The sequence below is a fragment of the Sphingomonas sandaracina genome (assembly GCF_036663695.1).
GTDB lineage: Bacteria > Pseudomonadota > Alphaproteobacteria > Sphingomonadales > Sphingomonadaceae > Sphingomonas.
The window spans coordinates 346,030-428,062 of the sequence record NZ_JAXOJK010000004.1 but is presented as its reverse complement, the minus strand read 5'-3'; the positions used below and the strand labels follow the sequence as shown (position 1 = coordinate 428,062).

The following is an 82,033-nucleotide window of genomic DNA, read 5'->3' as shown; positions in this document are numbered from 1 at the left end:
ACAAAAATACCGACACTCGCATAACCCTCCTCTCGGAAAGCTTGGAGCATCTGGTTTTCTGCGACCGCTGCGTCCAGACCCTGGGGTCGTTCGCTGCGGTGACACCCCTCTAGGGGCACCCCGCAACACCGTCAAATGCTTTTTTACAGTTTTTGGTCGGTTTGTTGAAAAAAATGATGCCCTCGCTGAGCGGCCCGCCTAGCGCGCCCTGCCCAGCAGACAGCTACCGATGCACTAAGCCCTGACGGTTGCGAGCGGAGCCAATGACGGGAACGTTCCTGCGCTTGGATCACGTTTGCAAGATCACGTGAGTGTGCCGCCCGCAGGTCATACCTCGCGTCTCGGTCTCCACCGCCAGCCATGTACCAGGCATACCGCGTCACGAACGCCATCCGGGAATTAAGTCGCCGGATTATCCCGTATGAGCACGTCGAACGCGGCGATCGAGAGGGGGGTGTGGAACTTGCAGCCGGCGGTGAAATCGTCTGCCCACATAACATCGGCCACGATCTGGCCGACATGCGGCAGGTTGAGCCAGATACTCGTACCGCGCTTGAGCGCAGAATATGTCTGGAGACGCGCGCCATTGATCGAAATGTCGACGACCCTGCACAATGTGCGGCGCGTCTTGCCGATGCTGACGTCGAGGGCAATCGGGGCACGTGGCGAACGGCGGCGACTGGCGCGCTCAGCGGGTTCAAAGTCTGCGGCGAACATGGCGTTCTCGTCCTTGCGAGTCCAAGTCTGGATGCAGATACGAGCCTAGCCGCGGGTGCCTAACGGGGTCTTAATTAATGCCCCCGGAACGATTTAGATCACATCCGTTCCGGGGATTAGAAATATTACTTGCGGAGCGTGAGACCACCACCGAAACGCTTGTTGAAGCGCGCGACCTGCCCACCGGTATCGAGCATCGTGCCACGGCCGCCGGTCCATGCCGGATGCGCGAGCGGATCGATCTCAAGCGTCATCACATCGCCTTCCTTACCCCAGGTCGTGCGAGTCTGGTACTTGCTGCCATCGGTCATCTGGACGGTGATCATGTGATAATCGGGGTGCGTATCGGCCTTCATGGGATATCTCCGTATGTGGCTGGTTCCGACCAGCCTGAAAAGGAAGGCGCGCCCGTACACGGACGCGCCCGAATTTACAAGATTGCAGGCTTCAGCCCTAAGCTCACGCCTTCGGCGGGTCGGCAATCATCGCCGTGAAGTTCGCCTCGGCCACCAATTGCCCGTCCACGAGGGCACGGCCGGCGAACTTGCACACCGAACTGCGCTTCTGGACGAACGTCACTTCGAGCTTGAGTAACACGCCCGGCTCGACCGGCTTGCGAAACTTAGCACCGTCGATGGCCATGAAATATACCAGCTTGCCAGAACCGGCGAGCCCGAGCGACTCGACAGCAAGGATCCCTGCTGCCTGCGCCATCGCCTCGACGATCAACACGCCCGGCATGATCGGTCGCCCAGGGAAGTGCCCCTGGAAGAACTGCTCGTTCATCGACACCGCCTTGATCGCGGTGATCGATGTGTCGAGGACCAACTCCTCGACACGATCAACCAGCAGCAACGGGTAGCGATGCGGCAACGCCGCCATCACCCGCCCGATATCGAGCGGACCGAGCCGGTCTGGCATGGTGTTAGCGGCGTCCGTCATGCGTGGCTCAGCGGCCCTGCGGCGTCGTGCGTCGGCCGGTCGCTGCGGCGGGTGCAGGCGCTGCCCCCTGCTGCTGCTGGCCATTTTGGTTGGGCTGCCAGTTGGCGGGGACAGCGGTGCTTACGGTCGGGACCAGGCGATCGAGTTCGGTGGTGATCGCAGCGGTGATGTCAGCGGTGGGCTGCGCGAACAGAGCGGCTTCTGGACGCAGCAGCAGGCTGACGTTCTTGGCGCGGACTGCGGCTGTCACTGCGTCGCTGAGCTTCGCCTGGATCTGCTCGATCGCGTATTGCTGGGCGCGCTGCGCAGGCTGCGTCAGGCGAGCGAGTTCCTGGTTGGCCGCGGTTTCGCGGGCCTGGATCGCCTGAGCCTGCGGACGCAACGTCGCTTCGCTGGCGCCGGGCGCGCGCTGCGCGGTCTGGAACGCCGTCACGAGCGGCTGCAGCTCACGCGCGACAGCCTGGCGGCGCGTTTCGGCCTGGTCGAGCTGCGACTTGTACGTCGTCTCGATCTGCGTGCGTGCAGCATTCCAGGCCTTCGAGTTGGCGATCGCACCCTGTGCGTCGGCAACGGCGATGCCCGAAACCTGCGCATCGGCAGCGGTTGCGGTCACGGCAGCCGGCGCGACGAGCGCGGCGGCGAGGAGAAGCGTCTTGAACGTCGTCATTAGAACTGAGTCCCTACGTTGAAAGTGATGAGCTTGGGGTCGTCGCCCTTTTGCTTCAGCAAAGCACGAGCGAGATCGATACGGAGCGGACCGAATGGCGAATTCCAGTTCACCCCGACACCGATCGAAAGACGCGGCTTGGCGGAATTACCGTAAAAGCCCTCGGAATACGGTCCGTACGACGTTGCATACAGCGAGTTGGCCGAAGTTCCCGCACATGTCGGACCAGAGCCGGTCTTACACGTCGTGATCTGCCCGGCGTTGGGATCCGTACCCGTCGAGGGCGTCGGCACGACGTATTGCGTCTTACCATCGGTCGTCAGGATCGGCGACTGATAGGGAAGGATCGTCCCATCCGCGGCCTTGGGATACAGAGCCGGATCGATCGTCAGGTTCGGCTTCGTGATGCTGAACAGCGAGCCCGCCTGGACATAGACGGAGGGTCGCAGACCCAGTTCGCGCGCGCCGGAGCCGAGCGGAATCTCCATCTCGATGCGTCCGAGATAATAGGCATTGCCGCCGAGTGCATCGTCGATGAACTGGTTGCGATCGGTCGAGAGCACCTGCTTACCCGTCGTCGCGTCGGTCGTGTACGGAATACGCAGCACGCGCGGACCGACGCCGCGGATGTCGAAACCACGGAACTGCGGTTCGCCCAGGTAGAAACGATCGGTGATACGGACCTTGTCGATGCCGGAGCCACGGCTGCCTTCGAGCGATCTGATATACCCGCCTTCGCCAGTCGCCGACAGAACGAAGCCGCTACCCACGTTCCAGTATTTCGCGCCCTCGGCCCGCGTGCGGATGTATTTCACGTCGCCGCCGAGCCCGGCAAAATCCTGGCTGAACGAGAAGCGCGAACCCGCGGTCGGGCGCAGGCGGCTGTTGAGCGTGTCGCGGATCAGCGAATAGCCGATCGACGACGTCCAGCGGTTGCCGATCGCCTCGCAGAGATAGCGGCCGGCCTTCAGAATGTCGCAGTTGCCGTTGGTGAAATAGGTCGACTCGTTCAGGCCGACCTTGTCGTAGGACAAGCCATACCGTGCCGACAGCGACCAGAATTCGGTCAGCGGCACGCCGGCGCGCAGCTGGAAACCGGTCGAGACCTGCGAATAGGTCGTCTGGCGATCGTTGCCGATATAGTTGAACGAATTATAGTCGCGGCGGAAGATGTCGCCGCCGACCGCGATGTTCTTGTCGAACAGATACGGCTCGGTGAAGCCCAGCTCGACCGACTTCGAATAGCTCGAATAGTTGACGCCGGCACGCAGCTCCTGGCCCTTGCCGCGGAAGTTGCGCTGCGTGATGTTCGCCTGGATGATGAAGCGTTCGAGGCTCGAATAACCCGCCGACAGCTGAAGCTCGCCGGTCGATTTCTCTTCGAGGTTGGTCTCGAGGATCACGCGGTCAGGCGCGGAGCCCGGCAGTTGCTTGATCTCCATCTTGTCCTGGAAATAGCCCAGCGAGTTGATGCGGTCCTGCGAGCGCTTCACCTGGAAGCTGTTGAACGCGTCACCTTCTGCCAAACGGATCTCGCGACGCACGACCTTGTCCTGCGTCTGCGTGTTGCCGTTGATCTCGATGCGCTCGACATAGGTGCGCTTGGCCTCGGCGATGTTGAAATTAATCCCCATCGTCAGCGTGTCGGCGTCCTTGGCGAACTCCGGGTTCACCTCGGTGAACGCATAGCCGAACAGACCCGCTGTCTGGCTGAGATTGTCGACCGAATCCTCAACCAGCTTGGCGTTGTACCAATCACCCTTCTTCAGCGGCAGCGAGGCAGCGAGCTTGGTGTTGTCGAAGTCGCGGATCTGGCTGTCGACGGTGACGTCGCCGAACTTGTAGCGCTTGCCCTCCTCCACCACGTACGTGATGATGAAGTCCTTCTTGTCCGGCGTCAGCTCAGCGACGGCCGAGGTCACGCGGAAATCGGCATAGCCCTGCGTTAGGTAGAACTGGCGGAGCTTCTGCTGATCGTAGCTGAGGCGATCCTGGTCGTAGCTAGTCGCCGACGACAGCAGGCGGAAGAAGCGCGACTGCTTGGTCGCCATCTGGCCGCGGATCTGATCGTCGGAGAACACCTCGTTGCCGAGGATGTTGATCTGGCGGACCTTCGACTTCGGGCCTTCGCTGACCTCGAAGACGACGTCGACGCGGTTCTGGTCGAGATTGACCATCTTCGGATCGATCACCGCGGCGAAGCGGCCCTGCCGACGATAGAGCTCGATGATCCGCGCGATGTCCTGACGGACCGCGGTGCGCGTGAAGATCTGGCGCGGCGCGAGCTTGATCTCCTTGGTGATCTTGTCGGTCTTGAGCGCCTTGTTGCCCTCGATGATCACACGGTTGATGATCGGGTTCTCGCGGACCCGGAGCACGATGTTGCCGTCCTCGACGCCCGCGATCGAATAATCCGCGAACAGATCGCTGGCCTGCAGGTCCTTCAGCGCCTGATCGAGCGTTTCCGCGGTGTAGGGAATCCCGACCCGCAGCTTGGTATAGGACAGCACCGTCTCGGGCTCGATTCGCTGCGATCCCTCGACACGCAAAGTCTTTATGGTTCGCACGGATACCGGCGCGCCGACGGGCGTTACTACAGACGGAGCGGCATTCGCTGTACCGGTCGGCGCTGCGCCAGACTGGGCCGGGCCAGCCGGTGTCGAACCGGACGACGCAGGCCGCGGCGCGGTTGCTCCGGTCGGTGCGGTCTGGGCAAATGCCGGCACGCCCGACAGGACGGTGCCCGCAAGCAGCAGGGCGCCCTTGCGCGCGAAATCGTAACCGTTGATCGCTGTCACCAAACCCACCTTAAAAACGTGCACATGCAGGGCGCGCCCGCCCTGCCCTATCGTGGTCAGCCGATCAAGCCGGCCAGATTCTTCCAAAGCCCGAAATTGCCGAGATCGTTGAAGGTCACGAGCAGCATCAGCGCCAATAGCGCCGCAAGACCGCCACGAAATGCCCATTCCTGAACCTGCGGCTCGACCGGGCGCCTGCGCACCGCTTCGATCGCATAGAAGAACAGGTGACCGCCATCCAGCATCGGCACTGGCAGCAGGTTGATGAACCCCAGATTGATCGAAACAAGTGCGATCAGGAATACATAGGCGTCCAGCCCGAGCGACATCTGCTCACCCGACACCTTGGCGATGCTGAGCGGCCCGCCGAGTTCCTTCACCGAACGCCGGCCGGTGATGACCTGGCCCAGCGTCTCGACCATCATCGATACGATCTCGCCGGTGCGCTTCACTGCGACGACCGGCGCCTCGATCAGGCGGACGGGAACGACGACCGGCTTCGCGCCGGCAATGCCGAGGCGGCCGATCCGGTATTCGTTGCCGAAGCGATCGCGCTGGAGTTCGGTACCGATCACCACGTCGCGGGACACCATCTGGTCTCCGCGTACGGCGTCGATCCGGGTACGCTCACCGGCGCGGATACGGGCGAAGCGGGCAAGATCGTCGAATGTTTCGACCGAGCGCCCGCCGATCGCGGTGATCCGGTCGCCGGCCTGCAAGCCGGCCGCAGCCGCGGCGCTGCCGGGTACCGTACCGCCGACGACCGGCGGCATGCGGATGTCGCCGTACGCAAAGGCGAAACCGGCGAGGATCAGGATCGCGACGACGAAATTGACGACCGGTCCTGCTGCGACGACGATCGCGCGCTGCCATACCGGCTTCGACTGGAAGGTGCGGTGGCGTTCCTCGGCGGGCAACAACAGCCATTCGGCCGAGGGTTGGCTCGCCGGGTTCATGTCGCCCGCGAACTTCACATAGCCGCCGAGCGGCAGCCAGCCGAACTTCCAGCGGGTGCCGCGCTTGTCGGTGAAACCGGCGACCTCGCGACCGAAGCCGATCGCGAAGGCATCCGCCTTGATCCCGAAATAGCGCCCGGCGAGGTAGTGGCCCATCTCGTGTACGAACACGAGCGGTCCGATCACCAGCGCGAACGACACTATGGTCAGCAGGATACCGGGTGTTTCGATCAAACCGCGCAATCCTTCACACGTTCACCCGCTAAACCCCGCGCCTCGGCGTCGATTGCCAATACGGCGTCGACGCTGTCCGGCGCGGCCGGGTCGTAACGCGATAACGTATGTTCGACGATTGCGGCAATTTCGAGGAAGCCGATGCGGCGCTGTAGGAAAGCCTCGACCGCTACCTCGTTGGCGGCGTTGAGAATTGCGGGTCGCGCGCCGCCTGCATCGAGTGCCTCGCGCGCCAGCCGCAGCGCCGGGAACCGCACGGGATCGGGTGCCTCGAAATCGAGTCGGCCGATCGCCACCAGATCGAGCGGGGCCATCGGCGTCACCATCCGGTCCGGCCAGGCGAGCGTATGCGCGATCGGCGTCCGCATGTCGGGCGGCCCGAGCTGGGCCAGTACCGACCCGTCGACATGATCGACGAGGCTGTGGATCACCGACTGCGGATGGATGACGATCTCGATCCGGTCGTGCGGGATCGGAAACAGCCGCGCGGCTTCGATCAGTTCGAGGCCCTTGTTCATGCAGGTCGCCGAATCGACCGAGATCTTCGCGCCCATCGACCAGTTCGGATGTTTCACCGCCTGTTCGAGCGTCACGTCGCGCATCTGCTGGGTCGTCCAGTCGCGAAACGGCCCGCCGCTGCACGTCAGGATGATGCGGCGCACGCGTTCCGGACGAGTCGCATCGAAGCACTGGAAGATCGCGTTGTGCTCGGAGTCGGCAGGCAACAGCGTCGCGCCCGTCCTTCTCGCCGCGGCGAGGATGACGTCGCCGGCAGAGACCAGCGGCTCCTTGTTGGCGATCACGACGGTACCGCCTTGCTCGATCGCGGCCATGACGGGCTTCAGCCCTGCGCAGCCGACGATCGCACCCATCGTCCAGTCCGCACCCGACGACGCTGCCTCCGCGATCGCCTCGGCACCGCCGCCCGCACGGATACCCGTACCGGCGAGCGCCGCGCGGAGTTCGGGAAGACCGCCCTCATCCGCGACGACCGCGAACTCGGCCCTGGTACGGATCGCGGCCGCGGCGAGTTTCGCGACGTCGCAATTCGCGGTCAGCGCGACGACGCGGAAGCGATCGGGCTCGCGCTCGATCAGGTCGAGCGTCGAGGTGCCGACCGAGCCGGTCGCCCCCAGGATCGTGACGCTCTTCATCCGTAGAAATGCGGCAACAGGACGAGGAATGCCGCAACCGGTGCGACCGGGACCAGTCCGTCGAGCCGATCCATCACGCCGCCATGCCCCGGAAGGATGTTCCCACTGTCCTTGACCCCGGCGACGCGCTTCAGCCAGCTCTCGTAAAGATCGCCCATTTGCGCGAGCACGGCGAGCAGCGGAGACGCGAGCGTCATCCGCATCGGCAGGCCGTATTGCGTGTGCAGTACCGCGGCGACCGCGCTTGCAAGCACGACGCCGCCGATCAGCCCCGACCACGTCTTGTTCGGACTGATCACCGGCGCGAGCTTGGGTCCGCCCAGCGTCCGTCCGGTGAAGAATGCGCCGATATCGCACGCCCACACCAGCGACAGCGCCCACAGGGTGAACAGGATGCCCTCGTCCTGGCGCCGGATGATCATCAGGGCGAGCACCGGCAAGCCACAGTAGATGATGCCGAGCGCCAGCGGGGGTTTGCGCGTCGTGATCACGACGAAGAACGCAGCCCCCGCGAGCAGGCCCAGCGTGAAGAAATCATGGATCACCAGGATCAGCGACGCTGGCGCCATCAGCGCGAGCGGTACCGACAGCGCGAACTGAGTCATCCGCTTGGTCTTGGCGTCGGCGCCTTGCAGCATCGACCACTCCGCCATCATGAACAACGCGGCGAGCACGCCGAGCAGCCAGAATGCGATTCCCCCGAGCGTCAGAGCGACGCTGGCCACCGCGATCATGCCGACGCTGGCGATCATCCGAAGCTTCAGGTTGGACGGCGTACGCAGTGCCTGGTCGGGCGCCTTTTCAGGGTCGGTAAGGCTCACAGACCACCGTAGCGGCGCTGGCGCAGACCGAATGCCGCAACCGCATCGGCAAGCGCGGCCGCATCGAAATCGGGCCACAGCGTGTCGACGAACAGCAGCTCCGCATAGGCCGCCTGCCACAGCAGGAAGTTCGACAGGCGCTGCTCGCCCGAGGTCCGGATCATGAGGTCCAGCGGCGGCAGGTCATGCGTGTCGAGTTCGGCCTCGATGGTGCCGACGTCGATGCTCGCCGGGTCGAGCGATCCGTCGCGCGCGCGCTCGGCAAGACGCCGGGTCGCGGCGACGAGTTCGGCATGCGCGCCGTAGTTGAGCGCGATCGCGAGGATCGGGCCGGTGTTGCCCGCGGTCCGCGCGATCGCATCGTCGACCATCGTCACAAGATCGGGCGAAAAGCTGTGATAATCGCCGATCACGCGCAGCCGGACGTTCTCGCGCGCGAGTTCGTCTAGGTCGCTGCGGATGAAATGCCGGAGCAGCCCCATCAGGTCGCTGACTTCCTCGGCCGGACGGCGCCAGTTTTCCGACGAGAACGCGTAGAGCGTCAGCGCCTCGATCCCCATCGCGCGGGCTGCGCGGGTCACCTTGCGCACAGCTTCGACACCGGCCTTGTGCCCGGCGAAACGCGGCAGGAACCGCTTCTTCGCCCAACGGCCATTGCCGTCCATGATGATCGCGACATGGCGCGGCACCGCGCCGCCCGCAGGCACGGCGCCCATGGGAACAGCGGCGAGCGGCGCGGCCCCCGCCGACGCCCCAGCCGAAGCGGCGCCGAACGCCCTCACTTGCCCAGGATTTCCTTTTCCTTGGCGGTCGCGGTCGCATCGAGTTCGGCGACGACGCCGTCGGTCAGCTTCTGGACTTCAGTCTCGTGACGCTTGCGCTCGTCCTCGCTGAACACGCCCTTCTTCTCGTCGACCTTGAGCGAATCCATGCCGTCGCGACGGACGTTGCGGACCGCGATGCGGGCCTTCTCGGCATACTGGCCCGCCAGCTTGGCCAGTTCCTTGCGGCGCTCCTCGGTCAGGTCCGGAATCGGCAGGCGCAGCGTCTGGCCGTCGACGATCGGGTTGAGCCCGAGGCCGGCCGAACGGATCGCCTTGTCGGTCGGGCCGACGTTCGACTTGTCCCAGACCTGCACCGACAGCATGCGCGGCTCGGGCGCGGAGACGGTCGCGACCTGGTTCAGCGGCATCGACGAGCCGTACACCGTTACCATCACCGGATCGAGCAGTGCAGTCGACGCGCGGCCCGTGCGCAGGCCGGCGAGATCGCTCTTCAGCGCTTCGACGGCACCCGCCATGCGGCGTTCGAGATCGGTCTTGTCGTATGCGGCCATCTTAAAGCTCCTGCTCGTTCTGGACGATCGTCGACACGCCATCACCCGCCAGGACCGCGGCAAGATTGCCGGGTTCGCGGATGTTGAAGACGACGATCGGGATATTGTTGTCGCGGCACAGCGCGATCGCGCTCGCGTCCATGACCTTGAGATCGTCGGACAGCACGCGGCTGTACGACACCGTCTCGTAGCGTACCGCGTCGGGGTGCGTCTTCGGGTCGGCGTTATACACACCGTCGACCGAAGTGCCCTTGAACAGCGCGTCGCACTTCATCTCGGCAGCACGTAGCGCAGCGCCCGAATCGGTGGTGAAATAGGGGCTGCCGACACCGGCGGCGAAGATCACGACGCGGCCCTTTTCAAGGTGACGCTCGGCGCGTCGGCGGATGAAGGGCTCGCACACCGACGCCATCGGGATCGCCGACTGGACGCGGGTGTCGATGCCGATCTGCTCCAACGCGTTCTGCACGGCCAATGCGTTCATCACGGTCGCCAGCATGCCCATGTAATCGCCGGTCGCCCGGTCCATGCCGCGCGCTGCGCCCGCCATGCCGCGGAAGATGTTGCCACCCCCGACGACGATGCAGATCTCATAGCCCTTGGCTTTGATATCGGCGATCTCCTGCGCGACACGCGAGGTGACGGTCGGATCGATCGAAAGGCCGGTCGGTCCCATGAGGACCTCGCCCGACAGTTTCAGCAAAATGCGTTTGAAGCGCGGAGGCGTCATAAATCTCGAATTGTGATTGGCGGGGCGGCGCGGACCTTAGGCGGCGGGCGATTTTCACACAACCCGCTCCCGCCGGGGTATTCCTTCCTCTGGTCGGAGGAGGACAGCCGAATCCTACCTTGCAGGACGGGGGGGAGCTGTGCGCGCACGGCAAATAGGCGAAAGTGATGGGTTGCACACGCCCCTCGCCCCGCGCTTGCTGCGCAAGCTAGTCCACTCCCGGGGGAGAGGGGCAATCTATCCTTCTCACCGAGGGGAGAAGGTGGCCCGGCAGTGCTGGATGAGGGGGCGTGAGGTTCGAGACCTCGCCCCTCATCTCCGAACCAGGCACCCGGAAAAGAGAAAACGCCCACCAAACCCACTCCGTCACCCCGGACTTGTTCCGGGGTCCACCATTCCGCGTAATCACCGACCGGCGGTTTCGGGAACCATGGATGCCGGAACAAGCCCGGCATGACGGAGGGTGTTTGGCGAGCGCTCGATCTCCGATGCCCCGTCCCCGAGGGGCGAGGGAGTAAGTAGGCTTACGCCTGGGGCACGCCTGATGCGGCAGCGACTTCGGCTGCGAAGTCGGACTGCTCCTTCTCGATGCCCTCACCGAGCTGGAAGCGGACATAGTCCACCAGCTTGATCTCGGCGCCCGCGTCCTTGCCGGCCTTGGCGACGACGTCGGAGATCTTGGTCTTGCCGTCCATCACGAACAGCTGGCTGACCAACGCATGCTCCTTGCGGTACTTGGCGATGCCGCCCTCGACCATCTTGGCGATGATGTCGGCAGGCTTGCCCGACTCGGCAGCCTTTTCGGTCGCGATCGCGCGCTCGCGCTCGATCTCGGACTCGTCCAGGTCGGCTTCGTTCAGCGCCTTCGGGAACGCGGCTGCGATGTGCATCGCGAGCTGCTTGCCGAGCGTCTGGAGAACCTCGTCAGACGCCTCCGACTCGAGCGCGACGAGCACGCCGATCTTGCCGAGGCCGGGAGCCGCTGCGTTGTGGATGTACGGAACGACCGCACCCTTGCTGACTTCCAGCGTGCGCGAGCGGCGCAGCGACTGGTTCTCGCCGATCGTCGCGACGTTGTTCGTCAGGACTTCCTCGACGGTCTTGCCCGATGGCATCGCCTGCGACTTCAGCGCCTCGATGTCGCCGCCGTTCGCGAGCGCGATATGGGTTACGTCACGGACGAACGACTGGAACTGGTCGTTCTTCGCGACGAAATCGGTCTCGGAGTTCACTTCGACTGCAGCACCCTTGGTGCCCGACACGGCGACGCCAACCAGACCCTCGGCCGCGGTACGGCTGGACTTCTTGGCGGCGGCTGCGAGCCCCTTAGTGCGCAGCCAATCCATCGCCTGCTCCATGTCGCCGGCGTTCTCGCTCAGCGCCTTCTTGCAATCCATCATGCCCGCGCCGCTCTTCTCGCGCAGATCCTTGACCATTGCTGCCGTGATATCGGCCATGTCTCTAATCCTTTTTAGGTCTGAATATGGTTGCGGGCGAGGCAGAGCTTTCGCCCTACCCCGCCCGCATGACGGTTCGGCGACGACGCTTATGCGTCGATCTGGCGCTCACCCTCGGCTGCGAATTCTGCAGCGGTATCGGCATTCGCGGTTGCCTGCGCCGTGTCAGCCGTGGCTTCGACGGTCGGCTCTGCGATGGCCTCTTCCTTCGGCGGCTCGATCATCGCGCCGATGTCGGCACCGGTGCGGCGCTGCTGCTCCTGGCCGCCGCGCGTCGCTGCGATCGCGATCGCCTCGCAGTACAGGCGGATGGCGCGGGCTGCGTCGTCGTTCGCAGGAACCGGGAAGGCGATGCCATCCGGCGACACGTTCGAATCGAGGATCGCGACGACGGGAATACCCAGCGTGTTCGCTTCCTTGATCGCCAGCTCTTCCTTGTTCGCGTCGATCACGAACATCACGTCGGGAATGCCGCCCATGTCGCGGATGCCGCCGAGCGAAAGCTCGAGCTTGTCCTTCTCGCGGGTGAGCTGGAGGACTTCCTTCTTGGTCAGGCCGACGGTGTCGCCCGACAGCATTTCCTCGAGCGTCTTCAGACGCTTGATCGAGCCCGAGATGGTCTTCCAGTTGGTGAGCATGCCGCCCAACCAGCGATGGTTGACGAAGTGCTGGCCCGAGCGACGTGCGGCGTCCGCGACGGGCTCCTGCGCCTGGCGCTTGGTGCCCACGAACAACACCTTGCCGCCACCGGCAACCGCCGACGAGACGAATTCTAGCGCACGCGCGAACAGCGGCACGGTCTGCGAAAGGTCGAGGATGTGGACGCCGTTACGATCACCGAAGATGTAAGGCTTCATCTTGGGGTTCCACCGGTGAGTCTGGTGGCCGAAATGCGCGCCCGTTTCAATGAGCTGCTGCATGGAGACGACTGGAGCCGCCATAGGGATATATCCTTCCGGTTGTGCCTCTGGGAAGCGGATGACGTCGTGGCCGAATGACCGTGACGCACCGGGCTATGATGCCTCCCATGCGGGGTTAGAGGCGCGGCCCTTAGCGTGGCCTTGCCTGGAAAGCAATTGCATAAGGCACGCTTGACTCATGGAACGCAATGAGAACATAAAGGGCTCAGAGGGGAACAGATGTTCGACTCGACGCAGATTTACCCCGGAGCGACGGGATTCAAAATGCGACGAATGGAACGATGTTTCTGACCAAGTGTTTGCGGACATTAAGGTTTTGTTCGCAAGTCATAGGAAGGCGGACGTGATGTTGGTTTTGAGCTTCATGGTTTTTGCTGGTGCATTCGCGGTCGCAGGCATGATGATCGTATCGTCGATCGCCCCGCAGTGGGACCGTATCCTGCATCTGGCGCTCGGCAACGTCGAACCTGCCTTCCAGCCGCTCCGCACGTTGGCCGTTGCGGAGCGCCGGATCGCGGTCAGGCGCTGGGCCTCGACGTCGGCTCCGGTACTCGCGCGCCGCTGGAACGCTGCCGCCTGATCTTGGCGTAGCTGGCGATGCTGAACGGCATCGAGATCAGGTACAGTACGCAGACGATGCTGAGCGTATGCCACGGGGCGCTAACGATAGCCGCTCCGAGGAGTACGACGAGTGCGATCGCCTCGAAGCGGATATTGCTACGGAGCTTGACCGAACTCCACGAATAGGTGGCGATACTCGACACCATCAGCAGGGCGACGAACGCGACCCAGGGCGCCACGAAATATGGCGACGCGAACAGTGGCTCGTCGGTCCAGAACCAGAAGAACATCGGCATCAGTGCGAGGCCGGCGCCGGACGGGGCAGGAACACCGGTAAGAAAGCCCGCCGATTTATGGGGCTGATGGCTTTCGTCGATCTTGGCGTTGAAGCGCGCGAGACGTAGAGCGCAGAATACCGCGAAGATCAGCGAACATATCCAGCCGATCCGTGGCAGGGCGGTCAGCGACCAGAGATAGACGATAAGTGCAGGCGCAACGCCGAACGAGATGGCATCGGACAGCGAATCGAGCTCCGCGCCGAACCGGCTCTCGCCGTGCAGCATCCGGGCGATTCGGCCGTCGAGCCCATCCAGCACGCCCGCGACCATGATCATCGCAACGGCGCTTTCCCATTGGCCGCCGATCGCGAACCGCACGCCGCTCAGGCCCGAACACAGTGCGAGCGCCGTAACGGCGTTGGGGGCGACGGCGCGCAGCGGCAGGCCGCGCGGCGCTCGACGCGTGCGGGCAAGTCCCCGACGTGGGGTGTCGATCGGATCGGTCGATCCGTCGTCGAGACCGTTGCCGTCGATCCCGTTGCTGTCGCTGCGATCGGTCATTGCGCGATACCGCCAACCGGGATGCCACCGACGCGGCCGAGCACGGTCTCGCCTGCGATACTACGCTGGCCGATGCATATCTGCGGTACGACATGATCGGGCAGATACACGTCGACGCGGCTGCCGAACCGGATCAGGCCGATGCGCTGGCCGGCCGCGACCATGTCACCCGCCTTCACGAACCCCAGGATCCGGCGTGCGACGAGTCCGGCGATCTGCGTGAAGCCCACCCGCATGCCGTTGCGATCCTCGACCACGAAATGCTGGCGCTCGTTCTCGTCGCTGGCCTTGTCTAGGTCTGCGTTGAGGAACTTGCCCGAGATATAGACGACCTGCCGGATCGTGCCGGCGATCGGCGTGCGATTGATGTGCACGTCGAACACAGACATGAAAATCGACACCCGGACCAGCGGTGCGGTGCCGAGACCGTTTTCGCCGGCGAGTTCACGCGGGATCTGGACGCGCTGGATCATCGTGATCAGCCCGTCGGCGGGCGCGACGATCAGCCCTTCGCCCTGCGGGGTCGTGCGGATCGGATCGCGAAAGAAGGTCGCGACCCAGATCACGACGCCGACCATCGGCCAGAACAGCACGTGGCTGACGATCGTCAGCAGCAGCGTGACGCCGGTCGCGATCGCGACGTACTTATGACCCTCCGGGTGGACTGCGGGAAATCGCCATTTGACCTTGGAAGTCAGGACGGGCGGCTTGTCGAGCGATGCCATAACCGGCGGGTCTATCCGTGCAGGACCCGCGATACAACGATGAACCGGCTTTTTTGGTTCGGGTTCAATGGCTACCCAACGGTCAACCGGCAGTTGCCACAGCAGTTGCCCCAACAGTTGATCGCCACGGCGTGCTCCCCTAGACGCTCCTCAAACCCCTCCCCCCGAAGGACCCGGATATGGCGAAGATCAAAGTAAAGAATCCGATCGTGGAGATCGATGGCGACGAGATGACCCGGATCATCTGGGAATGGATCCGCGAGCGCCTGATCAAGCCGTATCTCGATATCCAGCTCGATTATTACGATCTCGGCGTCGAGCATCGCGATGCGACCGACGATCAGGTCACGATCGACAGCGCGCTCGCCACGCAGAAGCACGGCGTCGCGGTGAAGTGCGCGACGATCACGCCCGACGAGCAGCGCGTGACCGAGTTCGGCCTGAAGAAGATGTGGAAGTCGCCGAACGGCACGATCCGCAACATCCTCGGCGGCACCATCTTCCGCGAGCCGATCGTGATCAAGAACGTCCCCCGCCTGATCCCGGGCTGGACGCACCCGATCGTTGTTGGCCGCCATGCTTTCGGCGACCAGTACCGCGCAACCGACTATCTGGTCCCCGGTCCGGGCAAGCTGCGCCTCGTCTTCGAAGGCGACGACGGCACGGTCATCGACCGCGAGGTGTTCCAGTTCCCGTCGGCGGGCGTCGCGATGGCTATGTACAATCTCGACGATTCGATCCGCGATTTCGCGCGCGCATCGATGCACTACGGCCTCAACCTGAAGTGGCCGGTGTATCTGTCGACCAAGAACACGATCCTCAAGGCCTATGACGGCCGCTTCAAGGATCTGTTTGCAGAGGTGTTCGAGGCCGAGTTCAAGGAAAAGTTCAAGGAAGCCGGCATCGTCTACGAGCATCGCCTGATCGACGACATGGTCGCCAGCGCGCTCAAGTGGAACGGCGAGTTCGTCTGGGCCTGCAAGAACTATGACGGCGACGTCCAGTCGGACCAGGTCGCACAGGGCTTCGGCTCGCTGGGTCTCATGACCTCGATCCTGCTGACCCCGGACGGCAAGACCGTCGAGGCCGAGGCGGCGCACGGCACCGTCACGCGCCACTTCCGCATGCACGAGCAGGGCAAGGCGACGTCGACCAACCCGATCGCGTCGATCTTCGCATGGACCGGTGGCCTGAAGTATCGCGGCAAGTTCGACGATACGCCCGACGTCACCAAGTTCGCCGAGACGCTGGAGCGCGTCTGCGTCCAGACGGTGGAAAACGGCCACATGACCAAGGATCTCGCGATCCTGATCGGCCCGGACCAGCCCTGGATGACGACCGAGCAGTTCTTCGAGCAGGTGCGCTCGAACCTCGAAACCGAAATGGCCAACTGGGCGTAAGCTCATGCCCCGCTCCCGGTGACGGGAGCGGGGTTTTCCTTGGTCGACCTACTCCCGTCATCCTGACGAAAGTCAGGACCCCGGATTACAGATGCTGACGTTTTTGGCTCTGGGTCCTGACTTTCGTCAGGATGACGCGCGGGCGGGGGGATGCCTTCCAAACGCAAACTCCGCGCGCGCGCCGATACGCCATCACGGGTGACAATTCCCGCATGCGTCCCCTAAGGTCGCACGCATGGCATTACGGCTCGACAATCAGGGTTTCAGCGACGCGCTCGTCATTCTCGGCGCGGCGGGGCTCGTCATTCCGGCCTTTGCGCGATTCCGGGTCAGCCCGGTCATCGGCTTCATCCTGGTCGGCCTGCTGGTCGGCCCCGCGGGCCTCGGTTCGCTGACCGGCTCGGCGCCGTGGCTCTATTACCTGACCATATCGAACCCTGAATCGATCGAACCGTTCGCCGAGTTCGGCATCATATTGCTGCTGTTCTCGATCGGCCTCGAACTCTCGTTCAAGCGCCTGTGGTCGATGAAGCGACTGGTGTTCGGCACCGGCGCCGCCGAACTGATCGGCTCGGCGCTGATCATCGGCGTGGCACTCCACTTCATCGGCCAGGGATGGGCCGGCGCGATCGGGCTCGGGTTCGCCCTGGCGCTGTCGTCCACCGCCTTGGTCCTGCCGCTCGTCGGCACGACCGGCGCGGTGGGCCGCGGCGCGTTCGCGATGCTGTTGTTCGAGGATCTGGCGCTGGTTCCGATCATCTTCGTGCTGGGCGCATTGGCCCCGACTGCGAGTGCGGACGGCTGGTCGAACATCGCCGGGGTCGCGCTGCGCGGCGGGTTGACCGTGGTCGCGATGTATGGCGGCGGGCGGCTGATCCTGCCGCGGCTGTTCGGCCAGGCTGCGCGGACCAAGAGCCCCGAACTGTTCCTCGCCGCCTCGCTGCTGGTCGTCATCGTCGCCAGTGTCGCGACCACGGCCGCCGGGCTGTCGCCGATCGTCGGCGCCCTGCTCGCGGGGCTCCTCATCGCTGAAACCGAATATCACAGTGAGGTCGAGGTCATCACCGCGCCGTTCAAGGGGCTCGCGCTCGGCGTGTTCCTGATCACCGTCGGCATGAGCCTCGACCTCCGGCTGATCGCGCAGAACTGGCCGTCGTTGCTGCTCGCGGTGACGGGCGTGGTCGCGACCAAGGCGATCGTGACCTTCCTGTTCCTGCGCGTCGCAAACTCCCGGCGCGGCGTCGCGGCGGAGACGGGGTTGCTGATGGGGAGCCCGTCCGAGACGACGCTGATCGTCCTTGCCACGGCCGCCCAGGCGCAGCTGATCCTCCCCTCGACCGCGTCCTTCTGGCAGACCGTCACCGCGATCGGGCTCACGATCACACCGCTGCTGGCGAAACTCGGCCACACCGTCTCGCGCCAGATCGAGAGCCGATCGGCTGCCGATGCGGGCGATGTCGAGATCGACGACGACGGGCCCGGGACGGTCGTGATCGGCTTCGGCCGGGTCGGTCGGATGGTGGCGGATATGCTGGCGGTCCACGGGCAGAAATACGTCGCGGTCGAGGCCGATATCGATTCGGTCGAAGCCGCGCGGGCCCAGGGGCACCCGGTGCTGTTCGGCGACGTGGCACGCGCGGAACTGGTCGATCGGCTGAAGCTGCATACCGCCAAGGCGCTGATCCTGACGATGGACGATCCGGTGCTGACGGTGCGACTGACGCGGCGGGTGCGGGCTTTGGCGCCGGACTTGCCGATCGTGGCGCGTGCGCGGGATACGGCGCACGCGGCGGAATTGTATCGGGCGGGCGTCACGGATGCGGTGCCGGAGACGCTGGAGAGTTCGTTGCAACTGGCGGAGGCGGTGCTGGTCGATCTTGGGGTGGCGATGGGCCCGGTGATCGCGTCGATCCACGAGAAGCGCGACGAGTTGCGGCAGGAGATCAAGAAGGCGGCGGACATGATTGCCGAGCCGCGGATCCGGAAGGCGAAGCGGACTCCTCGGGTAGCCTAGTCCCTCTTCAAGCCCCTTTTGTCCTCACGCAAAGGCGGGAGTCCAGTCTGGGTCCCCGCCTTCGCAGGAGAACAAGGAAGGGTAAGTTGTCGTCCGCCTTCTTATTCAGAGACGGCACAAATACCGAGCCCCTCCGTCACCCCGGACTGGTTCCGGCGTCCACCGTTCCTCAAACTCGGGCGCTGAGAATGTGCGGAGCGGTGGATGCCGGAACGAGCCCGGCATGACGGAGTGTGGTTGGAGAGCTTCAGGCTAAGCCGCCAACGCAAAATCTTTGAAGCGTTCGCGCAGGGTGGTCTTCAGCAGCTTGCCCGTTGCGGTGTGGGGCAGGTCTTCGACGAACACGATCGCGTCGGGGAGCCACCATTTGGCGACGTGCTTCGCGAGGTGATCGAGGATCGCCTGTTCGGTTACCTCGCTGCCGGGCTTGCGGACGACCAGCAGCAGCGGGCGCTCGTCCCATTTCGGGTGGGGGACGCCGATCGCGGCTGCCTCCGCCACGCCGGGGCAGCCGACGGCGGCGTTCTCCAGGTCGACCGAGCTGATCCATTCGCCGCCGGACTTGATGACGTCCTTCGAGCGGTCGGTGATCTGCATCGTGCCGTCGGCGTGGAGCATCGCGACGTCGCCGGTGTCGAACCAGGATTCACCGTCAACCGCGTCCTCGTCGGCGCCGAAATAGCGCTGGACTACCCAGGGGCCGCGGACCTGAAGGCGGCCGGCGACCTTGCCGTCGCGGGGGAGGACGTTGCCCTCGTCGTCGATGATACGGAGTTCTATGCCGAAGGGGACGCTGCCCTGTTTGGTGACGAGATCGAGCCTCTCGTCGTGCGTCATGTCGTCCCAGTGCGGGGGCGCGAAGCCGGCGGTGCCGATCGGCGAGGTCTCGGTCATGCCCCAGAGGTGCTTGACGCTGGCCCCCATGCCCATGATCCGCTCGATCATCGCGCGCGGCGCCGCCGAGCCGCCGATCGTGACGAGCTTCAGATGTGCGGGCGCCTCGCCGGTCGCGTCCATGTGACCGAACATCGCGAGCCAGACGGTCGGCACGCCGGCGGAATGCGTGACCTTCTCGTCGTTCATCAGGCGGCACAGCACGGCGGGATCGTTGACCGCGGAATAGACGACCTTCGCCCCCGAGAGCGCGCAGGCGAACGGCAGGCCCCAGGCGGCGGCGTGGAACATCGGCACGACCGGCAGCACGACCGCGTTGGGGGAGAGATCGAAAACCCACGGCGCGACCTCGGCCATCGCGTGGATCATCGTCGAGCGGTGCGTGTAGAGGACGCCCTTCGGATTGCCGGTGGTGCCGCTGGTGTAGCAGAGCATGCACGGGTCGCGCTCGGGGCCTTCGACCCACGCGTAATCGCCATCTTCCGCATCGAGCATCGCCTGAAAACCGTCGGGGCCGAGATCGTCGAAGCAGATATAATGGCGGATGCTGGTCCATTGCGCGCGCAGGCGATCGACCAGCGGTTGGAACGCCTTGTCGTAGAGCATCACGCGGTCTTCGGCGTGGTTGGCGATGTAGACGAGCTGTTCGTCGAACAGCCGCGGGTTGATCGTGTGGATCACGCCGCCCATGCCGATCGTGCCGTACCAGGCGACGAGGTGGTGCGCGTGGTTCATCGCCAGCGTCGCGACCCGGTCGCCGGGGGCTACGCCGAGTTTTTCGAGCGCCTGGGCGAGTTTGCGGGCGTCGCGGGAGATGCCGGCCCAGTTCGTCCGCGTCTCGCGGCCGTCGGCCCAATAGCTGACGAGTTCCTTCGCGCCATGTTCGCGCGCCGCGTGATCGATCAGGCGGGGAACACGAAGCTTGAAATCCTGCATTCCACCTAGCATCTGCGCTCTCCCAAGCTTGTTATCCGACCAGAGCGAGCCTCGTTTCCGAGGTCTTCATCTCCACCTTGGCGACACCGTGCAACGACTCGATGTGCTCGACAAGCTCTCCGTCGAGCAGGAAGTCGCGACCCAGCAGGATGCAGACCTCGCCATCAGGCAGTTGCGCACGCACGCGAACCTCGCCGCGGGCGCCGCGATGCGCGGCGAGCAGCGAGGCGAGACCGGCGAATGCGGTCATGTCGGAGATCGTCACGATCACCTGGAAGCGGGCGTTGTTGGCGAGACCTTCGAACGGCTGGATACGCTTGATGCTGACGCGTGGCGTGTCCTCGCCCGGCTTGCGATCGAGTTCGACGGTGATCAGCCCGCAGCCGCCGGCCTTGGCCGCGTCTTCGAGATCCTTCGAGACCTGTTCGTCGAAGCAGGTCGCCATGAACTGGCCGCTGGCGTCCGAGCATTGCGCCATCATGAAGCGCTTGCCGCGCGCGGACGTGCGATACCGCGCGTCCTCGACCAGCACCGCCATCGTCGCGCCGGCGCGGCTGCCGTCGTCGGGGATGTTGAGTTCCGACAGCGCGGTGTAGGCCCGGGCGCCGTGGCTGACCGCGATGTGGCGGTGGCGATCGACCGGGTGCGCGGAGAAGTAAAAGCCGAACGCCTCCTTTTCCTGGTCCATGCGCTGGCTGAGCGTCCAGCGGACCGATGGCGGGAGCTTGATCGCGTCGCCGGCGGGTTCGGCGTCACCGAACAGGCCGCCCTGCCCGCTGGTCTTCTGTTCGTGCGTGCGCGCGGCGATCGCGAGGATGGTTTCGGCGGTGGCGTGGATGCCGGCGCGGTTCAGGTCGAGGCCGTCGAACGCGCCGGCGGCGGCGAGCGTTTCGAGCTGGCGCTTGTTGAGGAGGCGTGGGTCGACTCGCTTGGCGAGATCGTCGAGACCGGCGAACGGGCCGTTCTGGACGCGCTCGACGATGAGCTTCTCCATTGCGCCTTCGCCTACGCTCTTGAGGGCGCCTAGCGCGTAGCGAACAGCAAGATTGTTTCCCCGCGAAGGCGGGGACCCAGTCTGGGCACCCGCCTTCGCGGGTGAACATTCTGCTGGTTGAGCGTCAACATCCGCCAAAACCTCCACATCGAATTCGGCCTGGCTCGCGTTGATGCAGGGCGGCAGCGCGGTGATCCCGAGACGGCGCATGTCGTCGGTGAAGATCGCGAGCTTGTCGGTCTGGTGCAGGTCGTAGCACATCGAGGCCGCGAAGAATTCGTGCGGGTGGTGCGCCTTCAGCCACGCGGTCTGGTACGCGAGCAGCGCATAGGCGGCGGCGTGGCTCTTGTTGAAGCCGTAGCCCGCAAACTTGTCGATCAAATCGAACAGTGCGTTCGCCTCGGCCTTCTTAATGCCGTTGACGCTCAGGCAGCCCTCGACGAAGCCCGCGCGCTGCGCGTCCATCTCGGCCTTCACCTTCTTGCCCATTGCGCGGCGCAGCAGATCGGCGCCGCCGAGCGAGAAGCCCGCCAGCACCTGGGCTGCCTGCATGACCTGTTCCTGGTAGACGAAGATCCCGTAGGTCTCCGACAGGATCGGTTCGAGCAGCGGGTGCGGGTAGTCGATCGCCTCGGTGCCGTTCTTGCGGCGGCCGAACGACGGGATGTTGTCCATCGGGCCCGGTCGATAGAGCGACACGAGCGCGATGATGTCGCCGAAATTGGACGGGCGGACGGCGGACAGCGTGCGGCGCATGCCCTCCGACTCGAGCTGGAACACGCCGACCGTGTCGCCCTTTTGCAGGAGCGCGTAGACACCCGCATCGTCCCATTCGAGCGCCTCGAGATCGACCGTCACGCCGCGCTTGGCGAGCAGTTGCACCGCCTTTTGGAGCACCGACAGCGTCTTCAGGCCGAGGAAATCGAACTTCACGAGGCCGGCACCCTCGACATATTTCATGTCGAACTGGGTGACGGGCATGTCGGAGCGCGGATCGCGGTAGAGCGGGACGAGCTGAGCGAGCGGGCGGTCGCCGATGACCACGCCGGCGGCGTGGGTGGAGGAGTGGCGCGGCAGGCCTTCCAGCTTCATCGCCAGATCGAGCAGCTTCCGCACGCCGTTGTCGTTGGCGTATTCCTTCGCCAGTTCGCCGACGCCGTTGAGCGCGCGCTCCAGCGTCCAAGGGTCGGTCGGGTGGTTCGGGACCAGCTTCGCGAGACGATCGATCTGGCCGTAGCTCATCTGCAGCACGCGGCCGGTGTCCTTGAGCACCGCGCGCGCCTTCAGTTTTCCGAAGGTGATGATCTGCGCGACCTGATCGCGGCCGTATTTCTCCTGGACGTAGCGGATCACCTCCACGCGGCGGGTTTCGCAGAAATCGATGTCGAAATCGGGCATCGACACGCGTTCCGGGTTCAGGAAGCGCTCAAACAGCAGGCCGAGCTTGATCGGGTCGAGATCGGTGATCGTCAGCGACCAGGCGACGACCGAGCCCGCGCCCGAACCACGGCCTGGGCCGACCGGGATGTCGTGATCCTTCGCCCATTTGATGAAGTCCGCGACGATCAGGAAATAGCCGGGGAAGCCCATCTGGACGATCACGTCTACCTCGAACGCGAGCCGCTTGCGGTACACGTCGCGCCAGCCATCTTCGCCTTCGCCGTGGAGTTCGGTGATACGGGCTAGACGCGCTTCGAGACCGGCTTCGGCGTCGTCGCGGAGGAGCTTGGCCTCGCCCTCGATGTCACCGGCGAGGCTGGGGAGGATCGGTTTGCGGTACGGCGCCATCACCGCGCAGCGCTGCGCGACGACGAGCGTGTTGGCGATCGCCTCGGGCAGGTCGGCGAACATCTCGTGCATCACCGGCGCGGGCTTCATCCACGCTTCGGGGCAGCTGCGGATGCGGTCCTCGGTCTCGACATAGGTCGAGTGCGCGATGCAGAGCATGGCGTCGTGCGCGTCGCCGAATGCGCTCTCGGTGAAACAGCACGGGTTGGTCGCGACCAGCGGCAGGTTGCGCTCATAGGCGATGTCGATGAGGTCGGTTTCGGCCGCCGTCTCGATCGCATCGTTGCGGCGCGAGAGTTCGATGTAGAGGCGGTCGCCGAACAGGCCTTGCAGGCGGTCGAGATAGGCGCGGGCGCGGTCGGGTTGGCCTTCCGCGAAGAGGCGGGCGAGACCGCCTTCGCCGCCTGCGGTCAGGGCTAGCAGGCCTTCGGTGTGGCGTTCGAGCGCGGCGAAATCGACATGCGCGGGCATCTCGATCGGGCGGTCGAGATGCGCCATCGAGACGAGCGCGCAGAGATTGTCGTAGCCGGTCATGTTCTGCGCGTAGAGTGCGAGCCAGTCGAACTGCGTCGCGACGCCATCGGGCATGTCGGGGCGGCCGACACCGAGCATGACGCCGATGATCGGCTGGACGCCATCCTTCTTGGCGGCGTCCGAATAGGCCATCGCCGCGTAGAGCCCGTTGCGATCGGTCAGCGCGGCGGCGGGAAAGCCCAAGGCGCGCGCCTGCTTGGCGATCGCCTTCGGATCGATGGCGCCGTCGAGCATGGTGTAGCAGGAGAAAACGCGGAGGGGGACGTAACCGGAATGCATCGACCGGAGGTAGGCGCTGCGGCGTGATTCGACCAGCGGGGATGAGTCCGGTCGGAACCGCGGACACGACGAGCCGTTGCGGCGGGGACTTCTGGGAGCATTCTTCATGACCGATCCACGCGGGCACTTTGCCGATACCGAAACCACGGCTGCGGGGACGCCTCGTGCGGGGGCCGGCTGGGGGTGGATCCTGGCCTACGGCGTGCTGTCGGTGGTGCTCGGAATCATGGCGTTCGCGTCGCCGTTTTCCGCGACCTATGCTGCGACGTTGGTGATCGGGGCGTTTCTCATTGCGGCCGGGATCGTTTCGATCGTGTCAGGTTTTGCCGGCAAGGGGCATGAGGGGCGCGGCTATGCGATCGGGTTTGGGCTGGTGTCGCTCGTGATCGGGCTGATCATGGCGTTCGAGCCGGCGACAGGCGCGATTTCGCTGACGTTGCTGATTGCGGTTTGGCTGGGTGTTCGTGGGGCGTTGGAGATTGGGCTTGGGGCGCGGTTTCGGCGGGGCAGGGGGCTGATGATCGCGCTGGGTGCGGTGAACATCGTGCTGGCGGTGATCGTGCTGGCGACGCTGCCTTGGTCGGCGTTGACGTTGCCGGGGTATGTTCTGGGGATCAGCTTCTTGTTTGGTGGGGTGACTTCGGTTGCTTCGGCGTTGGCGCATAAGAAGGGTGCACCGGCTTTCTCGGTGACCGCCTGACTTTCCCCGCGAACTGCTTGTTCTCCCGCGAAGGCGGGAGCCCAGTCTGGGCCCCCGCCTTCGCGGGGGAACAAGCTTGTTTCGGGATACGCCAGCTTATCCCCTCAAGCACCACCCCGGCGGAGGCCGGGGCCCAATTGGAGAGGTCGCAGCAACGAAACGCAGCGGTCTCCACCGCTGTGCCCCAATTGGGCCCCGGCCTTCGCCGGGGTGGTAGTGAAAGTGCGGGGTGGTAGGTCGAGGCGCTAAAGCAGCTTCTCGATATCCTTGCGAATGTCCTCGGGCTTGGTCGTCGGCGCATAGCGATCCACCACCGCACCATCGCGGCCGACGAGGAACTTGGTGAAGTTCCACTTGATCGCCTTCGACCCCAGCACCCCCGGCGCATCCGACTTCAGCCGCTCGAACAGCGGGTCAGCCCCTGCCCCGTTGACGTCGATCTTCGCGAACACCGGAAACGTCACGTCGTAGGTCAGCGTGCAGAAGTTCGCGATCTCCGCTGCGTCGCCCGGCTCTTGCCCGCCGAACTGATTGCAGGGGAACGCGAGCACTTCGAACCCCCGATCGGCATAGTCGCGGTGCAGCGCTTCGAGGCCATCATATTGCGGGGTGAAGCCGCATTTCGAGGCGGTGTTGACGATCAGCAGCACTTTGCCGCGATACGGTTCTAGCGAAGCCGCACTGCCGTCGGCGCTCTTAACGGTGAAGTCGGTGATCGCGGTCATGGGCGGTCCTCGTTTCGGGCCAGCAGATACGCCAGGTTCTGACGGACGCCGGGCCATTCGTGGCGGAGGATGCTGTAGACGACGGTGTCGCGCAAGCGGCCATCGGCCATCACCTGGTGCCCGCGCAACACGCCGTCGCGCTTGGCGCCGAGGCGTTCAATCGCGGCTTGCGACCGCTTGTTGAGCGAGTCGGTGCGGATCTGGACGCATTCGCAGCCGAGGGCGTCGAAGGCGTGGGTCAGCAGCATCAGCTTGGCTTCGGTGTTGACGCCGGTGCGCTGTACGGATTTGGCGTAGAAGGTGCCGCCGATCTCGAGCCGCTTGTTCGGCTCGTTCATCCGCATGAACCGAGTCGTGCCGACGACGGTCCCGCCAGCCACCACCGCGAACAACCGCGCCCGCCCAAAGTCCTGCTCGCGCAACGCGGCGGCGAGCCAGCGGTCGGGCGCCTTCATCATCGCGACGTTGGCGTAGAATGTGTCCCAGAGGTTGTCGGCCGACGCCGCCGCGACCAGCGCGTCCATGTCGTCGGCGACCAAAGGGCGGAGCGTGACGTGACGCCCGGTCAGCGTCGGCGTCTCGCCCCAGGTCACGCTAGCCGTCCCTCATGCAATCGCAGCACGCGGTCCATACGGGCCGCGAGCCGCTCGTTGTGCGTCGCGACCACAGCGGCAGTGCCCTGTTCGCGGACCAGGCGGATGAATTCGGCGAAGACGATGTCGGCGGTGTGTTCGTCGAGATTGCCGGTCGGCTCGTCCGCCAGCACCAGCGCGGGCTTGTTGGCCAGCGCGCGGGCGACCGCGACGCGTTGCTGCTCGCCGCCGGAGAGCTGGCTCGGGCGGTGCGTCAGGCGGTGGCCGAGACCGAGTTGCGTCAACAACTCCGCTGCCCGCCGGTCCGCCTCGACCCGCGTCGCGCCGTGAACGAGCTGCGGGAGGACGACGTTCTCGGTCGCGTTGAAGTCCGGCAGCAAATGGTGGAACTGATAGACGAAGCCGAGGCGGTCGCGGCGTACCACGGTGCGCTCATGCGCGTTGAGCTTCGACGCCTCGGTCCCGGCGATCCGGATCGATCCCTCGAAGCCGCCTTCGAGCAGGCCCACGGCTTGCAACAGCGTCGACTTGCCCGAACCCGATGGCCCGAGCAGCGCGACGATCTCGCCCGGTGCGATCGCGAGGTCGACGCCGCGCAGGACTTCGATGGTCGCGCCGCCTTGCGTGAAGCTTTTGGTCAGCCCGCTGGTCTGGAGGACGTAATCGTCGAACTTCTCGATCTGGCGGTCGATACGAAGGCCTTCATTCATAACGCAGCACCTGCACGGGGTCGGTACTCGCCGCTTTCCAGGCCGGATAGAGCGTCGCGAGGAAGCTGAAGATCAGCGCCATCAGCGCGATCACGACAATCTCGACGGGATCGGTCTTCGACGGGAGTTCGGTAAGGTAGCGGATCGATGGGTCCCACAGGTTCTGGCCGGTGAGGAGCTGGACGAAGTTCACCACGCCCTGCCGGTAGAACAGGAAGATGAAGCCGAGCACGAGGCCCGCGACCGTGCCGAGCGCGCCGATGGTGGTGCCGACGACGATGAAGATCCGCATCATCGAGCCGCGCGTCGCGCCCATCGTGCGCAGGATCGCGATGTCGCGGGTCTTGGCGCGGACCAGCATGATCAGCGACGACAGGATGTTGAACACCGCGACCAGGATGATGATCGACAACACGGTGAACATCGCGACACGCTCGACCGCCAGCGCCTCGAACAGCTGCGCGTTCATCGTCCGCCAGTCGGCGATCACCGCGTTGCCGCCGATCTTGTCCGCAAGCGGCTTCAGGATCTCGCCGACCTTGTCCGCATCGACCGTCTTCAGCTCGACCATGCCGGCCGCGTCGCCCATCAGGAGGAGCGTCTGCGCGTCCTCGATCGGCATAATGATATACGCCTTGTCGTAATCATAGACGCCGATCTCGAAGATCGCGCCGACCGTGTAGCTGACGATCCGCGGCACCGTGCCGAACGGCGTCGTCTGCCCCTGCGGACTGAACAGCGAGATCTCCGAGCCGACTTGCGCGCCGAGCGACTCGGCCAGCCGCGAACCGATCGCGATCCGCCCGCTGCCTTGCGTGATCGACTGGAGCGACCCCATTACGATCTTGTTGCTGATCGTCGAGTTGCGGCGAATGTCGTCGACGCGCATGCCACGCACCAGCACCGCCTCGGCGCGGCCGTTATAGGTGGCGGCGAGCGGCTGTTCGATCAGCGGCAACGCACTCGTCACGCCCGGCGTCTTCTGCGCCTGTGCGACGATCTCGCGCCAGTCGGGCAGCTTGCCGCCGACGCCCTGCACCACCGCATGGCCGTTGAGCCCCACGATCTTGTCGAACAGCTCGGCGCGAAAGCCGTTCATGACGCTCATCACGATCACCAGCGCGGCGACGCCGAGCATCACCGCGACCAGGCTGATCGAGGCGACGAGGAAGATGAACGCCTCGCCCTTGCCCGGCAGCAGATAGCGGCGGGCTATCATCCGTTCGTAGCGGGACAGGATCATGGGCAGCCGGGTTCGCTCGTTAGGGAAGCAGTGCATCGGCTCTAGGACGCGGCCCGTTGCGAGGCAACTGTCAGGCCGCCCACGTAGCGGCGCGGCGCTGCCACGAAACAGCCGGGGTTAGTCCCGATCCGGCAGTGTCTAGATTGGTCTGTTGCGAAATCGCCACAGCGCCGGTCCAATCGTCGAGCCCCGTGCGCAAAGACCGTGACAAAATCCACCGACATAACTAGCAACAAACTCGCTGAGACACAGGCAACGGCCGTGGTTCGGGGACTGCTTTTCCGCTCCGTCGCAAGACGAAGAGCGAGAGCGAAAAAATGGGGGCTGACGAGCGATCGTCACGCAGGCGCCCGGATCGGCAACGGTCCGGGCGTTTGCTTGTTCAACGCAGTTCATCTCGATATCTTTACTTCAGCAATACTCTGCGGGCGTTGCGCATTGCCAATATCGGCTGAGCAGCGTGACAGATGTCAGGGCCGAGAACCGTGTGCCTCTGCGCCCGGAACACTGGTTTCGGCCTTCGTTCGGATGACGGGCTGGGGACGGCAGGCGACGTGGGTAATCGACTCGCAAGCGTCAAAGCGCGAGTTCGGCTCAGCACACCACGATCTCCTCGGCGATCGCGATGGCGTCCTGTCTCATATCGGCCAGCCATAGGTCGTCGACGAAGGGCACGAGACAGAGCGGCGGCCGCTCGGTTCTGACGGTGATCTCACGGTGGAGTGCAATCGCCTCAGCATAATTTGCCGGCCCGCGAGAATGCGCGCCAAGCTCAGCATCCCAGTGGACCGTCCGGTCTTTCGGGTGTGCGGCGGGCGCCAGCGTGAGCGCGGTACGGGGACGCGCTTTGGGCTGGCGTTCGGCCACGCACCGACTTCAGCAACTTGTTCATCTCCACGCCATGACCGCTTGCGGCGCCCGGCTTCCCGATCTCGAACGTCGCCAGTTCGTGGAAGCGGGCAACGGGGTCCGCCTCTCTGCTTCGCTTAGTGACCTGTCGCTTTGGAGAAGACGTTCATCACGACGACCCCGCAGATGATAAGCGCCATCCCTATCATGGCGGGAACGTCGAGCTTCTGCCCGTGGAATACGGCCGCGATGGTGGCGATTAGGACGATGCCTGTCCCCGACCAGATCGCATAGGCGATGCCGGTCGGGATCGTCTTCAGCGTTTGCGCAAGGCAGAAGAATGCGATCGCATAGGCTGCAGCGGTGACGAGGCTCGGCACCAGCCTGGTGAAACCTTCGGACTGTTTCATGAACGTGGTGCCGATCACCTCGGAGACGATCGCTATGGCAAGAAAGAGGTAGTTCATGGTCGGCCCTGCTTGTCGGATCAGCGGCCGGCTTACCATGCAAAGCGCAGTCTTTCGCCTGTCAGGCTCAGATCGGCACATCCTGCCGGTCGACGCTCGTGAAACCATAGGTCCGGTACCGGCTCTCTACATGGCGGCCGGAAATCGTGATGTCGGTGTACCCCTCCGGCGTGCCGAGGAACGATCCGCGCCAGTCGGCACCGGCGACGGCACCCGTGGTGATGAAGGATATCCCGTCGAGTTCGATCCGTTCGTAGACATGGCTATGCGCCTGCAGCACCGCCAAGACGCCATGGTCACGCAGGATGCGCAGCACCTCCCGACCGTTCACGACGAAGGTCCAGTTGTGCGGGGTCGCGAGCCAGGACTCCGGCTCGTAGCATTGCATCGCCGTGACGAGCGGAATGTGCGTCACCGCGACGATCCGCGTGCCCTTCGGCTGCGCGGCGAGATCGGTGCGCAGCCATGCCAGTTGGACGGCGTCGACGCGGCCCTCGTAGTTTCGGTCGGCGGTCAGGCCGATCGAATCCAGCACGACGAAATGCACGCCCTTGTGATCGAACGCGTAATAGCGCGGCCCGAAACGATCGATGTAGAACTGCTTGCCGTAATCGGGCGCGGACGGATCGATGCCGCTTTTGGCAAACACGCCGAGGCAATCGTGATTGCCGATGACGTGATGGATCGGCTTGCGCAGATGCGCGCGTTCGGTGCGCTGATAGAGATCCATCAGCAGCGTCGCCCGTGCCCGCGACGCTTCGAGCGCATCCTCGACATGATCGCCGCCCAGGATCACGAAATCGACGGGTGACGCGGATATCTGCTCGAAGCACCGCGCGCAGGCACGATCCGCGCCCAGTTCCGGCCGAATGTGGCAATCGCCCACGAAGGCAAAGCTGAAGCTGTCGCCGCCGCGGTCCGGCTCGGTCGCCCCGGCTCGCGCTGCCAAGGGGACGAGCGGCGCGCCGAGCGCGAGCTTCAGGAGATTGCGGCGTTCCATGGGGCACCTGTCGACAGGAGGAAGAGGGGGCATTCCCGCTACGCGGCAACGGTCAGAAGTGGATGCGCACCGTGCCGAACACCTGGCGCGGCGCGGCGGTCTGCAGCGTCGTGTAGGTGCCGTTCGGATCGGAGGTGACGAAACCGGCGGTCCCAGTCGAGGCGATGTATTTCTTGTCGAACACGTTCGTCAGGTTGAACTGGACGTCGAACATGCGGCTGAAGCGATAGCCTGCCGACAGGTTGACGTTGACCGCGCCGGGCAGCTTCGCGTCGTTGAGATAGCTGTAATAGCGGGCGCTGCGGTAATGCGCGTTGACCCCGCCCCACAGCGTGCCGTCGTCGTAATTGAGCTCGGCACTGCCGACGTTCCGCGGCGACGCGACGACCTGCTTACCCTTGGTGGCGACGACCGCGCCGCCCAGCGGCTGGACATCGTCGTCATAGGTCGCGTCGTTAAACGCATAGCTGCCATAAAGCGACCAGCCGGGCGCGAACTTCCAGTTCGCCGCCGCCTCGACGCCGCGCGACGAGACGCTGCCGACGTTCTGGAGCACGTTCTGGTTGCCGACGATGGTCGCGCTGATCGAGGAGGCGAGCAGGCGGTTGGAGAACTTCACGTAATAGCCGGTCAGCGACAGTTGCAGATCGCGGTCGTGGAAGCGGTAGCCGGCCTCGACCGTGTTGGTCATTTCGGGTTTCAGGCCACTGCGGATGAAATCGAACCCGGCCTGCGAGCTGCTCGAGAACGGGCCGCTGGAGGTCGACGCGACGAACGCCGCCATGTTGCGGGTATAATCCGCGAACACCTCGTTGTTGCCGTCCAGCGTGTAGAGCGCACCGACGGTGGGCAGGAACCAGTTCTTCGCCTGGATCGAGCCGTCGATCGGCTTGGTGCTGACGACGCTGTGCGCGCGGTTGGTCGAGACCACGCCCTTCACGCCAGCGTTCAGCCGCAGCGCGCTGGTCGCCTGCCACGTGTCGCTGATGTCGAGCTGGACGGTGTTCGTGACGTATTCGTTGTAGAAATTGGTCTTGAACGGATTGGTGTAGAACTTCTGGAACTCGCTCGGCGCGACGCCCTTTTGCAGGCCGTAGAGATATGACCCCTGGTTGAAGGCATTGCGTTCGTACCAGATACCACCCTCGATCTTGTGATCGCCGGCGTCGAACTTGAGGCGCGAGATCACGCCCTTCCGGTTGATGTCGTAGCGCAGCGCCGACACCGCGATAGGCGAGCCGCCGAACGCCGCGGGCGTCGCGTCGTACGGGCTCGCATAGGTGCCGATGCCCTTGTCGAGATGGATGTAGCCGGTGGTGAACCCCGACAGCCGCGACCCCAGCGTATAATCGAGCTTTTCATACGCCAGCAGATCGCGGCGTACGCCGCCGCCCTGATAGATCGTGTCGTCGGAGGCTGCGAACGGGGCCGGCGGGGTGCCGCCGTTCTGGGTGATCGTGGCGAGTTGCTCGGCCAGAGCGAAATCGCGGATGTTGTCGAACTTGTAGCCATAGGTCCTGAGGCGGGCGAGCGAGACGTCGTTGTAATCGTCCTCGCGCCGGTCGATCAGGTTCAGGAACGTGGTCGACTTGACCGCGTCGCCAAGCGGCTGGACGTATTTCGCGTTGAACTGGTCCTGCACCTGCTTGCCCCAGCCGCGCCATTTGCCCTGCCGGTCATGCGCGTACGACACCGCCAGCCGACCGCCCCACGGCAGGTCGCCGCTGTTGATCCGCCCGAAACTGCGCCACGAATTGGCGCTGCCATAGCTTTGCTCGACATCCACGCCGAACCTGTCGGTCGGATCGATCGAGGTGAAGTCGACCGTGCCGCCGATATTGCTGGTCGATGCGGTGCCGAGCGCGCCGCTGCCCTGCGACAGCGTCGCGGCGCCGTTATTCTCGCTGAGCAGCGCACGGTTGATCGAAAGGCCGTTGTTGTTGCGGTACTGCATGTTGCCGAGCGGTACGCCGTCCAGCGTGAAGCCCATCTGATCGGTCAGGAACCCGCGGATCGACAGCTGCGTCGCGGCTTCATAGGTGCCGTGCGCGTCGGAGGAATCGAAGTTCACGCCCGGCAGCCTGCCGAGCGAGCGCAGCGGCGACGTGCCGCCGGTCAGTTTCGCCATCGCCTTGGCCGAAACCGTCTGCACCTGGCGGGACTGGCCCTGGCCCAGCACGACGATATCCTGCCCAGCGGTGCTGACGGTCGCGGCGTCGGTGGCGTCCTGCGGCGGTTCGACCGGAGTGACCTTCAGCGATATCATCGAGGGGGTCTCCTCGGCGATCGTCAGCCCCTGCCCCGCGATCAGACGGCGTAGCGCCTCGCCGCGCGTGAACCGACCGCGCAACGCTGCCGCACGCCGGTTGGCGACGGCATCGTAGGGAAAGCTGACATGCACACCGGCCTGACGGGCGAACGCGTTGAGGGCGGTCGCGGTGTCGGACGCCTTGATGTCGAAATCGACGCGGGCCGCCTGCACCTGCGCGGTGGCGGCACCAGGTATCGTCATCCCCACCGCCACGATGGCCGTCGTCGTCAAGAACTTGAACATGGAATCCCCGCATCGAACCGTGTGTCGGTGCAGGGATGGATGAGCGCCGACAAACCGCTATCGACCGCGAAAATAAACTTTACGCGCGGGTCAGGACTATCCCGCCAAATGGGCCTGCTGTCGCGCGGATGCCGAACGAAGTGCGCAGCGCACGCAGGAATTCCGCCGGCTGGGTGGTCGCGAAACTGCCGCCCACCCGGAGCCGTGACAGCGCAGGATCGCCGATCACGATCTTGTTCGGCAGATACCGGTTCATCTCCGCGACCGCATAGTCGAGGCTCTCGCCGCTCAGCACCAGCGTGTCGTGCTGCCAGGCGCTGACGCCGCCGAGATCGTCGCGCGCCTGAATACTGACCTGCCCCGCGGTGACGAGCGCGACGTCGCCCGAACCGATGCGCATCGTCGATCCATCGGAAATCCCGCCCGCCAGCACGGCCAGTTCGCAACCCGCACCGCGTAGCCGCGCGTTGTACGCGCCGGGATCAAGTTGGAACTGCCCTCCCGGCGTCAGCAACTGGAGGCGCTGGTCTGCCGCGAGCCGCAGCGCGATCTCGCCGCGATCGAGCCAGAGCCGCACAGGCGCACCCGTCCGCCAATAGACCCGGCTATTGGTATTGAGGTCGAGCCCTATGCCGGGCGTCACCGCGACCGTCATACGCTGGCCGACCCGCGTTTCCGCCATATCGCGCGCGGCAGCGCGGTAGGCGATGCCGCCGCCAACCGCCGCGACGGCGACGATCGAGCCGGTGGCGCGCAGGATCTGACGCCGGTTTGGCCGTGTGACGGCTTTCGGCGAGGATTGCGTTTCGGGCGCCGCCCGCCTGTCGTCCTGCGCCCCGCGCAGACCGTCGAGATCGCGCCACGTACCGGCCACCTCGGCAAAGGCTACGGCATGGCGAATATCGGCGGCGCGCCACGCCTCGAACGCCGCGACATCCGCCGATCCCGCGTCGAGCGCGGCAAGCCAGCCGGCAGCCTGGTCGGTCAGGTCGGCATGACGTTGCGGGATGTCGGAACGGCCGGACACGCTTCCTCCCCCTGGGCTTCGCTAGCGCGCCGGGCTTTCGTGATGAGGGCCAGCCCCTTAGCGATATGCTTTTCCACGGTCGAGAGCGATATGCAAAGCGCTTCGGCGATGTCCCCCGGCGGCATCCCCTGCACCTTGCGCATATGCAACACGCGCGAGCATTGCGCGGGCAGCGCGTCGATCAGGTCGAGCAGGCGTTGCAATTCGGATCGCCCGGAGGCGATCGCAAAGGCATCCGGCGCAGGGTCCGCGACCCCCAGCAGATCGAGCGAGGCGAACGCGTCGATCCGCACCACGTTCGCCCGTCGCAATCGTTCGAGCGCAAGATTGTGGACGATCGTCAGGACGAAGCCGCGTGGCGTGACGATCGCGCGGTAATCCGGCGTCTTCAGGATCCGCGCATAGGCGTCCTGGACCAGATCCTCGGCATTATCGCGGCCGCACAAATACGCCGCCTTCGCCCGATAGGCGGCCGCATGCGGCAGCACCTCTGCCAGAAACCACCGATCGATATCCCGCAGCCAGCTCAACACATGCTCCAGAAGCCATGTTGCGCCGCCTAGACCGGTAATCTTACACGACGGGGACAGTCACACGCCGTCGTGCGTCCGGGCGTGGCCAATTGCGGAGGGCTTGCGGCTGCACCGCGCCTCCCCGCATGCGCTGCTCACCGGTGGAGGCGCGAAATCGAGCACGTTGCGCGTGTAGGTTTCGACCACCTCGCTGAACGGCGTTCCCGCCGCGGTGATGAGGAGCGCGCGATTCTCGATGACGTAGGGTGGTATGGCGAGCGTCGCCGGTCCGTCCTGGATAGGCGCACCGGTATCCCAGCCGGTCGGCAGTGGCGACCACAACAGCCGTGCCGACAGCGTCTGACGGCGGAAGCGGAGCGGTTGCACCACGCGCCCGAACGGCGTGTCGCTATTCTCGAGCGCGGCATTCATCTCCGGCGTCAGGCGCGACGGGACATACCAGTTATCGGCTTCCGACAGGACGTGCGAACCACAGCGCAGCCGGACCCGACGATAGCGGATCGGCTCGTCATCGGTAACGCCCAAGCGGCGGCGTTGATCGGCGGTGGGCGTCTTCGTGATCGTCCGGTCGCGATCGGCGACGATCTTGCTGCCCGGCGCGTCGATGTGATGATCGGCGCACCAGTCGTCGAGCGCCAATGTCGCACTGTCCCGCGTCAGCAGCATGAGTTCGAGCGACTGCAGCGCAGCAAGGCTCTCGGCCCTGCCGAGCCTGTCGCCCGGCCATGGATGCGAGGGTGACGCCGCCGCACCGGACGACGGGCTTGCGGCAGCCAGAACGGCCGAAAGTGCAAAGGTGGCATCGATCATTCAACTGTCCTCGAATAGACGCCTGGCGCCGAGCGAGCCGGTCGCGCGTCTGCCAACGATCGACGGACTGCGCCGCGCGATATCGTCATGCAGCAATCTCTTCCAGCGACCGATTGGCCGTCCGGGGTCCGAACACGCCGATCGCGACGATCGCGATCAGGTACGCAGCGCCGATGAAACCGAACACGCTGGCGACGCCGCCCTGGCGCAACACGAAGGCGATCAGGAACGCGTTGATCATCGCCGACATTCGACTGAAGGCGTAAACGAAGCCGATCGCCTTGGCGCGGATCCGTGTCGGGAAAATCTCGGCCTGATAGGCGTGATACGCAAATGAAATAGTGTTGCCCGCGACGGTCAGCACGATACCCATCAGGATCAGCAATGCGGCGCTCGTCGCGGCCGCGAAGACTCCGCCCGCCAGCACCACCGTCGCGGCGGCGGCCACGATGATCCATTTGCGTTCGAACCGATCGCCGATCGCAAGGCCCAGCATCGGGCCGACCGGGGCGGAGAGCGCGATGATCGCGGTGTAGGCCATGCTCTTCGTCACGGAGATACCGTGCTCGATCAGCAACGTGGGGACCCAGTTCGTGAATCCGTAATAGCCGATGGTTTGGCAGATATTGAACACGATCATCATGGTCGTCCGGCGGCGATAGGGCGGGCGAAACATCTCGCCGAACCGGCCGCGCTCGACCGACGGTCGGTCGGCGGACGGGGGAGGAAGCGGTGCGCCGTGCTCCTGCTCGACGCGCCGTTCGAGCGCTGCGACGATCGCCTCGGCCTCGGCGAAGCGCCCCTTTTGCGCCAGCCAGCGCGGGCTCTCCGGCAGGCGGCGGCGGATATACCAGACCGCGATCGCGCTGGTCGCGCCGATCAGGACGACCCATCGCCAGCCGTCAAGGCCGAGCGGAGAGAGCGGGACCAGTATCCACGACAGCACGGCGACGACCGGGACCGCGATGAAACCGATCGCCTGGCTGAGGGCGATCGCCCGCCCGCGGACATGGCTAGGGACGAGTTCGCAGATATAGGTGTCGATCGTGATCATCTCGACGCCCAGCCCGATCCCGGCGCAAAAGCGGAACGCGTTGATCGCCGTCGCACTGTGCTGGAACGCCATCGCCACCGACGCCGCCGTGTAGCCCAGCAAGGCCCAGGTAAAGACCGCGCGCCGACCGAACCGATCGTTGAAGGCGCCCGCGATCAACGTGCCGACCGTCAAACCGGCGAACAACGCCGCGATGAACGCGGCGACGCCCTGGGTGCCGAACACGCCCGCCGTCGTCGTGGTGAAGATGCCGCCGCGTACCAGGCCCGGTGCGATATAGCCCGACAGCAGCATGTCGTAGAGTTCGAAGAAGAACGCCAGGCTCAGCAGCCCGACGATCGTCCACACCGTCCGCGTCGCTGGCAGTCGGTCGAGCCGGGCGGACAGGATACTGCTTGTCGTCATGCGTCCGCCCTTGCGAAGATAGACCCAATCCCAGACCCAGTCTCGGACATCGCCGCTCGCTTTCATATCCAGTATACAGCCGAACAGTCCTACCGCCGCCCCCGTGCGGCCATCAATCCCTTTCCATCCTGCGCGAGCCGGACTGCGTCGTGAACGCGCCCAACGATCGCACGGCGCTGCCTGCGTCGCCGCGGTCGACGATCATCCGCAGATCGGCACGCAGCGCCGAGCGGTCGATATCCAGCTTCACCCAGCCGGCCTGCTCGACATCGTGGAAGCGGATGTGCGGATTGTTGCGATCGACGTCGCCGAACCGCCCGGTGGGCGGCGACGCCGCGCCGAGTGCCGACGTAACGATCTCGCTGCCGATTGCCGCCCCGTCTGGGCCGTCGAGATCATTGACCCAGAAGGAATGGACGTCGCCGCTCAGGACGATCGGATTGCGCACCGCCGGGCGCGTCATCGCGTGAAGCACAAGGTCGCGGTTGGCGGCATAGCCATCCCATTGATCGCTGAAGGTCGACCGGCGCGCGCCGTCGAGCCACAGCGGCGCGAAGAATACCTGTTGCGCGACGAGCGTCCAGGGACGCGTCTCGCCCGCAAGGCGGTCGGATAGCCAGCGCTCCTGCGTGTCGCCCATGATCGTGCGAGACGGTGCCGCAGCCTGTCCACACGCATCGAGCCGCACGTTGCGCGCGACGTTCGGTGCGGCACAGGGCGGCGTGCTGCGATATTGGCGGGTATCCAGCACCGACAGCGATGCGAGGTCCGCCCAGTCGACCGCGCGATACAGGCGTGGTGCGGCACGACCACGCCACAGGCTGGGGCGGATCGGCATATGTTCGAAATAGGCCTGGTACGCCGCCGCCCGACGCCGCGCGAACAGCGCCGGCGGCAGCCCGGCGCGATTGGCGAGGCCGGCATAGTCGTTCGACACCTCGTGGTCGTCCCATGTCACGACCCAGGGACAGGCCCGATGCGCCGCCTGAAGGTCGGGATCGGTCTTGTAGAGCGCATGACGCTGGCGATAGCCCTCCAGATCGCGCGGCTCGGGTGCGCCGAAATCGCGCACGCGCGGCAGATCGGGATAGCTCTGTTCGTAGATATAGTCGCCGAGTTGGAGGATCAGGTCGGGCTCGGCGGCGACGATATCGCGGTACACGCCGAAATGCGCCTGTTCCCAATGCTGACACGACGTCATGGCCACGCGGAGACGATCGGCGACGCGCGGCACGGTCGCCGCCCGCCCCACCGGGCTCGTCGCACCCAATGCATGAAAGCGATACCAATAGGGTCGTCCTGCCGGCAGTCCGGCGATCTCGACATGCACCGCATGCGCCCGCTCGGGATGCGCTGCCCCCGCCCCCGTCCGGACGATGCGGCGAAACTGCGGATCGACGGCGATCTCGTAGCGCACCGCGATCGCCTTCGCCTGCAACGGCAGCCCGCGTGCGCCGACCAGGCGGGTCCACAGCACGAAACCATCGGTGTCGGGGTCCCCGCTCGCGACGCCGAGCGCAAACGGATCCGCATCGCTACGCGCGCCGACATCGATGGCGTTCGACGGCGTCGCGGCGAGCGCAGCCATCGCACCGAGCACGGCGCGACGATGCCACAGGATATCCGGACCGATCATGGTGCCGGCTAGCCCGCCGGCATGACCATCCGATGACGCTTTGCGAAACGTCACAAATTCGTAGCCCGGCCGTAATCAAACAGCCCCCAAGCGTCCCTAGTCGGGCCGCAACGAACGCTGCCCGAGCAGCACGCCTCCATGATATCGACAGGTGGGACCCCATGATTTCGAAGACGCTTCTGCTCGCCTCGGCGAGCGCGATGCTGGCCATCACTGGTCCGGCGCTCGCGCAGACGACGACGCCGACGTCCCAGGACGGCAGCACGCCCCCGAGCACGGGCCAAAGCGCGGGCCAGAGCGCCCCCAACATCGATGGCGAGATCGTCGTCTACGGCACCGGCAAGGTCCGCCAGGAGCAGACCGTGTCGCGCAAGGCGATCGAGATCCTGCCGCCCGGCAGCTCGCCGCTGAAGGCCGTCGCCCGCCTGCCCGGCGTCGCGCTGCAGAGTTCGGACCCGTTCGGCAGCTACGAACTCGGCACGCGCCTGTCGGTTCGCGGGTTCAATCAGAGCCAGATGGGCTACACGCTCGACGGCGTGCCGCTGGGCGACATGTTCTACAACGGTCATAACGGGCTGCACGTCAGCCGCGCGATCGCCGCCGAAAACATCGCGCGTGTCGACGTGTCCCAGGGCGCGGGTTCGCTCGGCATCGCCTCCACCAGCAATCTCGGCGGTAATCTGGAGTTCGTGTCGCGCGCGCCGTCCGACGTGTTGGGCGGCGAGGTCGCGCTGACGTACGGCATGTACGATACCGTGCACTTGTACGGCCGGCTCGACAGCGGTGCGCTTTCGACCGGCACGAAGCTGTCGGTCTCCGGCGTGATCCACGACGCCAGCAAGTGGAAGGGATACGGCAACCAGTCGGATGCCAAGATCAACGGGAAGATCGTCCAGACCCTGGGCGACGCGACGCTGACCGGCTGGCTCAATTATTCGCTCCACAAGGAGCGCAATTACGCCGATCTGTCGCCCGCGACGCTCGACCGGATCGGCTACGGGCTCGATTTCCTGCGGCCCGATTACGCCACCGCGATCCTGTTGTCGCAGGTCAGCGCGAACCAGACCGCGCGCGCCGCCAATCGCGCGCTGCCCTTCCCGACCGCTGGCGTGGTGTTCCCGACGCCGTACACCAACGTCAACGACACCTATTACGACAGTGGGGGGGTGCGCCGCGACTGGCTGGGCGCGCTGACGCTCGACATGCCGGTCGCCGATTGGCTCGACGCGACCGCGACCTATTATCATCATTACGACAAGGGCAGCGGCGGTATCTACACGCCGGCGGTATTCTCGCCCGACGGCTTCGCGCTGTCGGTGCGTACGACGGAATATGGCATCAAGCGTGACGGCGGCATTGCCAACGCGACCGCGCGGCTAGGCGATCACACGATCCAGATCGGCTACTGGCACGAGGACAACCGCGCGAGCACCGACCGCAACTATTACGCGGCGAGCCTCACCAACCGCCCCGACGTCACCGACTTCCTGTCGAACCCTTTCCGCAGCGACTTTCTGACCGACCTGACCACCGTCACGAACCAGTATTTCGTCAGCGACAGCTGGAAGATCCTCGACGCGTTGACGATCGCCGGCGGGTTCAAGGGTACGCGCGTCGCCAACGGCATCACGACGACGTTCGGGACTCCGTTCATCAATGGCGACATCGCCGCCAAGGACTGGTTCCAGCCGCAGGTCGGCGCGACCTACAAGCTCGGCCGGCAGGAATTCTTCGCCAATTATGCCGAGAACATGCGCGCCTATATCAGCTCGTTCCGCGGCCCGTTCGGCACGACGCAGGCCGGGTTCGAGGCGATCCGCGACACGCTGAAGCCGGAGACGTCGCGCACGATCGAGGGCGGCTGGCGCTTCGATCTCGGCAAGCTGCGCGGCGTGGTCGCGGCGTATGACGTGAAGTTCAAGAACCGACTGCTCGCGGCGTTCAGCGGCGCGAATATCCTGGGCAATCCGAGCATCCTGCAGAATGTCGGCAGCGTGACCAGCCGCGGCGTCGAGGTGGGCGCGACCTATCAGGTCGCCCGCCCGCTCGCGCTGATCGCGTCCTACTCGTACAACGACAGCACCTATGACGACGACACCGTCAACGGCGCCGCCTTCGTCGCGACCAGGGGCGTGCGCACCGTCGATACGCCCGCACACCTCGCCAAGGGTGAGATCAATTACGACGACGGTATGTTCTTCGGCAACGTCGCCGGCGCGTACACGTCGCGGCGCAACGTGACCTATACCGGCGACGTGAGCGTCAAGGGCTATACGCTGTTCGATGCCGCGATCGGCTATCGCTTCCCGACGAACAGCAGCTTCGCGGGCGTCGAGCTACAGGTGAACGCGGTAAACCTCACCGACGAGAAATATATCGCGGCACTGGGTTCGGGCCAGTTTTTCAACACCGCGGCATCACTCAACAACACGATGCAGGCGGGTTCGCCCCGCCAGGTGTTCGGCACGATCCGCCGGCGTTTCTGATGGAAACGGCATCGACCGTAGCTCGGTCGATGCCGTCACTGAGAGATGCCCTACGCGTCCCACGAAGACGGCGATCCGCGGACTGAAAGCGCGGCGCAGGGCAGGTCTCGGCGGACCAGTTGTGCGCCCAAGGCGGGGCGGCAACGCGGTGACGGTCGCAGTAGCTATGCCCCTTCACGGGCCGCGAGGACTTCTGCCGTAATGTCGCGAATGTTGGAGCAAACATGCGACAAAGCCTTGTAATCAAGGCTTTGCAGGTATCACAAAACGTGTCTGAAAATTGGCGGAGAGGGTGGGATTCGAACCCACGGTACCCTCGCGGGTACGCCGCATTTCGAGTGCGGTACATTCGACCACTCTGCCACCTCTCCGCAGGTCATCCAAGGCGCTGCGAACAGTCCCTCCGATCGGTCGAAGCGCGGCCTCTAATGAAGTGCCCTTGGGGACGCAAGCGGATTTCGAGGTTACCGGCACCGCCCGCCGCGTTTTCCTTGTGCGGCGCAAAACAGACCCTAAATTGACGCATATGCCCCGACACGACAGTATCGCTCACGATATCACGAACCCGCTGATCCCGACCGAGGTGATCGCACCGCCGATCTCGCATGCGAACTTTTCGATCGGCGACGTCGTGCGGCACCGGTTGTTCGATTTTCGCGGGGTGATCTTCGACGTCGATCCGGTCTTCGCGAACAGCGACGAATGGTATGCGGCAATTCCCGAGGACATCCGGCCGCGCAAGGATCAGCCCTTCTACCACCTGCTCGCCGAGAATATGGAGTCGAGCTACGTCGCGTATGTCAGCCAGCAGAATCTGGTGCCGGACGATAGCGACGAGCCGGTCGACCATCCGGCGATCTCGGGTTTGTTCAGCGACTATGCCGATGGCCGGTACGCGCTGCGCCAGGTTCACCGGCACTAGAGGCGAATCGCTTTCGTCATGCCGGGCTTGTTCCGGCATCCACCCTTCCGCTTGATCATCGACGATTGATGCGCGGCACGGTGGACCCCGGAACAAGTCCGGGGTGACGCAGGGGTAGCGGCGATTACACTCGCCAAAACTACCGTCCCCCGCCCCTTCGCGGTTGACAACTCTCCCCCCCTCGCTTAGCTGCCCGGCTTCTCCCGGCGGACCCTGCGTCCGTGGGGTACATGTATTTGGAAAGTGACAAGGGCCATGTTCGCAGTCGTGCGCACGGGCGGCAAGCAGTATCGCGTCGCCGCCGGAGATAAGATCGTCGTCGAGAAGATCGAGGGCGATGCAGGTGCGTCGGTGACGCTGGGTGATGTGCTGCTGGCGGGCGAAGGCTCGGAGCTGCGCTCGGTCGAAGGCTTCACCGTCGCCGCAGAGATCATCGCTCAGGCGAAGGCGGACAAGGTCATCGTCTTCAAGAAGCGTCGTCGTCACAACTATCGTCGTAAGAACGGCCATCGCCAGCAGCACACGATCCTGAAGATCGTGTCGGTCGGCGGCCAGACTGCCCAGGCGAACTCGGCGCGCAACGAGGGCGAAACCGCCCCGGCCGCTCAGGCATAAGGAGTAGCTTCAGATGGCACATAAGAAAGCAGGCGGCTCTTCGCGCAATGGTCGCGATTCAGCCGGTCGTCGTCTCGGCGTAAAGAAGTTCGGTGGCCAGGCGTGCGTCGCCGGCAACATCCTCGTGCGTCAGCGCGGGACGAAGTTCTACCCGGGCACGAACGTCGGCATCGGTACCGACCACACGCTGTTCGCGCTGGTCGATGGCCGCGTCGTGTTCAGCCAAGGCAAACTTGGCCGCAAGTTCTGCTCGGTCGAGCTGGCAGCGAACGACACGGCCGAAATGCCGGTAGCAGCCGAATAACATCGGGTAACCATCCGGGTTGCCCACCAGGGTGACCCGGGCTCGCGCAAGCGAACCTGAACAAGGGAGACGGGTCACCCCGGCTCCCTTTTTTATTGCTCCCTCCCCTTCGCCTGTCGCCGCCCTGTCATCCGGACATGGCACGGCGTCAGGCGCGATGCGTGAAGGAGAGAGCCTGTGTTCGCGCGCACCAAGAGACTGACGTTGCGGCCAGGTTGGCCGGAAGATGCCCCCGCCTTGAGCCGTGCGATCGGCCATGAAAGCGTGGTCGCCAAGCTGGGCCGGGTGCCGTGGCCCTATGCGCTGGCCGACGCCGAGGCGTTTCTGGCGCAGCCGCGCGGCGGGCATGAGCCGCGCTTCCTGATCGAGACGATGGAAGCCGGTGCACCGCGACTCGTCGGCGGGATCGGTGTCAGCGATGTCCATGATGGTTCGGCGAACCTCGGCTATTGGCTGACGCCCGAGGCATGGGGTCGCGGCTATGCGACCGAGGCAGGCCAGGCGGTGATCGCGATGGCGCGCCACGCGCTCGGGATACGCCGCCTCACGGCGTCGCACTTCGTCGACAATCCGGCCTCGGGGCGCGTGCTGGCGAAGCTCGGGTTTCGGCCGACGGGGCGGGTCGAGCCCAGGACGTCGCGTGGGCGTGGTGGTGAAGCGCCGGCGGTGATGTTCGAGCTGGATCTGGACGACGATCGATGTGCGCCGATGCCTTTGGCGGCGTGAGCCGCGGGACCATCATCGCATAATCACACCACCCCGGCGAAGGCCGGGGCCCAATTGGATAGGTCGCAGTAACGAGGCGATGTCCTTCGTTAGCAACGTTCCCCAATTGGGCCCCGGCCTTCGCCGGGGTGGGGTCTATGTTGAGATGGCGGTCTGCAGGTCATGTTTCCCATACCGCCGTCATCCTGACGAAAGTCAGGATCCAGGGTAACGGGCGCGGTCGTTGATGGCTCTGGATCCTGACTTTCGTCAGGATGACGGGAGAAGGTTTAGGCCACCGCCACCGCCGCCACCCGCTTGGCCACCGGCAGCACCGCCGCCTCATACTCGCTCTCCGCCAAGCCGATCAGCGCGCGGTCGTCGTGCTTCCACGGGTGGAACCCCGGCAGGAAATACGCTGCCCAAACGCCCGCGATCTTGCGCGCCATTCCCGGATTGCCGAACGCGTACCACGCCATCCGTGCCCACACGCGAGGCCCGGTCAGCCCGTCCTGCCGCAGCAGTTCCGCCATCCCCCGCGCACGCCCGGTGAAGAACCGCCACGTCGTGATCAGCATCACGAGCGACTTCACCCGCCACCGCGTGAAGCGCGGCCAGTCCCGAGTCGCGTGCAGCCACGTATCGTAGGCAACGCCCTTGTGCTCGATCTCCTCGGCCGCATGCCAGAGCCACAGCGCCGCCGCCTGCTGGTCACCCCCTGCCAGATGCTTCGGGTTCGCGATCAGCTCGTGCGCCAGCAACGCGGTAAAATGCTCGAGCGCGGTCGTCGCCGCCAGGCTGGCGATCTCGGGCCGCCCCTTGGTCAACGCCAATGCCGCGTCGACGTCGACGATCAACGGCGCGACGTCATAGCCTTGGTCGGTGACGTGGCGGTTGAACGCGACATGTTCGCGCGTGTGGATCACCTCCTGCTTGATGAAGGCATTGATCTCGCCGTGCAGCTTGGCCGGCGTGCCCTCGCGGAACTTGCGCACGCTGTCGACGAAATAGCCCTCGCCCTTCGGAAACGTCACCGACAGCGCATTGTAGAACGCGGTCGCCACGGGATCGTCGTTCAGCCACCAGCGACGGATATCGGCGCCCCGGCCGAAACGGCGGTCGCGCGGGGTGATCGTCAGATCGGCAGGCGTGGTTGCTTTCGCCACGGAAACCTCCAAACAGGGGGTGAATGCTCGTTACTTACATCGATGTAAATAGGTTTTCCTGTCCGTGACGTCAACACCCCGCAAGCGCCTCTCCCCCACCGAATCGCGCGAGGCCGCCGTCGAGGCCGCACGCGCCCTGCTCGTCGAAAGCGGTCCGAGCGCGGTCACGTTGAAGGCGGTTGCGGGCCGGATCGGGCGTACGCATGCCAATCTTCTCCATCATTTCGGATCGGCGGAGGCGCTGCATACCGCCCTGATCACGCGCATGGCGGCGGACATCGTCGGCACGATCGGCGCCGCCGTCTTGCGCGTACGGGCTGGCGAGCTCGATCCCCGCGAAGTGGTGGAGATGACCTTCGACGCGTTCGGCAAGGGGGGCGCGGGCGCGCTGGCGAGCTGGATGATCCTGTCGGGCAATACCGACGCGCTCGACCCGATCATGGCGGCAATCCATGACTTGGTCGACGAACTTGCGGGCGGTGAACTGCCCGGGACGCGGCCGATCCAGGAACAGACGTTGACGCTGGTGCTGATGGCGCTTGGCGATGCGCTGATGGGGGCGCCGATGGCGCGTGCGCTGGGACTGCCGGTCGGCAAGGCGCGCGAACTGGCGCTCGACGCGTTGCTCGCCAGCAAGGATGCGGGCGCCCCCATTCCGTGCTGAGCGCCCCGAATCGCAGAGGGTGGAGATTTTCGCCAATTTCGCTATGGGGCGGCGATGCATTTTCTAGACCAAGCCAAGATCTACGTACGTTCGGGTGAAGGCGGCCCCGGTGCCGTCAGCTTCCGCCGCGAGAAATATATCGAATATGGCGGCCCCGACGGCGGCAATGGCGGCAAGGGCGGCGACATCGTGTTCGAATGCATCGCCGGCCTGAACACGCTGATCGACTTCCGCTACACGCAGCATTTCCGCGCGCCGCGCGGCTCGGGCGGGTCGGGGTCGAACCGGACCGGTGCCGGCGGCGAGGACCTCGTGATCCGCGTCCCGCTCGGCACGCAGGTGCTATCGGAGGACAAGGAAGAGGTGTTGATCGATTTCACCGAAGTCGGCCAGCGCGAAGTGCTGTTCCGCGGAGGTGATGGCGGGCGCGGTAACGCCAGCTACAAGACCTCGACCAACCGTACCCCGCGCCAGCACGGCACCGGCTGGCCATTCGGCGAGGCGTGGGTCTGGCTGCGGCTGAAGCTGCTCGCCGATGCGGGCCTCGTCGGCCTGCCGAATGCGGGTAAGTCGACCTTCATCAACCAAGTCACGAACGCACAGGCCAAGGTCGGCGAATACGCCTTCACGACGACGCGGCCGCAACTGGGCGTGGTGCGGCACAAGCAGCGCGAGTTCGTGGTCGCGGATATTCCGGGGCTGATCCAGGGTGCTGCCGAAGGTGCCGGCATCGGCGACCGGTTCCTGGGTCATATCGAGCGGTGCCGGGTACTCCTGCATCTGGTCGATGCGAACGACGCGGACGTTGCCGAATCGTACCGGATCGTGCGCGACGAGCTGGAGAATTATGGCGAGGGCCTGACCGACAAGAACGTCATCGTCGCGCTGAACAAGATCGACATGCTCGATGCCGAACTGATCGCGGCGCTGTCGGCGGAACTGGCGGAAGCCAGCGGTGCCGAGGTGATGGCGATTTCGGGCGCGAGCGGTGCCGGCATCGAGGCGGTACTCGACAAGCTGATCGGTGCGATCGGGCCTGCTCCAGGTGCGCCGAAGGAACTGGCGGAGGGCGAAGAGCCGGTCGCATGGTCGCCGCTCTGATAGCCCTCTCCCCTCTGGGGAGAGGGTTGGGTGAGGGGCTGTTCCGGGCGGTACCGTTCGTGGCCGCCCCCCACCCCGGCCCTCTCCCCGTAGGGGAGAGGGAGCAGTAATGTTTCCACCGTCGTCTTGTGCGCGGCTGATCGTCAAGATTGGGTCGGCGTTGCTGGTCGATCCTGATGGGAGCGTTCGTCGGGCGTGGCTGGCTGGCCTCGTTGCCGACATCGCCGCGCGGACAAGCGCCGGCCAGCAAGTCGCCATCGTGTCGTCTGGCGCGATCGCACTCGGCGCGCGCCGGCTCGGCCTCCCCAAAGGCGGCCGCGCCAGTCTCGAAGACGCGCAGGCCGCCGCCGCCGCCGGTCAGATCGCGCTCAGCCAGGTCTGGGCCGAACTCCTCGCCGCGCAAGGGCTGAACGCCGCGCAGATGCTCGTCACGCTCGACGATCTCGAGGACCGCCGCCGCTATCTCAACGCCGCAGCCACGCTGAACCGGTTGCTGTCGCTCAAGGTCGTCCCCGTCATCAACGAGAACGACAGCGTCGCGACGGAAGAAATCCGGTTCGGCGACAACGACCGCCTCGCCGCGCGCGTCGCACAGGCGGCCGGCGCGCAGGGCGTCATCCTGCTATCCGACGTCGACGGTCTCTACACCGCCAACCCCCACACCGATCCGTCCGCGACGCACATCGCCAGCGTGGGCCGGATCGACTCGGTTGCGGCAATGGCGGACGACGGATCGGGCTCCGGCATGGGCTCGGGCGGCATGGCCTCGAAGATCGCCGCCGCGCGAATCGCGACCGGCGCGGGCATCCCGTTGGCGATCGCCTCGGGCCGGATCAAGCATCCGCTGTCCACCCCTGCCCGCCATACGATCTTCACCGCCGAACGCACTGCGTCCGCGCGAAAGGCGTGGCTGGCGGGCGGGCTGACCGCGAAGGGCGCGATCCACGTCGATGCCGGGGCCGCGGCGGCGCTTGGCCAAGGGCGGAGTCTGCTCGCCACCGGCGCAACGCAAATCGATGGCGGTTTCACGCGCGGCGACCTCGTGACGATCGAGGGGCCGGCCGGTACCGTCGCCCGCGGACTCGCCGAGTACGATGCAGCGGACACCGCGCGCCTGCTCGGCCGGCATAGCGATGATCATGCCGCGATCCTCGGCTACGCGCCTCGATCCGCGTTGGTGCATCGCAATCATCTGGCGCTCGTATGATCGGCCACGCCTTGTTCACTACTTCTTCCTCGGGAACGCCGTCATGATCCTCGCCATCACCGGCGGCACCGGGTTCGTCGGTAGCCACCTGATCGACCACGCGCTGGAGACCGGCCACACCGTCCGCGCGCTTGCCCGCAAACCGCAGGCCAAGCGCATCGGCGTCACCTGGATCGAAGGCGCGCTCGATCGCTCCAAGAGCCTCGCGACACTGGTCGAGGGCGCCGACGCGGTGATCCACGTCGCCGGCGTGGTCAACGCGCCCGACCGTGCGGGCTTCGCGAAGGGCAATGTCGCCGGCACCGAAGGCATCCTCCAGGCGACGAAGCTCGCCGGCATCCGCCGCTTCGTCCACGTCTCCTCGCTCGCCGCGCGCGAGCCGACGCTGTCGAATTACGGCTGGTCGAAGGCCGAGGCGGAAACGCGCGTGCAGATATCGGCACTCGACTGGACGATCGTCCGCCCGCCCGCGATCTTCGGGCCGCGCGACCACGACCTGCTCGATCTCTTCAAGGCCGCACGCTCGGGCTATCTGCCGATGCCCCCGGCCGGCACGCGCGTCTCGCTGCTCTATGTCGAGGACCTGACCGCGCTGCTGCTCACGCTCGCCGAGAATGACGATGCGCTCTCGATCATGGAGCCCGACGACGGCGTGCCGAACGGCTGGGACAATCGCGATTTCGCGCGCGCGATCGGCGCGGCGGTGAACGGGGCGGTCGGCAAGTCGGTCAAGGTTTTCTCGACACCCCGCCCCCTCCTCAAGCTCGCGTCCGCTGCCGATCGCCTCGTGCGCCGCCGCAAGGCCAAGCTCACGCGCGACCGGGTCAGCTATTTCTGCCACCCCGACTGGGTGTCGCACAAGCCGCCGCCGCCTGCGCTCTGGACACCCTCCGTCCCGACCCCACAGGCGCTCGCGCAAACCGCGGCGTGGTATCGCGCGGCCGGGCTGCTATAGCGCCGAAAAGCCGCCGCAATTTCCTGTCAGGTATGCGTGGCGACACCCGGAAGGATTACGATGAGCGACCGCCAGCAGATCTACGACACCGTCACCGCGCAGATCGAGCCGTTCAACAAGAAGGGCGTCGCGCTGTCCGACGCCACCACGTTCCAGGGCGACCTGGAGTGGGACAGCCTGACGGTCATGGATTTCGTCGCCGCGATCGAAGACGAATTCGACATCATCATCACGATGAACATGCAGGCCGAGATCGAATCGGTCGGCCAGCTCGTCGACGCGGTCGCGAAACTGAAAAGCGCCTGAGCCACTGCATCGCCCCACCCCGTTCGGGCTGAGCGAAGTCGAGGCCGCGCCCCACGGCGCCACCCTTCGACTTCGCTCAAGGCGAACGGAATGGGGGCGAGGACGACACATTCCAACCTCATGGAATCCAACATGACCGAAGCCGCCACCACCGCCCACGCCCTGCCCGTCGATCCCCCCGAGGTCGCGCCCGAGCACGACCTGATGTCGAAGTTCGACGGCCTGATCGCCGAACGCGAGGCACTGGTGAACTCCGGCGTGCGCAACCCGTTCACGATCGTGATGGACGAGGTGAAGTCGCCGACCCAGGCGGTGATCCGCGGCAAGGACACGATCCTGCTCGGCACGTACAACTACATGGGCATGACGTTCGACCCCGACGTGATCCAGGCCGGCAAGACCGCACTCGACCGGTTCGGGTCGGGCACCAACGGCAGCCGGATGCTCAACGGCACGTTCCACGATCATATCGACGTCGAGCAGGCATTGCGCGACTTCTACGACATGACCGGCGCGATCGTGTTCTCGACCGGGTACATGGCCAATCTCGGGATCATCTCGACGCTTGCCGGCAAGGGCGAATACGTCATCCTCGACGCCGACAGCCATGCCTCGATCTACGACGGCTGCAAGCAGGGCAATGCCGAGATCGTCCGCTTCCGCCACAACGACGTCACCGATCTCGACAAGCGGCTCGGCCGCCTGCCCAAGGAGGCCGGCAAGCTGGTCGTGCTCGAAGGCGTCTATTCGATGCTCGGCGACATCGCGCCCCTCAAGGAGATGGTCGCGGTAGCCAAGAAGCATGGCGCGATGGTGCTGGTCGACGAGGCGCATTCGATGGGCTTTTTCGGCCCCAACGGGCGCGGCGTGTACGAGGAGATGGGGCTGACCGACGAGGTCGATTTCGTCGTCGGTACCTTCTCGAAATCGGTCGGGACGGTCGGCGGGTTCGTCGTGTCGAACCACCCGAAGTTCGAGATGGTGCGGTTCGCCTGCCGTCCGTACATCTTCACCGCCTCGCTTCCCCCCTCGGTCGTCGCCACCGCCGCCGCGTCGATCCGCAAGCTGATGACGGCACACGACAAGCGCGCGCAGCTCTGGAAGAACGCACGCCGGCTGCACGGTGGGCTGAAGGCGATGGGCTTCAAGCTCGGCACGGAAACGTCGGACTCGGCGATCATCGCGGTCATCCTCACCGACCAGGAACAGGCGATCGCGATCTGGCAGTCGCTTCTCGAGGGCGGTCTCTACGTCAACATGGCACGCCCGCCTGCGACGCCCGCGGGGACGTTCCTGCTGCGCTGCTCGCTGTGCGCGGAGCACACCGACGCGCAGGTCACGACGATCCTCGAAATGTTCGAGGCGGCCGGGCGTGCGGTCGGGGTAATCGGCTAAGGCGAGCTGACGATCAGGAGGTAAGTCTCGTACTGGAACCTCGTCATCCTGACGAAAGTCAGGATGACGGCTGCTTTGGCTCGATGCTCGTCCCAGAAAACCCAATCACCCTCCCCCCAAGAATCGAAGTCATTGCGCAGTGGCAACGACGCGCTAGGGTATCCGCGTGATGCGAAGCGAGGCCCAGACCGCGGCCCTTGGGGGCGGAGCGACCTGGCGAACCGTCATGCTGGTCGTGATGGCGTTGCTTGGCGCAGCGGTGCTCGTCGCCCTCATCGTCACGCTCCGCGATGCCGATCGCCAGCGCGACCGCGCGCTCGAACTGCAGGCGCATAGCTACGACGTGATGATCCTCGCGCGCACCCTGTCGGGCACGATCGCGCGCTCGGAGGCATCGCTCGGCCGGTACGTCATCAGCGGCGACAAGCAGCTCGGCCAACTGTATTTCGACGAATGGCTGCTCGCCGGCACGCAGATCGATCGGCTCGACCAGATCACCAACGACAACGCCGAGCAGCAGCCGCGCATCGACCGGCTCCGCGCTGCGTATGACTCGCGCGGGCGGGAACTGTCGATGACCGCGCTGAACACGAGCTACGGAAAGAACGGCCAGGCGCTCGCGCGCTATTATCAGGGACGCAAGGCGCCGACGCTCATCGAGATCAACCGCACGCTCGACACGCTGATCGCCCGCGAACGCGCCTTGCTCAACGAGCGCACCGCCGCCGCGATGGGATCGGTCGAACGCTCCAGCTGGATCGCGGGCGTGCTGGCGGTGTTCGGCGTACTGATCGTGGTGGGCGCGGTCATGCTGGGCTGGTTCACGATCCGGGCCGTGGGGGACCGCGCGACCGCACTGGCGGACGCAGAACTCGAACGCGAACGTGCCGACGAACTGACCGCCGCGGTCGCCGTCGCGACGGCCGAGTTGCGCGTCCAGGAGGCCAAGCTGCGCCAGGTCCAGAAGATGGAGGCGGTCGGCCAGCTTACGGGTGGCATCGCCCATGACTTCAACAACATGCTGGCCGTGGTGCTCGGCGGGCTCGAACTCGCGCGGCGCAATCTGGCGGGCGATCCAGCCACCACGCGGCGGCATATCGACAGTGCCACCGAAGGCGCGAACCGGGCGGCCGCGCTCACCCGCCGCCTGTTGGCGTTCAGCCGCGAGGATGCGCTGAAGCCCGAGACGATCGATGCCGCGGCCCTGGTCGCGGAGATGTCCGACCTGCTCGACCGCACCTTGGGCGACGCGATCACGCTGGTGACGCGCAGCGAGGCGACCGACTGCTGCATTCGCGGCGACCGGGTCCAGCTTGAAAACGCGGTGCTAAACCTAGCGGTCAACGCGCGCGACGCGATGAATGGCCGCGGCACGATGACCATCGTCACGGGGACGACGATGCTGGCTGCGCAACAGATCGGCGAATGCGCGGCGGGCGAATATGTGACGATCATGGTTGCCGACGACGGCTGCGGCATGACGCCCGACGTCGCCGATCGCGTGTTCGAGCCGTTCTTCACCACCAAGGCGGTCGGCAAGGGTACGGGGCTGGGCCTTTCCCAGATCTTCGCGCTCGTCCAGCAACTGCACGGCGCGGTCGCGATCGCGTCTGCACCCGGCGAGGGTACTGCGGTGACGCTGTACGTGCCGCGTACGGCGGAGGCGGTCGGAACGCTCCTATCGTCGACCGAGATCGCGGCGGTTGCCGCTGTGGCGACGGTGCCGCCCGCCCAGCGCGAAATCCTCGTGGTAGAGGACGACCCCCGCGTGCTGACGGCCACGATCGATGCCCTGGAAGAGATCGGCTATCGCGCGATCCCGTGCGACGATCCGCTGGCTGCCCCCGCGTTGCTCGCCGCCAATGCGGGGATCGGCCTGATCATCTCCGACGTCCTGATGCCGCGCCAGACCGGCCCCGAGATGATCGCCGCGCTGTCCCCGCTCTATCCGCATATCGCGGTGCTGTTCGTGACCGGGTTCGCAGGCGAGGTGAACGTCGCGCAATTCGGCGGGCACGAGGTCTTGCGCAAACCCTTCACCTTGAACGGGCTGGAACGGGCCGTAGCGACCGCCCTGGCATCGGATCGGCCGGGCCCAAGCGACCGGATCGCTGCCGAATAACCGGCCGTGAGGTGCCCGCGACACCGGTGCGATTGGGGATGACGCCCCGCGTGCGCCCGCCTATACCCCGCGCTTACATCGCCAGCCCAGCAGCCCGAGCCCCAATTCCGCATGAAATCCATCGACCGCTACATGGCCCGGCTGATCGCGGTGCCGCTTTTGTCGACGCTGCTGATCGCCGTCATGTTGTTCGTGCTCGATCGCATGTTGGGGCTGTTCAATTTCGTCGCGACGCAAGGCGGCCCGATCAGCGTCGTCTGGCGGATGCTCGCGAACCTGCTGCCGGAATATCTCGGGCTCGGCATCCCGATCGGGCTGATGCTCGGCATCCTGCTCGCGTTTCGCCGGCTGGCGACCTCGTCGGAGCTGGACGTCCTGCGCGGCGTCGGGATGAGCTACAACCGGCTGCTCCGCGTGCCGTACATGTACACGATCGCGCTGGCGCTGCTCAACCTTGCAATCGTCGGCTACGTCCAGCCGATCGCGCGCTATTATTACGAGGGCCTGCGGTTCGAACTGCGTACCGGCGCACTGGGCGCGTCGATCAAGGTCGGCGAGTTCACGCAGCTGGGCGACCGCATGACGATGCGGATCGAGGAAAGCAAGGACAAGGGCCGCGAGCTGTCCGGCATCTTCGTCCATGCACAGAGCCAGAATGGCGACTGGCTCGGCGTCACCGCGGAGCGGGGCAAGTTCCTCGCGACCGACGACCCCAACGTCATCATCTTCCGACTGGCCAACGGCACGCTGATCCACAACCGCCCCGAATTCAGGACGCCGCGAGTCCTGACCTTCAGCAGCCACGATCTGCCGATCAACCTGCCCAGGTTCGAAAGCTTCCGCGTCAGGGGTGGTCGCAATCTGGAATACACGCTGCCCGAACTGGCGGTGAAGGGACAACGTGCGGCGACGCTCGAACAGCGTGAAGGCAGCCGTTCGGAGTTCCATTTCCGGCTGGCCGAGGTCGCCTCGATGTTCCTGCTGCCGCTGCTGGCGCTGGCCCTCGGTGTGCCGCCGAAGCGATCGACATCGGCGCTGGGCGTGTTCCTGTCGATCGTGATGATCGTCACCTATCACAAGGTGAACCAGTATGCGGCCGATGTCGGCGAACTGGGACGGATCGATCCGATCGTCGCGCTATGGGTGCCGTTCACGATCTTCGCGGGCCTCGTCCTCTGGATGTATTACACGATCGCCTATATTCCGGGCGGCCAGCCGATCGGCGCGCTCGAACGCGTCTTCTCCAAGTCCTTCAAGGCCATCGCCAAGCGTATGCCCGGACGCCGCAAGGCCAGCGTCGCATGAAACTCGTCAGCTTCTTCCCGTCGCGCACGGTCGCGATCTACATGGGCCGGATGTTCCTGCTCCGGACGTTCGCGGTCCTCGCCGCGCTCGTGCTCGTGTTGCAGGCGCTGGACCTGCTGAGCGAGTCCGGCGATATCCTCGCCTTTCCCGGCAATGGCGATGCGCAGATCTGGCACTATGTCTCGCTGCGCATCCCGCAGATCATCGCCCGGTTCCTGCCGTTCTCGGTCCTGCTGGGGACGATCCTGACGCTGATCACGATGAACCAGAACAGCGAGATCGTCGCGCTGAAGGGTTCCGGCCTGTCCGCACACCAGGTGCTGGCCCCGCTGCTCGTCGCCAGCCTGGGCGTGGCGGTGATCAGCTTCGTCTTCAGCGATCACGTGGTGGCGCGCGCGACGGCGACGCTCAACCAGTGGCAGAAGGTGGATTACGGCAAGCTGCCGATCGACCGTGGCGATCGTTCGAACGTCTGGGTTCGTGACGGCGACGACCTGATCGAAGTCGCGCAGATCCGCGGCCGTGGGCCTGCGACGCGGCTTGGCGGGATCACGCTGTACGATCGCACCGGCGGTAATCTCGTGGCGATACTGCGCGCCGATCATGGACGACGCGTCGACGGCGGCTGGCTTGTCGGGCCGGCCACACGATTCGAGGTCGCCCGCGGCACTGTGACGCCGCTCGGCTCGGTCGTGATCGCCCGGAACGTGCGGCCGGATCAGTTCACGCTGTCCTCGGTCGATGCCGACGGTCTGTCGTTCGCGGCACTTAAGTCCGCGATCGGCGACCTGTCCGACGCCGGCCGCCCGACCAAGGCGCTCGAAGGGTCGCTTTGGCACAAGCTGTCGGGTCCTTTGTCGGCGGTGTTGATGCCGCTGCTCGGGGCGATCGCTGCCTTCGGGATCGCGCGGTCGGGCAAGCTGTTCGTCCGCGCCGTGATCGGCATGGGCCTAGGCTTCGCCTTCTTCGTGGCGGACAATTTCGCGCTCGCGATGGGTAATCTCGGCGTCTACCCACCCTTCCTCGCGGCCTGGGCACCCTTCCTGCTGTTCTTCCTGATCGGCGAGGCCGTCCTCATCCGCTCCGAGGAATGAAAAAGGGGACCGCAGCGTCACGCTGCGATCCCCATTCCGCTCTGCAATCGCAGTAAGCCGTCAGCGGCGGACCATCGTGCTCCGCGCGATCTTGCTCACCAGTCCGGGCAGGCCGGGATAGCTCGCCTTGTGATACGGCGACATCGCATCCAGCTCGGCCGAAATCCGCCGATGCGCCTCACCCAGCGCGTGATAGGGCAACCCCGGCAACAGGTGATGCAGCGCATGGTAGCGCAGCCCCACCGGCGCCCACAACGCCGGCAGCAGGGCAGGCGGTGGCACGTTGACGGTATCGAGATACTGCGCGGTAACGGTCATCACCTCGCCGTCATTCTCCCAAAGATGCGCGACCAGCGTCCGCACCTGATTGATCACCGCCGCCGCCGACGCGATGCCGAGGAAGGTCAGGAACGCACGCAGGGGCAGCACACCGGTGACGGTAGCTGCGATCAAGCCCACGGCCCAGATGCTCGCCGCGATCTCGAGGCGGTTCCAATACGCCTTGGCATCGCCCTCGGGGCTGCGACGACGAAACTGCGGGTTGATGGCCAGCGCCGAATAGCGTTCGACGACGACCGTCCGCAGCTTGGGCGACACGAGCGACAACGGCGACAGCACGGCGTAGCGGAACAGCAACGCGATCGGTGCCAGCGCCGACACGACGATGAACAAGGGCAGCGTCCATGGCTTCATCAGCGCGAGCGGCAGATACTCTGGGTCCTCGACCGTGCCGTACCGCGTCTTGGCGTGATGAAGGTTATGCACCCCCTCGTACATGAACGACGGAGTCAGCAATGGCACGCCGACCAGCATGTTCCACCCCAGCCGGAAGTTCGGCACCGCCGCATGCTTCATATGGCTGACTTCGTGAATGAAGCTCAGGCCGCGGTACAGGCCGAGCATCGACACGATCCCGGCAACGATCGCAACCGTGATCGAACCCGACGTCGCCGCCACGACCAGCGCGCCGTAGCCGAGGACCACGGAGCCGATCAGGTCGGCCCAATACACTGCCGGCCGCGGCTTAACGAGATCGCGGGTGAGGTCTGCGGCGGCACGCAGCATCACCTTGTCGTCGGCGACTCGTAAACTGCCCAAGGCCGCAACGGGCGCGACCGGAGCGGTCATGCCGCGGGCTAGGCTGAGCGAAGTATCCATGGGCGTATCCATTGCCCGAACATAGTGGCGGCAGCGTGGCATTTACAGGCGGCGCAAAACGCACCGACGCGAAGGAATGACGATCACCGTGACCGCATGCTACGATGACTGATCCAAAGCAGCCGGGACAGCCTCAGGACCGCAGCGCGGATGACCTGCGAGTCCCTCGCCTTTGCCGATCTGGCTGGCTAGATACGCGCGTCGCGGCACACGAAACGGCACACAGGAACGACATATGGCCAAGCTTACCATTCGACCGGTCGAAACGAAGAAGGATCGCAAGATCTTCATCGACCTGCCGTTCCGCCTGTATGCCGACGATCCCAATTGGGTGCCCCCGCTAAAGTCCGAGGCACTCGGGCTGATAACGCCGGAGAAGAACGGCTGGTTCAGCCATGCCAAGGCGCAGCTGTTCCTGGCCGAGGAAGACGGTCGTGTGGTCGGGCGTATCTCGGCGCATATCGATACGCTCGCGCTGACCATGCCGCCCGAGCAGGGCTTCGGCCCCGGCGTCGGCCAATGGGGCCTGATGGAGGCGGAGCGACAGGACGTCTTCCAGGCGCTGCTCGCGCGCGCCGAACAATGGCTGCGCGATCAGGGCATGACGCGCGCGCTCGGGCCGATCAGCATGTCGATCTGGGAGGAGCCCGGTTTGCTGATCGACGGCTATGATCACCCGCCGACGATCATGATGGGCCATGCCAAGCAGGAATATCGCGGCTGGATCGAATGGGCCGCCTACCGCCCGGTCAAGCGATTGATGACCTACGAGGTCAATATCACGAAGCAGTTCCCGCCGATCGTGCAGCGGATCATCAAGTCCGGCGAGAAGAATCCGCGGATCGTCATCCGCAAGGTCGACAAGACGAAGTTCGAGGAAGAAGCGGCCATTATTCTGGCGATCCTCAACGACGCGTGGAAGGACAATTGGGGCTTCGTCCCGCTCACCCCGCCCGAGGTCAAGGATGTCGGGGTGAAGCTGAAACCCATCGTGTACAACGACCTGATCCGGATCGCCGAAGTCGACGGCAAGCCGGCCGCGTTCATGATCACGCTCCCCGACATGAACGAGGCGATCAAGCCGCTGAACGGAAACCTGTTCCCGTTCGGCTGGGCGAAGCTGCTGCTGTGGCTGCGCAAGCCCAAGGCGCGGACGGTGCGCGTGCCGCTCATGGGCGTGGTCAAGGAGCTGCAGGCGTCACGGCTCGCCAGCCAGCTCGCCTTCATGATGATCGAATATATCCGCCGCGCCTCGGTCGAGCATTACGGCGCGGTCCGCGGCGAGATCGGCTGGATCCTCGACGACAACCAGGGAATGCGATCGATCGCCGAGACGATCGAAAGCCGCGTCAACAAGGTGTATCAGGTGTACGAGAAGACGCTCTAATCGCGCGGGTTGGATCGAGGTCCTGATGTGTCTCCCCCCTTTGGAAAGGAGGGGAGAAAATCATCGACGCCTCGGACACAGACCCGCCGTCGCCGCACGTCCTACTGGCGCTTGCCCTTACCGAACGGGATTCTCAGCGTGACAGCCGCGCCCTGCCCGTTCGCACCGGGCAATGCAGTCTGAATCGCATGGACGTTGCCCGTACCGCCACCAGGAAGTCGAAACGAGAGCGGGTCGCCGCGCAGTGGCCGGATGGGTTCGGCGAGCGGGATAAGCCGCTGATCGGTCGGACGCGCGCAGACGACGATGTCCTCGCCAGGGCCGGTAACGGGGCAAGGCAGCGCGACGCGCGGCGCCAGCTTGTGCAACTCGCGTGGGACGGGCGATCCGGCGGCGGACTGTAGCAGCAAGGCCAGGATCGCCATCATCGGGCACGAAGGGACCGCCTGCCGAAGAGGATGTCAAGCGCGGCAGCCCGACCACAATCGGGCGGCTGCGACGGGGCTCAGAACAGGACTGCGCCGCCGGTCACCAGCCGAAGATCGGGCGTATCGTGGTTCAGCCCCGCCACCGCCAGCATGTTGAGCTGCAAATTCTTGCGCGGTTCCCACGCGATCGACCCTGCGGTCGCTGTCTCCGTGTGATGTCCCATCGGATCATCGTCTCTCAACACGGATAGTTCGGCGGTCGCCGTCAGCGTCTCGGTCAGCGAATAGCCGAGCCCCAGGATGCCGCTATACGCCAGATGCCGACCGTCACCGTCGTCGTCGACCGCCGCCTCGCCTTCGCCGGTGAAGGACAGCTGCACCGCCTCGCTCACCTCGTACGTGACCGGCAGGACGATCCCCGCTCCCCAGTCGCCCGCCCCGACCGGGTCGCGACCGATCGGCAGCGTCACGAACGGTTCCGCGCCGAACGACAGCCCATCACCATCCGGATTGCGAAAGTTCTGGCGGACCCCGAGCCGGAGGTCGCCGATCCCGGTCGTCGTGTCGACCATGCCCGTCGCCTTGTCGCGCGTGCGTACGCGGCCCACCGGCGTCCACGACACCTGCACTTCGGTCATCCTCGCGACGCCGAAGCGTGCCTCGAAATCGCCGGCGAGGATCGTGTCCTCACGCTCGTCGCCGTTGTCGTCACGCTGCCAGTCGAGCGCGGACACTTCGACCTGCACATGGCCTGGCGCAGTGATGCAGGCGGACGCTCCCAGGCTGGGCCGATTTGGGCAGAACACCGGATCGTCCTGCGCCGATACGGGCACGGCACCGAATATCGCCGCCGCCGCTCCGCACACCGCCATCACGCCAAACTTGCCCCCAAACTTCAACACCGTCGCACTCCCCCGTTTCGGGAGCGTCATGCGCGGGGGCGGACAGGATTGCTAGCGCAACCGGACCCAGGTTGGTGCATGATCACTGGCCTTTTCACGGCCGCGATAGGCCTTGTCGACGCCCGCATCGATCATCCGGTCGGCCGCCTGCGGACTCAGCAGCAAATGATCGATCCTGAAACCGGCATCACGCTGCCAGGCCCCCGCCTGATAGTCCCAGAACGTCCACACGCCGCCCTTGGGAAACTGCGTGCGCAGCGCGTCGGTCCAGCCCTGTGCGACGAGCGCGCGGTAATGCTCGCGGCTTTCGGGCTGCATCAGCGCGTCGTCTTGCATCGCGCGGACAGAAAATGTGTCGTCGTCGTTGGCGATTACATTGTAATCGCCTGCAAGCACCGCAGGCTTCTCTTCGGCGAGGAGGATGCGGGCGCGGTCAGCCAGGCGATCCATCCAGCGCAGTTTATAGTCGAATTTGGGGCCAGGCTGTGGGTTGCCGTTCGGCAGATAGAGCGCGGCGACGATCAGACCATCGATCTCGGCCTCGATATAGCGGCTATGCTCGTCTTCGGGTTCGCCGTCGAGGCCGCGTTGCCGCAGCTCCGGTACCCGTCCCTTGGCTAGGATCGCGACGCCGTTCCACGCCTTCTGTCCGTGCCAGATCGCGCCGTAGCCGACCGCTTCGATGTCGGCGATCGGGAAGGTGTCCTCGCTCGACTTCAGCTCCTGGAGGCAGACGATGTCGGGCTGTTCCTCGACGAGATACTCGGTCAGCCGCGGCAACCGCGCCTTGATGCCGTTGACGTTGTACGTCACGATTTTCATGGAAGGATCAGACCGAAAAACTGGAGCCGCAGCCGCACCCGGACGCGGCATTGGGGTTCTCGACCTTGAACGCGGCGCCGGCGAGCGACTCGACGTAATCGACCGCGCACCCGCGGACGAGGTCGATGCTGACGCTGTCGACGACCAGGCGCACCCCGTCATGTTCGGCGATCACGTCGTCGGCCTCTACGGTGTCGGCAAAACCGAACTTGTACTGGAATCCCGAACAGCCGCCGCCGTCGACCGACAGGCGCAGGATCGCGGGCTTCCCCTGCTTGACGGCGATCGCCGCGACGCGCGCCGCTGCGGAGGGGGTGAGGATGATGTCGGGTGCGAGCGTTGCCATGTCCATGAGATAGGCGGTCACGCTATCCGCGGCAACCGCCCGGCGTCCCGTCACGCTGGCGACCGCGGGGATCTCATGGTGTGAGTCCGTCCTTGCCGGTCGAGGTCCTGGCGTTCGCCGGGGTGACCGGGGTGTGGAATCACCAGGGTGCAGCGTACGGGGGCGTGTGCGCTTTTAACCGCACTGCTTCCCCCCTCCCGGGAAGGGAGGGGTCGGGGGTGGGTAGGCCCGCTTTGGCCACCGCCATGAGAGCATGCGGAAGCCGACCCACCCCCAGCCCCTCCCTTTCAGGGAGGGGGGCTAAAGAAGTAAGATCGGCTGCGTGTTTCCCCGTTTGTCTCCCGCCCCGAAAAGGGAGGGCAGCATCAGGGGTCAGATCAATCCTGTGCAGCGGGGCCGGTGGTCGATACCGGAATCGTGTTCACTGAGCGATCCTGTGCCGCGAGCAGATAGTCGGCGGTCGTCAGGAACGGCACCGGGTTCACCGCATGACCATCGATCCGCACTTCGTAATGAAGATGCGAGCCCGTCGAACGCCCGGTCGATCCCATCAGCGCGATCAACTGCCCGCGGGTCACGCGCGTGTGGTCGGCGACGAGGATCTTCGAAAGGTGCCCGTACCGGGTGGCGATGCCCTTGCCATGGTTCAGTTCGACCATGTTGCCATAGCCGCCCTGGCGACCGGCGTGTGCGACGATGCCGTCGGCGGTGGCGTAGATCGGCGTGCCGACAGGGCCGGGGATATCGACGCCGGCATGCATAGCCGCGGTACCGCGGAACGGATCGGAGCGGATGCCGAAATTGCTGGTGAACGACAGCGCGTGCACGGGCTGGACCGACGGAATCGCGATCGCGCCCTGCTGCAGCGTATCGAGCTTCTTCCAGGTCTGGAACAGCGTGCGGAACTGCGCATCGGCACGAAGATCGGCCGAAGCCTCTTCACTGTTGGCGGCAATCATCGGGCCGCCCATTCCCGTTCCCGTCGACGTCGATCCCCCGCGCGAGCGCTTGGCGATCCGCTCGGGACGCAGGCCGAGCTTGCGAACGGTCGCGGCCGTGTCGGCATACCGCTTCTCGAGCAGCGCCTGCGCGACACCGGCGAGTTGGACCTGGCGTCCCTCGACCTTGACCAGCGGCTTGACGACGTCGGCGGCGAGCTTGTCAGCTGCGGGATCGATCGATGGCGTCGCGACCGCCAGTGCCTTGGCATCTCCGTTGCCGGTCAACGCGGCGGTGATCAGTGCCTGGCGCTGTTCGATGCGCCGGGCATGCGCGTCGGCGGTTTCACGGATCGTCGCGACACGCTGGCGCATCTGTCCGATCTGATGCTGCATCCGGGCAAGCTCGGTATCGGCGGCCGACGGAGCGACCACGCCGCTCGCCGTAGCCGCACCATAGCCCGAGAACCCGAGCGTCACCGCACCGATGGCGGCGATCGCTGCCTGACGCTTCCCGCCGATGCGGATACGCCGCAGCGTCGTACCGTTGTGGAAAAGGACATCGCGCGTCGCGAACAGCGCCTTCAGGCGCGTTCCGAAAGCTGCAGCGGAAATTTCGACCATTGGTCCCCGACAAAAAAATGCAGGGCCGTTCGCTTCCAAGCGAACGGCTCCGAAACTCGCTCCTGATTCGCAGCCCCTCCGCGCGTCAGACAGTTTGGTTTAGGCCGGATACAGCAGATTTCAGCAATAGCGCCCGACCGAACGCGCGGCGGAGCGCAGCAGCAGTACGGCGAGCCGATGGAACGTTGACGTCACTTCGGGGAAAACGCGCAGATTTGCGCAGGTTATTGCAAGCTCTTCAGAGCTGCCGTTTCAAAGGCTGCGCGCGGCGGCCAGCACGTCTGCGGCATGGCCTGGCACGCGGACCTTGCGCCACGCCTTCGCCAGCGTGCCGTCGGCGCCGAACAGGAAGGTCGCGCGCTCGATGCCCATATATTTGCGGCCGTACATCGCCTTCTCGACCCACACGCCGAACGCCTCGCACGCCGCGCCCTCGACATCGCTCGCCAGCTGGATACCCAGCCCATGCTTGGCGATGAACTTGGCGTGGGCGGCCGGGGTATCCTTCGAGATGCCTACGACCGCGACACCGGCATCGGCGAAGTCCGCGGCCAGCGCCGTGAAGTCCTGCGCCTCGCGCGTGCAACCGGCAGTGTCGTCCTTCGGGTAGAAATAGACGACGATCGGCGCGCCCAGGCTCGACAGTGGAACGACCGAGCCGTCCGCTACCGTGACCGACACCTCGGGGATTGGCGAACCGTCATCCATCATGCTCTCCCGTGATCTGTTTCCAGAGGTCGCGGACCTCCTGCCGCGTGGCCTCGAGCTTGGCAATCGCCGCCGGCCAGTCCGCGACGCCGATCGCGCGCGCGATCAGCGCCTGGGTCGTTACGCCCGGCTCGGCGGCATCGGGCGCGACCAGCCGCAGCGTGACCAGCAGCCGGGTCAGGACGTCGTGCGCGGCGCGCATCGTCGGCGGCATCAGGTTTGCCGCGACGAGACGGTCGATAGCCTGGCCCAGGTTCGGGTCGAAACCGGTGCGGTGGACCAGCTGGACGACATGCACCGCAAATTCGAGGTCGACGAGACCGCCCGGCAACAGCTTGGCGTCGAGCGGACCCTTGGCCGGCTTGTGGGCCGCCATCTCGGCGCGCATCGACCGCGCATCGGCGACCACGTCGCGCCGCGGCCGGTCGCCAGCCAGCACATCGCGAACGATCGTCGCCACCGCCGCGCGCGCGCTTGCCGACCCGAACACCGGTCGCGCGCGGGTCAATGCCATATGCTCCCAGGTCCAGGCCTCCTCGCGCTGGTATCGCGCGAAGCTGTCCAGCGTGACGACCAGCGGCCCCTGCCCCCCCGACGGCCGCAACCGCGTATCGATCTGGTAAAGCGGCCCTGCGGCGGTCGCCACCGACAGTGCCGCAGTCACGCGCTGCGCCAGCCGATTGTAATAGAGCGTCGCCCCCAGCGGCTTTGCGCCGTCCGACTCGGCCGAGAATTCACCGGTAAACAGATAGATCAGGTCGAGATCGGAGGCGTGGGTGAGCATCGCCCCGCCCATGCGGCCCAGCGCCAGGATGACCAGTTCGCTATCGGGCACGCGGCCGTGCACCTTGGCGAACTCGTCGATCGTCGCCTGCGCGAGCACGCCGATCGCGGCCTCCGCAACGCGCGCATACCCCGCAGCGACGTCGAGCGGATCGGACGTTCCGGCGATGATCTGCGTACCGAGCGCGAACCGCAATTCGCCGACCACCCGCCGGACGTGATCGAGCCGCGCCTGATAGTCCAAGCCCGCATCGCCCGCACGCATCATTGACTCAAGCGTCGCGACGTCGCCGACCGCTTCGAACGCACTCGCGTCGATCAAACCGTCGAGCAGATCGGGACGTCGGCCCAGATCGTCGGCAAGCGTCGGCGCATGACTCAGAATCGCCGCGAGCAAGGTCGCTAGCCCCGGTCGCGCCTCGAGTAGACGGAAAATATTGATCGCACTTGGTAATCGCTCGAGCAGCGCATCGAGCCGGAGCAGCGCGGACTGGGGTTCGGGCGCGGTAGCCAGCGCTGGCACCAGTGTCGGCAGAACAGCCTCTAGAGCCTCGCGCGCCGCGGGACTGCGCAACGCGGGATAAGCTCCGCCACGCCACGCCTCGATCCGACGACGTGCAGCCTCCGGGTCGGTGTACCCCGCCAGCGTCAGATCGGCGTCCAGCGTCACCGGATCGTGCGAAAACGCCGGCCGCACGGTGTCGTCGAGCGCGTCGTAGATCCGCCCGGTCTCTGTCACGCGTGGAAGCAGCACCGCCAACAGCTCGGCTGCGTCTTCCATCCCGTGGAGCTTGGCCACCCGGTCGAGTGCATCGCCCTTGGGCAGCGTGTGGGTCTGGCGATCGTCGATCATCTGCACGCGGTGCTCGATCGTGCGCAACAGCGTGTACCCGTCGATCAGCGCGGCGGCTTCGTCGCTGGTGATCCAGCCAGCGTGGGCGAGACGCGTCAAGGCATCGCGCGTCGCCGGTGCCCGGAGCATCGGATCGCGCCCGCCGTGGATCAGTTGGTGGATCTGCGCAAAGAACTCCGCTTCCCGGATACCACCGCGCCCGCGCTTCAGATCATAGCCCGGACCGAATGCCTGTCCTTGCGAATGATGATCGCGGATCCGCCGCGACATGCCGCGGATCTCGCCGATCGCGCCGAAATCACGCGCCCGCCGCCAGATGAAGGGGCGGATCGTTTCTAGGAACCGCGTACCCAGCCCGAGATCGCCCGCCGCCGCCCGGGCACGGATGAACGCGGCGCGCTCCCAGGGCAGCGCCTGGGCCTCATAATAGCCGATCGCGGCCTCCACGGGCAGGACGATCGGCGTGATTTCGGGAGAGGGTCGCAACCGCAAGTCGACGCGCAGGACATACCCGTCGCCGTCGCGGGCTTGCAGCAGTTCGACGACGCGCTTGCCGATCCGGATCGCGGCCTCGTCCGGCTCCTCGCGCGGACGACACGGAAGCGTGGCAGGATCGAACAGCAGGATCGGATCGATATCCGACGAGTAATTGAGTTCTCCGCTACCCTGCTTGCCCAGTGCGATCGCGGTGAAGCCACGTACTTCGGCGCCGGGGGTCCGCTCCTCGATGGCGGCACGAATAGCGGTATCGAGCGCATGATCTGCGAATTTGGTGAGCGTATTCGTGACTTCGGTCAGGTCGAATACGCCGGCCAAATCGCCGATCGCTACGGTCAAGGCCATGGCGCGACGTTCGATCCGCAGTCGCTTGGCCGTCGGCATATCCGGTTGCGCGCTCGACATCGAAACATCGAGCCGCCCGTCGAGCAGCGCGGCCGCTAGCTCCGGTTCGCGATCCAACACCATCGCCAGAAAGGGCGACCATCGCCGGGCGCGTTGGACGGCGTCGACGATACGCACCGTACGTACCGGGTCGGAAAGTGTCGCAGACATCACAGGGAGATACACATCGCACGCCGGGCATGTCACTAGATAGCAACAAAAAGCAACATCAGCCGTTGACAGCGCATGACGTACGCATTTCTCACCATCAAACGCGCAGATGACGGTCGCCAGATAGTGGATCGCCCGCGGGCGACCGATGTCATCGGTCACACGTTGCGTGATACATTCAACGAAGAGGACTCCGTCCCCTGTGAGTTCGCCCGACTACTTCGGCGGCTCGACGGGGTGCCACATCGCTTGAATTGATCTCCGGCATCGCGTGCCGCGCACGTCAACGACCGCGACTGAGTTCCTCGACATCCCCCATGATCGAATCCAGCGCCGTTTTGGTCGTGTCGGTCTCGTGATCGCGTCGTGATGGCAACGAGCCATCGTTGAGTATCGTCTCCAACGCCACGCGACCCCGCGCGACCCGGCTCTTGATCGTCCCGACCGCAACGCCGCAGATCTCAGCAGCTTCCTCATAAGCAAACCCGCCGGCACCCACCAGAATCAGCGCCTCGCGCTGAGGCTGCGGCAGATGCATCAGCGCTCGTTGCATATCGCCGAGTTCGACGTGACGATCCTGGCTGGCCGGAGCAGCGAGGATGCGATCTGCCACGAGATCGTCCCACTCACCCTTGAAGCGAGCCCGACGCATCTGCGACAGATATAGATTGCGGAGAATGATGAACGTCCAGGCCCGCATGTTCGTACCGGCCTGAAACCGCAGACGCGCCGCCCAAGCCTTGAGCAGCGTCTCCTGCACGAGGTCATCGGCCAAGTCGCGACTTCCGGACAGCGACCGACCGAAAGCCCGCAGATGCGGGATGACCTGCGCAAGCTGGACCTTGAACTCCGCATCCGACAACGAGACATGCTCAACCGGCACGACGACTTCATCGATATCGTCGTCGACATCGGTGCGTGGAACAGGTTGAGTCATGGTAATCCGATCAATCCCGATGGAACGATGCCGTCGACACGTGGCAAGTATAAGGGCGCGCATCGGGCATTGCCATCGATACGCATCCCACAAAAATTAGCGAAGGATCAGGAAACCGAAAATGGCAATGACCAGCACCAGCGACACGGCCAAAATGTAGCGCGTCATATGAGGGGTCGCACCGGCGCGCGCGTCATCGGTTTCCACGTGAATACGGTCGTTCGGGTCAGCCATGTCGTCTTCAACCCCCGGAAACAGTTTAGGGTCCGCAGCCATAACGGACACGGACCCAATGTGGATGATAAATGCGCCGCATTCAAGGCGTTGCCCGCCCCGAAACTCGGCAGATTTAGTTCACCGGAACAGTGGCCTGATCGAAGAACAGCGCCTGACTGATTGCCGCCTTGACCGTTGACCGCTGGAACGGCTTGGTGATCAGGAACGTCGGTTCAGGCCGCTCGCCGGTCAGAAGCCGCTCCGGGAAAGCGGTAATGAAGATCACCGGCACTTCGAATTCGGCCAGAATGTCCTTTACCGCATCGATCCCGGAGCTGTCGTCCGCCAGCTGAATGTCCGCAAGCACGAGCCCAGGCCGCATTTCCATTGCCAAGGCCACCGCCTCGTCGCGCGTAACCGCAACACCGGTCACGTCATGGCCGAGGTCGCGAACGATCGTCTCGATATCCATCGCGATGATGGGTTCATCTTCGATGATCAGAACCTTGGCACGCGTCTGGTTCTCGATCTCGGACAGGGCTTCTGCAACGAGATCGTCGACCTCGCTCGGCTCGACCTCGATCAGATACGCCGCATCCTCGGGTGTGAAGCCCTCCATCGCGGTCAACAGCAAAGCCTGCCGCGACAAGGGCGTCATGCGCGCCAGACGTGCGCGCGCGACAGCCTCATGGCCTTGCGTGTCGCCCAAGCTCTCATCGGCGACCTCATCGAAATTCGCCGAATTCCAGATCGCCTGGAACATCCGGTACAGCCCGAGACGCGGGTCTACATCGCGCGGAAACTCCTCGGGGGCGGCGACGATAGCCTCGAGCGTGGCGCGGACATACTTGTCCCCATGCATCTGGCTGCCGGTGAGCGCCCGGCCATAGCGCCGCAAAAAGGGAAGGTGCGGTGCGAGTTGCTGTCCAAGCGACATGGGTAACAAATACTCCCTGATCCTATGCGGCCCCCCATGTGTCGGGCGGCTCGCAGCATTACAATGGCGTCGGTCGAAAATGGTCCCGATCCATCAGGCAATCATACTAACATATGACAGCGTTGTACGGAGACCGCGAAATTTCGCTTCTCCGTGGAACTATCGAGATGCTATTTGGTTTCACGAGCAGCTTTTTGTGAGTGGGCGACCCGCGTCAGGTCTCGCGCAATTTTTGCAACCACGTCATCGGTATGCGTCGTGCAGGGGGAAGTTTTGAGTTTGGGCCATGACACGGAGAAGACCTCGCCTGCCAAGACCCCGAAGATGATTCCGAACAAGGATCAACAAATGGGGTCGGCGTTGCGCTCGGTCTACCAGAAGACCGTCGATGAAGCCGTTCCGGACGATTTGCTCGACCTTCTCGGCAAGCTAGACTGATCGCGGGCCGAATGGCCTTGCCAGAGTTTTTAGCAGACGATCAGCCGGCACCGATCGGCCTCGACGAGCATCGCTTGCTAGCGACTATGCGGCGCTTGCCGACTGGCGCGAAGCTTTTTCTCATTCTGAGCGCAGCGCTGTTGCCGCTGGCGCTGATCGCGGTTTTCGCGACGTTGCAAACCACCCGCCTGACCGACGCGGAGTCCCGTGCACGATTGCGCGTTACCGCCAACGAGAGCGCGCGAGCGATCGCGATCGAGCTGGTGGGTGACATGACGGCGTTGCGGGTCGCCGTGAATGCACTGGGGAACGATCCGGCCGATGCGCCCAGTTGCGCCAGAGCGCAGGGGGTGTTCGCGCAACAGTCGTCGGCCGGTACGCGGTTTATCATCACGGATCGCGCTGGTCGCGTATTGTGCGGCGCGGCGTTGCCCAATCCGGTAACGTTGCGCCGCGACGATATGCCAATTTCAGCCGCGATCGTGCCGGATACCGGCCTGTTGTTGGCGATTTCCGGTCCCAGCCGCGGCCCCCGCGGCGGAACATCGGCCCGCGCCTATTTTCCGCGCGCATTTCTAGAGAAGATCGCCACGCCATCGACGCGAACTTCCGCGGTCAGCAGTGCGATCGTCCTCGACGAAGAGGCATTGCACCTCGAAACCATTCCGGACGAACGGCCGCTGGATCGCATGGAGACGACCCGTACGGACTTGGGAGTGGCAGGCCTTGCTCTGCGTACCAGCGTTCGCAGTGCACCGGTGACATCGTCGTTGATCGTCGCCATGCTGCTACCGCTGCTGATGTGGCTGGCCGCCGCCAGTATCGCCTGGTTCGTGGTCGACCGCTTGCTGATCCGGCCATTGCAGCGACTGCGCGGGGCTGTGGCCGCATTCACGCCAGGAGAGGAACTGGATTTCGGCGTCGTCAGCACGCTGCCGGCGCAGGAGATCCGCGAACTTGGCGAGACCTTCCAATCTATCAGCCGCACGGTCGCCTTGCATGAGGCGGGACTTGCCGAGGGTCTGGTGCGCCAGACCAAGCTGACCCGCGAGGTGCACCACCGGGTAAAGAATAATCTTCAGGTGATCTCCAGCCTGATCAATTTCCATGCGCGTAGCGCGCCCAGTGCCGATGCGACCGCTGCCTATTCCTCGATCCAGCGCCGGGTCGATGCGCTGGCCGTGGTCCACCGCAATCACTTTGCCGAACTCGAAGAAAATCGCGGGCTTAACCTGCGCACGATGATCGGCGAACTGTCGGCCAATATCCGCGCGACCGCGTCCGATCGTTCGCACGGGCTTGGCATTACGCTCGATATCGACCCGTATCTGGTCAACCAGGACGTTGCCGTGGCGATCGCCTTCCTAGTCACCGAGATGATCGAGCTGGCGATAAGTTGCGATCCGGTCGCGCAAATCCGGATTGTCGTGAAATCCGCCGAGAAGATCGCGGACAAGCCCGACCGAGCGTTGCTCAGAGTCGTATCGCGCGCGCTGGTCGAGAGCGACGCGCTGCGCGAGTCCGTGTCCCGCTACGGCCGCGTCATGGAAGGGCTCTCACGCCAGTTGCGCTCACCGCTCCACCACGATCCGTTGGTCGGCGCTTACGAGATCGCGTTTGCGATTACCGGACGCGATTGAGCATGCCGCTTTTTTCCGTTGCGGACGAGAAAATCGGAAAAGACCGGAACCGAGTGGGGTGATGGCCGTTTGATCTTTCGGATAGCGAATTTATGCCCCCCCCGCTCTCGCTATCCCCAACACAGGCCCGACGGCGTCACCCTCCCCCCCTTGGTGACGCGGTCGGGCTTTTATTTGTCCGAAATCGTTGGGTGGTGAATCGTCGTCGCCGGAACGAAATCTCGGCTCGGACATTCCCTTCTCGGTGGCATTCAAGCCCTTCTAGGAGGAAGTATCATGCGTAAGTTGGTCGGAATGGCGGTTGTTGTCAGCGCTTTGATGGTATCGGCGTGCAACACGGTCGAGGGCGCAGGCAAGGACGTGTCGTCGGCGGGCAAGACCGTCGCCAAGACTGCGAACGGCGCCAAGTAAGCCTTTACGCATACCGCTAAACGGGACTCGGTGCATCTGCACCGGGTCCCGTTTCGTATCAGCGCTCGACGATCTCGGTGTTCGCGTCAGTGTCTTCGCCCGTCGCCTTGGCCTTGGCCCGGCTACGCTCGGTGAACCATATCCCGACCAGTGCCAATTCGTAGAGAATGACCAGCGGGATCGCGAGCAGCAGCTGGGACCCGATGTCCGGCGGCGTCAGGACCGCGGCAATCGCGAACGCCGCGACGATGGCATAACGCCTCGCGCCGATCAGCTGTTTCCGCGTGACGATCCCTGCACGCTCCAACAGCATCAGCAGGACGGGCAGCAGGAACGAGATACCAAAGCCGAACAGGAACTGCATCGTGAACGACAGGTAATTGCCGATCGCGGGAAGCGCCTCGCGGTGGATGCCGCCGACCATGCCGTCGAACCCGAGCAGAAAATGAAGCGCCATCGGAATCGCGATATAGTACGCCATCGACGCGCCGGTCAGGAACAGCACCGGCGTCGCGAGGATGAACGGCAGGAGCGCGCGCTTCTCCTTCTTGTACAAGCCCGGTGCGACGAACTGCCACAGCTGGTTCGCGATCACCGGGAACGACAGCATCATGGCGGCGAAGAACGCCACCTTGATCTGTACGAAGAACGCCTCGAAAATCTCGGTATAGATGACCTTGTTCTGACCGGCCGCGAGCAACGGATGAACAAGAAAGCCGAAAATGTCCTCGGCGAAATACATCGCGACGGCGAACGTCACGATCAGTGCGGCGATGCAATAGAGCAACCGGCGGCGCAACTCGATCAGATGGTCGAGCAAAGGTGCCCGGCTAGCGTCGATCTCGCTCATGTCTGTCTTTCAGCGGCCCGGGGGGCGCGGAGATTGGATCCGGTCACGACGGCGCGACATCGGACTTGCCGGTCTTGTCGTCTACCGGCTTGAGTGCCGGATTCGGGGTCGCGGACTGCGTATCGAACAGGTCCGGCGCACGATCCGGCAACGGCGCAGCCACCACAGGCCGGTTGCCGTGAGCCTCATCGAGCCCCCCATCAACAGACGCAGCGGGAGCAACGACCGGCTTCTCGACCATTACCGGCTCGTTCGTGTGATCGTCGGCGTTGTCGATCGAGCGATAATCGCGACGGTGTTCTTCCGTCTCTGGGGAATGCACGACCTGTGCGTCATCCGCTGTGGCGTCCGTCGGCGATTGCGGATGTTCACGCATGATACGCTCGTTTTCCGACGCCCAGCGCTTTTCCATCTCTTCGAGTTCGGCCTCACGGACCATCGAATCGAAACCCGAGCGGAACTGACGCGCAACGCCGCGTGCCTTGCCGACCCAATAGCCGACCACGCGCATCGCCTTGGGCAGGTCCTTGGGGCCGATCACCACGAGCGCGACAAAGGCCACGAGCAGGAACTCGGAGGGCGCGATATCGAACATTCAGCCGCGCCTATCTAGCAACGTCACCTGCCCGCCTTCAGGCGGGACGGTCGTCGCGGACGCGATTGCCGTCGCGATCGAACGCGGGATCGGCCGTCTTCTGCGCTTCGATCCGTGCCGACGGCTTGGCCGGCGTCTCGTCGTCGTTCTCGGACATGCCCTTCTTGAAGTTCTTCACACCCTTGGCGACGTCGCCCATCAGGTTCGAGAATCGGCCACCGCCGAGAAGCAGGATCGCGACGACCGCGAGGACTAGCAAGTGAATCGGGCTGAAACCGCCCATGGCAATTCTCCTGGAAACTAAGCTCTATCTAAGCCTCATCCCGCCTCATTGCCAGCTCTCTCGCCATCCTCGTCACCGACCAGGCGATCGAACCCCAGATCGACCGGATCGAGCAGTCCCGCAGCGCGCAGATCGTCGAGTCCAGGCAGGTCGCGCCGACTCTGCAACCCGAAATGGACGAGGAATTCGGGCGTGGTCGCGAACGTCAGCGGTCGCCCCGGCACCTCCCGCCGGCCAGCCGGACGCACCCAGCCCGCCTCCATCAGCACGTCGAGCGTCCCCTTGGAGATCTGCACGCCGCGAATCGCCTCGATCTCCGCACGCGTGACCGGTTCGTGATAAGCGATGATCGCCAGCGTCTCGATTCCTGCGCGGCTAAGCCTGCGCGGCTCTTCGCGGTTGCGGCGAAGCATATGCGCCATATCGGCCGCGGTCTGGAACTGCCAGCGCTCGCCGCGCCGGACGACGTCGATCCCTCGCCCGGCATAGTCTGCGCTCAACGTTTCGAGCGCTCCCTTCACGTCGCCCGCGCCGACATGGGCGCGGATCGCCTCCACCGTCAGCGGCACCTCCGCCGCGAACAGCACCGCCTCGACGGCCCGCGTGAAATCGTCGGGCGGCGTCATGCGCTCGCTTTCACATACAGCGGCGCGAACGGCGACGCCTGACGCAGTTCGATCTTTCCCTGCCGCGCGAGCTCGAGCGCCGCGACGAAACTCGACGCCAGCGCCGATCGCCGCAACAGCTCGCTGCCTTCAGGCAGGAAGCTCTCGATCACGCTCCAGTCGATCCGCTCGCCGATGAGCATTGATACCCGCTCCAGTGCCGTCTCCAGCGTCATCACCGCGCGGTCGGCAACGACATGCATCACGGGTCTCGTCCGCGCGGATATCCGACCATAGGCGGCGATCAGGTCGAATATCGCGGCTTGCCATGCCGCCTTGCGCACTGTCCGCAATCCTTCCGGCGCGCCGCGAAGGAACACGTCGCGCCCGGTCCGATCGCGCGCCATCAGCCGCGCACCCGCCTCACGCATCGCGCTCAACCGCTCGAGCCGCCGTTGCAGCCGGAACGCAAGTTCCTCCGGATCGGGCTCGGCGAGCGGATCACGCGGCAACAGCAACGCCGACTTTAGATACGCCAACCACGCCGCCATCACGAGATAGTCCGCGGCCAGTTCGAGCTTCAGCGCGCGCGCGGAGTCGATGTACGCGAGATACTGCTCGACCAGCGCCAGGATCGAGATTTTCCGCAGATCGACCTTTTGCCCACGGGCGAGCGATAGCAGCAGATCGAGCGGCCCTTCCCATCCGTCGAGGTCAAGGGTCAGTTGCGCGTCGTCCATCGCCGAACGCTACAGCGCACGCCGTCTCGCATCCACCCTTCACGTTGACGGTGCGACAAGCTCAGCAGCTACTCAGGACGAACGCGAGTATACTCTGCAACCAGGCCCCCCGGCGAAGGCCGGGGAGGTACGCTAAGGAAACGCGCTACCGGTACCGATCCCGATCAGGCACGCGCCAAGAGCGCATCCCGCGTTGCGATCAGTGCCGCAAAATCACCCTTTCCCGCCCCAACCGACGCCATCGCCCGATCGAGCCTCGCGCGCGACGCTGCCAAGATTTCCCCCAGCCGCCCAGCGATCTCGACCATCTCGTCCATGCGTGCCCAGCAGTCGAGCACCAGGTCGCAGCCCGCGGCGATCGCGCCGGCCGCCTTGTCACCTGCGGTGCCGGACAGCGCCTTCATGTCGATGTCGTCGGTCATCAGCAGGCCGTCGAAGCCGATCCGTCGACGGATGATTTCATCGATCACGATCGGCGACAGCGTCGCGGGGCGGTCGGCGTCCCAAGCCTCGAATACGATGTGCGACGTCATGCCCATCGGCGCCTGGTTGAGCGTGCGGAAGGGTTCGAGGTCGATCTCGAGCTCGGCGTCGGTCGCAGTCACCGTCGGGAGGTGGTGGTGCGTATCGACCTTCGCGCGGCCGTGCCCCGGCATGTGCTTGACGACACCGACCACGCCGCCTTCAGCCAGCCCCTCCAGCGTCGCGCGGCCTACAGCCGCCACGCGCATGGGGTCGGCGCCGAACGTGCGGGAAGCGACCGCGTCCGTGGTATCGGGCTGTGACACGTCGAGCAGCGGCAGGCAGTCGACGGTAATGCCGACCTCGCTCAGCATCACGCCGAGCGCCTGCGCATTGGCGCGCGCCGCCTGGATCGCGGTCATCGGTGCGCGCTCATACGCCGCGTCGAACACCGGACCTGCAGGAAATGCAGGCCATTCGGGCGGGCCCATCCTGGCGACGCGACCGCCCTCCTGGTCGATCAGGATCGCGAGGTCGTCGCGTCCCGCAAGGGCGCGGAGCGAATCCGTCAGCGCGCGCACTTGCGTGCGGTCGACGATGTTGCGTTTGAACAGGATGTAGCCGGCAGGCTCGCACACGGCGAAGAACGCGCGTTCGGCGGGAGTGAGGACGGGGCCGGAAAGGCCGAAAATAACGGGCTTCATGTTTCGCCTTTATCCCAGCACTGCGGAAGGATCATCCTTCAATAATCCTTCGACACGCGGACGTTGGCGCTCTGGCGGCCTAGCGTGGAGATGCTCGACAGCAGCGACAGCCAACGCGTGACCTGGAACTCGACCTGCGTCGCCGAATAGCCCTGCCCGTCGGTGACGATCTCCGCATAGAGCCGCCGCGTGACGTATTTGCCCGCGGCGATCGACGTCCCCTGCCCCGTCTGCGGATCAGCGGGGAGGATGCGCAGGCGATCGAGCCCGGCCGCGCGGCGCACCGCGTTGATCGGGTTGAGCCCGCTGCCGCCGCCCTGCAACGCCGCGACTGCCGCCGCCAGTTGCAACGCTTCGGGTGCGGACAGATTGGTGATCGACGTCCCGAACAGCAGCCGCGACAGCAACTCGTCCTCGGGCAGTGCGGGCGTGCTGGTAAAGCCGATCTCGGGTTTTAGCGCATAGCCGGTGACGCGGATCGAGGCACTGAGCCCGGTCGAATCGGCATTCGCCTCGATATCGAGCGCAGGGTTGGCTGGCACGCCGCCGTCGAAGCGGATGACGCCGCGCGCGAGTTCGAACTGGCGGCCTGCAAATTCATAGTCGCCGCGGATCAGCGTCGCGCGGCCGGTGATCGCCGGGTTCTCGGGCTGGCCGGCAATCTGCAGGTTGGCGGACCATTCGCTGGTGAGGCCGAGACCGCTGACCATGACCTGGTTCGGCGCGCGTGCCTTGATCGCCAACGTCCAGGGCTTGGTCTGCTTGACCACTTCCTCGCCGCCGTCGGGGAGGTTGATTTCGCGGATGTTGAGTTGGGGGACGGCGCTGGCAGCGGTGGCCTGGCCGAGGCGGTAGCGGCTCTTGTCGAGCACGACGTCGCCCGCGATCGTGCCGCCCGAGCCGTTCGACTTGAACGTCAGCGGCCCGGACACCGTCGCGCCGATATCGTCGCGGTTGATCATCACCGCCTTGGCCGCCTGCAAGGTGAGGTCGAGGCCGACACCGTTGGCGGCGGCGAATTCGAACTGGCCGGAACCCGTGACGCGCCCGCCCTTGCCCGCATCCGCACCGAACCGGTCGATCACGAGCCGCGAGCCGCCGAACCGGCCGGTCGCCTGGACGTTGGTCAGGACCGTGCCGGTGGTCGCGCTCTCGATCCGCGCACCGTTCGCCTGGACGACGCCGCGCAAGGTCGGCCTGGCGAGCGTGCCGACGACGTCCGCGCCGATCGCGACAGGGCCCGACAGGTCGAACAGCTCGACCGGGGTCAACCGCCAGAGCGTGTCGGCGGGGCCACTATAGCGCAGCTGCCCGAACAGCCGGGCGTTGACGATCCGGCTGGTGAAATCCCCCTGCCCGAGCGGCGCGAGCTGCGCCTGGGCGCGACCGATCGTCTTGCCACCCGACGCGATGACCGCGCGCAGGCCGAGCTTGTCGGGCGACAATACCGCCGCGACGCCGACGTCGATCGGACGCGACGACAGGACCAGCCCGGCGCGCGAGAGACCGCGGATCGTGAGGTCGGCCTTGCCCGTCGGCGCCGCGCCGTTCGATGTCGCGACGTTGAAACGCCCCGACGCCGAACCGCTGAGGCCGAGGCCGGGATAGCCGATATCGAGCAAGGCGAGCGGCATCCGCGTCAGGCTGGCGTCGATCGCAGTGGTGGTCGCGGTGAAGAGCCCGCCGACTTCGGCCTCGCCGCCGCCGAAACTGAGCTTGGTCCGCGCGAGATGCCAGCCATCCTCGGCATGCGTGACGACCGCAGGGGTGAGCAGCCTCAACGGGCGACCGTCGAGCGTGCCCTGCGCCGAGATGGCGTAGCGGTCGGCAGTGACCTGCGTGACGCTCTGAATGTCGAACGCACGACCGCGCGACCCGGCGATCGCCGCCTTGATCGTGCCGACGCCGCCGCGCAGCGATGCGGAACCGTTGAACCGCGCGAGGCTGAGCGCACCGCGGCGCAGCCCGAGACCCGTCGCGGTCGCCTCGATCGACGTGCCGGCGGGATCGAGCAAGGTGACGAAATCGAGCTTGCCCTGGCGGAGCGCGACGCTGTCGACCGTCGCGCCCTTGGCGGCAAGATGGCCCTCGATGCGCTGAATCTTGCCGACCGGGCGGAACAGGAGTTCGCCCGAGATACCGCCGCCCGCGACCGCCAGTGCGCCGTTGAAGCCGCCATCCACGACCGCGATATTGCCGCTCGCCCGCGTTCCCGCGACGTTCAACGCAGCGATCGCGACGGTCGCGCCGGCGCCGGGCGGCAACAGGATCGCGCCGTTGGTGGTGAACGGCCCGAGCCGCGAGCCGCCTGCCGCGGTGAACGCGAACCCCTGCGGCGTCGGATCGAGATGCGCGCGTACGTTCGACAGGCCGAGCGTTGCATTGGGGCTGGCGAAGACGAGATCGAGCGTCGGCTTTTCGATCCGGCCATCGAGTTTGAGCGTCAGCGGGCCATAGGTCTGCTGACGCCCGCCGCCCTCGAAATGAAACGAGCCGTCACGCCGGCGATAGCCGTTGCCGGTCAGCCGGATCTGCGGCGCGGTGAGCACGAGATTGGTAAAATGCAGCACGCCGTCGGTGGTGCGTTCGAGGTTGGCGGTGACCCGCGGCAATCCCCCTGCGAGGCTGCGGAAGAACGCGTTGTCGAGCCGCACCATCTGCGCACTGCCCTGCCCGATCACGCGCGTGCCCTTGCGGTTCGGGCCGGGGACCACGCGTAGCGTGGACTTCACGTCGACGATGCCGAGGCCGGGGATCAGGTAGCGACCGAGCCCGCCGTTGATGTCGACCTCGAACTGGCCGTTGCGGAGATCGACGACGAGGTTGATGCTGCCGGTGAGCTTGTCGGACCGAAGCCGAAGGGCGTCGCCGGTGAGCAGCGTCGGCGTCACGCGGAGTTGGCCGTCGACCGACAGGTTGCGCAGGATGCCGCCGGCCACGGTGCCGACCCCGGTCACGCGCGCCGCGGTAAAGCGGATCGGGACGGTGACGGGCGCAGCGGACAGGCGCCCCCTGCCGGCGGCGTGGGCGTTCTCGAACCCGGTCTGATCGAAGGCGAAGCGGCTGGCGTCGAGGCGGTAGTCGAACGCGGCGGTGGCGAACGGGCCGTCGAGGATCGCCCGCAATTCGACCATGTTGCCGGTCATGTTGTCGAACAACGCGGGCGGGCGAAGCAGCCGCGCCTTGATCCGCACGTCGCGGTACGCGTTCGCGCCGAGATCGACGATGCCGGTCGTATCGATCGCCAGCGCCGGCGTGCGCAGCGAGAGCTGGCCGTCGAGGCGTCGGTCGGCGAACATCGCGCTACCGTTGACGAGCACGCGCGGCGCGGTCAGCCGTTGCAGCCGCCCTTTCAGCAGCGACGACGGCGCGAGCGTGCCCGACAACGTGTAGCGCCCCGCGACCTGCACCAGCGCCAGATCGACGACGCGCGTCGTGCCGATCATGCCGTTCGCGCGGCCGTTCCATTTCGCCCAGCTGCCGTCGCCGGTGACCGCGAGCGAAACCGGAGCCTTCGCCCGGACCATCCGCGCGAGCACGCCATTCGCCGCCCCCTTCGCAGCAACGTGGATGTCGAAGCGGTCGCGCGCAGGCTCGGCATCGATGCGCAGCTTCAGGTCGTCGCTACCGGCAATGCGGGCCTTCAGGTCGACCAGCGCGCGGCCCGAGCGAATGTCGGCGCGTCCGTCGAGCGTGCCGATCCGCTGCGTCCCCAGCACACGCTTCGCCAGCGTCAGCCGCCCGACCGACAGCTTACCGATATGAATGTCGAAGTCGGGCAGGATCGGCCCGCGGGTCTTGGGCGGACGGGTGCGCGGCGTATGCGTCAGGATCGCGCGATCGACGATCAGCCGGTTGATTTCCAGCCGGTTGGAAAACCAGTCGAACGGCGACCAGTCGAGCGTCACGTTCGGCGCCTGGAAGACCAGCCCCTCCAGATCGTACACGCGCAGGTCGACCAGACGGGTATCGCCGTACAGCGACCCTTCGATCCGCCCGACGGTGAAGCGTAGCCCGTTGGCGGTCTTGATCGCGGCGATGCGGTCCGCGACGAAGCGGTGGCCGATCCCCGTGTCGACGATCAGCAACGCGGTACCGATGATCACAAGCAGCGCCATGACCGCGCTGGTAATCCAGCGCCACCAAGCGATCCGGCGCTTTGGCAGAGCGGCTTCCTCGCTCAAAATGCCTGTCCCAGCGAAACATACACCGCCACGCGGCTGTCACCCGGCTGCGGGTTGATCGGCGTGCCGACGTCGAGACGGATCGGGCCGAAGTTCGAATAATAGCGCACGCCGATCCCGGTGCCGTATTGCAGCCCGGTGAATTTCGGCAGCGGCGAGGTGTAGATGTTGCCCGCGTCGAGGAACGGCACGATGCCGAAATTGCCGAATGCCTTCACCCGCGCCTCGATCGAGAATTCGGTGAGGCTGCGGCCGCCGATCGGATCGTTGTTGGGATCGCGCGGCCCGATCGACTGATAGCCATAGCCGCGCACCGACGCGCCGCCGCCGGCGTAGAAGCGCCGCGACGGTGCGACCTGGTCGCGCGGCGCGCCGACGATCGTACCGAGCCGGGTCCGTGCCGCAAGCACCACCCGGTCGCCGAACGGCTGGTACACGCTGCCGTCGAACTGGGTCCGGGCATAGCCGAACACCGAATTCTGCAGCGACACCTCGGGGCTGAGGCGCGCGCCGAGCCGGAACCCCCTGGTCGGGTTCAGCAGATCGTCCGAACCGTCGTAATTGAGCGTGGTCGGCAGCGCGCCGATGAAGAACGTCCGCCGCCGCGGCGCGCCGGTGGAGACGATCACGTCGCGCTCGTCGGACGCCAGCAGTTCGGCACCGACCGACCATGTCCACGTCTTCTGGAAGAAGATGTTGGTCTGCCGCTCCAGGCTGCCCGCAAGCGTGAACGTCTTCGCGTCGTAGGCATCGCGGTTGGTATGCACGCCCGAAGCCTGGAACGTCAGCACCCGGTCGCGCGCCTCGAAATTGTTGCGCCGGAACACGATCGAGCCGAGCTGTTCCTGCGTTCCCAGCACGCCGCGGACCGTCAGCGCGCCCTCCGGCGGGAACAGGTTGCGGTGCGTCCAGCTGAGTTCCGCGCGCGCACCCTCGCCGGTGCCATAGCCGAGTTCGCCCGCGACGGTGCGCGGCGGCGCCGGATCGAGCTTCACCGCGACGTCGACGGTATCGGGCGTCGTGCCCTGCACCGTTTTCAGATCGACCGCGGACACGAGGCTGGTCTGGATCAGCGCGCGCCGCAGATCGTCGAGCTTGGCCGCGTCATACGGGTCGCCGGGGGAAAAGCGCGCGATGTCGCCGACATGGTCCGCGCCGAACACGCGGTTGCCGGGCAATGCGACGATGTTGCCGAACTTGCGCACGCCGCCGGGCCGCACCGACAGGTCGAGCGTCGCGGTGCGGGTCGCATGATCGACGACGATCGCGGGATCGCCGACCTTGGCGAACGGAAAGCCTTCGCGACCGATCTGCGTCGTCAGCTTGGCTTGCCCCGCGACGATCGCATCCGAATTGACCGGATCCTCGGGCTTCACGCCGAACGCGGTCGTCAGCCCCGGCGCCTTGTCACCTGCCGCAGCGATGCCGTCGATCGTCACGCCCTTGAACCGGTAGAGCGTACCGGGCGTGACCGACAGCACGACCATCGGCTTTGCGCCGGGCTCGACACGGGTGGCGACGCTGGCGTCGTAATAGCCCTGGGCACGCAGCAGGCTGTCGAGCAGGTCGGCATCCTCGCGAGCGCGCCGATCGAGCTGCGCGGCATTGGCCGGTTGCCCGTCGTTCGCATCGAGCGTCGAGAGTTGCGCGAAGCGTTGCCGCAACAGCGTCGTATCGATCGCATCGATCCCCTCGATCCGCCATGCATAGCGGGTCTCGGCATTGGCATCGACCGCGGCGACCGTAGCGGCGGGGTCGATCGGCGAATTCGCGAGATCGGGCCACGCGACGCCGATTTCGGGCAGCGCGGCGAGCGGTGAATTGGGGTCGAGTGACATCGGCGTATCCGCGGTCGGCGGGGCGGGTGTCTGAGCAGGTGCGGGCGCTGGTACGGTTTGCGCATGCGCCGACAATACGCCGGCACCGGAAACCGCCCCCGCTGTCGTCAGAACGAAAAAGGCGGCGGCCGGCCCGGCTCGCCCGACGCGGAACACCATGTCAGGCTCCTAGCCGGGCTTGTCGTTGCGGAACAGTATGTAACGCCGCATTTCCGCCACGTTTCGTCCGGGCGGGGGATCGCGCCCGTTTGGGCGTCGGAACGCGGGACGTCCGGCGGGCAGGCGAACGCGCACAACTGGCATCCGGGCGCGGCGCGTGGCAGGACGGGGCGATGACCGACCCGACTTCCCGCGACACCCTCCCCCCCCACAAGGACCCCAGCGCCGCGGGCGGGTTCCTCGTGGCGCTCGGCATGCTGGGCGGGGCAGGCGTCGGCTTTGCGATCGGGCAGGCAACACCGGGGTTTCTGGTCGGGACCGGGGTGGGCGTACTGGCAGCGGTGCTGGTGTGGTTGCGGGACCGGCGGTAGGGTTCGACAACCATCGAGCAGTCATTCCCGCGCAGGCGGGAACCCGTACGGGCAAACCTCGCGATCTATTCGATAACCCTTGAGCATATGGGTCCCCGCCTCCGCGGGGATGACGACGAAATATGGAATCTGGTGCAGGAGCACCGAGCGCGACCGGCCTGGGTCAGATTTGGTTGGGTCAGGCGGACTTGGGTCCGAGTTAATTACGTGGCACTTCCCTCAACGCGGCTCGCGCATCTGCCACACCACGCGACCGATCACCGCGATCGGCCCTTCCGGTAGCGGACCGGCCGCCGGATTGTCGCTCGTCGCCACCAGCGCTCCGCTGACTAGCGTAACCCGCTTCACCATCACCGCATCGTCGATCCGGATCACGTACACGCCGCCCTTGGCTCGCGGCGTGCGGTCGGCTGTGTCGACGACGATGTGATCGCCGTCGAACAGCCCCGGCTCCATTGAGCTCCCGCGGACGCGAATGATCGCGGCCTGCCCGTCCTTCAGGCCCAACCGGCGCGCCAGGCCCGGATCGAGCGTGTCGGTGCCGAGCGCGATCTCGCCATCGACCAGCGCGCCGGGGCCCGCCGATGCCGCGACGTCGAGTTTCGGCACCCGGAACCCAGCGGCCCGATCGGCGGGCGCGCCCAGCGTCACTTCGCTCACCCCGAGATATTCCGACAATAGCCGCCGGTCGCGCTCGGCCAGCGATCGCGGCGAGCCACGGCGGACATATTGCTGGAGATAGGCGGGATTGCGCCCGAGCATCGCCGACAGGGCCGCCAGACTGTCGCCGCGTTCGGCGGCCAGCGTCGCCAGCGCACGCCTTGGATCGGGATCGGATGCAGTTCGAGACACCCTCGGACCGTAGCGTAGGAAATTTCCTAGACAAGTAGGATTTGGGAGAACAGATCAAGAACATCATGCAAGGACTCGGGAGGAGCGACGATGAGCGTGCTTATGAAGATCGATCGATATCTGCGGCGGACGGGGATGCCGATGTCGAAATTCGGCCGTCTCGCGGTCGGCGATCCGCGGCTGGTCCACGACCTGCGGCGCGGTCGCCAGCCGCGCGCGCCGATGGTGGCGAAGATCGAATCGTTCATCGCGGCGGACGGGGCATGAGGATGGACGCGATCCGCGGGCCCGATGCAGGCACGCTGCTGATCCGTGCGCTGCGCGGCCATGCGACCGCGGCGGGCGTCACGATGCATGTCGAGTCGATCGACTGCACCCCTTGGGCCAGCGCCACCTTCACCGGTGCGCAGCACCGGCTGACGATCGCCGCCGTTCCCGTACCCGGTCTTCGAGACTGGATCGACGGCTTGCCCGAGGCGAAGTTCGCGATGCGCGGGCATATCGTCGCCGACCTCGTGGTCGACCGCGTCGAGACGATCGGCGACCGGGAGCACGCGACGATCGCGGTGCTGACGCTGATCGACGCGTAAACGTCTCGACAGGGGTGGACTTTCGCCCGCCGACACACGAAGTCGGCGGTCAACGAAGGAGATGACGATGGCCGGGATGGGCAAGTTCGACTGGGCGGATCCGTTTCTGCTCGACGATCAATTGAGCGAAGACGAGCGGATGATCCGCGACAGCGCGAAGGCCTATGCCGACGACAAGCTGGCGCCGCGGATCATCGACGCGTTCCAGCACGAGCATACCGATCCCGCGATTTTCCGCGAGATGGGCGAGCTGGGCCTGCTCGGGCCGACCATCCCGGAGGAATATGGCGGCGTCGGCGCGTCCTATGTCGCGTACGGGCTGGTCGCGCGCGAGGTGGAGCGGATCGACTCAGGCTATCGTTCGATGATGTCGGTGCAGTCGAGCCTCGTGATGTACCCGATCAACGCGTTCGGGTCGGAGGCGCAGAAGCGGAAATACCTGCCCAAGCTCGCGACCGGTGAGTTCATCGGCTGTTTCGGGCTGACCGAACCGGATGCGGGCTCCGATCCGGGCGGGATGACGACGCGCGCGAAGAAGACCCCGAACGGCTATGTGATCTCCGGCGCGAAGACGTGGATCTCGAACTCGCCGATCGCCGACGTATTTGTGATCTGGGCGAAGTCCGACGAGCATGACGGCGCCATCCGCGGCTTCATTCTGGAGCGCGGGATGAAGGGGTTGGAGACACCGAAGATCGAGGGCAAGCTGTCGTTGCGCGCCTCGATCACCGGCCTGATCATGATGGACGAGGTCGAGGTCGGCGACGACGCGCTGCTGCCCGACGTGCAGGGGCTGAAGGGGCCGTTCGGGTGCCTCAATCGCGCGCGCTACGGGATCTCATGGGGCGCGCTGGGTGCAGCGGAATTCTG

Annotated in this window: 77 protein-coding genes and 1 tRNA gene (1 of these 78 cut by a window edge); 26 read left to right on the top strand and 52 right to left on the bottom strand. The window is 65.4% G+C overall.

Annotation, left to right across the window (positions count from 1 at the left end; translation table 11 throughout):
* Nucleotides 1-399: 399 nt before the first annotated feature.
* The 13 genes from U1707_RS14855 to rpsB form a co-directional block, all read right to left on the bottom strand.
* Nucleotides 400-717: a PilZ domain-containing protein gene (locus tag U1707_RS14855; RefSeq protein ID WP_332800832.1), complete on the bottom strand. Its 318-nt coding sequence runs from the start codon at nucleotides 715-717 to the stop codon at nucleotides 400-402.
* 125 nt (nucleotides 718-842) lie between these two features.
* A complete protein-coding gene (gene rpmE, locus U1707_RS14850; RefSeq protein WP_055880673.1) occupies nucleotides 843-1,073 on the bottom strand; it encodes a 50S ribosomal protein L31 in 231 nt (76 codons plus the stop codon).
* Between the two features lie 103 nt (nucleotides 1,074-1,176).
* Entirely contained in the window at nucleotides 1,177-1,659 is a 483-nt protein-coding gene (fabZ, locus tag U1707_RS14845; protein ID WP_332800831.1) for a 3-hydroxyacyl-ACP dehydratase FabZ, read from the bottom strand.
* Nucleotides 1,660-1,666: 7 nt separating this feature from the next.
* The gene (locus U1707_RS14840) at nucleotides 1,667-2,326 is read right to left on the bottom strand and encodes an OmpH family outer membrane protein (RefSeq protein WP_332800830.1); all 660 of its coding nucleotides are present in this window, start codon (nucleotides 2,324-2,326) and stop codon (nucleotides 1,667-1,669) included.
* Entirely contained in the window at nucleotides 2,326-5,127 is a 2,802-nt protein-coding gene (bamA, locus tag U1707_RS14835) for an outer membrane protein assembly factor BamA (protein ID WP_332800855.1), read from the bottom strand. The genes U1707_RS14840 and bamA overlap by 1 nt, the downstream gene beginning before the upstream one ends.
* 53 nt (nucleotides 5,128-5,180) lie before the next feature.
* Nucleotides 5,181-6,314, bottom strand: a complete 1,134-nt coding sequence (gene rseP / locus U1707_RS14830; protein ID WP_332800829.1) for an RIP metalloprotease RseP — start codon at nucleotides 6,312-6,314, stop codon at nucleotides 5,181-5,183.
* Nucleotides 6,311-7,468: a 1-deoxy-D-xylulose-5-phosphate reductoisomerase gene (locus U1707_RS14825; RefSeq protein WP_332800828.1), complete on the bottom strand. Its 1,158-nt coding sequence runs from the start codon at nucleotides 7,466-7,468 to the stop codon at nucleotides 6,311-6,313. The genes rseP and U1707_RS14825 overlap by 4 nt, the downstream gene beginning before the upstream one ends.
* Nucleotides 7,465-8,220 carry a phosphatidate cytidylyltransferase gene (locus tag U1707_RS14820; protein ID WP_332800854.1) on the bottom strand — a complete coding sequence of 252 codons (756 nt, stop codon included), beginning with the start codon at nucleotides 8,218-8,220 and terminating at the stop codon, nucleotides 7,465-7,467. Before U1707_RS14820 ends, U1707_RS14825 begins: the two co-directional genes overlap by 4 nt.
* Nucleotides 8,221-8,285: 65 nt before the next feature.
* Nucleotides 8,286-9,005, bottom strand: a complete 720-nt coding sequence (locus U1707_RS14815) for an isoprenyl transferase (protein WP_332800853.1) — start codon at nucleotides 9,003-9,005, stop codon at nucleotides 8,286-8,288.
* A 62-nt stretch (nucleotides 9,006-9,067) separates the two neighbouring features.
* A complete protein-coding gene (gene frr / locus U1707_RS14810; RefSeq protein WP_131587715.1) occupies nucleotides 9,068-9,625 on the bottom strand; it encodes a ribosome recycling factor in 558 nt (185 codons plus the stop codon).
* A 1-nt stretch (nucleotide 9,626) separates the two neighbouring features.
* Nucleotides 9,627-10,355: a UMP kinase gene (gene pyrH, locus U1707_RS14805; protein WP_332800827.1), complete on the bottom strand. Its 729-nt coding sequence runs from the start codon at nucleotides 10,353-10,355 to the stop codon at nucleotides 9,627-9,629.
* Nucleotides 10,356-10,879: 524 nt separating this feature from the next.
* Nucleotides 10,880-11,812: a translation elongation factor Ts gene (gene tsf, locus U1707_RS14800; protein WP_332800826.1), complete on the bottom strand. Its 933-nt coding sequence runs from the start codon at nucleotides 11,810-11,812 to the stop codon at nucleotides 10,880-10,882.
* Between the two features lie 89 nt (nucleotides 11,813-11,901).
* Complete coding sequence (gene rpsB / locus U1707_RS14795) at nucleotides 11,902-12,753, bottom strand: 30S ribosomal protein S2 (protein ID WP_056066002.1); 852 nt, start codon at nucleotides 12,751-12,753, stop codon at nucleotides 11,902-11,904.
* A 325-nt stretch (nucleotides 12,754-13,078) separates the two neighbouring features.
* On the opposite strand from rpsB, the gene U1707_RS14790 reads away from it, so the two are divergent.
* Nucleotides 13,079-13,312, top strand: coding sequence for a hypothetical protein (locus U1707_RS14790; RefSeq protein ID WP_332800825.1), 234 nt, complete (start codon nucleotides 13,079-13,081; stop codon nucleotides 13,310-13,312).
* On the opposite strand, the gene U1707_RS14785 is transcribed toward U1707_RS14790, so the two are convergent.
* Together U1707_RS14785 and U1707_RS14780 are read right to left on the bottom strand one after the other, a co-directional pair.
* On the bottom strand, nucleotides 13,251-14,132 hold the full coding sequence (locus tag U1707_RS14785; protein ID WP_332800824.1) for a CDP-alcohol phosphatidyltransferase family protein: 882 nt from the start codon (nucleotides 14,130-14,132) through the stop codon (nucleotides 13,251-13,253). The two genes, U1707_RS14790 and U1707_RS14785, sit on opposite strands and share 62 nt — an antisense overlap.
* A complete protein-coding gene (locus tag U1707_RS14780; protein WP_332800823.1) occupies nucleotides 14,129-14,857 on the bottom strand; it encodes a phosphatidylserine decarboxylase in 729 nt (242 codons plus the stop codon). Before U1707_RS14780 ends, U1707_RS14785 begins: the two co-directional genes overlap by 4 nt.
* Before the next feature lie 179 nt (nucleotides 14,858-15,036).
* Between U1707_RS14780 and U1707_RS14775 the strand changes: the two genes are divergently transcribed.
* The gene (locus tag U1707_RS14775; RefSeq protein ID WP_332800822.1) at nucleotides 15,037-16,257 is read left to right on the top strand and encodes an NADP-dependent isocitrate dehydrogenase; all 1,221 of its coding nucleotides are present in this window, start codon (nucleotides 15,037-15,039) and stop codon (nucleotides 16,255-16,257) included.
* Nucleotides 16,258-16,492: 235 nt separating this feature from the next.
* Nucleotides 16,493-18,271: a cation:proton antiporter domain-containing protein gene (locus U1707_RS14770; RefSeq protein ID WP_332800821.1), complete on the top strand. Its 1,779-nt coding sequence runs from the start codon at nucleotides 16,493-16,495 to the stop codon at nucleotides 18,269-18,271.
* Between the two features lie 252 nt (nucleotides 18,272-18,523).
* On the opposite strand, the gene U1707_RS14765 is transcribed toward U1707_RS14770, so the two are convergent.
* The gene (locus U1707_RS14765) at nucleotides 18,524-20,113 is read right to left on the bottom strand and encodes a long-chain fatty acid--CoA ligase (protein WP_332800820.1); all 1,590 of its coding nucleotides are present in this window, start codon (nucleotides 20,111-20,113) and stop codon (nucleotides 18,524-18,526) included.
* 19 nt (nucleotides 20,114-20,132) lie between these two features.
* The gene (gene dnaE, locus U1707_RS14760; RefSeq protein WP_443025706.1) at nucleotides 20,133-23,651 is read right to left on the bottom strand and encodes a DNA polymerase III subunit alpha; all 3,519 of its coding nucleotides are present in this window, start codon (nucleotides 23,649-23,651) and stop codon (nucleotides 20,133-20,135) included.
* Between the two features lie 151 nt (nucleotides 23,652-23,802).
* Here dnaE and U1707_RS14755 point away from each other — a divergent pair, with 151 nt between their 5' ends.
* Nucleotides 23,803-24,396 (top strand): HdeD family acid-resistance protein, encoded by a 594-nt coding sequence (locus U1707_RS14755; RefSeq protein WP_332800818.1) that lies wholly within the window; start codon nucleotides 23,803-23,805, stop codon nucleotides 24,394-24,396.
* Between the two features lie 245 nt (nucleotides 24,397-24,641).
* Here the strand turns inward: U1707_RS14755 and U1707_RS14750 are convergent, their stop codons facing one another.
* The 13 genes from U1707_RS14750 to U1707_RS14690 form a co-directional block, all read right to left on the bottom strand.
* On the bottom strand, nucleotides 24,642-25,121 hold the full coding sequence (locus U1707_RS14750) for a glutathione peroxidase (protein ID WP_332800817.1): 480 nt from the start codon (nucleotides 25,119-25,121) through the stop codon (nucleotides 24,642-24,644).
* A complete protein-coding gene (locus U1707_RS14745) occupies nucleotides 25,118-25,714 on the bottom strand; it encodes a GNAT family N-acetyltransferase (protein WP_332800816.1) in 597 nt (198 codons plus the stop codon). Before U1707_RS14745 ends, U1707_RS14750 begins: the two co-directional genes overlap by 4 nt.
* Entirely contained in the window at nucleotides 25,711-26,424 is a 714-nt protein-coding gene (locus U1707_RS14740) for an ABC transporter ATP-binding protein (RefSeq protein ID WP_332800815.1), read from the bottom strand. Before U1707_RS14740 ends, U1707_RS14745 begins: the two co-directional genes overlap by 4 nt.
* Nucleotides 26,417-27,667: a lipoprotein-releasing ABC transporter permease subunit gene (locus tag U1707_RS14735; protein ID WP_332800814.1), complete on the bottom strand. Its 1,251-nt coding sequence runs from the start codon at nucleotides 27,665-27,667 to the stop codon at nucleotides 26,417-26,419. The genes U1707_RS14740 and U1707_RS14735 overlap by 8 nt, the downstream gene beginning before the upstream one ends.
* A gap of 594 nt (nucleotides 27,668-28,261) precedes the next feature.
* A complete protein-coding gene (locus tag U1707_RS14730; protein ID WP_332800813.1) occupies nucleotides 28,262-28,534 on the bottom strand; it encodes a hypothetical protein in 273 nt (90 codons plus the stop codon).
* Between the two features lie 119 nt (nucleotides 28,535-28,653).
* A complete protein-coding gene (locus U1707_RS14725; protein ID WP_332800812.1) occupies nucleotides 28,654-28,983 on the bottom strand; it encodes an SMR family transporter in 330 nt (109 codons plus the stop codon).
* Nucleotides 28,984-29,050: 67 nt separating this feature from the next.
* Nucleotides 29,051-29,983, bottom strand: coding sequence for a metallophosphoesterase family protein (locus U1707_RS14720; protein WP_332800811.1), 933 nt, complete (start codon nucleotides 29,981-29,983; stop codon nucleotides 29,051-29,053).
* A gap of 52 nt (nucleotides 29,984-30,035) precedes the next feature.
* The gene (locus U1707_RS14715) at nucleotides 30,036-32,537 is read right to left on the bottom strand and encodes a TonB-dependent receptor (protein WP_332800810.1); all 2,502 of its coding nucleotides are present in this window, start codon (nucleotides 32,535-32,537) and stop codon (nucleotides 30,036-30,038) included.
* A gap of 79 nt (nucleotides 32,538-32,616) precedes the next feature.
* On the bottom strand, nucleotides 32,617-33,564 hold the full coding sequence (locus tag U1707_RS14710; protein WP_332800809.1) for a FecR family protein: 948 nt from the start codon (nucleotides 33,562-33,564) through the stop codon (nucleotides 32,617-32,619).
* Entirely contained in the window at nucleotides 33,522-34,094 is a 573-nt protein-coding gene (locus U1707_RS14705) for an RNA polymerase sigma factor (protein WP_443025705.1), read from the bottom strand. The genes U1707_RS14710 and U1707_RS14705 overlap by 43 nt, the downstream gene beginning before the upstream one ends.
* 60 nt (nucleotides 34,095-34,154) lie before the next feature.
* Nucleotides 34,155-34,907 (bottom strand): hypothetical protein, encoded by a 753-nt coding sequence (locus tag U1707_RS14700; protein WP_332800807.1) that lies wholly within the window; start codon nucleotides 34,905-34,907, stop codon nucleotides 34,155-34,157.
* An 85-nt stretch (nucleotides 34,908-34,992) separates the two neighbouring features.
* Nucleotides 34,993-36,366: an MFS transporter gene (locus U1707_RS14695; RefSeq protein ID WP_332800806.1), complete on the bottom strand. Its 1,374-nt coding sequence runs from the start codon at nucleotides 36,364-36,366 to the stop codon at nucleotides 34,993-34,995.
* Between the two features lie 112 nt (nucleotides 36,367-36,478).
* A complete protein-coding gene (locus tag U1707_RS14690) occupies nucleotides 36,479-38,056 on the bottom strand; it encodes an alkaline phosphatase D family protein (protein ID WP_332800805.1) in 1,578 nt (525 codons plus the stop codon).
* 107 nt (nucleotides 38,057-38,163) lie between these two features.
* Here U1707_RS14690 and U1707_RS14685 point away from each other — a divergent pair, with 107 nt between their 5' ends.
* Nucleotides 38,164-40,488 carry a TonB-dependent receptor gene (locus U1707_RS14685; RefSeq protein ID WP_332800804.1) on the top strand — a complete coding sequence of 775 codons (2,325 nt, stop codon included), beginning with the start codon at nucleotides 38,164-38,166 and terminating at the stop codon, nucleotides 40,486-40,488.
* Between the two features lie 281 nt (nucleotides 40,489-40,769).
* On the opposite strand, the gene U1707_RS14680 is transcribed toward U1707_RS14685, so the two are convergent.
* Nucleotides 40,770-40,859, bottom strand: a tRNA-Ser gene (locus tag U1707_RS14680).
* A 155-nt stretch (nucleotides 40,860-41,014) separates the two neighbouring features.
* Here U1707_RS14680 and hspQ point away from each other — a divergent pair.
* From hspQ to U1707_RS14660, 4 genes are all read left to right on the top strand, one after another.
* Nucleotides 41,015-41,410 carry a heat shock protein HspQ gene (gene hspQ / locus U1707_RS14675; RefSeq protein WP_332800852.1) on the top strand — a complete coding sequence of 132 codons (396 nt, stop codon included), beginning with the start codon at nucleotides 41,015-41,017 and terminating at the stop codon, nucleotides 41,408-41,410.
* Nucleotides 41,411-41,665: 255 nt separating this feature from the next.
* Entirely contained in the window at nucleotides 41,666-42,025 is a 360-nt protein-coding gene (rplU, locus tag U1707_RS14670; RefSeq protein ID WP_332800803.1) for a 50S ribosomal protein L21, read from the top strand.
* Nucleotides 42,026-42,038: 13 nt separating this feature from the next.
* Nucleotides 42,039-42,329 (top strand): 50S ribosomal protein L27, encoded by a 291-nt coding sequence (gene rpmA, locus U1707_RS14665; RefSeq protein WP_132738101.1) that lies wholly within the window; start codon nucleotides 42,039-42,041, stop codon nucleotides 42,327-42,329.
* Between the two features lie 177 nt (nucleotides 42,330-42,506).
* The gene (locus U1707_RS14660; RefSeq protein WP_332800802.1) at nucleotides 42,507-43,055 is read left to right on the top strand and encodes a GNAT family N-acetyltransferase; all 549 of its coding nucleotides are present in this window, start codon (nucleotides 42,507-42,509) and stop codon (nucleotides 43,053-43,055) included.
* Nucleotides 43,056-43,324: 269 nt separating this feature from the next.
* Here U1707_RS14660 and U1707_RS14655 read toward each other — a convergent pair whose 3' ends face one another.
* Entirely contained in the window at nucleotides 43,325-44,200 is an 876-nt protein-coding gene (locus tag U1707_RS14655) for a metal-dependent hydrolase (RefSeq protein WP_332800801.1), read from the bottom strand.
* A 64-nt stretch (nucleotides 44,201-44,264) separates the two neighbouring features.
* Here U1707_RS14655 and U1707_RS14650 point away from each other — a divergent pair, with 64 nt between their 5' ends.
* The 9 genes from U1707_RS14650 (at nucleotide 44,265) to lptG (ending at nucleotide 54,349) form a co-directional block, all read left to right on the top strand.
* On the top strand, nucleotides 44,265-44,864 hold the full coding sequence (locus U1707_RS14650) for a TetR/AcrR family transcriptional regulator (RefSeq protein ID WP_332800800.1): 600 nt from the start codon (nucleotides 44,265-44,267) through the stop codon (nucleotides 44,862-44,864).
* Between the two features lie 54 nt (nucleotides 44,865-44,918).
* Nucleotides 44,919-45,965, top strand: a complete 1,047-nt coding sequence (obgE, locus tag U1707_RS14645) for a GTPase ObgE (protein WP_131587673.1) — start codon at nucleotides 44,919-44,921, stop codon at nucleotides 45,963-45,965.
* 109 nt (nucleotides 45,966-46,074) lie between these two features.
* A complete protein-coding gene (gene proB / locus U1707_RS14640) occupies nucleotides 46,075-47,172 on the top strand; it encodes a glutamate 5-kinase (protein ID WP_332800799.1) in 1,098 nt (365 codons plus the stop codon).
* 43 nt (nucleotides 47,173-47,215) lie between these two features.
* Complete coding sequence (locus U1707_RS14635; protein WP_332800798.1) at nucleotides 47,216-48,127, top strand: NAD-dependent epimerase/dehydratase family protein; 912 nt, start codon at nucleotides 47,216-47,218, stop codon at nucleotides 48,125-48,127.
* 60 nt (nucleotides 48,128-48,187) lie between these two features.
* Nucleotides 48,188-48,433: an acyl carrier protein gene (locus U1707_RS14630; protein ID WP_332800797.1), complete on the top strand. Its 246-nt coding sequence runs from the start codon at nucleotides 48,188-48,190 to the stop codon at nucleotides 48,431-48,433.
* A gap of 132 nt (nucleotides 48,434-48,565) precedes the next feature.
* Entirely contained in the window at nucleotides 48,566-49,828 is a 1,263-nt protein-coding gene (gene spt / locus U1707_RS14625) for a serine palmitoyltransferase (RefSeq protein ID WP_332800796.1), read from the top strand.
* 226 nt (nucleotides 49,829-50,054) lie between these two features.
* Nucleotides 50,055-51,950, top strand: a complete 1,896-nt coding sequence (locus tag U1707_RS14620) for an ATP-binding protein (protein WP_332800795.1) — start codon at nucleotides 50,055-50,057, stop codon at nucleotides 51,948-51,950.
* A 111-nt stretch (nucleotides 51,951-52,061) separates the two neighbouring features.
* Nucleotides 52,062-53,255 carry an LPS export ABC transporter permease LptF gene (gene lptF, locus U1707_RS14615; RefSeq protein ID WP_332800794.1) on the top strand — a complete coding sequence of 398 codons (1,194 nt, stop codon included), beginning with the start codon at nucleotides 52,062-52,064 and terminating at the stop codon, nucleotides 53,253-53,255.
* Nucleotides 53,252-54,349 carry an LPS export ABC transporter permease LptG gene (gene lptG / locus U1707_RS14610; RefSeq protein WP_332800793.1) on the top strand — a complete coding sequence of 366 codons (1,098 nt, stop codon included), beginning with the start codon at nucleotides 53,252-53,254 and terminating at the stop codon, nucleotides 54,347-54,349. The genes lptF and lptG overlap by 4 nt, the downstream gene beginning before the upstream one ends.
* A gap of 60 nt (nucleotides 54,350-54,409) precedes the next feature.
* On the opposite strand, the gene U1707_RS14605 is transcribed toward lptG, so the two are convergent.
* The gene (locus tag U1707_RS14605) at nucleotides 54,410-55,507 is read right to left on the bottom strand and encodes a fatty acid desaturase family protein (protein WP_332800792.1); all 1,098 of its coding nucleotides are present in this window, start codon (nucleotides 55,505-55,507) and stop codon (nucleotides 54,410-54,412) included.
* Between the two features lie 235 nt (nucleotides 55,508-55,742).
* Between U1707_RS14605 and U1707_RS14600 the strand changes: the two genes are divergently transcribed.
* Nucleotides 55,743-56,894, top strand: a complete 1,152-nt coding sequence (locus tag U1707_RS14600) for an N-acetyltransferase (protein WP_332800791.1) — start codon at nucleotides 55,743-55,745, stop codon at nucleotides 56,892-56,894.
* A 101-nt stretch (nucleotides 56,895-56,995) separates the two neighbouring features.
* Here U1707_RS14600 and U1707_RS14595 read toward each other — a convergent pair whose 3' ends face one another.
* From U1707_RS14595 to U1707_RS14550, 10 genes are all read right to left on the bottom strand, one after another.
* Entirely contained in the window at nucleotides 56,996-57,319 is a 324-nt protein-coding gene (locus tag U1707_RS14595) for a hypothetical protein (protein WP_332800790.1), read from the bottom strand.
* An 80-nt stretch (nucleotides 57,320-57,399) separates the two neighbouring features.
* Nucleotides 57,400-58,224 carry a transporter gene (locus U1707_RS14590; RefSeq protein WP_332800789.1) on the bottom strand — a complete coding sequence of 275 codons (825 nt, stop codon included), beginning with the start codon at nucleotides 58,222-58,224 and terminating at the stop codon, nucleotides 57,400-57,402.
* 51 nt (nucleotides 58,225-58,275) lie between these two features.
* The gene (gene xth, locus U1707_RS14585; RefSeq protein WP_332800788.1) at nucleotides 58,276-59,046 is read right to left on the bottom strand and encodes an exodeoxyribonuclease III; all 771 of its coding nucleotides are present in this window, start codon (nucleotides 59,044-59,046) and stop codon (nucleotides 58,276-58,278) included.
* A 7-nt stretch (nucleotides 59,047-59,053) separates the two neighbouring features.
* Nucleotides 59,054-59,392 carry an iron-sulfur cluster insertion protein ErpA gene (gene erpA / locus U1707_RS14580; RefSeq protein WP_332800851.1) on the bottom strand — a complete coding sequence of 113 codons (339 nt, stop codon included), beginning with the start codon at nucleotides 59,390-59,392 and terminating at the stop codon, nucleotides 59,054-59,056.
* A gap of 377 nt (nucleotides 59,393-59,769) precedes the next feature.
* Entirely contained in the window at nucleotides 59,770-60,954 is a 1,185-nt protein-coding gene (locus U1707_RS14575) for a M23 family metallopeptidase (protein WP_332800787.1), read from the bottom strand.
* Between the two features lie 252 nt (nucleotides 60,955-61,206).
* Entirely contained in the window at nucleotides 61,207-61,665 is a 459-nt protein-coding gene (locus U1707_RS14570; RefSeq protein WP_332800786.1) for a peroxiredoxin, read from the bottom strand.
* Nucleotides 61,655-64,264 (bottom strand): bifunctional [glutamine synthetase] adenylyltransferase/[glutamine synthetase]-adenylyl-L-tyrosine phosphorylase, encoded by a 2,610-nt coding sequence (locus tag U1707_RS14565; RefSeq protein WP_443025712.1) that lies wholly within the window; start codon nucleotides 64,262-64,264, stop codon nucleotides 61,655-61,657. Before U1707_RS14565 ends, U1707_RS14570 begins: the two co-directional genes overlap by 11 nt.
* Before the next feature lie 370 nt (nucleotides 64,265-64,634).
* On the bottom strand, nucleotides 64,635-65,288 hold the full coding sequence (locus tag U1707_RS14560; protein ID WP_332800784.1) for a sigma-70 family RNA polymerase sigma factor: 654 nt from the start codon (nucleotides 65,286-65,288) through the stop codon (nucleotides 64,635-64,637).
* 96 nt (nucleotides 65,289-65,384) lie between these two features.
* Nucleotides 65,385-65,522 carry a hypothetical protein gene (locus U1707_RS14555; protein ID WP_332800783.1) on the bottom strand — a complete coding sequence of 46 codons (138 nt, stop codon included), beginning with the start codon at nucleotides 65,520-65,522 and terminating at the stop codon, nucleotides 65,385-65,387.
* 115 nt (nucleotides 65,523-65,637) lie between these two features.
* Entirely contained in the window at nucleotides 65,638-66,441 is an 804-nt protein-coding gene (locus U1707_RS14550) for a response regulator (protein ID WP_332800782.1), read from the bottom strand.
* Between the two features lie 273 nt (nucleotides 66,442-66,714).
* On the opposite strand from U1707_RS14550, the gene U1707_RS14545 reads away from it, so the two are divergent.
* From U1707_RS14545 to U1707_RS14535, 3 genes are all read left to right on the top strand, one after another.
* Nucleotides 66,715-66,879, top strand: a complete 165-nt coding sequence (locus U1707_RS14545) for a NepR family anti-sigma factor (RefSeq protein ID WP_332800781.1) — start codon at nucleotides 66,715-66,717, stop codon at nucleotides 66,877-66,879.
* Nucleotides 66,880-66,965: 86 nt separating this feature from the next.
* Nucleotides 66,966-68,519: a sensor histidine kinase gene (locus tag U1707_RS14540; RefSeq protein WP_332800850.1), complete on the top strand. Its 1,554-nt coding sequence runs from the start codon at nucleotides 66,966-66,968 to the stop codon at nucleotides 68,517-68,519.
* Nucleotides 68,520-68,795: 276 nt separating this feature from the next.
* On the top strand, nucleotides 68,796-68,930 hold the full coding sequence (locus U1707_RS14535) for an entericidin A/B family lipoprotein (protein WP_332800780.1): 135 nt from the start codon (nucleotides 68,796-68,798) through the stop codon (nucleotides 68,928-68,930).
* Nucleotides 68,931-68,988: 58 nt separating this feature from the next.
* Here the strand turns inward: U1707_RS14535 and tatC are convergent, their stop codons facing one another.
* From tatC to U1707_RS14495, 8 genes are all read right to left on the bottom strand, one after another.
* Nucleotides 68,989-69,780: a twin-arginine translocase subunit TatC gene (tatC, locus tag U1707_RS14530; RefSeq protein ID WP_332800779.1), complete on the bottom strand. Its 792-nt coding sequence runs from the start codon at nucleotides 69,778-69,780 to the stop codon at nucleotides 68,989-68,991.
* Between the two features lie 43 nt (nucleotides 69,781-69,823).
* Nucleotides 69,824-70,375, bottom strand: a complete 552-nt coding sequence (gene tatB / locus U1707_RS14525) for a Sec-independent protein translocase protein TatB (protein ID WP_332800778.1) — start codon at nucleotides 70,373-70,375, stop codon at nucleotides 69,824-69,826.
* A gap of 37 nt (nucleotides 70,376-70,412) precedes the next feature.
* The gene (locus U1707_RS14520) at nucleotides 70,413-70,658 is read right to left on the bottom strand and encodes a Sec-independent protein translocase subunit TatA (protein WP_056055794.1); all 246 of its coding nucleotides are present in this window, start codon (nucleotides 70,656-70,658) and stop codon (nucleotides 70,413-70,415) included.
* A 35-nt stretch (nucleotides 70,659-70,693) separates the two neighbouring features.
* Nucleotides 70,694-71,284, bottom strand: coding sequence for an SMC-Scp complex subunit ScpB (gene scpB, locus U1707_RS14515; protein ID WP_332800777.1), 591 nt, complete (start codon nucleotides 71,282-71,284; stop codon nucleotides 70,694-70,696).
* A complete protein-coding gene (locus tag U1707_RS14510) occupies nucleotides 71,281-72,003 on the bottom strand; it encodes a segregation and condensation protein A (protein WP_332800776.1) in 723 nt (240 codons plus the stop codon). The genes scpB and U1707_RS14510 overlap by 4 nt, the downstream gene beginning before the upstream one ends.
* A gap of 164 nt (nucleotides 72,004-72,167) precedes the next feature.
* Nucleotides 72,168-73,169, bottom strand: a complete 1,002-nt coding sequence (locus U1707_RS14505) for a glycoside hydrolase family 3 N-terminal domain-containing protein (RefSeq protein WP_332800775.1) — start codon at nucleotides 73,167-73,169, stop codon at nucleotides 72,168-72,170.
* 38 nt (nucleotides 73,170-73,207) lie between these two features.
* On the bottom strand, nucleotides 73,208-77,287 hold the full coding sequence (locus U1707_RS14500; protein WP_332800849.1) for a translocation/assembly module TamB domain-containing protein: 4,080 nt from the start codon (nucleotides 77,285-77,287) through the stop codon (nucleotides 73,208-73,210).
* A gap of 62 nt (nucleotides 77,288-77,349) precedes the next feature.
* Nucleotides 77,350-79,350: an autotransporter assembly complex protein TamA gene (locus tag U1707_RS14495; RefSeq protein WP_332800774.1), complete on the bottom strand. Its 2,001-nt coding sequence runs from the start codon at nucleotides 79,348-79,350 to the stop codon at nucleotides 77,350-77,352.
* Between the two features lie 173 nt (nucleotides 79,351-79,523).
* Here U1707_RS14495 and U1707_RS14490 point away from each other — a divergent pair, with 173 nt between their 5' ends.
* Nucleotides 79,524-79,721 carry a hypothetical protein gene (locus tag U1707_RS14490; protein ID WP_197983112.1) on the top strand — a complete coding sequence of 66 codons (198 nt, stop codon included), beginning with the start codon at nucleotides 79,524-79,526 and terminating at the stop codon, nucleotides 79,719-79,721.
* A 219-nt stretch (nucleotides 79,722-79,940) separates the two neighbouring features.
* Here U1707_RS14490 and U1707_RS14485 read toward each other — a convergent pair whose 3' ends face one another.
* Nucleotides 79,941-80,573, bottom strand: a complete 633-nt coding sequence (locus U1707_RS14485; protein WP_332800773.1) for a S24 family peptidase — start codon at nucleotides 80,571-80,573, stop codon at nucleotides 79,941-79,943.
* Between the two features lie 90 nt (nucleotides 80,574-80,663).
* Between U1707_RS14485 and U1707_RS14480 the strand changes: the two genes are divergently transcribed.
* From U1707_RS14480 to U1707_RS14470, 3 genes are all read left to right on the top strand, one after another.
* The gene (locus tag U1707_RS14480; protein ID WP_332800772.1) at nucleotides 80,664-80,840 is read left to right on the top strand and encodes a hypothetical protein; all 177 of its coding nucleotides are present in this window, start codon (nucleotides 80,664-80,666) and stop codon (nucleotides 80,838-80,840) included.
* Entirely contained in the window at nucleotides 80,837-81,163 is a 327-nt protein-coding gene (locus U1707_RS14475) for a hypothetical protein (protein WP_332800771.1), read from the top strand. Before U1707_RS14480 ends, U1707_RS14475 begins: the two co-directional genes overlap by 4 nt.
* Nucleotides 81,164-81,230: 67 nt before the next feature.
* Nucleotides 81,231-82,033, top strand: the 5' portion of a protein-coding gene (locus U1707_RS14470; RefSeq protein WP_332800770.1) for an acyl-CoA dehydrogenase. Its footprint extends 382 nt past the window's final position; the window shows 803 of its 1,185 coding nt (coding positions 1-803); it begins with the start codon at nucleotides 81,231-81,233; the stop codon falls past the right edge of the window.

Bases quoted from the DNA above. Each gene is read 5' to 3' on its own strand.
- U1707_RS14790 (WP_332800825.1), top strand. From the start codon at position 13,079: ATGTTGGTTTTGAGCTTCATGGTTTTTGCTGGTGCATTCGCGGTCGCA.
- rpsB (WP_056066002.1), bottom strand. From the start codon at position 12,753: ATGGCGGCTCCAGTCGTCTCCATGCAGCAGCTCATTGAAACGGGCGCG.
- U1707_RS14775 (WP_332800822.1), top strand. From the start codon at position 15,037: ATGGCGAAGATCAAAGTAAAGAATCCGATCGTGGAGATCGATGGCGAC.
- U1707_RS14570 (WP_332800786.1), bottom strand. From the start codon at position 61,665: ATGATGGATGACGGTTCGCCAATCCCCGAGGTGTCGGTCACGGTAGCG.
- U1707_RS14560 (WP_332800784.1), bottom strand. From the start codon at position 65,288: ATGACTCAACCTGTTCCACGCACCGATGTCGACGACGATATCGATGAA.
- U1707_RS14785 (WP_332800824.1), bottom strand. From the start codon at position 14,132: ATGACCGATCGCAGCGACAGCAACGGGATCGACGGCAACGGTCTCGAC.
- U1707_RS14510 (WP_332800776.1), bottom strand. From the start codon at position 72,003: ATGGACGACGCGCAACTGACCCTTGACCTCGACGGATGGGAAGGGCCG.
- U1707_RS14735 (WP_332800814.1), bottom strand. From the start codon at position 27,667: ATGATCCTGTCCCGCTACGAACGGATGATAGCCCGCCGCTATCTGCTG.
- tatC (WP_332800779.1), bottom strand. From the start codon at position 69,780: ATGAGCGAGATCGACGCTAGCCGGGCACCTTTGCTCGACCATCTGATC.
- U1707_RS14475 (WP_332800771.1), top strand. From the start codon at position 80,837: ATGAGGATGGACGCGATCCGCGGGCCCGATGCAGGCACGCTGCTGATC.
- U1707_RS14600 (WP_332800791.1), top strand. From the start codon at position 55,743: ATGGCCAAGCTTACCATTCGACCGGTCGAAACGAAGAAGGATCGCAAG.
- U1707_RS14550 (WP_332800782.1), bottom strand. From the start codon at position 66,441: ATGTCGCTTGGACAGCAACTCGCACCGCACCTTCCCTTTTTGCGGCGC.
- U1707_RS14815 (WP_332800853.1), bottom strand. From the start codon at position 9,005: ATGGGCGCCGTGCCTGCGGGCGGCGCGGTGCCGCGCCATGTCGCGATC.
- rplU (WP_332800803.1), top strand. From the start codon at position 41,666: ATGTTCGCAGTCGTGCGCACGGGCGGCAAGCAGTATCGCGTCGCCGCC.
- U1707_RS14715 (WP_332800810.1), bottom strand. From the start codon at position 32,537: ATGTTCAAGTTCTTGACGACGACGGCCATCGTGGCGGTGGGGATGACG.
- U1707_RS14620 (WP_332800795.1), top strand. From the start codon at position 50,055: ATGCTGGTCGTGATGGCGTTGCTTGGCGCAGCGGTGCTCGTCGCCCTC.
- pyrH (WP_332800827.1), bottom strand. From the start codon at position 10,355: ATGACGCCTCCGCGCTTCAAACGCATTTTGCTGAAACTGTCGGGCGAG.
- U1707_RS14725 (WP_332800812.1), bottom strand. From the start codon at position 28,983: ATGAACTACCTCTTTCTTGCCATAGCGATCGTCTCCGAGGTGATCGGC.
- U1707_RS14755 (WP_332800818.1), top strand. From the start codon at position 23,803: ATGACCGATCCACGCGGGCACTTTGCCGATACCGAAACCACGGCTGCG.
- erpA (WP_332800851.1), bottom strand. From the start codon at position 59,392: ATGGCAACGCTCGCACCCGACATCATCCTCACCCCCTCCGCAGCGGCG.
- tatB (WP_332800778.1), bottom strand. From the start codon at position 70,375: ATGTTCGATATCGCGCCCTCCGAGTTCCTGCTCGTGGCCTTTGTCGCG.
- U1707_RS14630 (WP_332800797.1), top strand. From the start codon at position 48,188: ATGAGCGACCGCCAGCAGATCTACGACACCGTCACCGCGCAGATCGAG.
- U1707_RS14840 (WP_332800830.1), bottom strand. From the start codon at position 2,326: ATGACGACGTTCAAGACGCTTCTCCTCGCCGCCGCGCTCGTCGCGCCG.
- U1707_RS14825 (WP_332800828.1), bottom strand. From the start codon at position 7,468: ATGAAGAGCGTCACGATCCTGGGGGCGACCGGCTCGGTCGGCACCTCG.
- U1707_RS14695 (WP_332800806.1), bottom strand. From the start codon at position 36,366: ATGACGACAAGCAGTATCCTGTCCGCCCGGCTCGACCGACTGCCAGCG.
- spt (WP_332800796.1), top strand. From the start codon at position 48,566: ATGACCGAAGCCGCCACCACCGCCCACGCCCTGCCCGTCGATCCCCCC.
- lptG (WP_332800793.1), top strand. From the start codon at position 53,252: ATGAAACTCGTCAGCTTCTTCCCGTCGCGCACGGTCGCGATCTACATG.
- rpmE (WP_055880673.1), bottom strand. From the start codon at position 1,073: ATGAAGGCCGATACGCACCCCGATTATCACATGATCACCGTCCAGATG.
- U1707_RS14500 (WP_332800849.1), bottom strand. From the start codon at position 77,287: ATGGCGCTGCTTGTGATCATCGGTACCGCGTTGCTGATCGTCGACACG.
- U1707_RS14770 (WP_332800821.1), top strand. From the start codon at position 16,493: ATGGCATTACGGCTCGACAATCAGGGTTTCAGCGACGCGCTCGTCATT.
- U1707_RS14635 (WP_332800798.1), top strand. From the start codon at position 47,216: ATGATCCTCGCCATCACCGGCGGCACCGGGTTCGTCGGTAGCCACCTG.
- xth (WP_332800788.1), bottom strand. From the start codon at position 59,046: ATGAAAATCGTGACGTACAACGTCAACGGCATCAAGGCGCGGTTGCCG.
- U1707_RS14495 (WP_332800774.1), bottom strand. From the start codon at position 79,350: ATGGTGTTCCGCGTCGGGCGAGCCGGGCCGGCCGCCGCCTTTTTCGTT.
- U1707_RS14595 (WP_332800790.1), bottom strand. From the start codon at position 57,319: ATGGCGATCCTGGCCTTGCTGCTACAGTCCGCCGCCGGATCGCCCGTC.
- U1707_RS14700 (WP_332800807.1), bottom strand. From the start codon at position 34,907: ATGATCGATGCCACCTTTGCACTTTCGGCCGTTCTGGCTGCCGCAAGC.
- proB (WP_332800799.1), top strand. From the start codon at position 46,075: ATGTTTCCACCGTCGTCTTGTGCGCGGCTGATCGTCAAGATTGGGTCG.
- hspQ (WP_332800852.1), top strand. From the start codon at position 41,015: ATGCCCCGACACGACAGTATCGCTCACGATATCACGAACCCGCTGATC.
- U1707_RS14855 (WP_332800832.1), bottom strand. From the start codon at position 717: ATGTTCGCCGCAGACTTTGAACCCGCTGAGCGCGCCAGTCGCCGCCGT.
- rpmA (WP_132738101.1), top strand. From the start codon at position 42,039: ATGGCACATAAGAAAGCAGGCGGCTCTTCGCGCAATGGTCGCGATTCA.
- U1707_RS14685 (WP_332800804.1), top strand. From the start codon at position 38,164: ATGATTTCGAAGACGCTTCTGCTCGCCTCGGCGAGCGCGATGCTGGCC.
- U1707_RS14480 (WP_332800772.1), top strand. From the start codon at position 80,664: ATGAGCGTGCTTATGAAGATCGATCGATATCTGCGGCGGACGGGGATG.
- lptF (WP_332800794.1), top strand. From the start codon at position 52,062: ATGAAATCCATCGACCGCTACATGGCCCGGCTGATCGCGGTGCCGCTT.
- U1707_RS14490 (WP_197983112.1), top strand. From the start codon at position 79,524: ATGACCGACCCGACTTCCCGCGACACCCTCCCCCCCCACAAGGACCCC.
- U1707_RS14780 (WP_332800823.1), bottom strand. From the start codon at position 14,857: ATGGCATCGCTCGACAAGCCGCCCGTCCTGACTTCCAAGGTCAAATGG.
- U1707_RS14605 (WP_332800792.1), bottom strand. From the start codon at position 55,507: ATGGATACTTCGCTCAGCCTAGCCCGCGGCATGACCGCTCCGGTCGCG.
- U1707_RS14765 (WP_332800820.1), bottom strand. From the start codon at position 20,113: ATGCTAGGTGGAATGCAGGATTTCAAGCTTCGTGTTCCCCGCCTGATC.
- tsf (WP_332800826.1), bottom strand. From the start codon at position 11,812: ATGGCCGATATCACGGCAGCAATGGTCAAGGATCTGCGCGAGAAGAGC.
- U1707_RS14555 (WP_332800783.1), bottom strand. From the start codon at position 65,522: ATGGCTGACCCGAACGACCGTATTCACGTGGAAACCGATGACGCGCGC.
- U1707_RS14575 (WP_332800787.1), bottom strand. From the start codon at position 60,954: ATGGTCGAAATTTCCGCTGCAGCTTTCGGAACGCGCCTGAAGGCGCTG.
- fabZ (WP_332800831.1), bottom strand. From the start codon at position 1,659: ATGACGGACGCCGCTAACACCATGCCAGACCGGCTCGGTCCGCTCGAT.
- U1707_RS14565 (WP_443025712.1), bottom strand. From the start codon at position 64,264: ATGGTGTTGGATCGCGAACCGGAGCTAGCGGCCGCGCTGCTCGACGGG.
- U1707_RS14820 (WP_332800854.1), bottom strand. From the start codon at position 8,220: ATGATCGCCAGCGTCGGCATGATCGCGGTGGCCAGCGTCGCTCTGACG.
- U1707_RS14740 (WP_332800815.1), bottom strand. From the start codon at position 26,424: ATGAATGAAGGCCTTCGTATCGACCGCCAGATCGAGAAGTTCGACGAT.
- scpB (WP_332800777.1), bottom strand. From the start codon at position 71,284: ATGACGCCGCCCGACGATTTCACGCGGGCCGTCGAGGCGGTGCTGTTC.
- U1707_RS14535 (WP_332800780.1), top strand. From the start codon at position 68,796: ATGCGTAAGTTGGTCGGAATGGCGGTTGTTGTCAGCGCTTTGATGGTA.
- U1707_RS14520 (WP_056055794.1), bottom strand. From the start codon at position 70,658: ATGGGCGGTTTCAGCCCGATTCACTTGCTAGTCCTCGCGGTCGTCGCG.
- U1707_RS14720 (WP_332800811.1), bottom strand. From the start codon at position 29,983: ATGGAACGCCGCAATCTCCTGAAGCTCGCGCTCGGCGCGCCGCTCGTC.
- frr (WP_131587715.1), bottom strand. From the start codon at position 9,625: ATGGCCGCATACGACAAGACCGATCTCGAACGCCGCATGGCGGGTGCC.
- U1707_RS14750 (WP_332800817.1), bottom strand. From the start codon at position 25,121: ATGACCGCGATCACCGACTTCACCGTTAAGAGCGCCGACGGCAGTGCG.
- dnaE (WP_443025706.1), bottom strand. From the start codon at position 23,651: ATGCTCGACGGCGCCATCGATCCGAAGGCGATCGCCAAGCAGGCGCGC.
- U1707_RS14540 (WP_332800850.1), top strand. From the start codon at position 66,966: ATGCGGCGCTTGCCGACTGGCGCGAAGCTTTTTCTCATTCTGAGCGCA.
- obgE (WP_131587673.1), top strand. From the start codon at position 44,919: ATGCATTTTCTAGACCAAGCCAAGATCTACGTACGTTCGGGTGAAGGC.
- U1707_RS14505 (WP_332800775.1), bottom strand. From the start codon at position 73,169: ATGAAGCCCGTTATTTTCGGCCTTTCCGGCCCCGTCCTCACTCCCGCC.